General features: G+C 32.2%; 109 protein-coding genes and 1 tRNA gene (2 of these 110 cut by a window edge). 47 read left to right on the top strand and 63 right to left on the bottom strand.

Annotation, left to right across the window (positions count from 1 at the left end; all coding sequences use genetic code 11):
• Positions 1-1,390 carry the 5' end (the start) of a sigma 54-interacting transcriptional regulator gene (locus ACRHNM_RS03505; RefSeq protein WP_431133711.1) on the bottom strand. 1,874 nt of this gene lie to the left of the window's left edge, so the window shows 1,390 of its 3,264 coding nt (coding positions 1-1,390); the start codon lies at positions 1,388-1,390; its stop codon lies off the left edge, out of view.
• Positions 1,391-2,108: 718 nt separating this feature from the next.
• Here ACRHNM_RS03505 and ACRHNM_RS03500 point away from each other — a divergent pair.
• The 6 genes from ACRHNM_RS03500 (at position 2,109) to ACRHNM_RS03475 (ending at position 10,611) form a co-directional block, all read left to right on the top strand.
• Positions 2,109-4,421, top strand: a complete 2,313-nt coding sequence (locus ACRHNM_RS03500) for a sensor histidine kinase (RefSeq protein ID WP_431133709.1) — start codon at positions 2,109-2,111, stop codon at positions 4,419-4,421.
• Positions 4,411-5,481 carry a hypothetical protein gene (locus ACRHNM_RS03495; RefSeq protein ID WP_431133707.1) on the top strand — a complete coding sequence of 357 codons (1,071 nt, stop codon included), beginning with the start codon at positions 4,411-4,413 and terminating at the stop codon, positions 5,479-5,481. Before ACRHNM_RS03500 ends, ACRHNM_RS03495 begins: the two co-directional genes overlap by 11 nt.
• Entirely contained in the window at positions 5,474-6,184 is a 711-nt protein-coding gene (locus ACRHNM_RS03490; RefSeq protein WP_431133705.1) for a hypothetical protein, read from the top strand. Before ACRHNM_RS03495 ends, ACRHNM_RS03490 begins: the two co-directional genes overlap by 8 nt.
• Position 6,185: 1 nt before the next feature.
• The gene (locus ACRHNM_RS03485) at positions 6,186-8,078 is read left to right on the top strand and encodes an HsdM family class I SAM-dependent methyltransferase (protein WP_431133703.1); all 1,893 of its coding nucleotides are present in this window, start codon (positions 6,186-6,188) and stop codon (positions 8,076-8,078) included.
• Between the two features lie 331 nt (positions 8,079-8,409).
• Entirely contained in the window at positions 8,410-10,005 is a 1,596-nt protein-coding gene (locus ACRHNM_RS03480) for a hypothetical protein (RefSeq protein WP_431133701.1), read from the top strand.
• A gap of 12 nt (positions 10,006-10,017) precedes the next feature.
• Positions 10,018-10,611: a DUF6705 family protein gene (locus ACRHNM_RS03475; protein WP_431133699.1), complete on the top strand. Its 594-nt coding sequence runs from the start codon at positions 10,018-10,020 to the stop codon at positions 10,609-10,611.
• A gap of 201 nt (positions 10,612-10,812) precedes the next feature.
• On the opposite strand, the gene ACRHNM_RS03470 is transcribed toward ACRHNM_RS03475, so the two are convergent.
• The 10 genes from ACRHNM_RS03470 to ACRHNM_RS03425 form a co-directional block, all read right to left on the bottom strand.
• On the bottom strand, positions 10,813-11,253 hold the full coding sequence (locus tag ACRHNM_RS03470) for a JAB domain-containing protein (RefSeq protein WP_431133698.1): 441 nt from the start codon (positions 11,251-11,253) through the stop codon (positions 10,813-10,815).
• Positions 11,254-11,330: 77 nt separating this feature from the next.
• Positions 11,331-11,993, bottom strand: coding sequence for an NUMOD1 domain-containing DNA-binding protein (locus tag ACRHNM_RS03465; RefSeq protein WP_431133696.1), 663 nt, complete (start codon positions 11,991-11,993; stop codon positions 11,331-11,333).
• Positions 11,994-11,997: 4 nt separating this feature from the next.
• The gene (locus ACRHNM_RS03460; RefSeq protein WP_431133694.1) at positions 11,998-13,494 is read right to left on the bottom strand and encodes a hypothetical protein; all 1,497 of its coding nucleotides are present in this window, start codon (positions 13,492-13,494) and stop codon (positions 11,998-12,000) included.
• A 210-nt stretch (positions 13,495-13,704) separates the two neighbouring features.
• Positions 13,705-14,502 (bottom strand): hypothetical protein, encoded by a 798-nt coding sequence (locus ACRHNM_RS03455; protein WP_431133692.1) that lies wholly within the window; start codon positions 14,500-14,502, stop codon positions 13,705-13,707.
• Positions 14,503-14,696: 194 nt separating this feature from the next.
• Positions 14,697-14,951, bottom strand: a complete 255-nt coding sequence (locus ACRHNM_RS03450; protein ID WP_431133690.1) for a hypothetical protein — start codon at positions 14,949-14,951, stop codon at positions 14,697-14,699.
• Between the two features lie 57 nt (positions 14,952-15,008).
• A complete protein-coding gene (locus ACRHNM_RS03445) occupies positions 15,009-15,992 on the bottom strand; it encodes a DUF3871 family protein (RefSeq protein ID WP_431133688.1) in 984 nt (327 codons plus the stop codon).
• Positions 15,976-16,866: an AAA family ATPase gene (locus tag ACRHNM_RS03440; protein ID WP_431133686.1), complete on the bottom strand. Its 891-nt coding sequence runs from the start codon at positions 16,864-16,866 to the stop codon at positions 15,976-15,978. The genes ACRHNM_RS03445 and ACRHNM_RS03440 overlap by 17 nt, the downstream gene beginning before the upstream one ends.
• Before the next feature lie 107 nt (positions 16,867-16,973).
• The gene (locus ACRHNM_RS03435; RefSeq protein WP_431133684.1) at positions 16,974-17,318 is read right to left on the bottom strand and encodes a hypothetical protein; all 345 of its coding nucleotides are present in this window, start codon (positions 17,316-17,318) and stop codon (positions 16,974-16,976) included.
• 133 nt (positions 17,319-17,451) lie between these two features.
• Positions 17,452-17,805, bottom strand: coding sequence for a hypothetical protein (locus ACRHNM_RS03430; RefSeq protein ID WP_431133682.1), 354 nt, complete (start codon positions 17,803-17,805; stop codon positions 17,452-17,454).
• Positions 17,802-18,434, bottom strand: a complete 633-nt coding sequence (locus ACRHNM_RS03425; RefSeq protein WP_431133680.1) for a hypothetical protein — start codon at positions 18,432-18,434, stop codon at positions 17,802-17,804. The genes ACRHNM_RS03430 and ACRHNM_RS03425 overlap by 4 nt, the downstream gene beginning before the upstream one ends.
• Positions 18,435-18,508: 74 nt before the next feature.
• On the opposite strand from ACRHNM_RS03425, the gene ACRHNM_RS03420 reads away from it, so the two are divergent.
• A complete protein-coding gene (locus ACRHNM_RS03420; RefSeq protein WP_431133679.1) occupies positions 18,509-18,739 on the top strand; it encodes a helix-turn-helix transcriptional regulator in 231 nt (76 codons plus the stop codon).
• A gap of 86 nt (positions 18,740-18,825) precedes the next feature.
• On the opposite strand, the gene ACRHNM_RS03415 is transcribed toward ACRHNM_RS03420, so the two are convergent.
• From ACRHNM_RS03415 to trxA, 5 genes are all read right to left on the bottom strand, one after another.
• Positions 18,826-20,028, bottom strand: coding sequence for a tyrosine-type recombinase/integrase (locus ACRHNM_RS03415; protein ID WP_431133677.1), 1,203 nt, complete (start codon positions 20,026-20,028; stop codon positions 18,826-18,828).
• Between the two features lie 273 nt (positions 20,029-20,301).
• Positions 20,302-20,375, bottom strand: a tRNA-Asp gene (locus ACRHNM_RS03410).
• A 77-nt stretch (positions 20,376-20,452) separates the two neighbouring features.
• Entirely contained in the window at positions 20,453-21,382 is a 930-nt protein-coding gene (locus tag ACRHNM_RS03405; protein ID WP_431133675.1) for a DUF58 domain-containing protein, read from the bottom strand.
• Between the two features lie 23 nt (positions 21,383-21,405).
• Entirely contained in the window at positions 21,406-21,948 is a 543-nt protein-coding gene (locus tag ACRHNM_RS03400; RefSeq protein WP_431133673.1) for a ClpP family protease, read from the bottom strand.
• Positions 21,949-22,038: 90 nt separating this feature from the next.
• Positions 22,039-22,359 (bottom strand): thioredoxin, encoded by a 321-nt coding sequence (trxA, locus tag ACRHNM_RS03395; protein ID WP_431134019.1) that lies wholly within the window; start codon positions 22,357-22,359, stop codon positions 22,039-22,041.
• 306 nt (positions 22,360-22,665) lie between these two features.
• On the opposite strand from trxA, the gene ACRHNM_RS03390 reads away from it, so the two are divergent.
• Together ACRHNM_RS03390 and ACRHNM_RS03385 are read left to right on the top strand one after the other, a co-directional pair.
• A complete protein-coding gene (locus tag ACRHNM_RS03390) occupies positions 22,666-23,097 on the top strand; it encodes an SRPBCC family protein (RefSeq protein ID WP_431133672.1) in 432 nt (143 codons plus the stop codon).
• Positions 23,087-23,413: an ArsR/SmtB family transcription factor gene (locus ACRHNM_RS03385; RefSeq protein WP_431133670.1), complete on the top strand. Its 327-nt coding sequence runs from the start codon at positions 23,087-23,089 to the stop codon at positions 23,411-23,413. The genes ACRHNM_RS03390 and ACRHNM_RS03385 overlap by 11 nt, the downstream gene beginning before the upstream one ends.
• A gap of 73 nt (positions 23,414-23,486) precedes the next feature.
• Here the strand turns inward: ACRHNM_RS03385 and dnaE are convergent, their stop codons facing one another.
• The 3 genes from dnaE to ACRHNM_RS03370 form a co-directional block, all read right to left on the bottom strand.
• Positions 23,487-27,875, bottom strand: a complete 4,389-nt coding sequence (dnaE, locus tag ACRHNM_RS03380; protein WP_431133668.1) for a DNA polymerase III subunit alpha — start codon at positions 27,873-27,875, stop codon at positions 23,487-23,489.
• A 155-nt stretch (positions 27,876-28,030) separates the two neighbouring features.
• Positions 28,031-28,480 carry a ferritin-like domain-containing protein gene (locus ACRHNM_RS03375; RefSeq protein WP_431133666.1) on the bottom strand — a complete coding sequence of 150 codons (450 nt, stop codon included), beginning with the start codon at positions 28,478-28,480 and terminating at the stop codon, positions 28,031-28,033.
• 189 nt (positions 28,481-28,669) lie between these two features.
• Positions 28,670-30,121, bottom strand: a complete 1,452-nt coding sequence (locus ACRHNM_RS03370; RefSeq protein ID WP_431133664.1) for a DUF6252 family protein — start codon at positions 30,119-30,121, stop codon at positions 28,670-28,672.
• 194 nt (positions 30,122-30,315) lie between these two features.
• On the opposite strand from ACRHNM_RS03370, the gene ACRHNM_RS03365 reads away from it, so the two are divergent.
• The 6 genes from ACRHNM_RS03365 (at position 30,316) to ACRHNM_RS03340 (ending at position 34,807) form a co-directional block, all read left to right on the top strand.
• Positions 30,316-30,837: a 30S ribosomal protein S16 gene (locus ACRHNM_RS03365; RefSeq protein ID WP_431133662.1), complete on the top strand. Its 522-nt coding sequence runs from the start codon at positions 30,316-30,318 to the stop codon at positions 30,835-30,837.
• A 72-nt stretch (positions 30,838-30,909) separates the two neighbouring features.
• Complete coding sequence (gene rimM, locus ACRHNM_RS03360; protein ID WP_431133660.1) at positions 30,910-31,437, top strand: ribosome maturation factor RimM; 528 nt, start codon at positions 30,910-30,912, stop codon at positions 31,435-31,437.
• A 35-nt stretch (positions 31,438-31,472) separates the two neighbouring features.
• On the top strand, positions 31,473-31,796 hold the full coding sequence (locus tag ACRHNM_RS03355) for a four helix bundle protein (protein WP_431133658.1): 324 nt from the start codon (positions 31,473-31,475) through the stop codon (positions 31,794-31,796).
• Positions 31,797-31,856: 60 nt separating this feature from the next.
• Complete coding sequence (locus ACRHNM_RS03350) at positions 31,857-32,570, top strand: tRNA1(Val) (adenine(37)-N6)-methyltransferase (RefSeq protein ID WP_431133656.1); 714 nt, start codon at positions 31,857-31,859, stop codon at positions 32,568-32,570.
• A gap of 53 nt (positions 32,571-32,623) precedes the next feature.
• Entirely contained in the window at positions 32,624-33,802 is a 1,179-nt protein-coding gene (locus ACRHNM_RS03345; protein WP_431133654.1) for an acyl-CoA dehydrogenase family protein, read from the top strand.
• Between the two features lie 108 nt (positions 33,803-33,910).
• On the top strand, positions 33,911-34,807 hold the full coding sequence (locus ACRHNM_RS03340) for a serine/threonine protein phosphatase (RefSeq protein ID WP_431133652.1): 897 nt from the start codon (positions 33,911-33,913) through the stop codon (positions 34,805-34,807).
• Position 34,808: 1 nt separating this feature from the next.
• Here the strand turns inward: ACRHNM_RS03340 and ACRHNM_RS03335 are convergent, their stop codons facing one another.
• The 4 genes from ACRHNM_RS03335 to ACRHNM_RS03320 form a co-directional block, all read right to left on the bottom strand.
• Positions 34,809-35,141: a ferredoxin gene (locus ACRHNM_RS03335; protein WP_431133651.1), complete on the bottom strand. Its 333-nt coding sequence runs from the start codon at positions 35,139-35,141 to the stop codon at positions 34,809-34,811.
• A gap of 48 nt (positions 35,142-35,189) precedes the next feature.
• The gene (locus ACRHNM_RS03330) at positions 35,190-36,242 is read right to left on the bottom strand and encodes an NAD(P)/FAD-dependent oxidoreductase (RefSeq protein ID WP_431133649.1); all 1,053 of its coding nucleotides are present in this window, start codon (positions 36,240-36,242) and stop codon (positions 35,190-35,192) included.
• Between the two features lie 65 nt (positions 36,243-36,307).
• Positions 36,308-36,550 (bottom strand): NifU family protein, encoded by a 243-nt coding sequence (locus tag ACRHNM_RS03325; RefSeq protein ID WP_431133647.1) that lies wholly within the window; start codon positions 36,548-36,550, stop codon positions 36,308-36,310.
• Positions 36,551-36,605: 55 nt separating this feature from the next.
• A complete protein-coding gene (locus ACRHNM_RS03320) occupies positions 36,606-37,742 on the bottom strand; it encodes a P-loop NTPase (protein WP_431133645.1) in 1,137 nt (378 codons plus the stop codon).
• Between the two features lie 203 nt (positions 37,743-37,945).
• Between ACRHNM_RS03320 and ACRHNM_RS03315 the strand changes: the two genes are divergently transcribed.
• Positions 37,946-40,846 (top strand): DUF7619 domain-containing protein, encoded by a 2,901-nt coding sequence (locus ACRHNM_RS03315; protein ID WP_431133643.1) that lies wholly within the window; start codon positions 37,946-37,948, stop codon positions 40,844-40,846.
• Between the two features lie 3 nt (positions 40,847-40,849).
• Positions 40,850-43,609: a DUF7619 domain-containing protein gene (locus tag ACRHNM_RS03310; protein WP_431133640.1), complete on the top strand. Its 2,760-nt coding sequence runs from the start codon at positions 40,850-40,852 to the stop codon at positions 43,607-43,609.
• A 214-nt stretch (positions 43,610-43,823) separates the two neighbouring features.
• Here ACRHNM_RS03310 and ACRHNM_RS03305 read toward each other — a convergent pair whose 3' ends face one another.
• From ACRHNM_RS03305 to trmB, 4 genes are all read right to left on the bottom strand, one after another.
• The gene (locus ACRHNM_RS03305) at positions 43,824-44,855 is read right to left on the bottom strand and encodes a T9SS type A sorting domain-containing protein (RefSeq protein ID WP_431133638.1); all 1,032 of its coding nucleotides are present in this window, start codon (positions 44,853-44,855) and stop codon (positions 43,824-43,826) included.
• Between the two features lie 37 nt (positions 44,856-44,892).
• Positions 44,893-45,153: an MGMT family protein gene (locus ACRHNM_RS03300; RefSeq protein WP_431133636.1), complete on the bottom strand. Its 261-nt coding sequence runs from the start codon at positions 45,151-45,153 to the stop codon at positions 44,893-44,895.
• A gap of 63 nt (positions 45,154-45,216) precedes the next feature.
• Positions 45,217-45,846: a LysE family translocator gene (locus ACRHNM_RS03295; protein ID WP_431133634.1), complete on the bottom strand. Its 630-nt coding sequence runs from the start codon at positions 45,844-45,846 to the stop codon at positions 45,217-45,219.
• Positions 45,847-45,849: 3 nt separating this feature from the next.
• Positions 45,850-46,524 (bottom strand): tRNA (guanosine(46)-N7)-methyltransferase TrmB, encoded by a 675-nt coding sequence (trmB, locus tag ACRHNM_RS03290; RefSeq protein ID WP_431133632.1) that lies wholly within the window; start codon positions 46,522-46,524, stop codon positions 45,850-45,852.
• Between the two features lie 109 nt (positions 46,525-46,633).
• Between trmB and ACRHNM_RS03285 the strand changes: the two genes are divergently transcribed.
• Positions 46,634-47,701 (top strand): glycosyltransferase, encoded by a 1,068-nt coding sequence (locus ACRHNM_RS03285; RefSeq protein WP_431133630.1) that lies wholly within the window; start codon positions 46,634-46,636, stop codon positions 47,699-47,701.
• On the opposite strand, the gene ACRHNM_RS03280 is transcribed toward ACRHNM_RS03285, so the two are convergent.
• Both ACRHNM_RS03280 and ACRHNM_RS03275 read right to left on the bottom strand, forming a co-directional pair.
• A complete protein-coding gene (locus ACRHNM_RS03280; protein WP_431133628.1) occupies positions 47,675-48,718 on the bottom strand; it encodes a sensor histidine kinase in 1,044 nt (347 codons plus the stop codon). The two genes, ACRHNM_RS03285 and ACRHNM_RS03280, sit on opposite strands and share 27 nt — an antisense overlap.
• A complete protein-coding gene (locus tag ACRHNM_RS03275; protein ID WP_431133626.1) occupies positions 48,718-49,401 on the bottom strand; it encodes a response regulator transcription factor in 684 nt (227 codons plus the stop codon). The genes ACRHNM_RS03280 and ACRHNM_RS03275 overlap by 1 nt, the downstream gene beginning before the upstream one ends.
• Positions 49,402-49,627: 226 nt before the next feature.
• Here ACRHNM_RS03275 and ACRHNM_RS03270 point away from each other — a divergent pair, with 226 nt between their 5' ends.
• From ACRHNM_RS03270 to ACRHNM_RS03260, 3 genes are all read left to right on the top strand, one after another.
• Positions 49,628-49,972: a T9SS type A sorting domain-containing protein gene (locus ACRHNM_RS03270; protein ID WP_431133624.1), complete on the top strand. Its 345-nt coding sequence runs from the start codon at positions 49,628-49,630 to the stop codon at positions 49,970-49,972.
• A gap of 119 nt (positions 49,973-50,091) precedes the next feature.
• Positions 50,092-52,191: a T9SS type A sorting domain-containing protein gene (locus tag ACRHNM_RS03265; protein ID WP_431133622.1), complete on the top strand. Its 2,100-nt coding sequence runs from the start codon at positions 50,092-50,094 to the stop codon at positions 52,189-52,191.
• 74 nt (positions 52,192-52,265) lie between these two features.
• The gene (locus ACRHNM_RS03260) at positions 52,266-53,246 is read left to right on the top strand and encodes an acyl transferase (RefSeq protein ID WP_431134017.1); all 981 of its coding nucleotides are present in this window, start codon (positions 52,266-52,268) and stop codon (positions 53,244-53,246) included.
• A gap of 187 nt (positions 53,247-53,433) precedes the next feature.
• Here the strand turns inward: ACRHNM_RS03260 and tyrS are convergent, their stop codons facing one another.
• On the bottom strand, positions 53,434-54,729 hold the full coding sequence (tyrS, locus tag ACRHNM_RS03255) for a tyrosine--tRNA ligase (RefSeq protein WP_431133620.1): 1,296 nt from the start codon (positions 54,727-54,729) through the stop codon (positions 53,434-53,436).
• 70 nt (positions 54,730-54,799) lie between these two features.
• On the opposite strand from tyrS, the gene ACRHNM_RS03250 reads away from it, so the two are divergent.
• Positions 54,800-55,822: an NAD-dependent epimerase/dehydratase family protein gene (locus ACRHNM_RS03250; RefSeq protein ID WP_431133618.1), complete on the top strand. Its 1,023-nt coding sequence runs from the start codon at positions 54,800-54,802 to the stop codon at positions 55,820-55,822.
• Here the strand turns inward: ACRHNM_RS03250 and ACRHNM_RS03245 are convergent.
• From ACRHNM_RS03245 to ACRHNM_RS03235, 3 genes are read right to left on the bottom strand one after another with little or no spacing between them, the layout of a single operon-like run.
• Positions 55,819-56,274 (bottom strand): DUF4296 domain-containing protein, encoded by a 456-nt coding sequence (locus ACRHNM_RS03245; protein ID WP_431133616.1) that lies wholly within the window; start codon positions 56,272-56,274, stop codon positions 55,819-55,821. The genes ACRHNM_RS03250 and ACRHNM_RS03245 overlap by 4 nt on opposite strands.
• Positions 56,271-57,617 carry a dihydroorotase gene (locus ACRHNM_RS03240; protein WP_431133614.1) on the bottom strand — a complete coding sequence of 449 codons (1,347 nt, stop codon included), beginning with the start codon at positions 57,615-57,617 and terminating at the stop codon, positions 56,271-56,273. The genes ACRHNM_RS03245 and ACRHNM_RS03240 overlap by 4 nt, the downstream gene beginning before the upstream one ends.
• Before the next feature lie 29 nt (positions 57,618-57,646).
• The gene (locus ACRHNM_RS03235) at positions 57,647-58,375 is read right to left on the bottom strand and encodes a polyprenol monophosphomannose synthase (RefSeq protein ID WP_431133612.1); all 729 of its coding nucleotides are present in this window, start codon (positions 58,373-58,375) and stop codon (positions 57,647-57,649) included.
• Between the two features lie 169 nt (positions 58,376-58,544).
• Here ACRHNM_RS03235 and ACRHNM_RS03230 point away from each other — a divergent pair, with 169 nt between their 5' ends.
• Positions 58,545-59,198 carry a DUF4271 domain-containing protein gene (locus tag ACRHNM_RS03230; protein ID WP_431133610.1) on the top strand — a complete coding sequence of 218 codons (654 nt, stop codon included), beginning with the start codon at positions 58,545-58,547 and terminating at the stop codon, positions 59,196-59,198.
• Positions 59,199-59,213: 15 nt separating this feature from the next.
• Complete coding sequence (locus tag ACRHNM_RS03225) at positions 59,214-59,966, top strand: uroporphyrinogen-III synthase (protein WP_431133608.1); 753 nt, start codon at positions 59,214-59,216, stop codon at positions 59,964-59,966.
• Positions 59,967-60,040: 74 nt separating this feature from the next.
• Here ACRHNM_RS03225 and pckA read toward each other — a convergent pair whose 3' ends face one another.
• Both pckA and ACRHNM_RS03215 read right to left on the bottom strand, forming a co-directional pair.
• Positions 60,041-61,657 (bottom strand): phosphoenolpyruvate carboxykinase (ATP), encoded by a 1,617-nt coding sequence (gene pckA / locus ACRHNM_RS03220; RefSeq protein ID WP_431133606.1) that lies wholly within the window; start codon positions 61,655-61,657, stop codon positions 60,041-60,043.
• Positions 61,658-61,717: 60 nt separating this feature from the next.
• The gene (locus tag ACRHNM_RS03215; protein ID WP_431133604.1) at positions 61,718-62,113 is read right to left on the bottom strand and encodes a DUF423 domain-containing protein; all 396 of its coding nucleotides are present in this window, start codon (positions 62,111-62,113) and stop codon (positions 61,718-61,720) included.
• A gap of 77 nt (positions 62,114-62,190) precedes the next feature.
• Here ACRHNM_RS03215 and ACRHNM_RS03210 point away from each other — a divergent pair, with 77 nt between their 5' ends.
• Positions 62,191-63,555, top strand: coding sequence for a saccharopine dehydrogenase family protein (locus ACRHNM_RS03210; protein ID WP_431133602.1), 1,365 nt, complete (start codon positions 62,191-62,193; stop codon positions 63,553-63,555).
• 29 nt (positions 63,556-63,584) lie between these two features.
• The gene (locus tag ACRHNM_RS03205; protein ID WP_431133600.1) at positions 63,585-64,055 is read left to right on the top strand and encodes an Lrp/AsnC ligand binding domain-containing protein; all 471 of its coding nucleotides are present in this window, start codon (positions 63,585-63,587) and stop codon (positions 64,053-64,055) included.
• Between the two features lie 48 nt (positions 64,056-64,103).
• Here ACRHNM_RS03205 and ACRHNM_RS03200 read toward each other — a convergent pair whose 3' ends face one another.
• The 4 genes from ACRHNM_RS03200 to ACRHNM_RS03185 form a co-directional block, all read right to left on the bottom strand.
• Positions 64,104-64,808, bottom strand: coding sequence for a Bax inhibitor-1/YccA family protein (locus tag ACRHNM_RS03200; protein WP_431133598.1), 705 nt, complete (start codon positions 64,806-64,808; stop codon positions 64,104-64,106).
• An 87-nt stretch (positions 64,809-64,895) separates the two neighbouring features.
• On the bottom strand, positions 64,896-65,603 hold the full coding sequence (locus tag ACRHNM_RS03195; RefSeq protein ID WP_431133596.1) for a zinc metallopeptidase: 708 nt from the start codon (positions 65,601-65,603) through the stop codon (positions 64,896-64,898).
• A 194-nt stretch (positions 65,604-65,797) separates the two neighbouring features.
• Complete coding sequence (locus ACRHNM_RS03190; RefSeq protein WP_431133594.1) at positions 65,798-66,160, bottom strand: hypothetical protein; 363 nt, start codon at positions 66,158-66,160, stop codon at positions 65,798-65,800.
• 4 nt (positions 66,161-66,164) lie between these two features.
• Positions 66,165-69,626 (bottom strand): leucine--tRNA ligase, encoded by a 3,462-nt coding sequence (locus ACRHNM_RS03185; RefSeq protein WP_431133591.1) that lies wholly within the window; start codon positions 69,624-69,626, stop codon positions 66,165-66,167.
• A gap of 333 nt (positions 69,627-69,959) precedes the next feature.
• On the opposite strand from ACRHNM_RS03185, the gene ACRHNM_RS03180 reads away from it, so the two are divergent.
• Positions 69,960-70,838: a cell division protein FtsX gene (locus ACRHNM_RS03180; RefSeq protein ID WP_431133588.1), complete on the top strand. Its 879-nt coding sequence runs from the start codon at positions 69,960-69,962 to the stop codon at positions 70,836-70,838.
• Between the two features lie 56 nt (positions 70,839-70,894).
• Positions 70,895-71,149: a DUF3098 domain-containing protein gene (locus ACRHNM_RS03175; RefSeq protein WP_431133586.1), complete on the top strand. Its 255-nt coding sequence runs from the start codon at positions 70,895-70,897 to the stop codon at positions 71,147-71,149.
• A gap of 7 nt (positions 71,150-71,156) precedes the next feature.
• Here ACRHNM_RS03175 and ACRHNM_RS03170 read toward each other — a convergent pair whose 3' ends face one another.
• The 4 genes from ACRHNM_RS03170 to ACRHNM_RS03155 form a co-directional block, all read right to left on the bottom strand.
• On the bottom strand, positions 71,157-72,278 hold the full coding sequence (locus ACRHNM_RS03170) for a glycerate kinase (RefSeq protein WP_431133584.1): 1,122 nt from the start codon (positions 72,276-72,278) through the stop codon (positions 71,157-71,159).
• A gap of 10 nt (positions 72,279-72,288) precedes the next feature.
• A complete protein-coding gene (locus tag ACRHNM_RS03165; protein ID WP_431133582.1) occupies positions 72,289-73,995 on the bottom strand; it encodes a sodium:solute symporter family transporter in 1,707 nt (568 codons plus the stop codon).
• Positions 73,996-74,086: 91 nt separating this feature from the next.
• On the bottom strand, positions 74,087-75,400 hold the full coding sequence (locus ACRHNM_RS03160) for an MGH1-like glycoside hydrolase domain-containing protein (protein WP_431133580.1): 1,314 nt from the start codon (positions 75,398-75,400) through the stop codon (positions 74,087-74,089).
• A gap of 77 nt (positions 75,401-75,477) precedes the next feature.
• Positions 75,478-78,075 carry a TonB-dependent receptor gene (locus tag ACRHNM_RS03155; RefSeq protein ID WP_431133578.1) on the bottom strand — a complete coding sequence of 866 codons (2,598 nt, stop codon included), beginning with the start codon at positions 78,073-78,075 and terminating at the stop codon, positions 75,478-75,480.
• Positions 78,076-78,198: 123 nt separating this feature from the next.
• Here ACRHNM_RS03155 and ACRHNM_RS03150 point away from each other — a divergent pair, with 123 nt between their 5' ends.
• The 4 genes from ACRHNM_RS03150 to ACRHNM_RS03135 all read left to right on the top strand — a co-directional run bounded on the left by ACRHNM_RS03150 (position 78,199) and on the right by ACRHNM_RS03135 (position 81,611).
• Positions 78,199-79,221 (top strand): LacI family DNA-binding transcriptional regulator, encoded by a 1,023-nt coding sequence (locus ACRHNM_RS03150; RefSeq protein ID WP_431133575.1) that lies wholly within the window; start codon positions 78,199-78,201, stop codon positions 79,219-79,221.
• A gap of 50 nt (positions 79,222-79,271) precedes the next feature.
• Positions 79,272-80,063 carry an undecaprenyl-diphosphate phosphatase gene (locus tag ACRHNM_RS03145; protein ID WP_431133573.1) on the top strand — a complete coding sequence of 264 codons (792 nt, stop codon included), beginning with the start codon at positions 79,272-79,274 and terminating at the stop codon, positions 80,061-80,063.
• Between the two features lie 4 nt (positions 80,064-80,067).
• Entirely contained in the window at positions 80,068-80,757 is a 690-nt protein-coding gene (truB, locus tag ACRHNM_RS03140) for a tRNA pseudouridine(55) synthase TruB (RefSeq protein ID WP_431133571.1), read from the top strand.
• Between the two features lie 98 nt (positions 80,758-80,855).
• Positions 80,856-81,611 carry a hypothetical protein gene (locus tag ACRHNM_RS03135; protein WP_431133569.1) on the top strand — a complete coding sequence of 252 codons (756 nt, stop codon included), beginning with the start codon at positions 80,856-80,858 and terminating at the stop codon, positions 81,609-81,611.
• On the opposite strand, the gene ACRHNM_RS03130 is transcribed toward ACRHNM_RS03135, so the two are convergent.
• On the bottom strand, positions 81,608-82,228 hold the full coding sequence (locus ACRHNM_RS03130; protein WP_431133567.1) for a thioredoxin family protein: 621 nt from the start codon (positions 82,226-82,228) through the stop codon (positions 81,608-81,610). The genes ACRHNM_RS03135 and ACRHNM_RS03130 overlap by 4 nt on opposite strands.
• 144 nt (positions 82,229-82,372) lie before the next feature.
• On the opposite strand from ACRHNM_RS03130, the gene ACRHNM_RS03125 reads away from it, so the two are divergent.
• A complete protein-coding gene (locus ACRHNM_RS03125; RefSeq protein WP_431133565.1) occupies positions 82,373-82,936 on the top strand; it encodes a DNA-3-methyladenine glycosylase I in 564 nt (187 codons plus the stop codon).
• Between the two features lie 3 nt (positions 82,937-82,939).
• Here ACRHNM_RS03125 and aat read toward each other — a convergent pair whose 3' ends face one another.
• The 3 genes from aat to ACRHNM_RS03110 form a co-directional block, all read right to left on the bottom strand.
• Positions 82,940-83,566, bottom strand: a complete 627-nt coding sequence (aat, locus tag ACRHNM_RS03120) for a leucyl/phenylalanyl-tRNA--protein transferase (RefSeq protein ID WP_431133563.1) — start codon at positions 83,564-83,566, stop codon at positions 82,940-82,942.
• 93 nt (positions 83,567-83,659) lie between these two features.
• Positions 83,660-84,031, bottom strand: coding sequence for a DUF3127 domain-containing protein (locus tag ACRHNM_RS03115; protein ID WP_431133561.1), 372 nt, complete (start codon positions 84,029-84,031; stop codon positions 83,660-83,662).
• A gap of 35 nt (positions 84,032-84,066) precedes the next feature.
• Positions 84,067-84,936, bottom strand: a complete 870-nt coding sequence (locus ACRHNM_RS03110; RefSeq protein WP_431133559.1) for a flavin reductase family protein — start codon at positions 84,934-84,936, stop codon at positions 84,067-84,069.
• Positions 84,937-85,069: 133 nt separating this feature from the next.
• On the opposite strand from ACRHNM_RS03110, the gene ACRHNM_RS03105 reads away from it, so the two are divergent.
• The gene (locus tag ACRHNM_RS03105; protein ID WP_431133557.1) at positions 85,070-86,275 is read left to right on the top strand and encodes a sensor histidine kinase; all 1,206 of its coding nucleotides are present in this window, start codon (positions 85,070-85,072) and stop codon (positions 86,273-86,275) included.
• A 9-nt stretch (positions 86,276-86,284) separates the two neighbouring features.
• Positions 86,285-86,641: a hypothetical protein gene (locus ACRHNM_RS03100; RefSeq protein ID WP_431133555.1), complete on the top strand. Its 357-nt coding sequence runs from the start codon at positions 86,285-86,287 to the stop codon at positions 86,639-86,641.
• On the opposite strand, the gene ACRHNM_RS03095 is transcribed toward ACRHNM_RS03100, so the two are convergent.
• Complete coding sequence (locus ACRHNM_RS03095) at positions 86,642-87,031, bottom strand: HIT family protein (RefSeq protein WP_431133553.1); 390 nt, start codon at positions 87,029-87,031, stop codon at positions 86,642-86,644.
• 118 nt (positions 87,032-87,149) lie between these two features.
• Positions 87,150-87,623 (bottom strand): transcription elongation factor GreA, encoded by a 474-nt coding sequence (gene greA / locus ACRHNM_RS03090; RefSeq protein WP_431133550.1) that lies wholly within the window; start codon positions 87,621-87,623, stop codon positions 87,150-87,152.
• A 170-nt stretch (positions 87,624-87,793) separates the two neighbouring features.
• On the opposite strand from greA, the gene ACRHNM_RS03085 reads away from it, so the two are divergent.
• On the top strand, positions 87,794-88,222 hold the full coding sequence (locus tag ACRHNM_RS03085; RefSeq protein ID WP_431133548.1) for a Rieske (2Fe-2S) protein: 429 nt from the start codon (positions 87,794-87,796) through the stop codon (positions 88,220-88,222).
• A 71-nt stretch (positions 88,223-88,293) separates the two neighbouring features.
• Here the strand turns inward: ACRHNM_RS03085 and ACRHNM_RS03080 are convergent, their stop codons facing one another.
• The 8 genes from ACRHNM_RS03080 to ACRHNM_RS03045 form a co-directional block, all read right to left on the bottom strand.
• Positions 88,294-90,582 (bottom strand): TonB-dependent receptor, encoded by a 2,289-nt coding sequence (locus ACRHNM_RS03080; RefSeq protein WP_431133546.1) that lies wholly within the window; start codon positions 90,580-90,582, stop codon positions 88,294-88,296.
• Between the two features lie 424 nt (positions 90,583-91,006).
• Positions 91,007-91,414, bottom strand: a complete 408-nt coding sequence (arfB, locus tag ACRHNM_RS03075; protein WP_431133543.1) for an alternative ribosome rescue aminoacyl-tRNA hydrolase ArfB — start codon at positions 91,412-91,414, stop codon at positions 91,007-91,009.
• Positions 91,407-92,972 (bottom strand): DUF4301 family protein, encoded by a 1,566-nt coding sequence (locus ACRHNM_RS03070; RefSeq protein WP_431133541.1) that lies wholly within the window; start codon positions 92,970-92,972, stop codon positions 91,407-91,409. The genes arfB and ACRHNM_RS03070 overlap by 8 nt, the downstream gene beginning before the upstream one ends.
• Before the next feature lie 2 nt (positions 92,973-92,974).
• Positions 92,975-93,544 carry an AAA family ATPase gene (locus ACRHNM_RS03065; RefSeq protein WP_431133539.1) on the bottom strand — a complete coding sequence of 190 codons (570 nt, stop codon included), beginning with the start codon at positions 93,542-93,544 and terminating at the stop codon, positions 92,975-92,977.
• Entirely contained in the window at positions 93,496-94,137 is a 642-nt protein-coding gene (gene pnuC, locus ACRHNM_RS03060) for a nicotinamide riboside transporter PnuC (protein WP_431133537.1), read from the bottom strand. The genes ACRHNM_RS03065 and pnuC overlap by 49 nt, the downstream gene beginning before the upstream one ends.
• Positions 94,121-94,381, bottom strand: coding sequence for a thiamine-binding protein (locus ACRHNM_RS03055; protein ID WP_431133536.1), 261 nt, complete (start codon positions 94,379-94,381; stop codon positions 94,121-94,123). The genes pnuC and ACRHNM_RS03055 overlap by 17 nt, the downstream gene beginning before the upstream one ends.
• Complete coding sequence (locus ACRHNM_RS03050; protein WP_431133534.1) at positions 94,378-95,109, bottom strand: geranylgeranylglyceryl/heptaprenylglyceryl phosphate synthase; 732 nt, start codon at positions 95,107-95,109, stop codon at positions 94,378-94,380. The genes ACRHNM_RS03055 and ACRHNM_RS03050 overlap by 4 nt, the downstream gene beginning before the upstream one ends.
• Positions 95,110-95,736, bottom strand: a complete 627-nt coding sequence (locus ACRHNM_RS03045) for a 4'-phosphopantetheinyl transferase family protein (RefSeq protein ID WP_431133532.1) — start codon at positions 95,734-95,736, stop codon at positions 95,110-95,112. It abuts the gene before it with no gap.
• Positions 95,737-95,864: 128 nt separating this feature from the next.
• Here ACRHNM_RS03045 and ahcY point away from each other — a divergent pair, with 128 nt between their 5' ends.
• Positions 95,865-97,181 carry an adenosylhomocysteinase gene (gene ahcY, locus ACRHNM_RS03040; protein ID WP_431133530.1) on the top strand — a complete coding sequence of 439 codons (1,317 nt, stop codon included), beginning with the start codon at positions 95,865-95,867 and terminating at the stop codon, positions 97,179-97,181.
• A gap of 114 nt (positions 97,182-97,295) precedes the next feature.
• Positions 97,296-97,757 (top strand): DUF1569 domain-containing protein, encoded by a 462-nt coding sequence (locus ACRHNM_RS03035; protein ID WP_431133528.1) that lies wholly within the window; start codon positions 97,296-97,298, stop codon positions 97,755-97,757.
• A gap of 271 nt (positions 97,758-98,028) precedes the next feature.
• On the opposite strand, the gene ACRHNM_RS03030 is transcribed toward ACRHNM_RS03035, so the two are convergent.
• A complete protein-coding gene (locus ACRHNM_RS03030) occupies positions 98,029-98,208 on the bottom strand; it encodes a hypothetical protein (RefSeq protein WP_431133525.1) in 180 nt (59 codons plus the stop codon).
• A gap of 55 nt (positions 98,209-98,263) precedes the next feature.
• Here ACRHNM_RS03030 and ACRHNM_RS03025 point away from each other — a divergent pair, with 55 nt between their 5' ends.
• The 3 genes from ACRHNM_RS03025 to ACRHNM_RS03015 all read left to right on the top strand — a co-directional run bounded on the left by ACRHNM_RS03025 (position 98,264) and on the right by ACRHNM_RS03015 (position 100,726).
• Positions 98,264-99,406 carry a methionine aminotransferase gene (locus tag ACRHNM_RS03025; RefSeq protein ID WP_431133524.1) on the top strand — a complete coding sequence of 381 codons (1,143 nt, stop codon included), beginning with the start codon at positions 98,264-98,266 and terminating at the stop codon, positions 99,404-99,406.
• Positions 99,407-99,472: 66 nt separating this feature from the next.
• Positions 99,473-99,856, top strand: coding sequence for a hypothetical protein (locus tag ACRHNM_RS03020; protein ID WP_431133521.1), 384 nt, complete (start codon positions 99,473-99,475; stop codon positions 99,854-99,856).
• A gap of 90 nt (positions 99,857-99,946) precedes the next feature.
• Positions 99,947-100,726: an amidohydrolase gene (locus tag ACRHNM_RS03015; RefSeq protein WP_431133519.1), complete on the top strand. Its 780-nt coding sequence runs from the start codon at positions 99,947-99,949 to the stop codon at positions 100,724-100,726.
• Here the strand turns inward: ACRHNM_RS03015 and ACRHNM_RS03010 are convergent.
• Both ACRHNM_RS03010 and ACRHNM_RS03005 read right to left on the bottom strand, forming a co-directional pair.
• A complete protein-coding gene (locus tag ACRHNM_RS03010; RefSeq protein ID WP_431133517.1) occupies positions 100,713-102,320 on the bottom strand; it encodes an Ig-like domain-containing protein in 1,608 nt (535 codons plus the stop codon). The genes ACRHNM_RS03015 and ACRHNM_RS03010 overlap by 14 nt on opposite strands.
• A gap of 84 nt (positions 102,321-102,404) precedes the next feature.
• Positions 102,405-103,064 (bottom strand): ComF family protein, encoded by a 660-nt coding sequence (locus ACRHNM_RS03005; RefSeq protein ID WP_431133515.1) that lies wholly within the window; start codon positions 103,062-103,064, stop codon positions 102,405-102,407.
• A 90-nt stretch (positions 103,065-103,154) separates the two neighbouring features.
• On the opposite strand from ACRHNM_RS03005, the gene ACRHNM_RS03000 reads away from it, so the two are divergent.
• Entirely contained in the window at positions 103,155-104,039 is an 885-nt protein-coding gene (locus tag ACRHNM_RS03000; protein WP_431133513.1) for a hypothetical protein, read from the top strand.
• A gap of 63 nt (positions 104,040-104,102) precedes the next feature.
• Entirely contained in the window at positions 104,103-105,644 is a 1,542-nt protein-coding gene (locus ACRHNM_RS02995; RefSeq protein ID WP_431133511.1) for a glycine--tRNA ligase, read from the top strand.
• Between the two features lie 87 nt (positions 105,645-105,731).
• Here the strand turns inward: ACRHNM_RS02995 and ACRHNM_RS02990 are convergent, their stop codons facing one another.
• Positions 105,732-109,142, bottom strand: coding sequence for a hypothetical protein (locus ACRHNM_RS02990; protein WP_431133509.1), 3,411 nt, complete (start codon positions 109,140-109,142; stop codon positions 105,732-105,734).
• Positions 109,143-109,277: 135 nt separating this feature from the next.
• Between ACRHNM_RS02990 and ACRHNM_RS02985 the strand changes: the two genes are divergently transcribed.
• From ACRHNM_RS02985 to ACRHNM_RS02970, 4 genes are all read left to right on the top strand, one after another.
• Positions 109,278-110,039 carry an exodeoxyribonuclease III gene (locus tag ACRHNM_RS02985; RefSeq protein WP_431133506.1) on the top strand — a complete coding sequence of 254 codons (762 nt, stop codon included), beginning with the start codon at positions 109,278-109,280 and terminating at the stop codon, positions 110,037-110,039.
• Between the two features lie 101 nt (positions 110,040-110,140).
• The gene (locus tag ACRHNM_RS02980) at positions 110,141-111,100 is read left to right on the top strand and encodes an OmpA family protein (RefSeq protein ID WP_431133504.1); all 960 of its coding nucleotides are present in this window, start codon (positions 110,141-110,143) and stop codon (positions 111,098-111,100) included.
• Between the two features lie 233 nt (positions 111,101-111,333).
• Positions 111,334-112,371: an aldo/keto reductase gene (locus ACRHNM_RS02975; RefSeq protein ID WP_431133502.1), complete on the top strand. Its 1,038-nt coding sequence runs from the start codon at positions 111,334-111,336 to the stop codon at positions 112,369-112,371.
• A gap of 300 nt (positions 112,372-112,671) precedes the next feature.
• On the top strand, positions 112,672-113,073 hold the full coding sequence (locus ACRHNM_RS02970) for a DUF6705 family protein (protein ID WP_431134015.1): 402 nt from the start codon (positions 112,672-112,674) through the stop codon (positions 113,071-113,073).
• 68 nt (positions 113,074-113,141) lie between these two features.
• On the opposite strand, the gene ACRHNM_RS02965 is transcribed toward ACRHNM_RS02970, so the two are convergent.
• Positions 113,142-114,686: an Rne/Rng family ribonuclease gene (locus tag ACRHNM_RS02965; RefSeq protein WP_431133500.1), complete on the bottom strand. Its 1,545-nt coding sequence runs from the start codon at positions 114,684-114,686 to the stop codon at positions 113,142-113,144.
• 417 nt (positions 114,687-115,103) lie between these two features.
• Positions 115,104-115,343: the 3' portion of an HU family DNA-binding protein gene (locus tag ACRHNM_RS02960; protein WP_431133497.1), read on the bottom strand. 51 nt of this gene lie beyond the right edge of the window; 240 of the gene's 291 nt are visible here — the last part of the coding sequence; its start codon lies off the right edge, out of view; its stop codon occupies positions 115,104-115,106.

Genomic DNA, 115,343 nt, shown 5'->3' with positions numbered 1-115,343 from the left:
TTAATTTTTCATCTAAATCCACTACAGATAACCCTTCCATCAAAGAACCTACTAATTCTTCTGAGAACTCTTTTTCTAAAAGTAGTTTTGTTTCGGTTTTTTTACGCTCAAAGTTTTCTGTTGCGAAAGTGACAATACTTCCAATGGTTATTGCAAACTCTTCCTCTTCAACAGTCCATTTTCTAGGATCACCTATATGTTCAAAGCAAATGATTCCAAAATACCCATCAGCACCATTGATAAACACATCCAAACTGGAAGATATACCCATAGGCTTTAAATACTCATTAATAAAATCTTCATTCAAATCACTATTTGATACGTCATCAATCTTTACTACATTTTGCTTATAGAGCGTTTTAAAGTAATTAGGACAATCTTTAACATAAATTGTGGTATCATTTTTAAATGTATCAGGATCTAAATGAAAGTCGTTTTGGCATTGAATTGCTGATTGGTCTTCGTTAAATTTCCATACACTTACTCTTTTTACATCTAAAACTTTAGCACAAATAGATGTAACATCTTTAAGCAATTCACTAAACTCTTTACCTATTGAGCCAACCAATTTTAAAATTGCATCTTTTTTTTGTAATGATTTTTTAGAAATGTTTTTTAACTCCTTTTGATAGTTCACACTATCTGTAGCATCAATTATAACTTCAAGTAAGAATGCCTCTCCATTAAGAAAGATTTTTTCGTAATTAATTACAGCATACTTCTTTTCTCCAGATTTAGTCATAAGTGTAGCATTATTTAAAGCGTATGATGAGATCTTACCTGATTGAATCATGCGCATAAAATCTAAATCAACCAACCTGTAAAATTTTAGTTTTTCTGGATTTTGATCTAATGTGAAGTCTCTTTTAAAGCCTGTATAGTTTTCCCAGGATTCATTAACATCTGTATAATGAAGCTCTTTAAGATTTAATATTGATTTTGGCAGTGGACTGTTTTTAAAAAACCATTTATAACTCAAATCCTTAGTAAGGAAATATTGAATATCTGCATGATTTAAACTGAATAACCACAGATAGTAGGATTGCTTACTTTCGGAGTCTTCAATTAATGACATAGAACAAATTAAGTTTTGTTCAACACCATCTTTTCTATAAAAATCAATAGAACCTTCCCAGTGATTATCTTTTGTGATTGTTTTCCACCAATGCTTTGAAAAATATCCTTCCAATAAAACTGATGAATTAAGTAACTTGAGGTTGGAAGACAATAATTCTGCTTCATCCAAACCTAATAATAAACAAAAAGAATTACTTACATATACAAATTCCCCATGTAAATCTGTAAGACAAATTAAAGCATTTTCATTAAGTATCTTATTGAATTTATTTGGGTTAACACCGCTCAATATTTCTTTTAACTGAATACTCATCTTACTAGGATTTATAGGTTAGGCAAAGGCAAGTACAAAACTTGGAAGAAATAAACAGAGATAGTTAATAGCTATAAATAGAAATAGGGTAATACAATGAGGGAATAAAGGAAAGTACAATAGGGATAATCTACTTTAATAGATTTAATGTGCTCTTAATTATATTTTGTCTTACTCAAATTTGCAAATACCTAATTTAAAAATATGAAAATTTGTTTAGTTTTCAAAAAAAAGTGACGAGATTCCTCTAAGCAATTAAAATATATAATCTTTATTAATCTCATAAAAACAAAAAAGCATCCCTATTTTCTTATTCAGAAAAAAGGAAAGCTTCTCATCGGTAAGAACTCAACAACATTGAGTTTCTCACAACTCTAGGATTGCTCCTAGAACAACACAACTATTTTTATTGCTTAAAAAAAGCTCCAATTTCTTAGAGCTTTAGTGTTGCAATTTTTAAGCGGTCTGGACGGGACTCGAACCCGCGCTTATAACTAGCTAAAAATCAACCTTAATTTAGATACAAATCAAAATAATAGTCTTTATTTAATATGTTAGCTAAATAGTAGCGTACCGTTCAAACTTGTTTTAGTCAAAATATTATGAAGCCAATTATACACTACAAATCAACCTTTGTTATATAAAAGATGATTATATTTATTGCTGTAAATTAAAATTCCTTTTTTGTAGGTTTTGACCTGCCATTTTACATTAAAACATGACCGAACAAAGAATTAGAGAAGAACTTTCAAAAACTTTAAGCCAAGATCCAAACAACTACAGCAGAATAATGGAGTTGTCCTCTAAGTTGGCAAGTTTTGATAAAGATAACGTGAGATTTAGTGTTGATGCTGGTGTCATTGATAGATTAGGAACAGAATTAGTAGCGAGACAAGAAACAGCTGTATCTGAATTAGTTAAAAACTCATATGATGCTGATGCTTTAAAGGTTATTTTGAAGTTTGAAGATTCAGACTCAATTGGAGGGACTCTTTTCATTGAGGATGATGGACTTGGAATGACTAAAGAACAGTTGGTTAATGGTTTTATGAGGATATCCTCTACAGATAAATTACGCAATCCACTTTCTGAAAGATATAATAGAAAACGAGCAGGTCAAAAAGGTATTGGACGATTTGCTGTACAACGTTTAGGTGAGAAACTAACTATAACCACGCAAACATTAGAAAATGATTTTGCATTGGTTTTAACTATAAATTGGAATAAATATCAAGGAGATGTAGACTTAATAAATATTACTAATAAAATAATTACTACTCCTAAAAGAAAAGAAGAAGGTACAATCTTAAAAATTGAAGGATTAAAAGATCGGTGGACACAAGCAGCAATAAAACGTATTTATAGGTACGTAAGTGAGATTATTCAACCTTTTCCTTTGTCTGAATTAGAGGAAAACAAAAATAGTAGTGATGAAATTATTGATCCAGGGTTTAAAACAGTTTTTAAAAAATTAGATAATAATAAGTCAATAATAATTGCTGATGAATCTAAAATGATTTATGACCATGCATTAGCAGAAATTGATGGATGGATTGATGATAAAGGATTAGGTATATACTCTATTAAAAGTGAACTTTTAGGTATTGAGGAATATGGTGAAATAGGGAGTGATCCAGATGATATGTCTATTCCTTTTTCTCAGCTAAAAAAAGTTAGATTTAAAGCTTATTATTATATATATAATAAAGGGCTTATTCCAAAAATGCATGAAACCAATATTAAAAATTTATCTAAAGTTTCTGGAGGAATTAGATTATATAGAAATGGATTTAGAGTATTACCTTATGGAGAGCCAAAAAATGATTGGTTAAAATTAGATGCTTCTGCTAATCAACGCTCATTTTTACCCGTCCATAGTAATAATAACTTTTTTGGATTTGTGGAATTAACTGATACGGAAAAAGTATTCAATGAAACTTCAAGTAGAGAAGGATTAATGGAAAATGAAGCATTAATTCAACTCCAAAATTTCATTTATAGGACAATAATGACATCAGTAATAAAAGTTGCTGAGGTAAGAAATGTGAAAATTGTTTCTGGACAACAAAAGGAAGGCAAACTTTATGAAAAAATAGAAGTCCGTATTAAAGATATTGCCCATACATTAGAAGCTTTAGATTTAGAACTAGAAAAAGAAGAAGGTAGCCTTCAAATAAAAAGAAAAAGAAGAAAGAAAATTCAAAAACTAAAAAAAGATATTGAACAGGTCGCAAAATTACATAAAGAAGAAACAGGCAAAATGCTAAAGGAAAAATCAATGCTTCGTGTTTTAAGTAGCGTTGGTATTACAATTGGTCAATTTATACATGAAGTAAGAGATTATGTAAGTAGTATGGAATCAGATGTCAAGTTTCTTTTAGAGAAGCTGCGTTCTGATGCTGTTTTAACTGAGAGACTTCTGATTTTAGACAAAAATATTACAACCTTTAAAAGTTACACATCATATTTTGATAATGTAATTTCACAAAATGTAATTCGAGAATTAATACCTATTGAAATTCAGAATAGAGCGGAATATTTTTGGAAATCAATTCATAATGATGCCCTTAAAAGCGATATTAAGTTTGAAATTCCGATAAGAAATGGTGCATATTTATATACTAGACCTATGCACCCATCTGAATGGTCTTCAATACTATTTAATTTTTACACCAATGCTAAAAAGGCAATAAAAAGAACGGAAAAACCAGGAGAAATAAAAATAGAATGTGGTTTAAGTGATAACAATATATACTTAGAATTTTCAGATACAGGAGATGGAATTTCTGAAGAAAATGAAGAAAAAATTTTTGATGAATTTTTTACCACTACTTCCCCAAACACTCTAGAAGAAATTGACTCGAGTAACGAAATAACAGGAACTGGATTAGGACTGAAAATAGTAAAAGATATAGTTTCAAGCTATAAAGGAAGTATACAAGTAGTATCTCCTAAAGAAGGTTTTAATACTTGTATTAGGGTCGAAATCCCTAAAGCAACAGATAAAGAATTAGACGATTATGGGTTATAAAATATTATACATAGACGATTTAGAAACTAAAAGTCGTGAAAAAGACATTCAAAACTTGGGATATGAAGTAAAACTTTACAATCCTACTTCAAACATAAATGATTTATTTGAAGCACTAGACACAGACACAAAAGCCTGTGTATTAGACTACAGACTTACTAAAGGAAAAAATAATGCTTGTTTTGATGCTCCAACTATAGCGCAAACACTCAGAACTAAGCATAAAAATGACTTGAAAGATTTTCCTTTGATTTTAATGTCAAATGAAGGAATTAAGGTTAGAGAATTTGATAAAGATTTAACGAGTCAAGATTTATTTGATTTTGTTTTAACTAAAGAAGAATTTGGAAAAGACAAGACCAATTTTAAAAGTAAATTAGACTCTTTTGTAAAGTCATACGAAACCATTGTAGAACATAAATTTGATTTAAAAAAAATAATTGAATTTGATGAGGATTATACATTACACTCAAGAATTAAATCAGATGTAGCATCTATTGGCAGAAACTTATTTACACTTTGTAGTTTTATTTATTATGATCTTGTTAGACCAATAGGGATAATGATTGGTGAAGACGTGCTTTCTGCAAGACTTGGCGTTTCGAAAGAGTCTGAAGATTGGGAGAAATTATTAAAAATAATCAACACCAGTATTTATTCTGGCATATTTTCAGAATATCACACTCGTTGGTGGATGTATAAAATTAATATTTGGTGGAATGAAAAAATAAGTTCAGAGGTCTCATTAAGAAGCTTGAATGCAGAAAATAGAGTTGAATTATTAAAATTAAAACTAGGTTTAAAAAACTTAACACCATTGAATAAAACAAAGTACTCTCTTAGCTCTGATTTTTGGACAATTTGCAAACACTCAAGACAGCCTTTAGACCCATTTGATGGTATAGAATTACTTAAAGACTATTTACCTTGGCAGGAAAAGGAATATATTTCAATTGAATCAGCTTTGGCAGGTGCGATGGATGAATATAAAAATCAAATAAGTAATATTGATAAAAAAGCTATTCGTGATATTGTAAAAAAAGAAAGTAAAAATGGATAGTTGGGATTTAAGAAATTTTAGGCAAGACCTTAGTAAGTTCTTAGAAATTGTTGATAATCACCAAATTGGAGATTTTAGACCTCTACATATTTTATTAGGGAAAATGGATTCATTGACGTCTTTTAAATACGAACTCAAGGATATTATATTTCATTTAAAAAAAAGGATTTCAGGTACTATGCCAGAAACTTTGAATAAGTATAAAATAACTTTTGATAATACTATAAATCTTAATAATAAAGATTGTTCAATAAATGATAATATAAATAAATATTTATTTGAGTTAAATATAGATTCTTATGCAAGTATAGATGGAGTTGATGGAAAACCTTACAAAAGTTGTTGGCATTTAGATAAACATGAAGAAAGTTCGGTGTCAAAATACACACACCCCACATATCATTTTCATTTTGGTGGAAATTATATTGAAGGGTTAAATACTGGTGATATTTCGATTTTTTCTTGTCCTAGATTGCCACATCCTCCAATGGATATTTTTTTAGGATTCCATTTTATAATATCTAATTTTTATAGTTCTAAAGAATACCCCTTTGTAAATGAGTTAAAAGGAAATGACGATTACAGATTAATTATAAAAAGAGCACAAAAAAGATTATGGGTACCATATTTCAAAGCATTTGATTCAAAAAACACACATCAAGATTTTACAATGAATAAGATTTTCCCCCTGTACTTAAGCTAAAATGAATCAAAATATATTAAAATACCTTAAAACCTATTCTTACAAAGTTTGGGATATAAATCGTTTACTAGTTTCCTCTTTTTTAATTTCAAACAAAATTTATTATGTAAAAAATAAACTAATAAAGAGCTACATTATTAGTGACTCTGATGTTAATGAGCAAAGGCAGTTAAATGAATTTTTATTTCATTTAAGAAGTATTGATTTCAATATTGAAGAATTGTTAGAACTTTTTGAATTTGTTATTTCACCAGAGGATAAAGAAATAAATGGAGCAGTATTTACACCAAATTATATAAGAGAATTCATTATTTCAGAAACAATTAATAAGTATCAAAATGGAAATATTGCTAATGCTAAATTTGGTGATATTGCATGTGGTTGTGGTGGTTTTTTTAAAACTATAGTAGATAAATTAAAATTAGAAACTGATAAAACTTATTATCAAATTTTTAAAGAAAATATTTATGGTGTAGACATTCAAAATTACAGTATTGAAAGAACTAAAATATTGTTGAGTTTATATGCTATATTGAATGGTGAAGACAGAACTAGTTTTGAATTCAATTTGTTTCAAGGTAACTCTTTAAGTTTTGATTGGAATTCAGTAAAGAAAATTAAAAAAAATAAAGGTTTTGATATTATTGTTGGTAATCCTCCTTATGTAGGTTCCTCTAAAATAGATAATAAAACTAAACTTCTATTAAAAAAGTGGAGTGTTTCCGCTTCAGGCAAATCAGATTTATATATTCCTTTTTTTGAAATTGGAATGGAAAACTTAAATCCATCTGGAGTACTAGGCTACATAACTGTTAATACATTTTACAAAAGCCTCAATGGTAGATCAGTTAGAAACTATTTTTCAAAAAACAGCTTTGACTTGACAATAATTGATTTTAGAGGAGAACAATTATTTAAAAATCGTTCTACTTATACTTGTATTTGTATAATAGGCAAAACTCCGTCAACAAAAGTTAAGTACATAAAAAGTGCTAGTAAAAATATTAGTTCTCTAAAAAAGAGAGATTATATAAGCATTTTATATTCGAATTTAAATGATTTTGATGGTTGGTACTTAATTAGTGAGAAAACGAGAAAAGTCATATCTATAATAGAAAATACTGGAAAACAATTAGGTAATAAATTTGAAATACGTAATGGTTTTGCAACACTAAAAAACAATGTTTATGTATTTAAACCCACAAACGAAACAGAGGATTATTTTCATCTAGTAAAAGATGGTAGAGAATTTAAAATTGAAAGAGGAATTTGTCGAAATGCAATTAAACCAAATACTTTAAAATTAGAATCTCAAATTAATGAACATACTGATAAACTAATTTTTCCTTATCAAATAATTTTAAGTAATGATAATTTATTTAATGAAAATAAAGGAGTGCTTGAAATTATGACTGAAGATGTTTTAGAATCAGAATTCCCTTTTGCTTATGAGTATTTATTAACTCAAAAAGAAATTCTATCAAAAAGAGATAAAGGCAGCAGAGATTATGAGAAGTGGTATGCTTTTGGTAGAAATCAAGCACTTACACTAAATGGTTATAAATTACTTCTTCCATATATAACAAATGAACCTTGTTTTGTCTTCTCAGAAGATCAGGACTTACTTTTTTATAATGGTTATGCCATTCTATCTGATTCTAAAGAGGAATTAGTTGTTTTACAGAAGATTTTAATGTCAAAGATATTTTGGTTTTATATAGAAAATACAAGCAAACCATATACCGGTAATTACTTTTCAGTAGCAAAAAATTATATTAAGAACTTTGGAGTATGTAATTTGACTGAACTTGAAAAACAAGAACTACTAAGCTTAAATGATAAAGATAAAATTGATGATTATTTAATTCTTAAATATGGCATTAATTTAGATTAATTTTTCAATTTACTAGATATTTTAATTATCTCTTATCTTCACTTAGAAAATTGTGCTTCTAAAGAAACAGTAATTTAAAAATCACGGTCTTGACTACTCCACAAGATTATAATTCAAATAACTTTTATGTACGTAGTTCTACGTATTGACATATAGAATTAATTTGTTGAGATTTGTAATTCAAATTAAAAGTTAAGATATCTTGACGTTTTGGTTGTTACCAATCCAAAAATCACTTTACTAACTAAACTACATAGTTTACTCATTTTCAGTTTTTGAATTAACCATTGAAAATTAAATTTGAATCAACAACCTTTAAAACCAACATTGTATGAAACAAATTCTTAAAAATTATCTCAAAATTGGAACTCTACTCTTTGGAATTCCTTTGTTATTTTTTACATGTATTAAAGATGATTCATTTCAAGAAATGGATGAAACACAATATAGTGAGAAACCTACATTCAATATTATAATTCAACCTTATGACCATTTAAAATCTAAGAACAGAGAACTTGCCTCAAAAGTTAACAAGTTTGTCGAAAATGAATATCTTGAACGTTCTGCAATTTCTCAGGAATATGGTTTCACTATTAAAGACAATAATGTACAAATTATGGAACTTGAAGACTTTAAAACATATACCTTTTTGGTTTTCAAAGATAATCCTGAGCCTAATATTCTTGAAAATTATGTTTTTAAAGAATCTAATGATGGTAAATACGAACAATATATTTTAAGATACTCTTATAGCATAGATGAAAATGACAAAAAAATATATGATGAATCTTTTTTTGAAATACAGACTATAGTCGATGAGGAATTGAATCCTCTTATGGGTGTTGGCTGTGAACCAGAATTTGTAAATGTTTTTAGCGGTATTGCTTGTAGTATTCGTCCAACTTGTTGGGGACCGGGTGCAGACGGTGGTCATGAAATTGGAGATGATAGATGCAGATGTCAGCAAGAAGTAATGACTTGTTTTAGAGCTGGCACTTCTGAATGTAGTGCACAATACATTTTTGTTTATCAAGGCTGTAGTGGAGGAGACAATACAATCATTGGCGGAACAGATCCTAATGATAGTAATACAGGTGGTGGAAATCCCGATGATGATGATTCTGATGATGATTCTGATGATGATTCTGATGATGATTCTGATGATGATTCTACAGAAGTAGATATTCTAGCGGTTCCATTTGATGATTACGAAAGTCTTAAAGATGGTTGCAAAAGTTTAAAAAAGCTCAGTCAAACTGACGATTTCAGCGCAAATATCAATCCATTGGTAGAAGAATTAAGAGGAAAAGTTAATGAAAATGTAGAATATTCTGTATGTTTCGAGAAGAACCTTAATTATGGTGGTCAGGAATATAATTCTGCTAATGATGAAGAAGTTGTAATTGGTTATACACTGACATCTTCAAAAGTAAAATTCGGTCCAAGACAGTACGGGTGCATTCATAGTCATCCTGTAGGTACGATATCAATGTTTTCTTGGAGAGATGTAAACGCTTTAAGGGGTTTGTATGATGGTCTACATGATGACTTTAATAAAAAAGACGTATTTATGATGATCGTTAATGGCGACCATACTGTAAACGATGACGGCACAGCTAATAATGATGGCACTGTTTATGCAATAAAAATAAATGATTACGATTTATTTATGTCGAAATTAAATGATGATATAAATAATACAAAAGGTAGCTTTGATGGGGAAAAGTTTGAAAAACTAAATAATAAATTAACCGGCAAATACGAAAGACATCCTAATAAACTTGAAGCAGTATTTCTTAAAAATTTTGCTGACTATGGCGTATCATTGTTCAAAGCTAATGACGCAAATTTAAGTAATTGGAGTAAATTAGAGTTAGAAAATCCAAATTCAGTTAATTCTGAAGTATTATCACAACCTTGTAACTAAAATAAAAAAAAAATGAAAAATATAATAATAATTACTGGATTAATGATATGTTTTGCTTGTAAAGCACAAAGCCCTATACTTCCTTTAGAAGACTGGTACGAGGAAGAACCAAATGCTTATTATAAGGATATAGATAACGATTTAAATTCATTTGAAGGGACTTGGTTGTACACCAACGGCACCACATCTTTGAAAATAATATTGAGTAAAGAAGTAATGTATTTTAATGATTTTTATTATGAAGATTTAATCACAGGCGAATATCAGTATATAGAAGATGGTATTGAAGTCATAAATACCCTAACAAGCTTAGGATCATCGGTAGGTTATGAATCTGCAATAAACGGAAACCATATATCTAAAGACTGTAACTTTCTTCCTTCAAGTGATTGTATAGATGGTGAAAATAGACTAAGGGTTTCTCTCACAGATCCAATGACTGGTCATGTGGCGACAACTATATTGCATAAACGTATTATTAATGGGCAAGAAGCAATCCTAGCCTACGTTATTTTTAACCAATTAGTTAATTATGATGGTAGCTCACTACCAGAACCTGAACCAAATATGCCTTGGCAACAAGAGTATATAATGATAAAACAATAATAACAGCTAATCTAAAAACATGAAAATAAGGACAAAGTTTAAAACTTTGTCCTTTCTACATTTCTAGTTACCTTATTTATATCTAATTAATAGTCTTTACCAGACCGTAAAATATTTAACCATGCTCAATAAAATAAGCTGTTTTAAGATATAATAGATTAAAGAACACCCTTTTTATTACCTTTTGCGTAAAACTTCAGATTAGCCTTCATCAACAAAACTATAATATTCTGTCTTAGTAATAATTAGGTTATCAAGTATATTTACATCTAAATAATCAGCAACTTTTTTAGCTTTTAAGTATAGTTTTCTATCTGCTTCACTTGGTTTTAAATTACCACTAGGATGGTTGTGTGCTAAAATGATAGAACTAGAAGCTGATTTTAATACAACTGCAAATAACAGCTTTAAATCAACCACAGTGGCGTGAAGCCCTCCTTTAGATACTGTATAAACTCCTAATACTTCATTTGCTCGATTAAGTAATAACACTTTGAACTCTTCATAAAGCTCAATTGTGTCCATATCCCAAATATCTAATAACACCTTGTGTGCTGATTTGCTATTAATTATTTTAGGACGTTCGCTTTTTAATACAGTTGGGCTGTACTTTAGTTCAATTTCTGATATTATATTTTTCATTAGATAAGTTTTAATTGTTAGATATAAAAAAAGAGAAGCTTTCACTTCTCCTTTGTAATTTTATTCTTGTTATTTAATTATTCATACTTCCAGATAAATCCTCCTGCATGATTCCGTTCTCCCCTGCATACCTTTGCAATACTTGATTTGTTGCATCCAGTAACTTTTGAAGCTTCTGCAACTGAATCGAACTCAATAATAGTTCCTTCTTTTTGATTAAAACATAATACTTTTTTCTTTCGAGTATCATTATTGGGCGTAAAAGGCTCTTTATAATCATAGCTCCAATAAAACCCTTCAAAAGTTTTATTTACGCTCAAGCAAGCTCTTGACAACTGCTGTTTTGTTGCATTGACATCTTTGCCAGCTTCTTCTAAGGAATTATAACGACCTACCAAGCTACCGTCTTTTAAACTGTATTGGTAAACTGTTTTTTTAAATCCTCCTCCTTCATCTGAATTATAGCCTTCTTCTTTTGCATTATATTTAATTATATATGCTTTTTCTTTTTGAGCTAATTCATCATTAGAATTTGCTGTATCAGTCTCTTGCCATTCAAAAGCATCAATACCATAAGTAGCTATTGCTTCATGAAATGGTAAATCACTTTCGTTTTGAGATTTATTAATGTGTTCTTCTTTTCTTTCTTTTAAGCCTTTCCTTGTTGCTCCCACATAATACTTTCCAGTTTCTTTATTCTTTGAAGTGTATATTGTTCCAAACTTTTTTGTCTTTTTCATAATACTATGATTTAGAAATTGTGAAATAATATTCACCTCCAGAACTCCGATGTGAATATGTTGCTTCCCTATAATTTGCATAGATATTTAACCATTTTGTGAACCTATGAGAAGATAAACCACTGAACTGAGTAAATTGATTAATAAATTCTTGATGAAAAGCTCTTTTATCTTCTTCTTGATTAAGACGCAATCTTTCTTCAATCCACTTAAAAAATTCATTACTTGTTTTTTCAATTACAGTTTCCCTGATGAAATTTATTGGTTCAGCTTTTACTAATCCGTTTTTTAGATATAATAAAATACAATCTATCATAAATTTGTAGAATTTATTCCACTCTTCTATTGTCCAATAATTTCCAAAAAATCTAGTCTCAAATTCAATTTCTGGAGTGAATACAGCATCATAGTAATTTGCTATTTCAAATTCGTGCCGTCTTGCATTGTCTGAGGAACCTCCTGGACCCTTTACAATATGATTTGAGGATAATAATACTTTTGGAGATTCCAAAAACTCCAATTTTATAGCATCTTTACGTTTTTTTTCTATTTCCAAACCAGAAGTTAATAGAGAATAGAATTCTTCAAGACTCGTGTTTTTGTCCAAATCATCAAAGTTTAAAATATCTGTAGTAACATTAACACGTTGAAATTTAAACCAACTGTTTTTTTTTGAATTTTTACCATCAAATGTTATAACTTCTCTCAATTCATTGAGAGCAATACTTATAAGTGTCTTACCAGTTCTGCCATTAGTTTCACCTGTAGAACTCATTAATTCATCATATAAAATGACCGCTACTGCTTCTCCCCTTTCTTTATTTCTGTGTAGCAAGTATCCAATTAGTGTTTTTAAACAAAAAAATCTTTGTTCATCTTTTTTAGATATGTTAAAACAAAATTGTTCGAACTGCCCTTTATTGTTGTCTTTTGGCAATTCAAAATCTCGTTTTAAGATTCTGTTTTTCCAAACTTTAGATTTTAAATTTTTATAGGAATTTATTTCAAATCCTATCTTTGAAATTGATACAAAGCAATTATTAAAAAAAATTTTAGAGTTATCTCGATCATCTTTATCCTTTATAGTAGATGCCTGATCCAAAAAGGACATTTTCTTTAGACTTAAGTAACTTCCAACTCCTTTAGTAAAAACCTCTAATACTTCTTTCTTTTTTTTCCTTTTTAAGTAACTTTTGACAAAATCTATTAAATCATCATCTCCTACTTCTTCAATCCAATTATTACTTTCTTTAATAACTAATAAACTATTGCCAAACTTGAACTTATAGAAACCATTCGAAGAAAAAAATTCCATTAATTCTAGATGGTTAATCTTAATTTTACCATTACTATTCTCCCAGAAATCAAATTCTTTAATTTCCTTTTTTATTTCGTTTTCATTTGGTAGTAAAATTTTCGGATTTTCGTGATTTTGCTGTTTTTTAATTTCAAGAGACAGCTCAATAGAATTGTCTCTTTTAAGTTTCTTTAAGTTTTTCATAATTATTTATTTATAACACCTCTTTTCTTATTTAGTGGACATTAAATAAGAAGTTTAACTTTAACATCTGCTGTCAAAATTAATAGTGAATGAATGTTAAAAAAACAAACATTGGCTGAGTGTAGAGTACTTAAAAGCAGTACATATAATAAAATTGCTTTTAAAAAGAACTAAAAAAATCGAGGGTGTAGAGTAGTAGTGTAGAGTATATTAAATATCAAGAATTTCATCTAAAACTTCCATAACTTTTTTGGTTGGATTTTTCTGTAATCTAAATTTAGATGAGCTGTATTCTATACTGTCCTTGTTAAGAACTAGAAAACACTTATGTGCTACACTCCATTTATTATGCTTTAAATCTTTAATAAAACTAAGTTTATTAAGCTTTTTATTAAAATAGTAGAACGAGCTTAATGTTCCTTTCCATCTTACTTTTCTGTAAATTATATTACCAGAAAACAGCCTGATAAAATCTTTTTTTTCAGTAGATAATGGAAGAAAATCATTTACCTTTAATGCATTAAAAATACGTTCCAATTTATAGATAACATCTTCTTGTGTAATTCTATCAGATACTAGGATTTCAAAACTATTTTCTAACTGTCTTTGGTACGTTGCCCTTTGCGTAGATATATAGCCAAATTTTTCTTTAAACAAATCTATTCCATTTTTAAAAAATTTAAGGTAAATAGTTATAAACTCTTTTTGTTTTAATTTTCTATATAATTCAGTCAACTGATTGTAAATCAATTTGTAGTAAGCTGCCTTTTCAACAGGATCTCCCTTAAACCTAATAGTATCATAATATTCTGAAATTAACTTGTCAAAGCTGTCATTTATTTTATTTATAATGAATTTTTCAATAGTGTAATGAAACTCATGCTTTATGGTAATACCGCTCAAAGGATTTTGGTCGTTTATTGTTACATTATACTCCGTCAACAATGGGTCATCTTGTGGTTTTGATATTCCATAATTCTGATAATATTCTTCTGTGAATTCAATCATTAAACTACGATTGAGATAATTTATATCAGTGAATTTATAAAGATTTTCTAGTTTAGGATCAATCATACTTTACTTAAAAATAGATACAGTACTAAATATAATAGTTTTAAAATAATTAATACGGCATCTATTCTAATTAGTTTCAACTGTTTATTACAAAAAATCTCATTAGAATTAATTTATAATATGCAAAATTAGCTTTCTAATAAAATTTCAAAATGATAATAATAGTAAGCTACATTATTAATGATATAAACCGTTTGTAAATCCATCGTAATTTTAACTTCATCCACCATAACTTTTTGCCCCTTTTTAAGCATTCCAATATCATGGTGTACTTTAACTTTAAAGGGGCAAAAAAGGAGTTTTAGTAGATTATTCCAAGTTACAATGTAAAGCTCCTTAGATGAGCTGTATTTGAGTAATTCTGCTAATTCTTTATCATTCATTTTTTTAATATATTTAGGTGCTTCTGCCTGTGTTGAAATTCACGAGTTAGCTATATATTAATTATGAAGGTACCAACTTATAGAGTCGTTTTTTATTGATTCTACTAGGTGGTTTACGAATTGGTAAGTGTTGACATTACGTTCAAAATTACTATCTATGTACGATGACTTGTTGGCTTCTGTAAATAAATTATAAAGATTCCACATGTTAATTGAACCATCATCATTCTTTTTAAAATTATTACAGCCGTAATAGTCTTTTAATACACTACTTAATTGAGAGTCATTTAAAGTTACTGGAAAATATTTTTTTTGCTCTAATTTATCTAAATGTTGATGCATCCTCAATTTTCCAATTAAGTGAGCAAATTGATTTTCAGTTAAACTAAATTCTGACATAGATTCCATTGTTTTTAAATGAGTTTCCTTGTCATAATTGTTCAATAGATTTTCAATATTTTGGTTTAAATCTAAGATAGAGCCAATTCTTATTTCATTGGTAAATCCATCAGTACTTATGCACAAGTTGGTACAAACTGTATTCTGATATCCCACAAATATTTTGAATTTCTCTAAGCTTTTTTTACTGTAAAGGTTTTCTTGGTTATAAGCTCTTACCCCTCCAACACAGAGTGCTAATTCGTTCCCATTGATTACTTGTTTAAATTGAGGTATTTCAATCACAAAAGCACATCTTTCATAATAAATGGTTTTCTCGTTCTCTAATAACTCTTTAGCTGGTTTACCAATAGCTGAAGGAACTCTTCCTTTCACAACATGACTAACTCTAATATCCGGAGGATTTGGATTAGTGTCCGGAAATTGACTTTTAATCATTTCAAATGTTTCATTTATAAATTGAAAATGACTAATGGTTGACTCATTATCTTTTGCAAAAACAGGAATAGTACATTTTTGCTTTAAATGCTCTAAGCTTACTTTTTCTGTATTGGCTTCTATAAAGTTTTTAGAAGTATTGTTAACCACTTCTGTATGACTTAAAACCATATTTTGAGTGTTATTATTAGCTATTAATTCCATCGTTTTCTTTTTTTGATGATTCGACAATTTCTTTTTTATCAATTATTTGATTCTCTAAAGGTTCCAATTCTCCTTTACGCTTTACAATAAGTGGCTTAATCTCTGTTTGAACACTTGAATATTTTGCGTATATATGCTTTAACATGTCTATTGTAGGACAGTTTTCAATCTCTTTACTAATTTGTTGGATTGAAATGCCTTCGTTACACCATGCCATTAATTTTTTGCCAGTAGAAGCATTAATTACAAACTCTGGTTTGTCCATAAATAAACCTGTCCGATCTTTGGATGCTTTAACCAAATGTTTATCATTGATTAGTTCAAAATTCACTGTCAACTCATATTCAAACCCTTCACGAGTAATTTCTTTAGTGCCATGTTTGACAACTTTTGCTCTACCATTTTGGGCGGTGTCTATTGAGTAATCAACTTTCCGTCTTGTTGTAGTGATAACATGACATTTAGAATTTAAAATCGCATCTACAAATGCCGTGTGTCTTGGAGTTAGTTTTGCCCAATCTTGAAACCTGCCACCGAGTTGTTCATGTATTTGTAAACAACCGCCTGAGCCTTGCCATTCATGAGTAATGCTATCAATTATTATCACCTCTACAGAAGCATTCTCACACGTTTTAATAGCCTCAATGTAACGTTCTGGACTATACGGAGCGTCTAATAATAAAACGTTATAATCTCCTAAATGAGAGTATAAGCTAGCGCTTCTATTTTCTGTATCAATAATTGCTATTTTTGACCAATCGTTGGTTATTCCGAATGCTAGTAATAAGGCACTATAGGATTTTCCAAATCCACTAGCTCCACTTAATCCAAGTCTCAATTTAACTTGATGCCTTTTAGCTTGTTGTAGTTTCATATATCTTATATTTATTAATGTTTGAGATTATATAATCTTTTTATATAACCATAAAAAAAGGCTCTAACTTTATAGTTAGAACCTTTCAATTTGAATTTTTAAAGAGGCTAAAACACCTCTTCTTCTTTTAGAACATTATCCTTGACAATGCCTTCTTCCTCTCCCATATACTCATAACGATGAGATAAGGTAATAACTTCTCCAGATCCTTCAATAGTATATTCATAAGGATCAACTTCTATTCTTTTAATAGTTCCTGGAAAGTTTGTTCCAATTAATGATTGACAAACTGCTTCATTAAATGTGCAAGCCACTCTTGCCTTTCTAGCAGTTAAATAAGTTCTGTCTGTTTCTTGGCTTTTTACTGCCTCAATTCCTCCCTGTACAATTAACGTACAAAAACTCTTCCCATCCTCTGTTTGATAGGTTTTAAAATCTACAATTTTTACCATAGTCTTTTTAATTTTTAGATTTAACAAATTGGTACGGGCTACTTGCCCACGCTCAACAAAGTGTGGGGGGTGTTTTGTAGGTTCCTCAAAAAAGAGAAACTCTCAAAAAAAATTAAAAAAATTTTGAAAAAAATTAGAATGGTATTTCTTCCTTACAATCAGTTGGAGGGCTGTTTTCACACAATCTAACTTTACAACCATCTTCATCACTATGAATAATATACCTCATAATGAATTCATTATTTTCTGAATTGTAAAATTCAAAAGCCTTAGCTAACGGTAAACAATAATTACATTTTGAGCATTTATAAGTTAGCTTATTTACTCCTTTAGATTTATAATCTTTAAACACAAAAGTAAACTCTTCTAACAATTCAGATTTTGTTAAGTTTGAATACATAACATTTTCACTCAACGCATATAAAGGCTTAATATCTAAATTACAAATACCTTTAATGATGGTATTTTCTAATGATTCTTGTGTCATAAAGAGCTATAAATGAATTTAGAACCTTTTAATAATTCAATTTCTGCCTCTCTGAAATTTCCTATTGAATAATCGTAGATTCTATCTAATTGATTTAAAACAAGTTTATCCTTTTGAATGCTACCATATAACTTTTTATATACTTTTGGATTATTAATATCACTGTTATTTTCATCTTTAGGGTTGAAAAATTTTATTTCAATTTTGTTATTATCAACTTGATAAGTGCCTAAGCTATCGTCTAGATGATTATATTCATCTGACTTAATAATCTTTATAGATTCTTTCAACTTAGACATAAACACTTTCATTCTTTCATCCGTAGTTACAAGATAACTCTCAGGCTCTATAAGACAAACATATTTATCATCTAAAAACAATAATAACTGTATAATTTCAAATGAATTATTATATATATCTAATCCTTTGTAATTATGAACATAATATCCATCAATTCTCACATTATTAAAAGGTTTAATATCGTTATAAGTTATTTTTGTTTCAGGAACGTTAATAGAATTCATATTCTTATGTTCTTCCCATCTTTTCTCTGTATTATTAGTCAGGTAGGAATCGTAAATAAACTTTCCTATAACTATTAACACTATAATTACAATTCCTGTTATCATTTTGATAAATTTAGTTTTTAAATATAGGCAAATTTGCCTACTGATTAATATTAAAACTACACGAATTTTAACGTGTGGAGTATTCAAAAAATCAAGCATTTTTAATAGAATTCGGTAAAAATCTTAGAAAAATTAGAAAATCTAAAGATTTGACTCAAGCAGAACTTGCAAGTGATTTAGACGTTGAAATATCTCAAATAAGTAGGATTGAAAGAGGTGTAATAAATACGTCTATTAGTACAGCCTATGAAATTGCCAAAATATTAGATACAAATATTAGTGACCTCTTCAATTTTGATATATAAAGTTGACAAGTTGACAATTTCATGAGCTTTTTACCTCCAAATTTTGATTTTCAGTTTTCATTATATTGAAAAGAAGAGATAATAGATTACTTACCCTTTAACCTTTCAATCTCTAAACTAATTCTCTTTTGCACTATTTCACCATAACTGTCTTGTGTCGTTTGGATCTTTGAATGTCCTAATAGTTTACTAACAACCTCAATCGGAACATTATTATAAAGCAATACTGTAGTTGCAAAAGTCTTTCTAGCAATGTGATGAGTTAAGTTGAATTCAATTCCCACAACGTGTGCTATTTCCTTTAAATATGCATTGAATTTAGGATTAGACATCCTGGGGAATATATACTCATGACCTTCATTTACATATACTTCTATAATCTCTAACGCTTTTGGAAGTAATGGAACTTTATAAAAACCATTAGTTTTATTTCTAAAAACATGAATCCATAGATTACCATCAAATTCCTTAATAATATTAGATTTTTTTAAATTACTCATTTCACTAAATCCTAATCCCGTATAACAGCAGAACACAAACAAGTCCTTTATCTGTTGTATTCTATTAATTTCAAAAGAAGTTTGTTCTAGTTTTTGAAGTTCTTCTGGAGATAAAAAATGAATCTTTTTTTTTACCGTTTTAGGTTTATACATAATAAAAGGATCTTTAGCTAAGTAATCTTCAGATAAAGCATATTTAATAACCCTTCTAAATCTCTGAATAGCCTTGTTTAAAGTGCTCAGTTGAAACTTTTTCTCTGTTTTAAGATAATACTCATAATCAGTTACAAAACTGCTTTTAAGAGTCTTAAATTTGATATCAGTTGATTTGAATTTATATCTAATAAAACTCTTTAAATGTCTACCAGATTCTAAATACTTATCATAAGTAACTTGTTTAATATCTATTCCAATTAATTTATGGATTCTTGCTAAATATAAGTTGTAAACTTCTACTACTCCATAATCTTTTTTCAGGGGCTTACCTTTATACTGTAAGTAAATATCACTAGCCTCAAAATCACTTTCATTAACCTGTAGAAATAAAAAAGCCTGATTAAGTTTAGTTCTTATCAGGCTCAATTGAGTATTTATTAGTTTTGCATCTGGTTCAGGCGGTTCTGCTACTTGTTGCTTACTGTTCCAATTTGATGGATTCACAAACCTACCAGTGGCAAATTCTTTTCGCTTCTTATTATATGTAATTCTACATTTAAGAGCACACTTATTATTTCTGTTACTTCTATTACTTGCCAACAGAAATAACACACTAAAATTATATTTATTCATTTGATTGATTTTTAAATTATTATAAAATTAGGTGTGCATTTCTGAAGAACTTAAAACACACCTTATTGCACACCTTTTTTAGAACAAAAAGGGCATAAAAACAAAAAAGCATCCCTATTTTCTTATTCAGAAAAAAGGAAAGCTTCTCATCGGTAAGAACTCAACAACATTGAGTTTCTCACAACTCTAGGATTGCTCCTAGAACAACACAACTATTTTTATTGCTTAAAAAAAGCTCCAATTTCTTAGAGCTTTAGTGTTGCAATTTTTAAGCGGTCTGGACGGGACTCGAACCCGCGACCTTCGCCGTGACAGGGCGACATTCTAACCAGCTGAACTACCAGACCGTTGCTTTAATGCGAGGGCAAATATACATTCGATTTTTAATATCACAAATCTTTTCTAAAGATTTTTGACAAAATTTTTAAATAAATTTTTGTCGCTCTACCATGTAAGTCGTTAGAATCTTATCAAAAGACTGATTGATATCTGCTTCAACATACTTGATTTGATATTGTAAGCATTTTAATCTTATAGATTTAAAGTAGTCATTCACAGCCAATTCATAACCATCCTTAACGCTGTCTGGGTACAAATTAATAAATTCATTTGTTTCTACATCAATGAAACGTTTGGGTGCATTATCAAAATCAAACTTCAATTCTTTAGCCTTATCAATGACATGAAATAGTACAACTTCGTGTTTGTTATGCTTTAAATGCCTCAAAGCTTCAAATAATTTCACATCATCAGTAGCCGTTTGAAACATATCTGTAAAAAAGAAAATTAAAGAGCGCCTATGAATGTTTTCTGCTATTTGATGCAAATAGGTGTATGTTTCAGTTTGTTTATGTAATGGTTTAGAAACAACCATATTACTCAACTGACTTAACAACATTTGATGATGACGTTCACTTCCTTTTTCAGGAGCATAATAATCATAGGCATCACTGTAAATACTTAAACCAACCGCATCACGCTGCTTTTTTAAGATGTGCATCAAAGATGCTGATGCTAAAGCCGAAAAAGCAATTTTATTAAGATTAGTAATATTGAAATCGTTAAGTTCAGGATAATGCATCGAACTACTGTTGTCTATAATGAGATGACAACGTAGGTTAGTTTCATCATCAAAACGTTTGGTATAAAGCTTGTCTGTTTTAGCATAGAGCTTCCAATCGATATGACGTGTACTTTCTCCTTGATTGTAAATTTTATGTTCAGCAAACTCAGCAGAAAACCCATGAAACGGACTCTTATGCATTCCTGCAATAAATCCTTCCACAACCTGCTTGGCAAGAAGTTCTAAGTTTTTAAATCCGCCTGCTTTGTTGAGTTCTGCTTGTAAATTCATGTTTTTAGTCTATGTTCTAAAATCTAACAGATGTCATCAACAATTCCATACGCTTTAGATTCCTTTGCTCCCATCCAATGGTCACGATTAAAATCTTTCATTACCTTATCAAAATCCTGACCGCAATTATCTGCTAAAATCTTAGCACTTAACTCCTTTGTTTTTAAAATTTCCTGAGCTGTAATTTCTATATCACTCGCTTGACCGCGTGCTCCTCCGCTTGGCTGATGAATCATCACACGAGCATGTGGTTGGATAAAGCGCTTTCCTTTAGTTCCAACGGATAACAAAATAGATCCCATTGATGCCGCTAATCCTGTACAAATAGTAGATACATCACTATTCAATGATTTGATACAATCATATATAGCAAACCCAGAAGTGACATAACCTCCAGGGCTGTTAATATATAAATGAATGTCTTTGGTTTCTAAGGTATCCAAATACATCAAACGGTCTATAACATGTTTTGCCGATTTTTCATCTACCATTCCCCATAGAAACACTTTACGTTCTTCCAATAATTTACTATCTATTATATCTTGTGCTTTTGCTTGCTTACTCATATGTGTTTTGTCTTAGACTTATTATTAGCTAAAAATAAAAAAAGGTTTACCACATTGGCAAACCTTTTATCATTTCTTTTAGATTATATCTTATAATAAAGAATCGATAGCGTCTGTATATGCATTTTTAGGAGCTACTCCAACCTGACGTCCTACGACCTCTCCATTTTTAAATACCAAAACTGTTGGGATATTTCGCACGCCATATTTAGCAGCAAACTCCTGATTAGCATCTACGTCTACTTTACCTACAACGGCTTTACCATCGTATTCTGTACTTATTTCATCAATGATTGGCCCAACCATTCTACATGGTCCGCACCAAGCAGCCCAAAAATCAACCACTACTGGTTTATCACTGTTTAATACTGTTTCTTCAAACGTTGCATCTGTTATTTCTAATGCCATAATTATATGTTCTAATTGAGTTTAACTTCGTTTTAATACACAAAATTAGTCAAAAATTTTGCCAAACCTTACAATGTACGTATTTGTTTTGATTATGAAGTTATTGAATGCTTATATAATAATTTTTAGGGCGCATAAACCAGGCTATCACTACTCGCTCTCTACGAGGAGCTCAAACAAACCGTTCTATCCTTTGCGCAAAGACATTATTATCATACGCAACTTTTTTGTTGCGCATTATAAAAGATTGACGTAAGTTAGCAACCATAACGTTGCGTATTATCTAATAAATTCGATAAATAATAAATCATGAAGGACACAATTATTAAAGAAAAAGTATTTAATCATCCTATAGATAGAGTATGGAGTGCCATTTCAAAAGGCGAAGAAATTTCGAAATGGTTTTTAAAAGCCGACTTTAAAGCTGAAAAGGGGTATCAATACACTTTTTCATCAGAACCAAATGAAAAAGGGTGTACAACTATTAACGGAATAGTTAAAAAAGCACATCCTTATATATTAGTTTACACATGGATTGTAGCTGGCACTGAAGTAGAAACGACTGTGAACTGGAAGTTAGTGGCTGTTACAGGTGGCACACATCTGTATTTAAAGCATTCAGGAATTTCAAACTATGCTGGAGATACAGCAATTACTATGCTTGAAAGTTTTAATGGTGGATGGACTGATTGTATCAATCAACTAACAAATTATCTAAAAAAAGAAGTGAATGCAGGATAACATCACACAATTATTTAAAGCCATAGCTGATCCCATAAGACGTGAGATTTTTCATACATTGATTGTTACCAGTTCGGATTTGTCAATAACTCAAATCGCAAATCAATTTGAAATAAGCAGACAAGGTGTTACCAAACATATTAAAACCTTAGAAGAAGCAGACTTAATTTATTTAGACCGTAAAGGTCGTGAACGTTTTTGTCATGCTAATGCCAAACCATTAAAAGAGCTTAACAAATGGATCAAATTCTATGAGCAATTTTGGGATGATTCATTAGATGATTTAGGTAATTATTTGGATCATAAAAGAACTTAAAGATATCGAAACTTACTTAAGAACTCTTTTTGATTGGATTTAAGATTTTATGTTTATCATATTAAGTTTTACATTAATTCAACTTATAATACACATCATTATTTTCTAATTCTTGTAATAACGATTGTGATATTTTAACTTTTTGTTTTCTACTCGGCAAATTCAGTTTAATCTCTTCATCGTTATCATAGATTACAAAATTAAGGGCATGATTACCTTCATGAATTCTGAATAAATCTTTAAGTTTAGTAATTCTCTGTTCTTTTAAATCATTAATATTAAGTTGAACGGATAGCTTCTTAGCATAAGTATCCATAACATCGTGAAGTAATTGAAAACTATTAAACTGTAATCTAGGATCACTTTTTTTACCAGTCTCACGATTTACCCAGCCTTCTCTTACATAACATTTTACATAGACAAAACTGTTTTTTACCAAAAAATGGCGATACTTCAGATACTCTTCACCAAAAATTCTAAACTCAAAACTATCTGTGTAATCTTCAACCATAAAAAGTGCCCAACCTTTACCTTGTTTACTAACACGATGCTGTACATCGGTAACAACACCTCCAAAAGTGATTTCACGATTTACGTAATTTTCTAACTCATTAAAGAGTGCCAGATTTCCATTACAAAACGTTTTCATCTCTACTTTAAAATCATCTAAAGGGTGACCAGAGATGTAAACACCAACAACTTCTTTCTCCTGAGCTAATTTTTCCATCGTTCCCCATTCTTCACAAGGCGGCACCACAGGTTCTGCTATTTGCACATCACTGGTAGCTCCAAATAAACTCACCTGAGCAGAATTTTCGTTTTCCTGATGTTTAGCTCCATACTTAATGGCTTTCTCTAAAAAGGTAATTCCATCACCATCATCATGGAAATATTGAGCACGATGTGTATCTCCAAATCCGTCAAAACCGCCAGCTAAAGCTAAATTTTCAAAGGCCTTTTTATTTGCAGCTCTAAGGTCGATTCGCTTTGCTAAATCAAATATTGATTTGTAATGACCATCTTCTTTTCTATGCTTTACTATTGTTTTCACAGCACCATGACCAACTCCTTTTATAGCTCCCATACCAAAGCGAACTGCACCATCTTGATTTACTGAAAATTTATAGTATGACTCATTTACATCTGGACCCAAGACATCTAATCGCATCCGCTTGCATTCTTCCATAAAGAAGGTTACCTGCTTAATATCATTCATGTTATTTGAGAGCACAGCTGCCATATACTCTGCAGGATAATGCGCTTTTAAATAGGCTGTTTGATAAGCAATCCATGCGTAACATGTTGAATGCGACTTATTAAAAGCATAACTTGCAAAAGCTTCCCAGTCTTTCCAGACTTTTTCCAGCACTTTAGCATCATGCCCTTTTGCTTCTGCCTGTTCTATAAACTTAGGCTTCATTTTGTCCAGAACTGCAATTTGCTTTTTACCCATCGCTTTACGGAGTATATCTGCTTCACCTTTGGTAAAATCGGCTAACTTTTGCGAGAGTAACATGACCTGCTCCTGATACACCGTAATTCCATAAGTTTCTTTGAGATATTCTTCCATTGCTGGCAAATCGTACTCAATATCTTCATCACCATGTTTCCTACGAACAAAACTTGGAATGTATTCCATTGGTCCTGGTCGGTACAAGGCGTTCATTGCAATGAGATCTTCAAACACTGTAGGTTTTAAATCTTTAAGATGCTTTTGCATACCTGGTGATTCATATTGAAACACACCTACCGTTTCTCCTTTCTGGAATAATTCATAGGTTTTTTCATCATCTAACGGAAAGCTGTCAGGATCAAGTAAAATATTGTGCTTTGCTTTAACGATTTTAACAGTATCCTTAATTAAAGTCAGCGTTTTTAATCCTAAGAAATCCATCTTCAACAAACCTGCGTCTTCCACCACAGAGTTATCGAACTGAGTCACATACAAGTCAGAATCTTTTGCGGTAGCAACAGGAACAAACTTGGTAATATCATCAGGCGTAATAATCACTCCACAAGCATGAATTCCAGTATTACGAACAGAACCTTCTAGAGTTCTCGCTAAGTTTACCGTTTCAGACTCTAAGTCGCTTCCATCAGCGATATTGAGAAGCTGATTCACTTTTTCTAAATCTTCAGCTCTGAATTTTTTTGACAATTCCTTTTCATCAAGACCGAAAATTTTATTCAGTTTAGACATGGTTGGAATCAACTTCGCAATGCGATCGGCATCAAATAAAGGTAAATCTAAAACTCGGGCTGTATCTCTAATTGATGACTTCGCAGCCATGGTTCCGTAAGTAATAATTTGAGCTACCTGATTCGCTCCATATTTTTTAATGACATAATCCATGACGCGACTTCGGCCTTCATCATCAAAATCGATATCGATATCAGGCATACTAATACGATCTGGATTTAAGAAACGCTCAAAAAGTAGGTCGTATTTTAAAGGATCAATATTGGTTATCCAAAGGCAGTAAGCCACTACAGATCCTGCTGCAGAACCACGACCTGGTCCGACAGATACATCCATATTTCTGGCTTCACGAATAAAATCTTCAACGATTAAAAAGTATCCTGGATAACCTGTATTTTCAATGACACTTAATTCAAAATCGAGACGCTCTTTAATCTCATCTGAAAGGTCTTCACCATAGCGTTTTTTTGCGCCTTCATAAGTGAGATGTTTCAAATAAGCATTTTCTCCTCGTTTACCACCATCGGTCAAATCGGCATCATCTTTAAACTCATCAGGAATATCAAAAGCTGGTAATAATACGTCACGAGCTAATTGAAAGCCTTCTACCTTATCTACTACGTCTTGAACATTTGTTATTGCTTCAGGAATATCTGTGAACAGTGCTTTCATTTCTTCTGAAGATTTGAAATAATATTCCTTATTTGGCAATCCGTAACGATAACCACGTCCACGACCAATAGGAGTCGCTTGCTTTTCGCCATCTTTTACACATAGTAAAATATCATGTGCATTTGCATCTTGTTGTTTGCAATAATAGGTGTTATTGGTAGCGACAAGCTTCACATCATGTTTTTGAGCAAGACTAATAAGCACAGGATTTACGCGATTTTCATCTTCTTGATTGTGACGCATCAGCTCCACATACAAATCATCACCAAACTCCTGTTTCCACCAGATTAATGCTTCTTCAGCTTGATTTTCTCCAACATTCAACACTTTACTTGGCACTTCTCCGTAAAGATTTCCTGTTAAGCATATGAGGTCTTCTTTATATTGCTGAATGAGTTTTTTATCAATTCTTGGGAGGTAGTAAAACCCATCAACAAAAGCATGTGAGGATAGTTTTGCTAAATTATGATAGCCATTCTTATTTTTGGCAATCAGTACAATTTGATAACCGTTATCTTTTCTGGTTTTATCGGTGTGATTTTCACAAACAAAAAACTCACAGCCAATAATTGGCTTTATAATTTTTCCTTTTTTCTCTTCTCCTGCTTCTTCAGCTTCAGCATGTTGTGCTTTAACCGATTTATTATGATTGTTAACCGCTTTTACAAAATGGAATGCTCCCATCATATTAGCATGATCAGTCAAAGCTACGGCTGGCATATTTTGTTCTGCAGCAACAGCTACAAGATCTGAAACACTTATGGTAGACTGCAATACTGAAAACTGAGAATGGTTATGAAGATGTACAAAATCGACATCAGCTAAATCTGAAATGTTCTCTTTTATTTCAGCTTCAGAGATAACATCTGTTTGAGATTTCTGAAGGCGTTCATTGATTTTGGCACTTTCCCTTTTAAGGTTGATATGTTTTAATCCTATGAGCTGAATTTGCTGTGGATTTTTCTCATTAAAGTTCTGAAAATAATCAGGCTGAACATCTAATTGTTCTTTAGTGTATTCACCTAAACGAATCAATTCTAAAAAACAACGTGTTGTTGCCTCAACATCAGCAGTAGCATTATGAGCTTCAGCAAAGGGAGTGTTAAATAAAAACTGATGTAACTCCGTTAAGGTTGGTAATTTAAACTTTCCGTAGCGACCTCCTGGTATCTGGCATAATTCTGCGGTGTGTTCAGTACAAGTATCTAATACCGGAAGTTCTTGTAGCTTGTTAGCAAAGTCTGCTCTTACAAACTCAGCTCCCATTATATTGAGATCGAAGGTTACATTCTGACCAACAACAAATTTAGTTTTACTTAAAGCTGCATTGAATTTTTCAAGCACTTCAATTAGTGGAACTCCTTGCTCTTGAGCTAACTCAGTAGAAATACCATGAATTTTTTCTGCATCATAAGGAATATTAAACTCTTGCGGTTGCACCAGATAATCCTGATGATCGACACAGTTTCCCATATCGTCATGAAGTTGCCAAGCTATTTGAATACATCTAGGCCAATTATCTACGTCTGTAATTGGTGCATCCCAACGTTTTGGTAATCCTGTAGTTTCGGTATCGAAAATTAAATACATTAAAACTGAGTTGTTTATTATTTGGTTTTTGAACTGTAAAATCTAGCTTATAAAATTACAAAGAAACTTAGCTTATTTAAAGTGAAGTTATAAACACTTTTAAACAAAAAAAGTCAGTTCAAATGAACTGACTTTAATTTATTTTCGGACGTAATTTATGAAACTAGTTCTTCATGAACTTTTTCTGTATTAATTGCTGCTTGAATAGCGTTTTTATGTTTTACTAACAAACTATCAATACTTGGCGGTAAATTACGCTCTTTAATGAGCTCGTTATATTCTTCTAAACTTGCTTCTTCACCTTTAATTGCTTCTTCAAGAATCGCTTCTTCATTATTAGAGCTAAACGTTGATTTTAATGACATCCAGTTACGATGCATTGTTCCTTTAAAACTTCCTGAATCTTCAGGAATCTCTCCATATTGCAAGATTTCAGTTCTTAATTCTTTAGCGAATTCACTTCGTTCTGAAGCACGTCTTTTAAAATACATTTTTAATTTATCACTATCTACGTTATCAATGGCGTTTAAATACCCTTTTTCTGCATCATAGTTTTTTATTAATAATTCATTTAATTTATTTGAAATTTCTTCTGAATACTTCATGTTATCTTATACAATTTTAAATTTCAATACTTTTTTTTGGGATGCGTATTGTTTCACATCTCACTAACTTAATATAGTATGAACTGAAAGAAATATCGAATGATTTAACATCTTTAACAGCGATTTAAAAATTTTTAACAAAAAAAGCAGCCCATTAGAGCTGCTTTAGTAAAACATCATATAAATTTCTTATACGTTATCTAAATAATCTGGAACACCATCCATATCTGTATCATCAGCATCTGCTGGATCGCCATCCATATTAGGATCTGGATTTTCATTTATTGTTAAAAGACCATCACCATCGTCATCGTCGTCTAAATAATTAGGAGTGCCATCTGCATCTGTATCGTCATTAACTGGGTTTCCATCATTATTGATATCTTCAAAAACAGTTAAAACAGAATCGCCATCATCGTCAGCATCTATATAATTTGGTATTCCGTCACCATCAGTATCTCCTGATTCATTTTGTGTTAACACACCATCACCATCGTCATCTGTGTCTAAATAATCTACATCATTATCACCATCAGTGTCAATAGGATTTCCATCAATATCTTTAGCTTCGTTAATTGTTAAAATTCCGTCACCATCATCATCGTCATCTAGATAATTAGGAGTTCCATCACTATCAGAATCATCATTATCAAGATCTTCATCTCCATTAAAATCTTCAAAAATATCTGGAATACCATCACCATCAGAATCAGCACAATTTAAACCGTCTAATTCTAATTGTATACTTCCATCTGGATCTCCACAAAAATTAATTTGCTCCTGTAAATAGAACTGATAATCCAAACATGCTGCGACGTAGTTACCAATTGTAGCATTATTAAATGCAGTTTCTGCTGTATTTCTGTTGTCTAAAGCAATTCCGCATGGAAAAACACAAGCATTTAAGTCGTCTATTTGATTTTGTAATGCTCCACCAATATCACCACAATATATTCTTTGAGTTTCTAAAGCTGCAGCAAAAGCTTCACAAGCCATAACATAATCAGCACTACTTACATAAGTGAGTTCAGGTGCAGTTGTTGCTACAAAAGCAGCTTCTAATAACTCTGTTTGCTCTTGAGCATCATCACATGTAATTATCGTAGTAGGAAAACTCCCTGAGGTTAATGGGACTCTATAAAATATACCTCCTCCAATTGGATCTTCTCCTGTGTCGTTTGAACCTCCGTTTTGTTCAGTAACACCTCCAAAGTTGATGACATCTGTACCATCAATATTATATGCATTAAACTCAAACCTACCTGTAAATGTATTATTTATAATTTCGTCTAGTTTAATAAAACCATATTCGGTATAAACTGGTTGATTTGATTCATCTTCAGGATAATTAGTAGAATATACAGTACCATCGGCAGCAGTAAATCTAGCTTCCATAGACTCAACATCTCCTAAATTATAAAGACCTATAGCAACTGAAGGTATTCTGAGTTCTAAAGTTTCAATGTTATTTCCTCCAGTAATGGTTAAGTATCCATTGCTATCTATATCAGCATTAAAATACTCTGCTCTCCAAAGCACATAGTCCTTAGTTCCCTGTATTGATGGTGAATTAAATTCAACTTCGTCACCACAACTTGCAAAGGTTAATACTGTTATGAGAAGTATAGCTAGTCTTTTCATTGGTTTTAATTTTTCTTCCTCTAAAATAAAAATGAGGCACATTTTTAGGTAAATATAACGTTTTAGAACTTCCAAAAGTATAATAAAATTTCAATATTACTTAATTTCAAATAAAATGTTCTAAATTAAATAATTGTATTATCTTTGCGCTCTCATTAATAATAGAGGTCGCGAACCTCACTAATTAATTACATATGTCAGTTAAAATAAGATTACAAAGACACGGTAAAAAAGGAAAACCTTACTACTGGATCGTAGCAGCAGATGCAAGATCAAAAAGAGATGGTAAATACCTAGAAAAATTAGGTGCTTACAATCCAAACACTAACCCAGCAACTGTAGAATTAAATGTTGATGGTGCAGTACAATGGTTACAGAATGGTGCACAACCAACTGATACAGCCAGAGCAATTTTATCATATAAAGGTGCATTGCTTAAAAATCACCTTGCAGGTGGTGTTGCTAAAGGTGCACTTACTGAAGAACAAGCTCAAGCGAAGTTCGATGCTTGGTTAGACGAAAAAGCAGCTAAAGTACAAAGTAAAGAAGCTAATTTATCTGAAGCCGAAGCAAAAGCAAAAGCTGAAGCATTAGCAGCTGAAAAAGCAGTTAATGAAGCAAGAATAGCGGCTGCGGCTCCTGTTGTTGAAGAAGAGGTTACTGAAGAAGCAAAGGCTGAAGGTGAAGACACGACCGCTTCAAACGAAGAAGAATAGAAATTTATTTTTTATACTTTTAAACTCCGATACGATGTGTCGGAGTTTTTTTATTAAATAACTTAAATAATTATGAATAAAAAAGAGTGTTTCTTTCTCGGCAAGATTGTCAAAAAATACAGTTTTAAAGGTGAATTATTAATCAAACTAGATACTGACGAACCCGAGTTATATGAAAATATGGAGTCCGTTTTTGTTGAAGTGCGAAATAACCTTGTCCCTTTTTTTATTGAATCATCTCAGCTTCATAAATCTGAATTATTAAGAATTAAATTTGAAGATGTTGATACTGAAGAAGATGCCGATGCACTTATAAAAAGTGAATTATACTTACCACTTGAATTTCTGCCAAAATTAGATGATGGTAAATTTTATTTTCATGAAATTATCGGGTTTAAAGTGGAAGATAACAACTTTGGACATGTTGGTATCATCAAATCAATAAATGACTCTACTGCACAGTCGCTATTTGAAATAGACAGAGATGGTATCGAAATCTTAATTCCAATGAATGATGAATTCATCTCTAAAGTTGATAAAAAAAATAAAATCATTTTTGTAGACACTCCTGAAGGATTAATTCAATTGTATATTGAATAAATTCCAAAATAAAAAATAAAAAATTCCAATTGGTTATGGGCAATAAGAAAGTTTACGATTTAGAAGAAAGAACATACTTGTTTGCCAAAAATTGTAGATTAACAATTACAAAACTTACAAAAACAACATCAAACATCGAAGATGGTAAACAATTGGTTAGATCATCAGGTTCTGTTGCTGCTAACTACATAGAAGCCAATGAAAAATTAGGAGATAAAGATTTTAAATTTCGTTTAAAAATTGCAAGAAAAGAAGCTAAAGAATCTGTACTTTGGTTAAAGCTTTTAAGGGATCTAAACCCAAATAACAATGAAATCGTAAATTTAATTAATGAATCGGAAGAATTAAGGAAAATTTAATCAGCAATCATTAATAAAACTTAATCTCTTTTGGATTTTGGAATTTAAAATTTGAAATTTGTGGTAAAACCTTTTCAATTCAAACAATTTACTGTTCAGCAAGATCAATGTGCTATGAAAATTGGCACTGATAGTGTGTTGCTTGGTACTTGGGTTTCTCTTGAAAGAAATCCTATTTCAGTTTTAGACATTGGTGCAGGAACTGGTATTTTATCACTAATATTAGCTCAAAGAAGTCATGCTCAAACCATTGAAGCTTTAGAAATTGACGACAAAGCTTACGAGCAATGCGTAGACAATTTTGAACAATCACCTTGGAATGACCGCTTGTTTTGTTATCATGCTTCATTAGAAGAATTTGCAGATGAAATTGATGATACTTACGACTTAATTATTTGCAATCCGCCATTCTACGCTGAAAATTATAAAACAGAAAATTCAAAGCGCGATTTAGCACGTTTTCAAGATGCCATGCCTTTTGAACACTTGTTAGAAAGTGTTGTTGCTTTACTTTCGAAAGAAGGTCTGTTTTCTGTAATAATTCCATTTTCAGAAGAAGAAAAGTTTACAGTTTTAGCAGCTGAATTTGCTATTTTTCCAAAGCGAATCACACATGTTAAAGGCTCTCCTTCCGCAGCTATAAAACGAAGCTTGATTGAGTTTTCATTCTCGAAAAGCGACATAATAAATTCCGAATTAATTATAGAAACTGCACGTCATCACTATACTGAAAATTACATTAATCTGACTAAGGATTTTTATTTGAAAATGTAGTTTTAAGAAAACGATTTCGTTATTTTTGCTATCCAAACAAAATACGACACACAATGAAACCAGATTTATTCGAAGCACCAGATTATTATAATCTTGATGAATTACTTTCAGAAGAACACAAATTAGTGCGTGATGCCGCAAGAGACTGGGTAAAGCGTGATGTTTCTCCAATTATTGAAGAAGCGGCACAAAAAGCTGAATTCCCAAAATCTATTATTGGTGGATTAGCTGAAATTGGAGCTTTCGGACCATATATTCCTGTTGAATATGGAGGAGCTGGCTTAGATCAAATTTCGTATGGATTAATCATGCAGGAAATTGAACGTGGAGATTCTGGTGTAAGAAGTACAGCTTCAGTACAATCATCGTTGGTAATGTATCCTATCTGGAAATATGGGAATGAAGAACAACGTCAGAAATATTTACCAAAATTAGCTTCTGGTGAATGGATTGGGTCTTTTGGGTTAACTGAACCTGACCATGGCAGTAATCCTGGAGGAATGGTGACCAACTTTAAAGATATGGGAGACCACTATTTATTAAATGGTGCTAAAATGTGGATTTCAAATTCTCCATTCTGTCAAATCGCTGTGGTTTGGGCAAAAAATGAAGAAGGACGTATTCATGGTTTAATTGTTGAGCGTGGTATGGAAGGATTTTCAACTCCTGAAACTCATAATAAATGGTCACTTCGTGCCAGTGCTACTGGAGAACTTATTTTCGATAATGTCAAAGTGCCTAAAGAAAATTTATTACCTAACAAATCTGGTCTAGGAGCTCCACTTGGCTGTCTAGATTCAGCACGTTTTGGTATTGCTTGGGGAGCTATTGGAGCAGCTATGGATTGCTATGATACTGCTTTACGTTACAGTAAAGAACGTCATCAGTTTGGAAAGCCGATTGGTCAGTTTCAATTACAGCAAAAGAAATTAGCTGAAATGATTACTGAAATCACTAAAGCACAATTATTAGCATGGAGACTTGGTGTAATGCGTGAAAACGGCACTGCTACTTCTGCTCAAATTTCAATGGCAAAACGAAACAATGTGGATATGGCTTTAACAATTGCACGTGATGCCAGACAAATGTTAGGTGGAATGGGAATTTCTGGTGAATATTCTATCATGAGACATATGATGAACCTGGAAAGTGTAGTGACTTACGAAGGGACTCACGATATTCATTTATTGATTACTGGATTGGATGTAACTGGTTTAAATGCATTTAAATAGCAAGCTAAACCATAGGTGTTATTATTTCACTCTCTTATGGAATTGATATGAAATAAATTTATAAAAATGCCTTTCTGTTGAGAGGCATTTTTTGTTTACATTTACTTTATGTCTTCAAAAACCAGATTAGATCGTGCTTATAAAAATGCTATGGTCATTAATTTTGACAACTCTAGTAAGTTTGTACTTTTTAGTGATTGTCATCGAGGCGATAACAGTTTTGCTGATGACTTTGCTAATAATCGCAACATTTACTTTCATGCCTTAAAGCATTATTACGCTGAAGATTTTAGCTACTGCGAACTTGGTGATGGTGATGAATTATGGGAAAACCTCTCGTTTGACTCTATTTTGAATGCACATAAAAATGTGTATATGTTGATGAAGCTTTTTCATGAACAAAATCGCTTACACATGATTTGGGGAAACCATGACATGGTATATCGCGACCCTAAATATGTAGAAAAATATTTATCAACTTATTTTGATCCAAAAATTGGAGAAGAGGTCGACTTATTTTGTGATCTCAAATACCATGAAGCCATTATTTTAAAACATAGTGAAACTGGTCAGGAACTATTTTTAACTCATGGTCATCAAGCGGATTGGTGGAATTATATCTTCTGGAAATGGAGTCGTTTTCTAGTTCGTATTCTGTGGAAACCACTCAATGTGATGGGCATTGCAGACCCAACCAGTCCTGCAAAAAATTACAAAGAATTAATAAAAGTTGAGCGTAGAACTAAAAAGTGGATTATAGAAAACAATAACCTTATTACGATTGTGGGTCATACGCACAGACCACGTTTTCCTGAACCAGGTGATATTGCTTTTTTTAATGATGGAAGCTGTGTACATCCAAGAAGTATTACAGGTATTGAAATTGAAAATGGAGAGATTTCATTAATAAAATGGCAAATTGCCACAACTGATGATGGTACGTTGAAAATTGTTAGAGTTTTATTGGAAGGACCTCGAAAGCTGGCAGACTATAAAACAGAATAGATTAACTTTCAGGAGCTAGTTCTACTTCTAAACCTTCCATATCTGAAGTGATTTGAATTTGACAACCTAAACGAGAGTTATCTTTAACATAAAATGCTTCGCTTAGCATGGCCTCTTCATCATCTTGCATTTCAGGCAATGCTGTGTCACTTAACACATAACATTGACATGAAGCACACATGGCCATGCCTCCACAGATTCCTATTGTACCTTCTGGAGCCAATTCATAAGAACGAACAACCTCCATAAGATTCATAGCCATATCTGTAGGCGCAAGTATTTCATGAGTAACACCATTTCTATCAGTTATTTTTATGTTGACGTCTTGTTTCATACTATAATAGGGCTTTCAATTGTGGCCAAAGTGACAAATCTGGAGAAATTAATCAATGGTTTTTACAACTTGTTTAGGTGCTTCTTTTCTAGTGCCATCAAACCCATCAACACCTGCAACTGTAGTGTATTTTAAGACATATCGTTTACCTGGATTAATGATTTGGTAAGCTGCTTGGCACATTAATGTAGCCTCATGAAAACCACAAAGGATGAGTTTCAATTTTCCAGGATATGTATTCACATCACCAATAGCAAAAATCCCTGGAATGTTAGTTTGATAATCTAACGCATTATTTACTTTTATTGCGTTCTTTTCAATCTCTAATCCCCAATCTGCGATAGGTCCTAATTTTGGCGACAACCCAAAAAGGGGCACAAAATGATCACATGATTTTTTAAATGTGTTAGCACCATGTTTGACAACAATGGATTCAATTTTATTATTTCCATTAACACCAATAACTTCAGCAGGAGTTATCAGCTCAATTTTACCAGCGTTTTTTAATTCTTGTACTTTTTCAACAGAGTCAAGATGTCCTCGAAACTCATTTCGTCTATGAATTAAGGTTACTTCGCTAGCTACATCACTTAAAAAAATACTCCAGTCTAAAGCAGAATCTCCTCCACCTGCGATGACTACTTTTTTTCCTCTATAAAATTCAGGATCTTTAATAATGTACTCAACACCTTTGTCTTCATAATCTACAATGTTATCTATGATTGGCTTACGAGGTTCAAAACTTCCTAATCCGCCAGCTATAGCTACAACAGGAGCGTGATGTTTAGTGCCTTTATTTGTGGTAACAATAAAAGTACCATCGTCTTGTTTATCGATGGTTTCTGCACGTTCTCCAAGTGTAAAACCTGGCTTAAACTGCTTACATTGTTCTAATAATTTATGGGTAAGATCACCAGCAAGAATTTCTGGGTATGCAGGAATATCGTAAATAGGTTTCTTAGGGTAAATCTCTGAACATTGTCCGCCAGGCTGTGGTAATGCATCAATTAAATGACATTTTAATTTAAGTAAACCCGCTTCAAAAACTGTAAATAAACCTGTGGGTCCAGCTCCTATAATGAGTATATCTGTTTTAATCATGAATCTAAATTTCGGAATGTAAAATTAATCGAAAAACAAGACTAATTATGTGACAAAAGTCACATTTAAGCTTCTATGTTAATGACGTGTTCAATTTGTGGTGCATATTTTTTTATGGTCATCTCAACACCAGACTTGAGTGTCATTTGATTAACACTACATCCTACACAAGCTCCAAGCAATTGTACTTTTACAAGTTTATCATCTTCAATAGACAATAACGAGATATCACCTCCATCGCTTTGTAAAAACGGACGGATTTCATCCAGTGCTTTTTCGACATTCAGTCTAAGTTCTTCTGTGCTCATATCTTAGATATCCTCACCTTTTCCCTCTCTAAAGAAAAGGGAAATGGAATTAATTTTATTTTTTAATTGCTGAACATCCAGCCATAGTCGTTATTTTAATTGCTTCGGTTGGAGGTAAATTATCATTACGACGTACTACTTCTTCAACTACATTTTGTGTTAACTTTTCGAATGCTTTCTCTAGAGATGTCGCTGTTTGTAAAGCAGCCGGACGACCAACATCTCCTGCTTCTCTTATGCTTTGAACCAATGGTAATTCTCCTAAAAAACGAACGTTTAAATCTTCAGCAAGGTTTTGAGCACCTTGTTTTCCAAAAATATAATATTTATTATCAGGAAGTTCGTCAGGTGTAAAGTAAGCCATATTTTCAATAATACCTAACACTGGCACATTGATGCTTTCCTGCTGAAACATCGCAACTCCTTTTTTGGCATCTGACAAAGCTACATTTTGAGGTGTGCTTACTACAACTGCTCCCGTAATTGGAAGTGACTGCATAATACTTAAATGGATATCACCAGTACCAGGAGGCAAATCAATTAATAGAAAATCGAGTTCTCCCCAAGCTGCATCAAAAATCATTTGATTTAATGCTTTTGCTGCCATTGGTCCTCTCCAAACGACTGCCTGATCAGGTTTTGTAAAAAACCCAATCGACAACATTTTGACACCATAATTTTCTACAGGTCGCATTTTAGATTTTCCATCGACATCTACCGCTAAAGGTCGTTCTAATTCAACATCAAACATCATTGGCATTGAAGGGCCATAAATATCGGCATCTAACACACCAACTTTAAAACCCATTTTTGCTAAGGTTACAGCCAAATTAGCCGTTACAGTAGATTTGCCAACTCCACCTTTTCCAGAAGCAACTGCAATGATATTTTGAATGCCAGGAATATGTTTACCTTTAATAACGTTAGGAGCTGACTTTGTAGGAGCATCTACTTTTACATTGACTGTAATTTTAGCCTTTTCATACACCTTATCATGAATGGTTTTCATGATATCGACTTCAGTTTTCTTTTTGGCTTGTAAGCTTGGGTTTGTAATAGTGATATCGACAATCACCTCATCGGCAAAAGTAACGACATTTGTAACTGCTCCACTTTCAACCATATTTTGCCCTTCACCAGGTGCAGAAATGCTTTCGAGTGCTTTGAGTATATCTTGTTTGTTTAATTTCATAGTTATTGTAATCGTGAATTCTATGTAGAATCATTCTAAATGCAAAGATACTTAATATCCTTTGAAGTTTAAAGTTCAAAGATTGGTATTTCTTATGCTGAAATTTGAATTGATTATAACCACATCAAAAAGTGTTATGCTTTGGATTGATCCAAAAAAATTAAAAAAAAATCTGTATATTTAATAACTTGAAAACCAACCTCATGAAAAATTTCTCGATTTTACTTATTTCCTTTTTATTCTCATTCATCATAAATGCTCAGATTATTGATATACCTGATGCTAATTTTAAGAATGCTTTAGTAAATACGAATTGTTGCAACACAGGTGGAGCTTACACTGATGCTGATTTAAATAATGATGGAGAAATACAAGTAAGCGAAGCCTTGCAAGTATCTAGTATGAATGTTAATAATGAATCTATAACTTCTTTAACTGGTATTGAATATTTTTCTAATTTAGGATATTTGAATTGTGATAGTAATAACCTAACATCTTTAGATGTAAGTGAATTTGTTAACCTAACAGGTTTGTCTTGTTCTTCTAATCAAATTACTAGTTTAAATCTCAGTAATCTAACTAATTTGAGCTATTTGAGCTGTAATAATAATTTTCTTACTTCTTTAGATTTAAGTGGAATGGTTAATCTTGACGATTTAAATTGCCGCGATAATCAATTAACTAGTTTAGAAATAAGTGACTCAGTAAATATGAGATGGTTGGATTGTCGTAATAATCAACTTTCAAATTTAGATATTACTTCATATACTAGTCTTTGGGATTTAAACTGCCAAAATAACTTGTTGACTAGCCTTATTATTCCCAACTTATTAAGTCTTCAAGTAGTGGATTGTGCTGATAACCAACTCACATCTTTAACTATTAATGACGAGACGTTGCTTGGTTTAACATGTGACAATAATCTATTAACATCTTTGGATCTTTCTTCAATGACAAGTTTGAAAAATTTAAGATGCAGTGACAATACATTAACCTCGTTAAATTTAGGTAGCATGTCTCTAGAAAATATAAACTGTAATAATAATCAATTAATTAATTTAGACCTCACTTCTTTAACTGATTTGGAAACAGTCTATTGTACTAATAATCAGTTAACAAGTATAGATTTTCCAATTCAGGCTGCTGAGTTTAATAGCCTATATTGTTCAGATAATAATTTATCAAGCTTAGATGTTGGAAATTTAACTGGATTGGTTTATCTAAATTGTCAAAACAACGTACTCAATTCGTTGAACTCTGGCACTGGCCTTTCTACTCTTCAAGTATCAAACAATGAACTTGTAACCATAGATCTTAGTAACTCTCCAAATTTATATGATCTGTATGCCAATAATAACCTTTTAACTTCTATAGATCTCAGTAATTCTCAAATATTAGAAGAATTACATATGTCTAATAATCTTTTTACGTCTATAGATTTCAGTAATTGTACAAATTTAAATACCATATTTTTAGAAAATAATTTATTAACTAGCATAGACGTAAGTCAAAATTTTAATTTGTGTAATTTCTATTGTGACAATAACGATTTTACAACCATAAATTTTGGTGATATTGATGTTCTTTGCGCTCCTTGGGATGTGTTTTTTGACGGAAGCCCTAACTTATCTGTAGTATGTACTATTGAAGATAACTTTGGTTGGGTTCAGGATAAATTAACTGAATATGGTTATTCTGATTGTGCAATAACTTCGTATTGCTCGTTTGAGCCTAATAGTGAGTATTTTCTAGTACAAGGTCAAGCTTTAATTGATGTAGACAGTAATGGTTGTGATGTATCAGATGCTTTTGCTACCAATCAAGGGTTCAATATTTCAAGTAATGATTTTTACGATACGTTTTATGCCAATTCGCAGAGCGAATTTGAGTTATATATTAGTTCTGGTTCACATACCATAACTCCAGCATTTGAAAACCCAGATTACTTTACAGTTTCACCTTCAAGTATTACTGTTAATTTCCCAACAGATATTAGTCCGTTTATTCAAGACTTTTGTATTACACCAAATGGAACACACAATGATTTAGAAATTACCTTATTTCCACTTGATGAAGCGCGTCCTGGTTTTGATACTGATTACAAAATCGTATATAAAAACAAAGGGACTACTACTTTGTCTGGAGATATCGATTTTGGGTTTCAAGATGAAGTTATGGACTATGTGACTGCAACACCTCCAAACGAATCTGTACTTAGCGATTTATTGAGTTGGAGTTTTACCGATTTAACACCTTTTGAATCTCGTGAGATTTATTTAACCATGAATATCAATTCACCAATGGAAACGCCTCCTGTAAATGGTGATGACATCTTGAGTTTTACTACAACCATTAGTTCTTCTGAAACTGATGAAACTCCAGATGACAACACCTTTCAACTTAATCAAACCGTTGTGAATTCTTTTGATCCTAACGATAAAACCTGTTTAGAAGGTGATGTCATTTCACCTGAAATGGTTGGTGAGTATGTACATTATATGATTCGTTTTGAAAATACTGGAACAGCTAATGCTATTAATGTGGTTGTAAAAGACCATATTGATAGAACCAAATATGATTTATCATCACTTATTGCCATAGATGCTAGTCATGGTTTTGTGGCTAGAACTAAAGATGATGGTTCAGATTATTATGTGGAATTCATTTTTGAAAACATCAACTTACCTTTTGATGATGCCAATAATGATGGTTATGTGGTATTTAAAATTAAAACACTCGATACTCTAGTCTTAAATGATACTTTTGAAAATGAAGCTGAAATCTATTTCGATTTTAACTTTCCTATTATTACCAATGTAGCACAAACTACAGTTGCTACGTTAAGTACTGAAGACTTTACATTAGCGAATACCAGTATTGTATTGTATCCGAATCCGACAACTGATATTTTGCATTTAAAATCAATGCAAGCAATACAGCATATTAGCATCTACGATCTTTTTGGGAGACAAATCCAAGACATTGCTATGATTGGCTTAAAAACGAATGTAGACATCTCTACTGAAGCACTTTCAACTGGCACTTATTTTGTGAAGATTAAAACGGAAACTAGTGAACTAGTTAAAAAATTTATTAAAGATTAAATTATGAAAAACTACTACACTTTACTAGTTGCCTTTTTATTTTCACTTATAACAAATGCTCAGATTGTAAACATTCCTGATCCTATATTAAAAAATAGGTTATTAAATGGTTATTGTGTCGATTTAGATGGTGATGGGAATGGTGACACTGATGTTGACACTAATAACGATAACGAAATTCAAGTTTCCGAAGCAGAGGCCGTTTTAAGTTTAGACCTTGATTGTAATAATTCTTCTTGTATGTTTTCATCATTTGTAGGATTAGAAGCTTTTACCAACTTACAAAATCTGTCTGCAAGAAATAATAATTTAACAACACTAGATCTTAGCGCTTTAACCAACCTAGAAACTTTAGATTGTAGTAGTAATGATATAACATCGATTACATTTGGTTCATTACAAAGTCTAAATTATTTAAAATGTTCTGCTAATCAATTGGATTCCATAGATGTTAGTTCGTTATTCAATCTTGAGACGTTTATATGTAATTCCAATCAATTAAATTCCATTAATTTTGGTAGCATTTCAAATTTAACACACTTTGATTGTCGCCTGAATCAGTTAAGTTCAATTGAACTTGATGGGTTTACAAACCTAAGCTACTTTCTTTGTTCAGATAATCAACTAAATGCAATCGATGCAAGTCAATTGACAAATTTAACGACATTAAGTTGCTCTAATAATCAGCTTAGTTCCCTAGATGTTAGCAACTCTACTAATCTAACTGAATTGGATTGCTCCTCAAATCAACTGAATAATTTAAATTTAGGTGTAATATCAGACCTCTTTCGTTTAACTTGTGATAATAATCAATTAAGTACAATCGATTTAACTTCATTAACCAACCTCACTATTTTAAGTTGTGATGATAATCAAATTACATCACTAGATTTTAGTAATACTGGGAGCCTCGAAACCCTTGATTGTTCTAATAATTTGCTACTTGACCTAGATGTGAGTGAGGCATCCAATTTGAACTCACTAACCTGTAATAATAATCCAAATTTATCCTCAATACAATTAGGATCATCTATCATTTGGCTCACAGTTGAATATTCTGGTCTCACTGAAGTTGACTTTAGTGAAACATCCATTCGAATTCTTAATCTAAAAAATAATGAAAATCTAACTCATGTTAAACTAGGAATATATAATCAGGATGATTTTTATATTTATAATGTTGAAGACAATCCCATTCTTGAAACCATCTCATTTAAAAATGGAGATGATAATTTTTCTGATAACTCTGGTAGTTCTGATATTAACATATGTAATAACACTAGTCTCGCTTTTGTTTGTGCAGATGAATTTGAAATGGACAATGTACAAGACTTGGTAAATAACTGCGGCTACACAAATGTAACTGTTAACTCTTATTGTTCTTTTACTCCTGGAGGAGAATACTACCTTGTTGAAGGTGATGTTACTCTAGATGTAAATAATGATGGTTGTGATGCCAGTGATATCGACTTCCCTAATTTAAACTTTTCGATCACTAACGGATCTGAAATTGGCAATTTTATTTCAAATATCTCTGGAAGTTATGGTATCCCTTTAACTAATGGTTCCTACTCAATTAATCCTACTCTTGAAAATCCTAGCTACTTTTTGGTATCTCCATCCAGTCTTACGGTCGATTTCCCATCGGATACAAGTCCATATATTCAGGATTTCTGTATTACACCAAATGGAACGTATAACGATTTAGAAATTACTTTATTTCCAATTGATGAAGCACGTCCTGGGTTTGATGCCTATTATAAAATTGTTTATAAAAACAAAGGCACTACCACTTTGTCTGGTACAATTGACCTTACTTTTCAAGATGATTTAATGGATTTGATTTCTGCTTCACCTTCGGAAGATTCGCAATCTGGAAATATGCTGAGTTGGAATTTCACCGACTTAACGCCCTTTGAATCTCGTAATATCTTTTTCACTATGAACATCAATTCACCATCGGAAACTCCTCCTGTAAATGGTGATGATGTGTTGGTTTTTGATGCTTCTGTTAATTCTTCTGAAACTGATGAAACACCAGATGACAACACCTTTCAACTTAATCAAACCGTTGTTAATTCTTTTGATCCTAACGATAAAACCTGTTTAGAAGGTGATGTTATTTCACCTGAAATGGTTGGTGACTATGTACATTATATGATTCGTTTTGAAAATACTGGTACTGCAAACGCTGTAAACATTGTTGTAAAAGATGATATTGATACAAGCAAATACGATTTAGCTTCACTTATTCCTTTACATGCAAGTCACAATTATATTGCAAGAATTAAAGATAATGCTTTAGACCATTATGTAGAGTTTATTTTTGAAAACATCAACTTACCTTTTGATGACGCCAATAATGATGGTTATATCGTTTTTAAAATTAAAACTTTAGACACTTTAGGTTTAGGTGATACTTTTGAAAATGATGCTGAAATTTATTTCGATTTTAATTTCCCTATTGTAACCAATAACGAACAAACTACTGTTGCAACGTTAAGCACTGAAGAATTTGAGTTAGCAAATAACAATATCACTTTGTACCCTAATCCAACCACTAATGTTTTACATTTAGAATCAAAGCAAAATATAAAGCAAATTGGTCTTTATGATATCTCTGGAAGACAGATTCAAGATATTGCTGTGATTGGTTTAAAAACGAATATCGATATTTCTACTGAAACACTCTCGACAGGCACTTATTTTATGAAGATTAAAACGGAAACTAGTACACTAGTTAAAAAATTTATTAAAGAATAATACTTTTAAACATCATCTTCTACTTAAAATTCAAATGATGCTTTAAATATTTTATTATTTGGCAATAGCTTTTCAATCTTTGTTTTGTAATCATAGATTGTCTGTTTATGGACAAAATCTAGGTAAAAACCAAAGTGTTTTCCCAACAATGTCTTAAGGTATTGAATATGATGTGCCTGGGCACATTATAAAATGCATGGAAGCATGTCTTTTATTACCTAATAATTAATTTTTTTGTAACAGTTCTATTGTCTTGTTCAATATTTAGCATATAAACACCAGAATTCAAAGAAGATACATTTACAAAATTATTTTTAAGTGGACGTGATAAAACGTTTTCACCAATAAGGTTATATATATTTATTATTATCTCATTAAGAGATTCACTTTCAATAAACACTTGGTTCTCTGCTGGATTAGGATATATTTTAAATTTATGTTTTTCAGCTGTATCAATAGATAGCCTAGCTTCCAACACTTCGCAATCATTTGTAACGGTAACATATCTAAATTCTGAAAGTACACATCCAGCCATACAATCTCCACCGTATAACCCAAAGACGAACTCATCCTCTTCATTAATGAAAATGTCACAGACCTCAACGTTTTCTGACCAGTTTGGATCCCAATCATCATAAAGAATATACGGAATTCCAGTATAATTGAATCGTAATGAAAGATTAGACAAAAAAACTTCTGCATAATCAATATCGTCAATATTTTCAAAATCATCTATAAGAGCATACATGTTTAAAAAGTCAAAATTTGTCTCTAGATAAAGATGTGTACACGAACAAGAATTAAGCTGATTATAATCAACTAAGGATAATTGATAAGTTGAAATAAGATTATCTAATTCATCAATACCAGAAATGCCAGTATTTAATAAACTATCTAACCAAGGCAAAGATGTACTCACCACTAATACAATTCTTTTATAATCAATCGAATAATTATATTCTTGATTTACATGTATTTCAAAATCATTAAATATCTCATCAATTATTGGACTATTAATAGGATTCTCATATATAGCAGACAATTTTTCTAAGTAAGGCTCAACTCTAGAGTCTGGAAGAAAAGGATTATTAAAATCTGGATCTTGTGGATTGTTACTAATAGCTCTCATTGCTAACAGCTTAGCATCCAATTCATAATTTGCTTGTATATAAGGATTAATGCTACACTGTGAAAAGGCAGATGTTGTAGTCAAAAAAAGAATGAATATAAATAGTAATGTCTTCATAACAGATGATTTACCTAACTAAAATACATTTTTATTTTTATAATTCCTCAGCAGGATTCCAATACACTTGTTCTAAATCTTGTATTTGATTATCAACAACAGTAATGCCTTCATTTTCCAGTAATTGTTGCATCAAATTAGTACCATCAAAATGGTGCTTTCCTGTAAGCAAACCTTTTCGATTGACTACACGATGCGCAGGCACATCTTTCTGAGCAGAGCTATTCATTGCATAACCCACCATTCTGGCACTTCGCTTTGCGCCTAAATAATTGGCAATGGAACCATAAGTAGTCACTTTTCCAAAGGGAATTTGCTTAGCAACCTCATATCAAAAAAGTTTAATGTTTCAGGCGTCATCTTATAAATCCATTAAAATATTTATCAGTGTTACTATGGCAACAATTGCGGTAATGATGCCAATACTTTTGTTCATGTTCTTTTGAGAGGTAAACTTTTTATCTTTTATTTTATCAAAAAAGAAGATATAAACATATAACATCACAAAAGTTCCAGTTGCTGCGCCAGAGCAATAGGTTAGTATACTCATAGGATCAAATGCAAACCAACCAAATCCAGCTATAGTAATTGTCATATAGGCTTGATAAGGAATCGGAAATACATTAATTGCAGATAAGAATACACCTTGAAAAAAACGACTTTGCTTGCTTTTACTATCGGGTTCAATATTTGGTTTTGGAGATGACTTTGCTATAAACAAAAAATAGATGGTTATCAATACAAAAATCACGAAAGCTACTTGTCTTAAAATTTCAACTGTATGAGGATGATTACTCAAATAACGAGCAAACATTGCGGCAATATATGTCTGCAAAAACACAATCAAACACACTCCTATTGAAAACACAATACCTCTACTGTAACCTTCTTTTAAGCTGATTTTTGCAACAGTCATGTTTAATAATCCAGGAGGAATAACGCCAATTAATGCAATAAGCAATCCCAGAAAAAAAATGACTGTTATATTCAAAATCTACTTTATTTTAAACCTAATATACGTAATTGGTTTGTTATGTTCTAAATATTGCGACTCATAAAAGGTTTGAATGCTTGTAACCTCCTCCGGACTTCCTTCTTGTTTATATACATCGTGATTAGCATAAAGCACTTCATGACCTTCACCATGTAAGAGGCCAAGGGTATAACCATGCATGAATTCGCTGTCTGTTTTTAAGTTCACAATGCCATCAGGTTTTAAAATGGTTTTGTAGCGTTTTAAAAACTGAGAATTCGTCATTCTATGTTTGGTGCGTTTATATTTTATTTGTGGATCTGGAAAGGTTATCCAAATTTCATCGACTTCATTTTCATCAAAGGCAAAGTCAACGAGTTCTATTTGAGTTCTTAAAAACCCAACGTTTGGGATACTTTCTTCAAGAGCTGTTTTTGCACCTCTCCAAAATCGAGCACCTTTAATATCGATACCAATAAAATTCTTTTCAGGATATTTTTTTGCTAACGCAACTGAATATTCACCTTTACCACATCCTAATTCTAAAACTAAAGGGTTTGAATTCTTAAAAAAGTTAGCTTTCCAGTTTCCTTTAAATTTAAAATTATCGGTCACCAATTCATCACGTGATGGCTGAACGACATTCGCAAACGTTTCATTTTCCTTAAACCGTTTTAATTTATTCTTACTTCCCACAATTAATTTAATATTTTGGCAAAATTAAGGAAACATATTAGTATTATCTTTGTTTTTGTGTATCGTATTTAAAATAGAATACTACGAAGCACCTAAACAGATATATCTAGTGCGAGATCAACTCAAGAACCGAATATTAGTGGCACCATTGAATTGGGGTTTAGGTCATGCTACCAGATGTATTCCCTTAATAAATGCATTACTTGCAAATAAATTTGAACCTATAATTGCAAGTGATGGTATTGCATTAGCATTATTACAAAAAGAATTCCCTGAACTTGAAACCGTTGAGCTCCCTTCATATAACATAACTTATGCAAAAAACGGACAGTTCTTCAAGCTTAAAATGCTTCAAAATTCTCCAAAACTAATTAAGGCTATAAAAGCTGAAAAAAAAGCAATCAAAACCATCGTTGACACTTATAGAATTGATGGGATTCTTTCAGACAACAGACTTGGTGTTTATAGCAAACATATTCCTTGTGTATTTATGACACACCAACTAAAGGTTTTAAGTGGAAATACAACTTGGTTGAGCACCAAAATGCATCAAAAAATAATTAAGCGTTTTGATGAATGCTGGGTTCCTGACACCATGGGCGAAGACAATTTAAGTGGAGAACTGAGTCATATAGATTCTTTAGGGATTCCTATAAAATATATAGGTTCTCTAAGTCGCTTTAAAAAATCTAAAAGCCAATTAAAATATGATCTTTTGGTGTTGCTTTCTGGTCCAGAACCACAACGAACACTATTACAAAATTTACTTTTAAAAGAACTTATTGCATTTAAAGGAAAACTGTTATTTGTAAAGGGAGTTGTTGAAGGTGAATCAAAAGCATCTGTAAATGATCATATAACTTGCTATAACTTTATGACAAGTGAAGCTTTAGAACAAGCCATAAATGAGAGCAAAATTGTCTTATCCAGATCAGGATATACTACTGTAATGGATTTAGCTAAACTTGAAAAAAAGGCATTTTTTATTCCAACTCCAGGTCAGTTTGAACAAGAATATATTGCTAAACGATTAACTAAACTTGGACTTGTGCCTAGTTGTACACAAGATGAATTCAAAGTTGAAATGCTTAAGACTGTCGAAGATTTTAGCGGATTAAAATCGACAGACTACACTACAAATTATAAAAGATTATTCAACCTTTTCGAGAGTAAATGAGAATTCGCTTCCAACACCTAAATCGCTTTCTACATAAATTTTTTCATCATGAGCTTCAATAATGTGTTTCACAATTGAAAGCCCTAAACCTGAGCCTCCTTCTTTACGAGAACCACTTTTATCAACTCTAAAAAATCGTTCAAAAAGTCTTGTTAGGTTTTCTTTTGAAATCCCTTCACCATTATCAGTAACCCTAACGATTACTTTGTTCTTTATGAGGTTTTCTATACTAACTTCTGTTGTGCCTTTTTCTCTTCCGTACTTTATAGAATTAACGATAAGGTTCGTTAAAACTTGTTGAATTCGTTCTTTATCTGCAGACACCATAATTGGTGAATTATAATCCATGTCAAACGTTAGTGTGATTTTCTTTTTGGCTGCTTTCATTTCTAACAAATCAAAGACACTTTCTACCAGTTCAACAATATCAAATACTTCAATATTTAATCTCAAATCACCTACTTCTAGTTTGGTAATCATGTCTAAATCTTTAACGATATAGATTAGGCGCTCTAAACCTTTACTGGCTCTGTTTAAATATTTTTCGCTTACTCTTTTGTCATTCATTGCACCATCAAGCAAGGTTAGCAAATAACCTTGTACAGTAAATAATGGTGTTTTGAGTTCGTGTGACACATTACCTAAAAACTCTTTTCGATATTCTTCTCTAACTTTTAAAGTTTCTATTTCTAATTTTTTATCACGAGCATATTTATCGATTTCTTCTGTAAGTGTAGCCATATCTGTTGTTATAGGCTGTTTACGTAACGTCGTAGACTCTAAAAGTGTTAAATCGTCATAAATTTTCTTAACACGTCTGTAGATAAATCGCTCTACTCTATATTGAATGACTACAAAAGAAATTAGAAATGTAAAGAGAGCAAAAGACAACAGATAGAAAAAATCAATTGAATGCAATACATACAAAAAAACACTCGACAAGAGCGTTAAAAACACAGTAATATACAAGGATGTTTTAAAAGCAAACTTGTATGTTTTTTTTATTTTGTTTTGCATTAGTCTACAAACTTATACCCAACGCCTTTAACAGTTTTAAAACTTTTATCTCCGATTTTTTCTCGAAGTTTTCGTATGTGTACATCTATTGTTCGTCCACCAACCACAACTTCATTTCCCCAAACCTTATCAAGAATTTCTTCACGTTTAAAGACCTTACCTGGTTTTGTTGCTAACAAAGATAACAATTCGAATTCTTTTCTGGGTAAAATGATTTCTTCGCCTTTAAGAGATATTTTGTATTCTTCTCTATTGATGATCAAGTTTCCTATTTTGAGGATACTTTCAGAAGAATCTTCTTCTTTTAATCGTCTTAAAAGTGCTTTTACTTTGCTTACTAAAACTTTAGGTTTTATTGGTTTTGTTATGTAGTCATCTGCTCCAGCGTCAAAACCAGCCATTTGAGAATAATCTTCACCTCTTGCAGTTAAAAATGTAATAACAGTATCACTCAAGTCTGGTATTTTTCTAATTTGCTCACAAGCTTCGATACCATCCATTTCTGGCATCATAACATCTAAAATAATTAAATGAGGTTTTTCTTTTTTAGCAGCTTTTACTCCTTTGAAACCATTTTCGGCTGTAATAACTTGATAACCTTCAGCAGATAAATTATAACCAACTATTTCCAAAATATCAGGCTCATCATCAACCAATAAAATTTTAATATCTCTTTTTTTCATAATTAAACTATTCCCTTAAAGTTAAAGGTTTATTATTTAGATTTTAAAAATCCTATGTAAAGATAGGATTAATAACAAAACGTTATAAACTACATTTCATTAATAACGTTAAATTAACCTTGTAATACGTCTTACGTAACATTTGTTGAGACATATCTAGTTTAACAATTTTTTGGTATAGAATTTGGTAAATTATAATTAAATTCAAATTAAAAATAGATTTGTGATGAAAAATTACCTGTTTGTGTTTATGGTTTTTAGTATGTTGAGCATACCTGCTTTAGGCTTTTCTCAATTAACAGATGCTCCTAAAATGACATCCGAAAACCCATCAAATACTATTGAAGGCTTATCGGTATTTCCTAATCCTGTGAGCAATGGCAAACTGTACATCTCCACTAAGTACAATTTACCTAAAACTATTGAAATTTATGATGTTTTAGGGAAACAGGTTATTGCTACTTTAATTTTGGGAGAATCCCTCAACATTTCCAGATTATCTCCTGGCATATACATTCTAAAAATAAAAGAGAATGAACTATCTGCAACTAGAAAATTGGTAGTAAGGTAATTACATATCAATATTACCATATTGTAAAATAGCACTTTATCACTTTATTAATTAGTGAAAATCCTTAATTCTTGTTATATTTGTTTCGCAATTTTATTATCAATCTAATTATATAAATTATGAAAAAAATTTACTTTTTATTAGTAGCTGTTCTAGTTACTAATTTGTCTTTTGGACAAAATCTTATAATAACTGGTGCTTATGATGGGCCTTTAACTGGTGGAACACCTAAAGGGGTTGAACTATATGTAGTTAATGATATTCCAGATTTGAGTATTTACGCACTTGGTAGTGCAAATAATGGTCAAGGAACAGATGGAGAAGAATTTACTTTTCCAGCTGATGCAGCTACAGCTGGTGATTTCATTTATGTGGCAACAGAAGCTACTGGTTTTACTGACTTTTTTGGTTTTGCACCAAATTACACAGATGGCTCTATGGCAATTAATGGAGATGATGCTGTTGAATTATTTCAAAATGGAACTGTAGTAGATATCTTTGGTGATATAGACGTTGATGGTAATGGTACTGCATGGGAATATCTTGATGGATGGGCATATCGTGTAGATGGCACTGGACCTGATGGAACTACTTTTGATGAAACTAATTGGACTTATGGTGGTGTTGATTCTTTAGAAGGAGGAGGAACTAATGCAACTGCTGGTGTACCTTTTCCAATCGGAACATACTCTCCAATGGTAAATACAGACCCTACTGTAAACATTACTTTTCCTTTTAATGGAGATTCATTCGATACAGGAACGACTTCTGTAGATGTTGAGTGGACGGTAGCTAATGCGCCTGGTGCGACTGTAAATATTACTGTTATTACTAATGGTGGAACTCCTGTAACGACCAATGGTGTTACAAGTCCGTTTACAATTTCACCTACTGCAGATGGTGACACTTACGATGTTTCTTTAGACTTAGTTGATGGTGGTGTTTTAGATTCTGATGCTGTTAATTTCAGTATTGCTTACCCATGTGATTTACAGGTAGGAACCATTACGACAACATGTGATGCCATTACACCTGCAACAACTGATACGTATAATGTAACTATTGATTATACAGGTGGTGCTACTACTCAATATACTATTGACACAGGTGGTGTTGGTGTTGTTGGTGGTGATGATCCAACGAATGTTGCAGATGGTACAATTTTAATAACAGGAATAACTGAAGGAACTGACTTTACTGTAATTTTTACTGGTAACCCAGTAGACAGTAGTTGTGATTTTACAAGAAATATCAGTAGTCCTGATTGTGATCCATCTTTACCGCTTCCTTTATATGAAGGTTTTGATTATACTGTAGGTTCTGAACTAAGAAATACTCCAAATTGGGCAAACATCTCTGATAGTAGTGATGAAGTATTAGTTGGTGGTCCTGGAGGATTAACGTATCCAAACTTTGCAGATACAAACCAAACTGGAAACCATATAACTTTTGATGGAACTGGTAGTGATCCTGCAATCGAATTTACTCCAGTAACAACTGGTAGTACATTATACACCTCTTTTTTAATGAATGTAACAGATAATAGCTTAGCAAATTCTGCTGGTTATTTTGTTGTATTGGGTAACTTTGATGCGAGACTATGGTTTGTTCCTGTTGCTCCTCCTTCTGCTCAAGGTGGTGCTGGTCAATATCAAATTGGGGTTTCTAACTCAAGTTCTGTTCCTACAGCTGGTGCTCTTGATTCAACAATACTTACTACTGGGTCAATCGTTTTAATTGTTATGAGTTACGATACAACTTCTGGAGTTATAAATGCATGGGTTAACCCAAGTGATGCAACATTTGGTGGAAGTGCACCTGCAGCTAATGCAACTGATACAGATGCTTCTCCTCAAACAAGTTTAAATCAATTTGCTATCAGACAAGATTCAACAGGAGAAACTCCTTTTGTATTGTTTGATGAGCTACGTATTGGTACGTCTTGGGCTGATGTAACACCTACCACTTTATCTGATGATGAGTTTACAACGACTACTTTTAAAGTATATCCTAATCCAACATCTTTAGGTTATGTAAATATCGTAAGTGCTAACAATTCAGCTATTTCGGTTACTGTTTTTGACGTTCTAGGAAAACAAGTTCTTAATCAGACTTTAAACAATAATCGTTTAAATGTATCTCCTCTTAACTCTGGAGTTTACATTATGAAAGTAACACAAAATAATACTTCGGTTACTAAAAAATTAATCATTAAGTAATCACTTATTTTTTATATTCTATTTAAAAGCGTTGTCAATTGGCAACGCTTTTTCTTTTGCCTACTTTTGCAATGATGATAAATACTCAGGATATTTTTTCAATCTCTTCGGAAGACACGTTCAATACCATAGCTCTGGAGGTCTTTCAATTTCAATTTGAAAACAACCCTGTATACCGTTCGTTTTGTGATTTGTTATACAGGCATCCTAGTGATGTAAAACGAATTGAGGACATTCCATTTTTACCCATTCAGTTTTTCAAAAGTCATAAGGTCTTGAGTTCTAGTGATGCAATTGAAGCTACATTTTCAAGTAGTGGCACAACAGGAAGTGTAACCAGTAAACATTGTGTGACTGATTTAAATATTTATAAAGAAAGTTTCAGAATGGGATTTCAAAAGTTTTACGGAAACATTGAAGACTATGTGATTTTAGCATTGCTACCAAGTTATTTAGAGCGCCAAGGCTCTTCTTTGATTTATATGGTAAATGATATGATTACACAATCTAAACATTCTGAAAGTGGTTTTTATTTAGATACGATTTTAGAATTAAAAGAGCAGCTTATTGCTTTAGATTCAAGTGGGAAAAAAGTGTTGCTTATAGGTGTTTCATTTGCTTTATTAGATTTGGTTGAACAGTTCCAATTTCAACTTAAAAATACCATTGTAATGGAAACGGGTGGTATGAAAGGTCGAAGAAAAGAATTGGTTAGAGCCGAATTACACGATATCTTAAAACAAGGTTTTGGCGTATCGGCAATTCATAGTGAATATGGCATGACCGAATTATTAAGTCAGGCCTATTCTAAAGGCCATGGTGTTTTTGAATGCCCAAAATGGATGCGAATGCTCACTCGAGATCCAGAAGATGCATTTACCATTCAATCACCAGGAAAAACAGGTGGTATTAATGTGATTGATTTGGCAAATATAAACTCATGTTCTTTTATTGCAACTCAAGATTTAGGTCGAATTGGAGCAGATGGCTCTTTTGAAATCATTGGTCGTTTTGATTCTAGTGATATCAGAGGTTGCAATTTAATGGTCCTTTAACACTTTTTTATCAGTTATTGCAGAAAGGTTTTCAACCTATTTACGACTTATTTAGCGAAGCTATGATTTTGGAATAGTTAAGAGTTCTATGAAAAAGAGAGATTAGCTTCAAATAGTTGGTTGGTTAATGTGAAACGCCTCATCAAATGATGAGGCGTTTTTCTATTAAAAGAGTTTTATTTCTAATTTAATCAACTTTTATGATATATGTATTCTTCTTTCCTTTATTAAGAATGATGTACTTATCGTTTATCAAATCATTTTCAGATAATTGATAATCCTCTGTTACCTTTTCTTTATTAACAGAAACTGCATTTTCCTTTAATGCGCGACGTGCTTCACTGTTAGATGCTAAGAAATTTGTTTTAGCAGCTAAAGCTCCAATCATATCTAAACCAGATACCAAATCTGCCTTTGGTAGTTCAGCTTGAGGCACACCTTCAAACACATCTAAGAAGGTCTTTTCATCTAAGGTTTTAATATCTGCTTTAAAGCTTTTACTAAATAAAATATTAGAGGCTTTTTCAGCATTTTCAAAATCAGATTTTGAATGTACCATTGTGGTTATTTCTTCAGCCAATCGCTTTTGTAATCCTCTCTGGTGAGGCGCTTCTTGGTGTTCTGCAACAATAGTTTTTATCTCATTTTCAGTTAAAAACGTGAAGATTTTGATATATTTTTCAGCATCTTCATCACTAGAGTTTAACCAATATTGATAGAATTTATATGGTGAGGTTCTGTTCGCATCTAACCAAACGTTTCCGCCTTCAGATTTACCAAATTTTGAACCATCACTTTTAGTAATTAACGGACACGTAATCGCAAAACCTTTTCCTTGAGCAATTCGACGAATCAATTCAGTACCTGTGGTAATATTTCCCCATTGATCACTTCCTCCCATTTGAATCGTACAATTATTTGCTTTGTATAAATGCAAAAAATCATAGCCTTGAACCAACTGGTACGTGAATTCTGTGAAGGACATTCCGTCTGTAGATTCTGAAGAAATTCTATTCTTTACAGAATCTTTAGCCATCATATAATTGACTGTAATGTGTTTACCAACATCACGAATAAATTCCAAAAATGAAAATTCTTTCATCCAGTCGTAATTATTAACTAAGACCGCAGAATTAGGCACATCACTTTCAAAATCTAAAAAATGAGCCAATTGTTTTTTAATCGCTTCCTGATTATGACGCAGTGTTTTTTCATCAAGCAAGTTACGTTCACTAGATTTCCCAGAAGGATCACCAATCATTCCCGTTGCACCACCAACCAATGCAAATGGTTTATGGCCACATCGCTGATAATGTGCCAATAGCATAATTGGAACTAAATTACCTATATGTAAAGAGTCTGCAGTTGGGTCAAAACCAACGTAAGCAGAACGCATGGTTTCCATTAAATGATCTTCTGCTCCAGGCATTGTATCATGTATCATTCCTCTCCATTGTAACTCTTCAACAAAATTCTTTAACATAACAAGTGTATTTCAAATATTGCGCAAAGATAGATGTATAGTACAAAAGAAAAAAGACTAATTTTACAAAATGATTTTAGTTACAGGAGGTACAGGCTTAGTAGGTTCGCATTTATTGTACAAACTTGTTAGTGAAAACAAACAAGTTAGAGCAATTTACAGAAGACCTCATACCATAAATCGTGTAAAGCACGTTTTCTCTTATTACAACGAAAACCATAAAGCGCTCTACGATAACATTGAGTGGATTAAAGCTGATTTAAATGATATTCCTGCTTTGGAGAAAGCTTTTAAAGGTATTACATATGTCTATCATTGTGCTGCATTTGTAAGTTTTGAACCTAACAAATACTATCAACTCAGAAACGTCAATATTGAAGGAACAGCCAATATTGTCAATCTTTCTATATCACATCATATAAAAAAGCTTTGCTACGTAAGTTCGGTTGCTGCTATTGGTCGTGAAGCAAACCCAAATCAATTAATTACGGAACAAACCGAATGGAATCCTGAAGAGGATAATAGTGTTTATGCTATCACTAAATATGGAGCAGAAATGGAACTTTGGAGAGGCACTCAAGAAGGCGTACCTGCTGTAATTGTAAATCCAGGAATTATTTTGGGTCCAGGTTTTTGGAAAGGTGGTAGTAGCGGAAATCTGTTTAGGTTAATTCATAAAGGCTTAAAGTATTATACTACTGGCACTTCTGGATATGTTGATGTTTGGGATGTTTGTGACATCATGTTTAAATTAATGCAAAGTGATATTAGCAATGAACGCTTTATTGTTATTTCTGAAAATCTGTCATTTGAAGAATTTCAGCAAAAAACAGCTCGAGCATTACATGTAAAACCCGCAAATAAAGAAGCTAACTGGTTGATTTTAGAAATGGGTTGGCGATTGGATTGGATACTGTGTAAGTTATTTGGCAAACGAAGAAAACTCTCAAAACAGTTGGCTAAAACTGTTAGGACTAAAACAATTTACGACAATTCAAAAATTAAAAATGCTTTACAAATGGAGTTTAATGCCATTGATTATTCTATAGATAAGGTTTCAGAGTTTTATTTGAAAGACACAAAACAAAATTAGTTCTCTACAGGCGTTATTAATTTCTTTTTAGGCTTTTCATACTTTAGAGTATCTCCTATGTTTTTTATAGAATCCAGTCTTTTCTGTCGTCGTTCTTCCTCAAGATCGAGTTCTTTTTGATAGATGTCTTTCTTCGCTTTTATTTTTGCTTCGACGTTTTTAATCATTTCTTCGTACTCATCAATATCGTAAGCATAATATTCATTGCTCTTAACAAACTGAAGGCTGTCTATTCCGTGTTTTTGAAAAATAAAAACCTCTGGAGTAACGTTGTTTTTCTCTAATACTCTCTTTTCTGTTCCTTTTGCAGCATTGAATACATACACATCAAAAAGAATATCAACCATCTTGTTTTTTGAAATTAAATCATCAGGTTTTTCAGGTTTTTCTAATTGATTACAAGCAAAGCATAATGCTAAAAACAATAAGAGAAGACTTACGCGTTTTATCATCTGTTAAAAGTTAGTCGTTTTCCAGCTTTAACATCAATAACTTTAAAATTATGGTATGCTAAAATTCCATTTACAAACGTGTGAGTTATTCTAGATTTAAATGTAGTGCCTTCAAAAGGAGACCATCCACATTTGTATAAAATATTATCTTTATTTACAGACCAAGGGTTATTGATATCGATAACCACTAAATCTGCAAAATATCCAGGTTTAATATAACCTCGTTTTTCAACTTCAAATAAAATTGAAGGATTATGGCACATTTTTTCAGCAATTTTCTCTAATGATATTTTTCCTTTGTGGTACATTTCAATCATGGCAACAAAAGCATGCTGAACTAAAGGTCCTCCCGAAGGAGCTTTGGTATAAACAGCACTCTTTTCTTCTAGAGTATGAGGTGCGTGATCGGTTGCAACGACATCTATTCGTCCGTCTAAAAGTGCTTTCCAGAGTTGATCTCTATCTTTAACTGTTTTAACAGCTGGATTCCATTTAATAAGAGTGCCTTTTTTATCATAATCTTCATCACTAAACCATAAATGATGAATACAAACCTCAGCAGTAATTTTCTTATCCTTTAAAGGAATTTTATTTGAAAACAAACTGGTTTCCTTTCCAGTGGATAAATGGAAAACATGTAATCGTGCTCCTGTTTTTTTGGCTAATTCAATAGCTTTTGAAGACGAAATATAGCAAGCTTCTTCACTTCTAATAATGGGATGTTTACTAATAGGAATATCCTCTCCATAGTGGTCAATGTGTTCTTGGAGATTTTTTCTTATTGTTGTTTCATCTTCACAATGTACAGAAATAACCATTTTGGTATTGCTGAAAATGTTTTCTAAGACTTTAGGATTGTCAACCAGCATATTTCCAGTAGATGAGCCTAAAAAGAGTTTGAGTCCTGCCACTGATTTTGGATCGACCTTTAAAATTTCATCTAAATTGTCGTTTGTACCTCCAAACATAAATGAGTAATTAGCATACGACGTTTTTGAGGCAATTTCAAACTTATCTTCTAAAGCTCTAACTGTTGTGGTTTGCGGATTGGTATTTGGCATCTCAATAAAAGATGTTATACCACCTGCAATTGCAGCTCTAGACTCTGTTTCTATGGTTGCTTTGTGTGTCAAACCTGGTTCTCTAAAATGAACCTGATCATCAATAGCTCCAGGAAATACGTAGTTGCCTTCTACATCTATAATATTTACATCTGCAGATTTTGCACTTATAGAATCTGAAACTTCTTTAATAATATCACCTTCAATTAAAATATCACCTTCTGTAATTTTACCTTCATTTACAATTTTGGCGTTTTTAATGAGTGTTGTTTTTGTTTTCATTTAAATAAATTTGTCAACTTTTAACTAGTTTAATGAGTATTAAATATACTTTTTAGCTTCATGTTTATAACTCCAAAAATAGCTTCAGAAATAATGCCTCCACTCATTTTTGATTTCCCTTTTGCTCTGTCTGTAAAAATAACAGGAACTTCTATAATTTTAAACTTTTTTAAATGGGCTTTAAACTTCATTTCAATTTGAAAGGCATAACCAACAAACTTGATTTGATCTAAATTAATCGTTTCTAAAACGTTTCGTTTGTAACACACAAAACCTGCAGTGGTATCATGAATTTTCATTCTTGTAATGAATTGCACATATTTTGATGCAAAATAAGACAATAAGAGCCGTTTCATATCCCAGTTTACAACATTCACATTGTTGTTAATATATCTCGAACCTATTGACATGTCTGCTCCTTTGATAGCACATGCATTATACAGTCTAATAAGATCGTTTGGGTCGTGAGAAAAATCAGCATCCATTTCAAAAATGTATTCATAATGCTGTTTTAAACACCATTTAAAGCCAGCAATATATGCCGAACCTAATCCCGTTTTTTCTTTTCGTGATACTAAAAAAAGCTGGTCTTTATATTCGGTTTGTAATTCCTTAACTTTCAGTCCGGTTAAATCTGGTGAATTATCATCAACGACCAAGATATCGAATGCTTTGTCTTTAGAAAACACGGCTCTGATGATAGCTTCTATGTTCTCTATCTCATTATAGGTTGGTATAATGACAATTGCATCTCTCATTAATTTAAGCTTGTCGTAACTTTTTTTATAATCAACTATCGCAAAAGTAAGTTTTTAAACGATTAATTAAACAGTAAAAAATCATAAACAATGTTAATCTTAATAAAACTCTAAAAAGTATTAAAATATAAAGTGATACCACTTCGAAATTTCTTTATAATTTTACCGTATGCTTAGAGAAGTTATATCTAATGATTGGTTTACGGTTTTTCTGGTATTGGGATTGGCCTTTATTACCTTATGTAAATTTTTATTTACACCCAGGTTTAAAGATTTTATATCTGTAATAGGTAATTCTAAATATTTGAAAATTTATGCCAGAGATCAAAAATTTATTGATGGTTTTGATGCGTTGCTATTTCTTAACCTCATTATTTCGGTATCCATCTTTTCATATATAGTTTATGTATCGTTAGTACATCCCTCTGAATTTAATCTCACGCAGTTTTTTAAATTGATTTTTGGTATTGGTGTCCTTTTTTTAATAAAAGTACTTTTAGAACGCTTGATAGGAAGTGTTTTCGATATAGATTCGCTTATCGATTCTTATCTATTTCAAAAAACAACTTATAAAAATTTTACAGGCTTTTTATTACTACCTATCAATTGCTTATTAATTTATACGATATCTCCAACAAAACCAATAATATACGCTTGTATTGGCTTCATTGTTTTAATCAATCTACTCGGATTTATTAGCTCATTTAAAAATTATCAAAAGTTGTTATTAAACAATATATTCTATTTTATTTTGTATCTTTGCGCTCTTGAAATTGGACCCTATCTAATTTTATATAAGTTAATTAAAGATTTTAACGCTTAAAACACTTTAATGGATATGACGAAAGTGAAAACGATTTTAGTATCTCAACCAGAGCCTAAAATAGAAAATTCTCCCTACTTTGACCTTCAAGAAAAGCAAAAAGTAAAAATAGATTTCAGACCATTTATTCATGTTGAAGGAGTAGAAGCGAAAGATGTAAGACAACAAAAAGTTGATCTTTCAAAGTACACTGCTATCATACTTACCAGCAGAAATTCAGTAGACCATTTTTTTAGAGTTGCTGAAGAAATGCGATTTAAGGTGCCTGATACAATGAAATATTTTTGTCAATCTGAAGCTGTTGCCTTTTACCTGCAAAAGTATGTTGTATACAGAAAACGAAAAATCTATGTTGGTAAACGCACTTTTGCAGATTTATCTCCTTTAATTAAAAAGTACAAAGACGAAAGTTTCTTATTACCAACCACAGATAAACTAAAACCTGAAGTTCCTGAAATTTTAGATGGCTTAGGTGTTAAGTGGAAACAAGCAACATTTTATAAAACTGTAATTAGTGATTTATCAGATTTAGCAAATGTGTACTATGATATTTTAGTGTTTTTTAGCCCTTCAGGAATTGAATCACTCTTTCATAACTTTCCAGAGTTCAAACAAAATGAAACTCGTATCGCTGTTTTTGGAAACACAACTATTAAAGCTGTCGAATCTCATGGATTAAGAGTTGATATAGCAGCTCCAACACCAGAAACACCTTCTATGACAATGGCATTAGAGAAATATATCATAAAAACGAATAAAGGAAAATAATTTTACCTTACCGATTCTAATAAAAAAAGCGATTTCTAATAGAAATCGCTTTTTTGTTTAACACTTATATTAAATTAAAACGTATAGCGCTGAGGGCCACCTCGTCTTATTTCTTCACTAGCATTGTCTTCAAACTTTTTGAAGTTTTCACGAAATGCATTAGCTAACTTAAATGCGGTTTTATAATATGTCTCATCATCATTCCAAGTTGTTCTCGGACTTAAAACTTCTTTAGGAACTCCAGGGCAAGATCTAGGTTGAGCAACACCAAAAACAGAATGGATATGGTAACCGTCGTAAGTATAACTACCTAAATCACCATTAAGTACTGCACTTATCATAGCACGAGTGTATTTCAATTTCATTCGTGTACCTACTCCGTAAGGACCACCAGTCCAACCTGTATTAACTAACCAAACATTCACACCAGCTTCTTTCATTTTAGCACTTAACATATCAGCATATTCTGTTGGATGTAATGGCATAAAAGGTGCTCCAAAACAAGCAGAAAAACTAGGTACAGGTTCAACCACTCCAGCTTCGGTTCCTGCAACCTTTGCAGTATAACCAGAAATAAAATGATAAGCCGCCTGACTTGGTGTTAATTTTGAGATTGGAGGCAATACGCCAAAAGCATCAGCTGTTAAAAAGAAAATGTTTTTTGGATTTTTACCAATAGAAGGCACTCTAATATTTTCAATATGATAAATAGGATAACTTACACGTGTATTTTGTGTAATTGATGTATCTGCAAAATCAACATCTCCTTTATCATCAATGATTACATTTTCTAAAATGGCTCCTTTCTTTATCGCATCAAAAATTTCTGGTTCTTGCTCCTGTGATAAATTAATAACTTTAGCGTAGCAACCACCTTCAAAATTAAACACTGTGTTTTCATTAGTCCAACCATGTTCATCATCTCCTATTAAACTTCTGTCTGGATCTGTAGATAATGTTGTTTTTCCAGTACCTGATAGTCCAAAAAAGATAGCTGTATCTCCATCTTTTCCAACATTGGCACTACAATGCATTGGTAAGGTGTTTTTAAAAACAGGAAGAATAAAATTTAATGCAGAAAAAATTCCTTTTTTAATTTCTCCTGTATAACCCGTTCCTCCTATCAATGCAATTTTCTTCGAGAAATTTAAAATCGCAAAATTGTGTTGTCTAGTGCCATCAATGTCTGCATCAGCCATAAATCCTGGTGCATTGATAACTGTCCACTCAGGAGAAAATCCTTTCAATTCTTCTTCTGTAGGTCTTAAAAACATATTATATGCAAACATATTGCTCCATGGATACTCATTAATAACACGAATATTCAGTTTGTAATTAGGATCTGCACATGCATAACAATCTCTTACAAAAACTTCTTTTTCTGAAAGGTAATTCACCACCTTATCATAAAGCTTATCAAAAGCACTTGGTTCAAAGGGTATATTAATATTTCCCCACCAAACCTTATCTTTGGTTATATCATCTTTTACAATAAATCGATCTTGAGGAGATCTACCGGTAAATTCTCCTGTGTTGACAGCAAGAGCTCCTGTAGACACTTCAACACCTTGACCTTTTTCTATTGTAATGTCATGTAGTTCGTTAGCAGATAATTGATATCTAATTTTAGCATTTTTGATACCATAATTATCTAACTCAATCGTTTTCGTTGTTTGTGTATGGTTTACCATAATTTGTTTATGTTGTTTAGACTGCAAAATTAAACAATATTTTAAAGTACCACCTTTAATTTATGAATTATCAGTAGTGATTTTTAAAAAGTTTATCAACAATACCAACCAGGCTATTATTAATAATAATCCTCCTACAGGAGTAATAAATCCAATACTTTTAAAATCAAATGAAGTTAAAGCATTTGTTGCAAGACCGTAAATAGAACCCGAAAAGAAAACTAAACCTATAATTACCAAATAAAAAATTGTACGTTTAGCTTTTTCTGTCAATCCCTTTAAACCACCAATGATAAATAAATAAAAAGCATGATACATTTGATATCGCACACCTGTTTCAAATGTGTTTATAGATTCTGCAGTTATTAAAGATTTTAAGCCATGAGCGGCAAAAGCTCCCAATACAATTGCAAGCATACCCAAAATAGTTGCTGTAATAAAAATAATCCTGTTCATATAATTGAAATTTTGGTTTTAATAACCCTTAGTATTTAGTAAATTCGTCCTTACAAAATTAGTTAACAAAAACAATTATGCGAAAGATTTTAGTTATTGGTGCTGGAAAATCAGCTTCATTCCTTATAAAATATTTATTAAACAAATCTACTGAAGAAAACCTACACATTATTGTAGGAGATATCAACATTCAAAATGCAAGACAACTTATTGATAATCATGAAAATGGCCAAGCCATAAACCTTGACATCTTTAGTAGTCATTCCAGACAAGACGCTATTGAAAATGCTGACATTGTCGTATCCATGCTTCCTGCTCGTTATCATATTGAAGTTGCAAGAGATTGTATTAGTTATGGAAAACATATGGTTACAGCTTCTTATGTAAGTAAGGAAATGGAAGAACTCGATAAAGCTGCAAAAAACAAAGGTCTTGTTTTTATGAATGAAGTTGGTGTAGATCCTGGAATTGACCACATGAGCGCTATGAAAGTTATTGATCAAATAAGATCTAAAGGTGGAAAAATGATTCTCTTTGAATCGTTTACTGGTGGACTTGTGGCTCCCGAAAGTGATACTAATTTATGGAATTATAAATTTACTTGGAATCCGAGAAATGTTGTTTTAGCTGGTCAAGGAAGTGCTGCGAAATTTTTACAAGAAGGAACTTATAAATACATCCCTTACAACCGTTTATTCAGGAGAACAGAGTTTTTAGAAATTGATGGCTACGGTCGTTTTGAAGCTTATGCCAATAGAGATTCATTAAAATACCAAGATGCATATGGTTTAGAAAATGTAAAAACCTTATATCGTGGAACGATGCGTCGTGTAGGTTTTAGTCGCGCCTGGAATATTTTTGTACAATTAGGAATGACAGCAGATGATTATACCATTGAAGATAGCGAAAACATGAGCTATCGTGATTTTATAAATGCGTTTTTACCTTATAGTCCTACAGATTCCGTAGAACTTAAATTTAGACATGCTTTAAAAATTGATCAAGACGATATTGTTTGGGACAAACTTGAAGAATTAGACCTGTTTAGCAAGACCAAAATGGTAGAGCTAAAAGAAGCAACACCTGCACAAATACTTCAAAAGATTTTAATGGATAGCTGGACATTACAAGATGATGATAAAGATATGATTGTGATGTATCATAAATTTGGTTACCAGCTTAACGATAAAAAGTATCAAATAGACTCAACTATGGTAGCAAAAGGTGATGACAGAACTTATACAGCCATGTCAAAAACCGTAGGCTTACCAGTTGCAATTGCGACTATGGCCATTTTAAATGAAAAAATCACAACTCCTGGAGTACAGATTCCCATTCATAAAGAAGTTTATGAGCCAATTTTAACTGAATTAGAAGACTTTGATATTAAATTTACTGAAAAGGAAGTTCCTTATTTAGGCTACAACCCATTGAATGTGTAATTAAGCATTCTTGACAAACAAGCAACCTGATGAAAACCGTTAACCATAACATACAAATTGATGGTATTGATAAAAAAATTCTAAGAGCTTTAATGGCTGATGCCAGAACTCCTATTTTAGAAATTGCACGTCAAGTAGGTATTTCGGGAGCTGCTATTCATCAACGGTTACGGAAATTAGAAAAGTCAAAACTCATTTCAGGATCTAAATTTGTCATCAATCCTAAGGTTTTAGGCTACACAACTATGGCCTTTATTGGTGTATTTTTAGATAAAGCAGTAAGTAATCCTGAAGCTGTTAAGCAATTACAAAAAATTCCAGAAGTTTTAGAGTGTCATTATACTACAGGCAATTGGAGTATTTTTCTGAAAGTTTTGTGTCAAGACAATGAACATTTGATGCATGTTTTAAACAATAATATTCAATCAATAACTGGTGTATCACGAACGGAAACTTTTATTTCTTTAGATCAGCAGATTGATCGACAAATTAAAATTTAATAAAAAAAGCATCCACAGTGGATGCTTTTTTTTAATTATAAATCCAAATTAATCTCTGGAGAGAAAAATACTTAACACATACCAAAATAATAACATTAAAGATGCAAATAAACCTAATGCAGCAGGTATGTAATCTTCTGTAGTGTATTTATTTACCAGATTAGATGTTTGATATAATATTGAGCCTCCAGCTAATAAGCACATGGCAACCGAAAACCACAATCCAAGATTAAATCCAAAAAGGGTTCCTGCAATAATTAAGCCTATGGCGATAAAGAATCCTATGGTTAATCCTGTTTTTAAAAATGAAAAATCTTTCTTAGTTAAAAACACGACTGCAGATAGTCCTGTAAATAAAGCTAACGTTACAATGGCTGCCTGATTTAATAATTCGGGACCAGAATCCATATAAAAAGCCGCAATATAAATAAGAGGTACGAAGATAAAAGCTTCAGCTAATATGTAGAGTCCGTAAGCTAAATACTGCGTATTCCTATTAGGCGATTTCATTGCCATTCGTTCAGCATAATTCGTTGCAAGCATAAATCCTCCAAGCATAATTAACCAACGATATCCTTCTGTCATCGACAATGCAAAGTCAACTATGGTTTCACTTTGTAATAATAAGTATTCAAAGACAATAAAAAGCAGGACACCTCCAGCAACGTGACCATATGTTTTTTTGTAAAAAGCAACGCGATCTACATCAGATAACTCATTTAATAAAACACGTTCTTGAATTTGATTTTCCATAAGTATGTTTGTTTAGAATTTGAAATGTAAGAAAAAAAGTCGGACAGTTAACTTATCCGACTTTATTAATTCCTTAAAAAAAGGGTCTTAATCTCTTCCTCCAAACACCTGAAGTGCCCAATACAATAATGAAGCTAATGCTCCAATTGCAGCAACCAAATAAGTTCTTGCTGCCCATTTTAGTGCATCTTCTGAGCCTTTATATTCTTCAGGAGTCACCATGTTTTTTGTTTTTAACCAAGCTAATGCTCTATTACTTGCATCGTATTCTACTGGTAAGGTTATAAAACTAAACAAAGTTGCAAATGCCATAAAAACCAATCCAGCAACTGCAACCCAATATCCTAAACCAACACCAGCAGCAGCTCCAAGAACTAAACCACCAATAACCAACCATTGCGACATTCCAGAAGTGACACTTACAATTGGCACTAAAGCAGAACGCATCCCTAAAGCACTGTATGCCTGAGCATGTTGAACCGCATGACCAACTTCATGAGCTGCAACTGCTGCTGCTGCTGCATTTCTCTGATTGTATACAGGTTCGCTAAGGTTGACTGTTTTATTTTTTGGATTATAATGATCTGTCAATTGACCTGACACTGAAATCACCTCAACATCTCCAATACCATTATCTGCTAACATTTTTTCAGCAATTTCTTTTCCGCTCATCCCATTTCGTAATTGTACTTTAGAATACTGAGCAAACTTTCGTTTTAATTGACTACTTACTAACCAGCTAACCAATGTTATGGCACCAATTAAGATCCAGTAACCCATTCCTATTCCTCCCATAATTTTTATTTTTAATTGTTAGAACTAAGATAGCAAAAAGCAAGCCAATTTTAATGTAGGAAATTTTGTCAGTTTTATCGTTCTCGCGACCACTCTTCGTTCATTGAATCATTTGAATTGAAGCCATATAAAATTACGCTCATCACTTTAAGTGAAGCAGAACACAGAAACAACATGTATCTAAAACAATATGATCATTCTATGGCTAAAGCAACTTTGAATACTTTACCGTTTTCAAAAACAATAAGCAATTGTTCTCGTTTAGATTCAAAAAAACTTGGTGCTTGCCCTAATCTGTAAAGAAAAACATCTTTTTCTTTTGAAACACTGGAATTCGGTTCCCCTAACATAAAAATAACCTCATCTTTAGTTTTACCAATTAGCATTTGAGATTCTATAACATCATCAACCATTTGATGGCGTTTAGAAGGTGAACTTATCCATACATTTTTATCAAAACGTTCTTCAAACAGATAAATTAAAGAGGTACTTAAAACAAAAGCTATAAAGAAAAACAGTCCGATTTTATCATTTCTTTTTAGCCTAGATATCCACATAATTTTATCCTACAATATTGACAATCTTACCTGGAACTACAATCACCTTTTTAGGTGTACGTCCTTCTAATTGTGCTATGGTCTTTTCATGAGCCATAACTGTTTTTTCAATGTCTTCCTTACTCATATCTAATGGCAGTTCTAAGGTAAAACGCATTTTACCATTAAATGAGATGGGATAGTTTTTACTACTCTCAACCAAATGTTTCTCTTCAAACTTAGGAAATGGCGTTGTAGAAATTGATGTGTCATTCCCAAGTCGGCTCCATAATTCTTCTGCAATGTGAGGTGCATAAGGAGAAATTAACACGAGTAAAGGTTCAAGAATGGCTTTACTTGTACATTTTTGAGTGGTTAACTCATTGACTGCTATCATAAAAGTGGATACAGAGGTATTAAACGAGAAGTTTTCGATATCCTCTTCGACTTTTTTAATGGTTTTATGAAGTGTTTTTAAGTTGTCTTTTGTTGGCTCCGCATCATTGACATTTAAACCACTGTCACCAACATAGAGTTTCCAGAGTTTTTTAAGAAAGCCATGCACTCCTGAAATACCAGCCGTATTCCAAGGTTTGGCTTGCTCTAAAGGTCCTAAAAACATTTCGTAAAGTCTTAAACTATCTGCTCCATATTGCTCACAAATGGCATCTGGATTGACGACATTTAATTTTGATTTAGACATCTTTTCAACTTCTCTGCCAACAATATAATTTCCATTTTCAAGTAATAATTGAGCGTTATTATTACCATAATCACTCTTAAAATCATCAATAATTAATTCATTAGAAGAATTAACAAATTCTACATTAACATGAATTGGATTACAGTATGACTCAAAATCATCAAAAACATCAAAAGCCTCTACAAGTATATGGTTTGGATTTTTTGAATGATATTTATCCTTTAAATCATCAATAAAATCCACTAAGTTTTTTCTGTCTTCTACTGATAAATTCTTTCTGTTATCATAAATCGTTTTTGATATATATATATTGCCTTCAAAAAATGAACTGTATGCAGCTTTGTCTGCATCTGAAGCTTTAGTTTTATCATCTTTGTAATCTAAACCAAAAGGTAAATGCAAAACATACATAAAAGCACTCGTTCCCAAAATCATCCCTTGATTAATCAACTTCTTAAAAGGTTCTTCAACACCAACAAATCCTCTGTCTTTCATAAATTTCACCCAGAAGCGAGAATACAATAAATGTCCTGTAGCATGTTCACTTCCTCCAATATATAAATCGACATTTTCCCAGTAGGTCAGCGCATCTTCGGTTGCAAAAGCTTCGTCTCTATTGGCTTTTTCCTCCATATATCTGAAAAAATACCAGGAACTTCCTGCCCAACCTGGCATGGTGTTGAGCTCAAGAGGAAAGATGTTTTTGTTATCAATTAAATCATTAGATACCACCTCGTTAGTTTCTACGTTCCAAGCCCAAACATCAGCACGACCCAAAGGCGGTTCGCCTTCTTCGGTTGGTAAGTATTTTTCAACTTCTGGCAACACAATTGGCAAATGTGCTTTGTCAATCATTTGTGGTTTTCCGTTGACATAATATACTGGAAATGGTTCGCCCCAATATCGTTGTCTGGAAAACACAGCATCACGCAATCTGTAATTGGTTTTGCCTTCACCTTGACCTAATTTTTCAAGTTCGTAAATGGCAGTTTTTGTTGCTTTTTTATAATTTAATCCGTTAAGGAAATCGCTATTGGTAATCTTTACATTGTCTTTTGAAGCAAAGGCTTCTTCAGAAATATCAACACCTTCAAAAATGTTAGGAATAGGAATATTGAAATGTTTTGCAAAATCGTAATCTCGCTGATCACCACAAGGTACAGACATCACTGCTCCTGTTCCGTAGCCAGCTAATACGTAATCACCAATCCAGATTGGAATAGGTTCTTTGCTAAAAGGATGCTCTGCATAGGCTCCTGTAAAAGCACCTGAAATGGTTTTCACATCTGCCATACGATCACGTTCGCTACGTTTTGCAGTGGCTTCAATATAGGCTTCGACTTCTGCTTTTTGAGCTTCGGTTGTGATTTTTGAAACGAGTTCGTGTTCTGGCGCTAAGGTCATAAATGAGACTCCAAAAATGGTATCAGGTCTTGTTGTGAAGACTTCGATTTCCCATCCTAAATCCTTCCCTAAAGGAAGGACTTGCTCACTCTTGACTGATTCTCTTTGTGTAAGTTCTTTTAATATTTCTGATAAAACTTCTTCAACATTTGTTAAGACCTTGGCATTTGTAAAACGGATGACTTTGTATCCATCATTTTCTAATATTTCTGTTCTTAATGCATCAGCCTCAACATGATTATTGTGGATTTCTCCATCAACTTCAATAATTAATTTCTTATCCAAACACACAAAGTCAACAATAAAATCATTAATCAAATGTTGTTGCCTAAATTTTGCGTCTAATTGTTTTCCTTTTAATTGAGTCCATAAAACTGCCTCTGCTGGAGTAGGATTAGTACGCATTTCTTTAGCTCTTTCAATAAGCAAATGAGAATTGTTTCCACCTGTCAAATATCCATGACGACTATCAGCTCCCTTTCCTTTGGAAAGGGTTGGGGATAGGACATTAAAAGTTACACTAGCTCCAACCGATTTCCCAATCCAGTTGCGCTGACTTTCTTTAAGTGAATCTGTCCAATCAATGGTTTCTAATCCTTGAAGTAAACGTTCTGCATAGGCTGAAATACGCATGCTCCATTGCGTCATTTTCTTTCTAATCACAGGATGTCCTCCACGTTCTGAAACGCCATTGACAATTTCATCATTTGCTAAAACCGTTCCTAATGCAGGACACCAGTTCACTTCTGTTTCAGCTAAATACGTTAATCTATATTGTAATAAAATGTCTTGTTGTACTTCAGAAGAAAAACTGTTCCATTCTTCAGCAGAAAATAATTCAATATCATCATCACATGCAGCATTAATTCTAGAATTTCCTTGAGCTTCAAACACAGAAATTAATTCTGAAATCGGTCTAGCCATATCAGAATCTTTACAATAATACGATTCAAACAATTGAATGAAAATCCACTGCGTCCATTTGTAATAGTCTGGATTACTGGTTCGCACTTCTCTGCTCCAATCGAACGAAAACCCAATTTGATCGAGTTGACGACGATACGTTTTTATATTCGTTTCTGTAGTAATTGCAGGATGCTGACCCGTTTGAATGGCATATTGTTCAGCAGGTAAACCAAAACTATCATAACCTTGAGGATGTAAGACATTGAAGCCTTTATGACGCTTATAGCGCGCATAAATATCACTGGCAATATAACCTAAAGGATGACCAACGTGTAAACCTGCTCCACTTGGATAAGGAAACATATCTAACACATAATATTTAGGCTTATCACTATTATTTATAGCTTTAAACGTTTGGTTGTCTGCCCAATATTTTTGCCATTTGGCTTCTATCTCGTTGAAGTGGTATTGCATTTGTGTGATTTTATTCTTTTTTAACCTTTCGACTGTGCTCAAGGAGACAGCAAAACTAAATTTTAATCTAAAAATTATAGCAACTAACCACGAACTACTTGTGTCTAATTACTTATTTTAAAGGCACAAATTTAAAGGTATTACAACACATTTAAAAGTTTAAGCGTTGTAATTGTATAAATGAATTGAAACACTAGTTTATATTTTAAACTAATGTAACAAAGATTCCCTTTGTTATAGGAAAGACAATTTATAGGTTTTTAAAAGACTTATATCTTTTGAAGTCATTATTCATTTTCTTTTATATTTTTACAACATTAATTCAACACTTTTATGAGTACATCTTTTGACAGGTATCAAAAACGAAAATTAATTTCATCTTACTTTTCTGTAGTGATTAGTATTGCTTTGGTTTTATTTTTATTAGGATGCTTAGGTTTATTAGTGTTGAATGCAAAAAAGGTTGCCGATCATTTTAGAGAACAAGTTGTTGTAACAATCTATTTGAACGACTCTGCTAAACAAGTTGAAGTGGACCAATTAGAGAAGAGTTTAGCCATGGCTGAATATACAAAATCGACAGAATATGTTTCAAAAGAACAAGCTGCCGAACTTATGAAAGCTGAAACTGGAGAAGACTTTATGGATTTTGTAGGTTATAATCCGCTACAGAACTCTATTGATGTGTATCTTAAAGCAGATTACGTTACCAATGAAACGCTTGATGGCATCACTGAAGAATTAGCTAACAAGAAATTTATTGAAGACATTACTTACGACAATGACCTTGTAGAACTCATGAATAACAACGTTAAGAAAATCACCTTTTGGGTGTTATTGCTGAGCGCCATATTTACTCTAATTGCGGTGTTATTAATTAATAGTTCGATTCGATTGGCAGTATATTCTAAACGGTTTATTATTAAAACGATGCAAATGGTTGGTGCTACTAAAACATTTATTAGACGTCCGTTTGTTTTTAAAAGTGTGCAATTGGGTGTCATTGGAGCTATTGTTGCTCTAATAGGAATGGGAATTGTGTTGTATTATCTCGATTTAACATTTCCAGAATTAGAGCTATTACAAAAACCTATTTTAGTTGGAGGATTGTTTGCTGGTATTTTTTTATTAGGTATCTTAATTACTTGGATAAGTACATTTATAGCCACACAGCGTTTCTTAAATTTGAAAACAGATCAATTATACTATTAATATTTAATTAAGAATTAGCTCTAAAATTTCTTTTATATTTACACCATACTTAAATCATGGGAGAACAAAAACGTAAGGAATCGACTAATAGCGAATTTATATTCGGAAAGAAAAACTATAAGTTTATGCTTATTGGTTTAGGATTTATAGCGCTTGGTTTTATTTTAATGTCTGGAGGCGGAAGCGATGATCCGAATGTATTTGATTCTTCAATATTTAGCTGGAGACGTATTCGATTGGCACCTGCAATGGTTTTAATTGGTTTTGGAATTCAAGTATATGCTATTTTATTGAATCCGAATAAAAAGTAGCACTTGATTACAGCTTCTTTGCAAAAATTTTTGATATTTCTTTTACATAATAAAACCCATTTTCCATAGCATCAGTAAGGGTTTTTGAATGTTTTGTTACAGTGTCAATATAATGGATACCAAAAGCACTAATGTCACTTTCATCTAAATCTGAATGTCCACAAAACGCAGCGACTTTAATTTGTTTTTCTTTAGCAGAACCTAAAACTCCTTGTATCGTTTTTCCTGAAAATGTTTGTTCATCAAGATTACCTTCACCTGTAATGATCCAGTCTGCATTTTCAATGTTTGAATCGAAATTTGCTAGGTTCTTTATGAGTTCAATTCCTGGTTGTAATTCGCCTTTTAAAAACAATTTTGAAGCAATTCCCATACCACCAGCAGCACCAGCACCTTTTATAGTTTGAGGATTTATGTGAAATGTTTGCTGTATCACTTTCGAGAAACCTTCTAATCCCTTATCTAATAGTTCAATTTCTTCATTTGTAGCACCTTTCTGTTTAGCATAAATGTAAGCCGCTCCGTTTTTACCATATAGCGGATTAGACACATCACAAGCAACACGAAATTTGACGTCTTTTAGTTTAGGATTTACTTTGGCTACATTGATAGTGACAATATCTGACAAATATCGTCCTATTGGCTTCACTTCTTTCCCATTTGCATCTAAAAATTGATAGCCTAAAGCTGTTGCCATTCCTATACCACAATCGTTAGTAGCACTACCACCAATGCCTAGAATAATAGTTTCAGCTCCTTTTTTTATAGCATCTGAAATCATTTCACCAGTTCCGAATGTGGTTGCATTTATACAATCAAATTGTTCTTTCTTCAAAAGTTTAACACCTGAAGCTTCAGCCATTTCAATAAATGCAGTTTTAGATGTTTCAGCATACAAATAAGATGCTAAAATTGGATTAAAAAAAGGATTATTAACTTCAAGGTTAATGACTTTACCATGAAGATAATAATTTACGACTTCAATAGTACCATCACCTCCATCAGCTAAAGGAAGTTTTAAAATTTCAATATTTGGTTTTATTATTTTTAAGCCATCTTCAACAGCTTTACAAAAGTCTAAGCCTGTTAATGAATTTTTAAACTTATCTGGTGCAAGAACTATTTTCATCACTATTAAATTAGCTTAATATACTTGGTAAGACATAACTAACGACAAGAATTAAAACAAAAAACGAGATTAATATAACGCTCTCTTTTTGAAGCAAGTCTTTTTTATTAAAGGTATACGTTAACTCTAACTGTTTAGCAGGTATTTTAGACGTCAATTTACTAACAATAATTGCAACTATAACTGCAATTACAAATCCAGTTAAATTGTACCAGATCCAGAATAAATCTAGAACATTATGTATTCCAACTTCAGCTAAAGCATTATGAATTGAAGCATCACCAGTATAAAAATTGCCTTGGTTAAAGAAGTAAACTAACTCTGGTAAATACTTAAATATAAGATTTACAACTACAGCTGTAATTATAGCTGTATTCATACCAATGTGGTTTACTTTCTTAAAAAATATAGCAATCACAAAAGCAGCCAATATTGGTCCGTAGAACAATGAAGAAATCGCATTAATTAACTCGATTACCGTACTTTCGCTATTTCCAAAAAGGTAAGCTGCCAAAATACAAACAGTTCCCCAAAATATGACAAGTCCTTTTGATAAGAACATGTATTTCTTTTCAGATAGTTTCTTTTCACCACTATTAAAAAAGTCCTCAATAGTAACAGCACTCAACGAATTAATTGTTGAACTAAGGGAAGACATTGCTGCAGACATAATTCCAACCATTAAGATTCCTATGAGTCCGTTTGGTAAGTAATTTGTAATAAATACTGGCACCATTAAATCTGGTTTAATCCCTGATTTTGCGTACTCAGCAGGATAATGAATTCGGGTTGTTTCTCTAATACTTTCATAGAATTCTGGAATATTAGTGACCAAATAACCAATGACTAATCCCATAATACAATACACTAAAACAACAGGAAAACGCAATAAACCATTGGCCAACAATAATTTTTTGATGGTACCTTCATTTTTAGCAGATAATAAACGTTGCGCTTGAGTTTGATCTGTTCCGTAGTAAGACAAATACAAGAACAAGCCTCCTAACAGCATTGGCCAGAAACCATATTCTTCTCCACTAAATAATCCTAGATTAGAAAAATCTATAACTTGAAGTCGTCCTGGATCAAAGCCTGTAAAAGTTCCGGTATCTTTCATTAAAGAATAACCTACAACTAAGCATATAATAAGACCAAAGAATAAAATAATCATTTGGATAGCATCTCCCCAAACAACGGCTTTCATACCTCCTTGATAAGAATACACTAATGTTACTACACTTATTATTAATAGTGTCCAATGAAAACTAATACCAGCTACTGCTTGAATTATGAGTGCCATTGTAAATACCATAACTCCAGTACCTAAGGCTCTACTAATTTGAAAAACAACACTAATTAGTTTTCGTGTTGATGGCGAGAATCGACGTTCTAAATATTCATAAATGCTAACAATACCTGATTTGTATAATGGTGGAATGATGAAAAACATAATCCCAATCATTGCTAGAGGCACACCAAATTCAAACGTTAACCACTTCATTCCTCCATTAGCTTTAAGACCTACAAATGCTGGTGCAGAAATAAAACTAATAGCAGATAATTGTGTTGCCATGGTTGACAAACTCAAAGGAAACCAACCTAAACTTTTACCTCCTAGAAAATAATCTTTTGAATTTTTATTTTCTTTAAAGAAATAACCCATAGCCATAAAGCCTACGAGGTAAACACCAATTATTGTATAGTCTAGCCAATTCATATTAATTTATTCTTTAAGTCTAGTGTAATGGAATTCCCATTCACTTTTTAATACAGTCACTGTTTATTTTATAATAAGAATAACCACATATTTATTCTTTCAATAAATCTAACAATAATGCTGCTGTCCAAGAAAAATTATTTCCTCCATAACCTGCATTATTATCCTTATGCATTTCTTTTCTTGAATCGAAATATTCAAAAAATCCATTATTTTCAATAATCTCTATAGTGTCTTCCTTTACACGCTTAGCAATCGTGTCAAAACCATTTTGTTTTAATCCTTTATACAGCATCCAATTTAGATTAATCCAAACAGGTCCTCTCCAATATTTTTTAGGATTAAAACGATCGCTCGTTGGATCAAAAGATGCACATAGGTATTGGGCATCACTTCCGAATTTTTCCATCATAACTTTAACCATTGTTTCGGCTTTTTCTGAATCAGGAATATTAGCAAATAATGGAGAAAATGAAGATGATGACAAATATCTTAAAGGTCTTTCGTTTCTTAAATCGTAATGAACATAAGCGCCTAATTCTTCATCGAATAATTTATCATTAAAAGATGTAATACTTTTTTCTTGCCACTTCTTTAGTTGTTCAATTTTATCTTCATTACCACCTATGAGTTCATATAACTCTATTAAAGATTCGTTAGATTTAATTAACATAGCATTAAAAAGTGGGTCTTGCACTAAAAAAGGAGATAACTCTGCTATTTTTTCATCGCTATAATTATGTTTTTTTGCAATCTCGATAATATGTAAGTAATGATCATATTCCCTTTTACTAGGACGTTGCTCTGGATCTACATGAGTAGTATCTCGTCTTTCAAAATCATACTCTGGAGGATTCATTGTATCCCAAATATCATCCCAAATTGGGGAATTATCTGTACCAGATTCCCAATTGTGATATATATAAACTAAGCCTTCATTTTGAGGATCTCTGTTTTTGTAAAAATAGTTATGGTTATCAAAAACGTTATCAATTTGTGATGCAATAAATTCTAAAGTCGATTTTTTATTCTCACTTATTCTATACATTTCTTTCAACACAAAACCTGTTACTGGTGGCTGTGTCATACCTGTAGACTTATGTTCTGAAGACGCATCAGGATGTAAGTTTGAACGATGAAAATCTGCTCCTGGAAAATAGGAGTCTGTTTCAGTATGAAAAATAATATGAGGAATAAATCCGTTATGCCATTGTGCTTTAAGCAACGTTTTAATTTCCTTTTCAGCTTTTTGCATATCATAATGCGCAAAACCAATAGCAATAAGACCTGAGTCCCAAAACCATTGAAATGGATATAAATTTTCGCAAGGGATGGTAAATTCTCCTTCGTCTTTAAAGTTTGTATTTAAAACGTGTTCTGCTCTCTGTTGTAAAAGGTCTTTCATTGGGAATACATAAATAAAGATACATTGACATCGTAAACGATATCAATGTATCAGTGAAACTAAATCAAATTAACTACTTAAAAATTAAAGGTTGCATTAAAGAATACTCTTGTTGGTAATACTGGTCTACCAACAAAATACTCTTCTTCGGTTTGGTTATTTCCTAGTCTTGGAGACCCTTCTGTAACACCATCGGAATTGAAAAGATTAAAAACTTGTGCTCCTAAACGAAGTGTTTCCCCATCTTCACTAAGCGATAAAGTATAACCAAAATTTAAATTTGCTAATCCAATTGCATCTAATTCAATTGTATTCGCATCATTTGAATATTTTTCTCCAGTATAATTATATACTAAACCTGCATCAAATTTAGAATTAGCATAGTCTAATGATAATGTAGATAAGAAGTTAGGCTGTCTTCTTAATTCATTTCCTTCTAAATCTGAATCTGCATCAGATTTTGTGATTTCATGTTCTTGATAAGTTAATGATCCTCCAAAATTTAAGTTTTTAGCGAAGTTCCAGTTCCAAGTGCCTTCAAAACCATATGTACTTGTGTCTTGATTATCTACTTCTTCATCAAAACCACCTCCAGGAGCATTTACAAAACTAATTGATCTTCTATCTTTTAAGCTTACTGAATACAGAGCCGCTGTTCCAGAAAATTTATTTTTTGAATATTTAACACCTAATTCGGCTTGTATAATTTTCTCAGTATCATAAGAAGACGGATTTCCAAAAGCGTCAAATTTAGTCCCTCTTAGTTCTGGGAAAAAATAACCTCTTGAAAAGTTCCCATAAGCACTTAAGTCATCATTAATTTTATAAAGACCTGCTAATACAACAGCAAAATCATCTGCAGACACATGACCTCTTGTATAGCTACCATTACCCCAAATTACGTTATCTAAATTGGCAATTCCTGTATTGTCTACTGTATATGATTGTGTTCCTTCAACTTCTATATCACCTGAAGCTCTCTCGTATCTAACTCCAAAATCAAAATTCCAACGATCAAGTTTAACCTCATCTGCTAAGAAAATCGCTATTTTATTACTTGAAATATTTCTATTTGTATAAGACGTTCCTCTATTTGTAACACCATTAACAGTATAGCCAGATAGGTTTACTAAATCAGGTCTATCGTTGTATTCTCCTAAATAATTTGTAATTACATTAAAATCGCCAGCATCAGATCTTGACATAAAAGTACCCAAGGTAATACTGTGATTTCCTGCTTGTTTCGTAAACTTAATATCAGCCATTATCTCTTGCAATGGTCTGCTACGGTCTAATATTCTATTTTCAAATAATAAAGCATTTGAAGCTAATGGTTGTCCATTTAAGTATGTAAAACTTCCAGAAGATAAACCTCTTGCATCTAGATATTCTTGTTGCGTTTCTACTGCTTTTGCTCCAGAAACACCACTTCCATCTAAAAATAAGTTGAATTGATGTTCATATTTTGAATATCTAAGTTTAGCATCTAATTTTAAATCCTCTGAAAAACGATGCTTAAAATCAGTTAAAAAATAACCACCTTTTGTAGCGACACCATCTTCAATTGGAGAACGATAAATCCCATCTGGCGTTGCGTAAGCAATATCAGCAGCAGCTGAAGTTTGAAGCGTAAAAATTTCTTCACCATCATTTCCTATTGGTCTACTTCTAGATCCACCTTCTAAAGGATAAGGAAGAAAGAATTGCACATTATCATCGATCCACTGTCCAGAAAAAGTAACTGATCCTTTTTCTGTAACATGCTTTATATTACCTCTAAGCTGGAAACCTTCTGTTGCAAGTCCTGTTTTTAATGGCCCATCATCATATCTGTAAAATCCTGATAATGCATAAAAAGTATTAGAATCTTCTCCTCCTAATGGACCACTAGTAACAAAGTCGGCTTTATATCTCGAATTAGAAGCAACTTCTGTACGCAAGGTTGTTTTAGGTGTATTAGTTCCTGTAATACTTGTATAATTTATAATACCAGCTACCGAACCTACTCCATACAATATAGAAGAACCACCACGAACAAATTCTAAGCTTCTCATTCCAATGTCATTTCTAAAATAAACATCATGCGCAGAAGAGTTTAGACCAAATGTACTAAGAACAGGCATCCCATCAATTTGTAATGGATTAAACTGATACTGACCTCCAGAAGGTAAACCTCTAACAAAGATGTTAGATGCAACTTCTCCACCACCACCTTCAGCAGTAATACCAGGTATACTTCTTAAAACATCTGCTTGACTACTTGTATTAACTGTTGCCAATTTCTTCGCGCCTATTGAAGTAATAGACATCGGTGTTTCTTTTTGTGATCTTCTAGTTGAAGTTGCAGTTAATAATACAGTATCTAAGGCATTACCTCCTTCAACTAGAACAGCACTAACTATTATAGGACCTCCATTATCTAAATTAATAGACTGCTCAAAAGTCTCATACCCTAAATAAGACACTTGAATTATTTGATCTCCTGTTAAATTAACTGAAAAACTAAAGTTTCCATCAAAATCTGAATTTGAACCAAATGTGCTTTCCTTAATAATGATATTAGCACCTGCAACAGGCAAGCCTGAATTATCAAGAACAGTTCCTTTAATTTCAGTTTGCGAAAAAGTGAGTAACACACTTAACAAACAAGCAAATGATAGTAATGTTTTCTTCATAATATTATTGTTTTGTTATATTTTTGTTAAATATATTATCATTTACATCAATTTAAACCGAAATAAATGGCATATTTTCATGCAAACGTTTGCGGTAACGTTTGAAATTTAATATTTACACATTTGAAAAAAAAAATAATCACACTAAAAGAACTAGCACTTCAACTCAACCTATCTATTTCTACAGTTTCTAGAGCTCTAAATGATCATCCAGATATTAGTGAGACCACGAAGAAGAAAGTAAGATTATTGGCAGATGATTTAAATTATGTACCAAACATCTTTGCTAAAGGCTTTAGAACACACAAAACCAACATCATAGGCGTCATTGTTCCTAACATCACCCACTATTTTACCACTACGATTCTAAAAGGCATCCTTGAAGAAGCCTCTACACGAGGTTATAGAATAATCATTTCAGAATCAAATAATGATATTAATAAGCAAGCTGAAATGCTAAAGACTATGGTTCAATTTGGAGTTGATGGGATATTAATATCACTTTCAAAAAAGACTAGAAAAGTCGAGAATATTATTCAAATTAGAGATACTACTCCTCTTATATTATTTGATAAAGTGTCTAATAAAATACCTTGTACGCAAATTGTTATTAATGAAGAAGAAGCTGCATTTAGCGCTGTAGAACATCTTATCAATATTGGAAAAAAAAGAATAGCTATTATTAAAGAAGGAGATAATTCTTATAATTCTGAAAAGCGCTATAAAGGATATTTACGTGCTCTAAGAGAATACAATATTCCTATAGATGAAAAAATCATACTTAATGTAGATGATATTTCACTCATACAAGGAAAACGCATGACAAACATATTGCTTAGCATAAAAAATAGGCCTGACGCAATTTTTGCTATTACTGACAGTGCTGCAATTGGCGTAATTAAAACCCTTAAAAAATTTAAAATTAAAATCCCAGAAGAAATTGCTGTTGTTGGGTTTAGCAATTCGTCTCATTCAGTAATTATAGAGCCTAAACTAACAACTATCGATCAACCTGGAGAACGTATTGGCGCTACAGCAATAAAATATCTTATTGAAGAAATTGACAATCCTAATGAGTTCACAAGCAATAAGACCGTTGAGATTAGAAGCAACCTTATTATAAGAGATTCAACTTTCTCAGGATAAATATTCAATTAATAATATTATCACGTCATCTATTTTGATATTTTTGCCAGATGGATATCATCGATTCAATTGTATTAGGAATTATTCAAGGACTTACTGAGTTTTTACCTGTATCTTCTAGTGGTCACTTAGAATTAGGTAAAGCTATTCTTGGTGACGAATCTATCCCAAAAGAAAGCTTATTATTCACAGTCGTTTTACATTTTGCCACAGCTTTAAGTACTATCGTTGTTTTTAGGAAAGACATTTGGTCTATTTTAAAAGGAGTTCTAAAATTTCAATGGAATGAAGACTTAAAATTTGTATCTAAAATCACCGTTTCAATGTTGCCTGCTGCTATTATTGGGTATACTTATGAAAGTGAATTAGCGCAATTATTTGGAGGAAATATTAAACTTGTCGGTTTTATGTTAATCCTTACTGCCTTATTGTTATACTTAGCTGATAAAGCTAAGGACACATCAAAAAATATTTCATTCAAAAATGCCATTATCATCGGTTTTGCGCAAGCCATCGCAATGCTTCCTGGTATTTCACGTTCTGGAGCAACGATTTCCACATCTGTTTTACTCGGAAATGACAAAACCAAAGCAGCTCGTTTTTCGTTTTTGATGGTCGTTCCTTTAATCTTCGGAAAAATAGCCAAAGACATTATTGGTGGTGAATTAACCTATGATAGTGGAAATATCACATCGTTAAGTGTTGGTTTTATCGCTGCATTTATTTCAGGATTATTTGCTTGTACATGGATGATTAGCCTAGTAAAGAAAAGCAAACTAATTTACTTCTCCATATACTGTGTAGTAGTTGGTTTAATCGCGATTTATATCGCTTCAAATTAAGGCGATGCTTACAAAAGAAGACTATCAAGCTGGACAAGTATTACTTATTGATAAGCCATTGACTTGGACCTCTTTTCAAGCGGTAAACAAATTGCGTTGGGAAATTAGACAAGCCTTTAATATTAAAAAAATTAAAGTTGGTCATGCAGGAACTCTGGATCCATTAGCTACTGGGTTATTGATTATCTGTACAGGCAAAATGACTAAACAAATCAACACATTTCAAGGTCAAGATAAAGAATATACAGGCACTTTTGTTATTGGTAGCACAACGCCTTCCTATGATTTAGAAACTGAAATTGATAAAACATTTCCAACAGACCATATTACTGAAGATCTTATTCATGATACTACAAATCAATTCATTGGAAATATCGAACAATTTCCTCCAATTTTTTCAGCCATAAAGAAAGATGGAAAACGTCTATATGAATTTGCAAGAGCTGGAGAAGAGGTCGATATCAAATCACGTACTGTTAGCATTTCAGTATTTGAAATTACAAACATTGATGGCAACTCTATTGATTTTAGAGTCATATGTAGCAAAGGCACCTACATTAGGTCGTTAGCTCATGATTTTGGAAAAGCATTAAATTCAGGTGCTCACCTTTCAGTATTAAGACGCACAAAAATTGGTGAATTTCATGTAAATGATGCCATGTCTCCAGAAGATTTTATTGCCAAATTATCTTAAATTTCAAAATTCCACAGAATTGTATTTCAATTGCTTTTAATCTAAATTGGCTATTTTAACGTATATCCTATACAAACCTAAACTAAAAATTAACCTATTTGAATTTCTTAGATAAACATAAAGCATTACTCATTACGTTCTTAATTTCTGGAACTATAGTTCTTGCTATGTTTAGTCTTCACATAAAAAAAGCTTCAGAATTTATTACAGAAAGCTATTATGAAATAGAACCTCAAACCATTGAAGAATTAAAAGCTCTAGAGGAAGCACTTAAAGCAGAAAAAGCTGCTAAATCTACCACAAACGAAGCGTTTAATGAAGACCAGGAGTTTAAAGAAATGATGAAAAATTTCAAATCAATGGCTTCAAATGACTTCGATCAAGCCACTAAAACACAAGAGGATATTTCAGAAGAAACCTCTGAAACTCCCGATGATGTGATGACTTCTAATTCAGCCTATAACAGTTCAAAAACCTATGCTATAAAAGAAAACGAACGTGAGTCGTTTAATAAAGCTAAAAGCATTTTAGCCATGCATTCTTCAAAGAAAACGGATAATAATAGCAAATCGAACAGAAACAGTAGTGTGTCATTTTCACTAAGAAATAGAAACAAAGTAAAATTACCTCCTCCAGTTTATCTATGTGAAGTTACAGGTAAAATAGTTGTAAATATTACTGTGGATTCAAATGGTTTAGTTACTGACACATATATCAACTCGTCGTCATCTTCAGATAACCAGTGCTTAATAGATCACGCGTTAGAATACGCTGAAAATGCTGTTTTTTCGTCTGATGCAACTGCCAAAAGCCAGATTGGTTCTATTACCTATTATTTTAAAGGGAAAAACTAAATATTCAACAACGACATAATATCATTAATTATATTCTGTCCTTTATCTTTATTGTACCAAACCTGCAGATCTTCTTTAAACTCAGGTGTAAGTTTTCCGTGTTTAGCCTTATAATCATTTACCAGTTGTGTTGCTTCACTTGGTCTTGGACCAAAAGTATGTATGACTTCTCCAGAAGCATTATCAATCATAATTAGTTTGGCGATTGCTCTTCCTCCATTGGTTAAAAACTGATCCATTAAAGCTTCATTCTCATCTCTCAAAACTAACTTTAAATCGATGTTTTCTGAAAGCTCAGCCATTTTATGTATCACAGGCACCACATGAGCTGCATCACCACACCAACTTTCAGTAATTAACAACCAAGTCATGTTTCCTTTAAAACCTGAGAGTTTATTTTTAATCGTTTCTGAAATTTTTATGGTTTTATCCCAGCGTTTCATGCGTCTATCATTCAGCATGGTGTAATTTGCTAATTCTTCTGTTTTTTCATTTCCTGTGGTCGAACCTTTTTCAACCAAATCATTCACCAACAAACGATAGTTTTGATATGACATTCCTGTTTTTAAACTTTCGCTAATGATGTCTTTTACTTTTATATGTTCCAATGTTGTCATGATATTTTATTTTGCAATTTAATGTAAACTTAAACAATGAAAACTGACTTAAATCATGTAATTAAAATCGTTCATTGAAATGTCGTAACATAAGACGATATATTAAACAAAAACTTACTACTTTTAAAGTTCAATACAACTTTTATGGAAAAACACAGATGCGGTTGGTGCCTGAGTAGTGATTTATATAAAACGTACCATGATGAAGAATGGGGAGTTCCTGTATATGATGATGATACTTTGTTTGAATTTTTAATTCTAGAAACATTTCAGGCTGGTTTAAGCTGGATTACAGTTTTAAAAAAGCGTGAGAATTTTAGAAAAGCATTTGATCATTTCGACTATAAAAAAATTGCAAAATACAATCAAAAAAAAATTGATAACCTCCTCGAAAACGAAGGTATCATCAGGAATAAGTTAAAAGTAAAAGCCACAATTACAAATGCTCAGGCATTTATGAACATCCAAGAAGAATTTGGTTCATTTTCAAAATACATATGGAATTTTATTGATGGTAAACCTATAAAAAATAGTTTTAAAACCTATAAAGACGCACCTGGAAACACACCTTTGAGTGATGCCATAAGTAAAGATTTAAAAAAGAGAGGCTTTAAGTTTGTAGGTTCAACAGTAATATATGCTCACATGCAAGCTACTGGAATGGTAAATGATCATGAAGTGAATTGCTTTAGATACAATGAAGTGTAAGGCTTAGTCTAAAAACTTTAAAAAGGCATCTCTGGAAATCTCTTCAGCTCCTAGACTTTCAAGATGATTGGTGTAGACTTGGCAATCTATTAATTTGTAGTTCGTGTTTTGAATGAACGCTATAAATCCAACTTTACTGGCATTACTGACTTTACTAAACATACTTTCTCCACAAAACACACCATTATTTAAATCAACACCATATAAACCACCTACAAGCTCTTGATTAAACCAAACTTCAACAGATTTTGCAACACCTAGTTCATGTAATTTGATATAAGCTTTTTTTAGGTCATTGGTAATCCATGTACCTTGTTGACCATTGCGTTTTATTTTAGAACAATTGCTAATTACACCTTTAAAATCTTTATTAACTGTAATTTTAAAATCAGAATTTCGCATGAGCTGTTTCATACTTTTAGAAATTTTCAGGTTTTCTGGAAAAAGTACAAAACGAGGATCTGGAGACCACCATAAAATGGGTTCCTTATCATCAAACCAGGGAAATATACCAAGCTTATAAGCTAGCACTAAACGTTCGGGAGACAAGTCTCCTCCATACGCTAATAACCCTTCTTTATTGGCTTTTGATACATCGGGAAACGCAATGGCTTTACCTAAAAACTCCATATAAAACGAAATGCTATTTTTATTTTAAAATACAAAAAAAGACTTCAATACGTATATTGAAGTCTTAAATTTAAAAATCTTTGTATTTAACCTTTAGAAAGGAAGATCATCATGATCTTCTTCGTTTAAGTTTGTTGCAGGTTCAAATGCCTCAGCAGGTGCTACAGGTGGCATGTTTTCTCCTGAAGCTGTAAGATTTTCAATTCTCCAACCTTGCACAGAGTTAAAATATTTAGTTTCTCCTTGAGGGTTAACCCATTCTCTACCTCTTAAATTGATATTTACTTTTACTGCCTGACCAACTTGGTAATTGTTTAACAAATCTGTTTTGTCCTGAACAAATTCAATCAAAATATGTTGTGGATATTGTTCCTCTGTTGTCACTACTAATTCTCTCTTTCTAAACCCATTGCTACCAAAGGTTTGTGTTTCGCCAATCATTTTGATTTTTCCTTGTACTTCCATTCTCGTAATACTTATAATTAATTTATGTTATTGTTTTATGATAATAATAGTTTCCATGCACTATTAACATCGCCATAGCTTAAATAATTTCTCGCTATTTTATGTTTTTGTCTATGAGACATCTCTCTAATATTAGGATAACGTTCGCTTACATTATCTATAAACGCTTCTACCTCTTTTTTTGATGGTAATACTTCAATATTACCTAACATGCCTAAATCATTTCCAGTTAAAATCATGCTGTTTTTAACTTCAATTGGCATGGCATCTACTCCAATTCCTAATGTAGATAATGGTTTTGGAACTTCGAAGAAACCCTTTTTAGCTCTATTGTAATAGTTTCCTCCTGCTCTTGCAACTAAATCCAGTTTTTCCTGAATTATAATGTTATTATCATCCATTACTGATTCATCAATATGAAATTTCAATACTTCACATATGATTAAGTTACCAGCTCCTCCTTCGGTTCCTAATTCTATAATTTCATTCACTCTACATTCAAATTGTACAGGAGATTCAGCAACTCTAAATGGTTTAACGACCTCAGATTTTAACATTGTTAAACCTGATTTATCAAATTCATTAACCCCTTTTTCGTATTCTGTACTGCTTAATGACATTTGTTGAACGATGTCGTAATTAACAACATTAATCACAACTTCTTTTGTGTCCTTTGCATTTTCTAGAGTGTGCTTAGTTGTATTATTTCTAACACGACGAGCAGGTGAAAATATTAAAATTGGAGGATTAGCACTAAATACATTAAAAAAACTAAAAGGTGACAAATTAGGATTCCCTTCTGAGTCTATTGTACTCGCAAAAGCTATTGGTCTTGGTGCTACAGCGCTTAATAAATAGCCATGTAGTTTTGCTGTTGAAATGCTTTTAGGATCGAAAGATATCATCTAAATGTTTAGTTTTATCTATTAAGAATGCAAATGTAACCATAATGCTAAAGGTATGAAAATGATTTGCTTGCTTGTTGAGACAATATTATTAACAGATTTGCATTATATTTAAAATTCAAAACTACACTTGATGGCTCAAACCATAAACCGCAACATTACTCGATGGATTGCCATTGTGGCTTCCTTTATTATTATTTCACTCATCCTCTGGAATACTTATGTGTTTTTTCAATATTTCAAATCTGAAGAAAATGCAAAAATGAAAATTTGGACAAATGCATATGTAGAATTTTCTAATGATATTAACAGTATTACCGATGGCTCTAGCGATCTAGAAATCAATGAAGTTGCTGAAAAAATTGTTATTGATTCGACACTAACAACCCCTTTATTACTTTTAGATTCTAATAAAAATATTATAAGCTCTAGAAATATCACAAAGTATTCAAACAGTAACAAACCTGAGGATATTAAAAGAGATTCTACTTTTTTGGCGGAAAATTTCGAAGAACTTGTCGCTAAATTTAGTTCGGAAAATGAACCTGTAATTCTCGAAAATTTAAATCAGACACTTTACTATGGAAACTCTCCATTACTAAACAAACTCAAATATTATCCTTTAGCATTATTGTTGATCATTTTTCTTTTTGCTGCAGTGGCTTACTTTTTTTACAAAAGTTCAAAAACTGCAGATCAAAATAAATTATGGACAGGAATGGCCAAGGAAACGGCACACCAAATTGGAACACCTTTATCGTCACTTGTAGGATGGACAGAAATTTTACGCTCTGAACAAGTTAATCCTGATTATTTGGTAGAGATCGAAAAAGATATTTCAAGATTGCAAACCATTACAGATCGTTTTAGTAAAATTGGTTCCATTCCTAAACTTGAGAAATCAGACATTGTCAAGGAGACTTTAGACTCTTATGAGTATTTAAAAGCACGTTCATCAAAACTGATTGATTTTGAGATTTCTGCTCCCGATGAAGCCATTATGGTAGATCTTAATCAACAACTTTATAGCTGGACAATAGAAAATTTAGTTAAAAATGCTATTGATGCCATGAAAGGGAAAGGGCAATTAAAAATTGCCATTACAACTGATGAAAAGTGTGTAAACATACAAGTCTCAGACACAGGAAAAGGAATTACCAAACAGAATTTTAATACCATTTTTCAGCCTGGTTATACCAGTAAAAAACGTGGTTGGGGCTTAGGGCTCTCTTTAGCAAAACGAATTATTGAAGATTATCACAATGGAAAAATAAAAGTTCTACATTCTGAAATTGATAAAGGAACCACCATGCAAATTTCATTGAAACTATTGTCTTAACTTTAAGAAATGAAAACGCAACACTATTTTACTTTAAAAGAAGTACAGCTCAATAATAATTGTCCTGAGTGTTATTCTAATGATGGATTAGAACTCACCTTTAAACAAAGGTTTGTGGAAAATTTATTTTATAAAGCTATCACACAAGATATGGTTTATGATATGCATTGCAACACATGTGATACTGATATTTTCCCAGTTCGATGGACAAATGATATTGAGCAGGTTGTAGAATATCAGAAACGAGCCATGACTCCAAAACCAAAATCTATCAAGCTAAAAAAAGCAGGCTGGATGTTTATAATTGTTGATGTTCTAATATTTGTTACAGTAATGCTCTTTGTAACTGGAATTGCATCCTTTTAATTACAAATGTGAAGTAATAGCATTTGCAATAGTTTGAAACTCGACTTTATCTAATTGTATTTTGTTCATAAACCGAGCATCTTCCATCGAGTTTAATGGAATTAAATGAACGTGAGCATGAGGCACTTCTAAACCAATAACCGTCATCCCAACTCGTTTGCAAGGCACAGCTTTTTCAATAGCTATAGCAACCTGTCTGGAGAATTCTAAAAGTCCGTGATAAGAGGTTTCATCTAAATCAAATAGTTTGTCAACCTCCTTTTTAGGAATACAAAGTGTATGACCTTTAGCATTTGGATTGATATCTAAAAACGCTAAATAATCTTCGGTTTCTGCTACTTTATAACATGGAATTTCGCCAGTAATAATTTTTGTGAAGATAGATGCCATTAATTGATTTGTTTAGAGTGTATGTAAATATAAAAAGATTCCCAGTGATTAGGAATCTTTTCTATTATTTTTAGTCGGTAAAATGGTTAAAAAACAAAATTAAAGCGACTTATATAGCTTATCGAGAAATCTCTAAAACATCAAATTTCATAACACCATTTGGCACTTGAACTTCGGCTACTTCACCAACAGATTTTCCTAATAATCCTTTTCCAATTGGAGAGTTTACAGAAATCTTTCCTGAGGCTAAATCGGCTTCACCATCTGCAACCAATGTGTAGGTCATTTCCATCCCATTGGTTTGGTTTTTTATTTTCACTTTAGACAACACTAACACTTTAGAGGTGTCCATTTGTGATTCATCAATAACACGTGCTCCAGCTAAGGTTTCTTCAAGTTTAGAAATTTTCATTTCTAGCATGCCTTGTGCTTCTTTGGCTGCATCATACTCTGCATTTTCACTTAAATCGCCTTTATCTCTTGCCTCTGCAATAGCCTGAGATGCTCTTGGACGCTCAATATCTTTTAATTGTTTAAGCTCATCTCTTAACTTTTTTAATCCTTCTGGAGTATAATAAGATACTTTACTCATAATTCATTCGTTTATTTATAAAAAAGATTCCGAAAATATACTTCGCCTATGCTTAGTACAGGTGTCCGGAATAAAAAAATCCCGCTCACACGAGATTTGTAGTACAAAGATACAAAATATTTATTTCAACCTTTAATTTATTGTAAATTGCCAACAAAAAAAATTAGCTAATGAAAAAAATAATTTTCGTTTTATCTCTCTTACTTTTAACAACTTGTAAAAAAGATGATGATGGTACTGTTAACAATTGTAACTTTTTGCTAAATGTAGGAGTTAACAGAACTATAAGTCTTAATCTACCTCAATACAGTCAATTACAGTTTTCAACCAATTCAGTATATGTACCTAATGAAGGTAATGCAGGTATTTATGTAACAAATGTTGGTGGTAATTTCAGAGCGTATGATGCTGCTGATCCAAATCATGCTCCTGCTACTTGTTCATTTATGAGCCTTAACGGAACAACAGTAACTTGTGGTTGCTCAGATGAAAATCAATATAATTTATTAACTGGATTATCTGATGGCGGACAATTACCTTGTGCGTTACAAGAATATCGCGTTACTGCTAATGGGTCTGAATTAATAATATCTAATTGATTTAGCTAAGCATAAAACAAAAAAAGCTCCCAAATTTGGTGTTTGGGAGCTTTTATAATGTATATATCACACTAAAACTTGAGTGTTGCTCCTAATAAAAAATTAGTTGTCGCCTGTGGATAAAAACCAGCTCCTTCAATTGTTGAAATTGTTCCTGGATTTGTATAATCATCATCAAAGGTAAAGTAATACCCATTGGAAACATACTTCTCATTAAAAATGTTGTTTATTAATCCTTTAAAAATAATAGCATCAAAAATAGGTTTTGACTCCTCGTCTTCTTGAAATGACAATGTATAAGTGATGTTAACATCATTGACAAAGAAGCTATCTAGTTTTGATAATTCAGCTTCAGTATTGCTCATGTATTGCTCACTTACAAATTTACTTAGCAATGACATTTGCAAATTTTTAATTGGCTGATATACAAGAGCGTTTGCAGCGATAAGTTCAGGTGAAAAAGCGATGTCTGTTTTTCCAAGATTAACCAATCTACCATCAAAAGAAATGATTGTTTCTTTGTTTTTATTTGAACTAAATGTTGCATTAGGTTGTAAGGTTAATTTTGGAGACACAGGAACAATAGCTTCCAATTCTACACCTAATCTAAAACTTTCACCACTATTTGTACGAATTGGATTTCCCACACCATCTATATTTCCTGTAAGAACCAATTGTTCGTTATAAAGCATCATATAAGCATTAGCATTAAAGCTAAAATTACCTTTTTTGTGTCGCCATCCTAACTCAAAATCATTGAGTTGTTCTGGTTTGACATCTGCATTGTTTTCAAAGTCATCTCTGTTAGGTTCTCTATTTGCTCTTGCATAAGAAAAATACAAATCGTTGCTGTCATTTAATTCGTAGGTAATTCCTGCTTTCGGATTGAAAAATGTATAATTCTCATCTACGATAAATTGTGTCAAATTGGAATTAATTCCAGATGTTGCATAATTCACATTTCTCATTTGCAAATCTGCATAAAGCTTTAGTTTATCATTTAATCTAATATTAGCTTTCGTAAATACCGAAAAATCGTTTTTCTTTCCATTACCTTCATAATAACGATCTCTAATATCGCTTTGACTGGCGAATTCTGCCCAAATCACTTCTCCAAAATGGTCTCCATCATAATGACTGAATGATGTTCCGAAAATCATATCAAGATTATTGTTTTTATAGTTTGCGCTAGCATTAAACACATAAAAATCATTATCTAACCAGCGACGTCTTATTAAGTCTGTTGTGGTCTGAAGTTGTCCGTTAACCGTTAAAGGCTGAAATCCGTAAGTATCAAAATTATCATCTTCTCTAAACTGTTCAAAATAACCACGACCATAAGTATAATTCAATCCAACATTAGTTGACCATTGGTTGTTATAACGCTGATTCCAATGTAACTGATAATGATCTTGTTTATAATCATCAACCTCACGATCGTAGAACTGAGTATTTCCATCATCATCTGTGTATATACCTGATGGGTTAAATGTTCTGTCATTCTTTAAAGTTTCGGCATCAATACCATTCCACGCCTGATAGGTTACTTCACTTCCACCAAAAGTTATGGCTTTAATAAGCGTATTACCATCAATAAAAGACCCTTGTAAGAAGTACGATTTTAAATCTGTTGACGCTCTGTCTATGTAACCATCAGATGCTATATTTGATAAGCGACCAGCAATTTCAACGTGCTCATTTAGCAATCCTGTACTGAATTTTACGGTATGTTTTCTTGTATTATAGCTTCCAAACGTATTAGAAATTTCACCATTAGCTTCATTCGAAATTGCATCAGTAAGTACATTTACACTTGCACCATAAGCGCCAGAACCATTGGTTGACGTTCCAACACCTCGTTGCAGCTGAAGGCTTTCAACAGACGACGCAAAGTCTCCTAAATTCACCCAAAATGTACCTAAAGACTCAGCATCATTATAAGGAATACCATTAATAGTAACATTAGTAGATTGTGAACTCACGCCTCGAACACGAATACCTGTGTATCCTATTCCTGCTCCAGCATCTGAAGTGGTTACTACAGATGGTGAAAAATTTAACAAAACAGGAATATCTTGTCCTAAATTTCGTTTAGCAATCTCTTGTTTTGTAACGTTTGAATGTGTAATTGGTGATTTAGCATCAACACGAACAGCTTTGACTAAAACTTCATCAAGTTTTTCAACCTTGGTTGAATCTTGTTCTTTTTCTTGTGAAAACGCGCAATACGATAGTGCAAAAAGACATAAAAATGCCAATAAATTTTTAGTTTCGCAGACTTTGTTTTGAAAGTTGAAACTGAATCTCCTGAGAGAATAATTGTAACGTTCTGTGTTACGGTTAAGAATAGTAGATTTCATTACGACTAAATAAAATAATCGAATAAAAAGAGGTCATTATTCTATGTTAATAATTAAATTTTTGAACGTTATATTCATCCGATATGGAAACCAATGTTTTTCGTTTTGAATCCTTTTATGTATACTTAAAACATAGTCAAATTCAGAAGTAAATAACATTGAAAATCTTATCGCACTCGCTAAAAACGTCTGTTAGACATTTAATTAACGTTCGCTTCCTAAACAGCATTACCTGTTCTAGGTTCAATGGGTATGATCTCAGCCTTTTGGAAGTTAAAAGTTAAAAGTTAATAATCAAAAGCCTGTAAGCAGACTCCTAATGGTTCACTAATGACTACTAACTGAAAAAGCACCCCTTTTTTGAGAACGATGCAAAGATAAAATAGATTTATGGATTGCACATCAATAATCTCTATATTTTTATTTAATCGAATTCAGGAGGCTTACGATTTGATTTTTTTTCTGAATTTTTCCGTTTATTAACAAGTTGCTTTATTTTGACCGATTTTGGAGGTTTAGTTGGAATTCGTTCTGTATCTTCAATCAGATTGGCTTTAATTAGTTCAAAAAACCGATTTATAATAATCGCTTTATTTTTATGCTGGCTTCTACTTTCACCACATTGCATAATTAAAACAAAAGCCTTGGTTAATCTTGTTTCTAAATTAGTTTTGAGACGTTTTTTTTGTATGTCTGACAAGCCTTTTGAAGCCTCTAAATCAAAGGTTAGTTCAACTTTAGAGGCTGTTTTATTAACATGTTGTCCACCAGCACCAGAACTACGAATGGCTTTAAAGGTTAATTCATTTAAGAGGACTTGTTCATCAAACATTATCTTTAATTTGATGTGGTGCTTTTAATAAATCGTTGACTGTTTTTACAGGATTAAAAGTAATTAATGGCACTTCAACAAAAACGGTGTTCCAGTTTGCCATACTTCCATTCCATAATCCAGGAAGCTCAAGTGCTTTAAGGTCTTTACCTGTTTTTGTTTTCATGGAAATAAAAGCCGCCTTTTTATCAATAAATTTTTTCAAATTAAACTTTTCTCCCTTGTAATCTTTTATACCACAGACCAGATCAACTGGGTTAAAATGGGTTGCATTTTTTAATATCTGTTTTTGATGTTTACTTTTCTTATTTATCTGAGCAGATTCAACTATTTGAAGTGTTATATTTCCACTTTCATCTTTAACCCAAAACGGTCCACCTCCAGGTTCACCTTCATTTTTCACCATACCACAAACACGAATAGGACGATTCAGTTTTTCAGTCAAATATTCTATTTGGTATCTGAGAGAGTATTTTTCAAACTCTGAACTGATCTTTACATTTAGCTTGTTGACCAAAAATTCACCTATTTCAATGAGTTTTTGTTCAGAAATATTGGGCTGATCTAACAACTCCAGATATTTAAATATTTGCTCCTGTATTGTGAGTAAAATACCTGCTAATACCTTTTTATACTTAGCAACATCATTTTTGTATTTATAAGTAACGACATTATCTATGTTTTTTATAAAAACAATATCAGCAGTTAAATCGTTTAAATTTTCAATTAGTGCTCCATGACCAGAAGGTCTAAATAACAAAGAGCCATCTTCTTCTCTAAACGGTTTGTTTTTAGGAGTTACAGCAATTGTGTCTGTAGATTCTTTTTGATATGAAAATGAAATATTAAATGTCGATTCTGTGTTTTCTTCAACTTTTTGTTCAATTCTGGAAAACTCTTCATCAAACTTATGATTGTGTTTTTCTGAAATGGTAAAGTGAAGTTTTGTTGCTTCATTACCAGAAGAATATAAAGCAGATTCGTACAGGTGTTCTTCAAAAGCTGTGGAAACAACTTGATTTTTATACTTATGAAAAGGCATTAAGCCTTTTGGAGAATTGCCATAATCAAGTTTATCGCTATCCAGCATCATTTTTACAAAATTTAAACGCTGTTCATTTATGGATAACAACTCAAAATCTGGATAAGTTTCTTTGAGTTTCTCTTGTACAATGTGATAAAACGGAAATTTATCTAAACCAATAAAAAACAGAGATAAGTCGTTGTTTTTATCTTTATTAATGTACGAATTTATACTTTCTTTTTCGAGATCATAATCCTCTAAAAAACTATATAAAAATTTAAACATTCGAGTTGCTGCACCTGAAGCTGGAACGAATTTTAAAATAGAAATGCTATCCTTCTTCGATTCAAAATAAGACATGAATTGTTCTATTTCATCTTCAGATAGTCTTAAAATTCCATCTCCTATGGTAGCTTCGGCAACGAGATTAGCGAAAGGAATTCCGTTCTCAAAGAGTTTTAATTGTCGTTCAACTTTTTTTAAGGTGAGTCCTTTACGTTCTATTTGTTGTATGTCTTTTTCTGAAAAAATCAATGTCACTTATTTAAAAGTTTATTTATTTGGGTGATGCACATGTTGAGTCGTTCTTCAAAACTTCCCTTAACAATACTATATTTTTTTTTGGAATCTACTAAAGCTTGTTCAAAGGCAGTAAACATTTGCAATCTTGTATTGGGTTGATCACGAATTCCATCTGCTTCCCAAGGTGTGTCAATATAAGTCAAAAAATATAAATCATATGTGTTTTTAAGAGCATATTTTTTCACTAGATCTGGGCAAGATCCGTCGAAATAAAATTCAGAATAGACTTTTGTTTCTAGCAAATCTGTATCACAGATTAAAACTCTATTAGCCTTTTTGAGTTGCTCGTTTTCCCAATGCATTTGTCCGATAGCAATTGGTAAAACATCTTTTTTAGTTAGCTTTAAATTGTGTTCGGCTTTAGTTTCAGCATATTCGCGAGAAAATTCCTTCACATAAACAGTGTCATAAATTGTAGCTAATTCCTGAGCTAGAGATGATTTTCCGGTAGATTCTGGACCATATAAAACAACTTTTATACAGTTTGGTTTTCTATCTGAGATTTGTTTAAGCTTTTCTTCCATGCAAAATAGCCTTGTATAGCTAAAATAGTAAATATTAAATATTGCAAAGATAACATTCCCCAACCTCTATAAGCATAAAGTGGAATTGTAATAAGGTCTGCAACAATCCAAAGCATCCAGTGTTCTAGTTTTTTATTTGCCATAAACCACATGGCAGTAAAAAATATACCTGATGTAAAAATATCAATATAATTAGAGGAATCGATTTCCGTTCCATAGCTTCTGTAAACGATGTACGTAACGAGCATGGTAACTATAAACATTCCAAATCCAATCCATTTTTCTTTCTTATTAGTTCTTGAAATTGGTACGACGTATGTATCATTCCTTTTTCTAGACCAATTCCACCAGCCATAAATGCTCATGATAGAAAAATATAAATTCATCATCATATCTCCCATAAGTTCATCATGAAGAAAAATATAAACTGTTATAACAGTTGCGACAAGACCTGTTGGATATACCAATATATGCTCTCGCTTTGCATACATCACACTTGCAATACCGAAGAAAAAAGCTATGATTTCAAGAATAACTAAATGAGTTGCTCTGTGTTGATAGGTTTCAAAAAAAAACTCAAAAATGTGGTTCATAGTCGTATCTGTCCGATTTTACAATCTTCATATGAAGCAATCCTCTTTCAATAAGCTGAAACGCTTCTTTAATTTCAACCGTTAACAACGCCATTACTTCATCATATTCGCCATATACCTGAGTGCTTAACGGGTTTTCTAATACTTTTAGTTTTGAGGCGCGTAGTTGTTTTATAAAGTGAATAATTGCAGGCTCATAATCGTCATGCAAAGGTGTCAATGTTAATTCTACTGAGATGTTCATGGTTGTTTTTTTATGTTGTCAAAAAAGGAATCAGTGTTTTCGAAAGCTGTTCCTATCACTACAAGATCTGCTCCAGAATTATAAGCGTCTTCCAATTGTTTTTTACTTCTAATTCCTCCTCCAACAATTAGCGGAACGCTTAATTCCTGACTTACAAATTTAATAATTTCAATTGGCACAGGATGTAAGGCTCCACTTCCAGCTTCGAGATATATGAGTTTCATTCCTAAAAGTTCTCCTGCTTTAGCTGTATCTACAATTTGCTGAATATTTTGTCTTGATAATGGTTTTGTTCGAGTAACCTTTTCTACAGAAGTCTGTTTCCCATTTTCAATTAATAGATACCCTGTTGGAATCACTTCTAAAGTAGAGTGTCTCAGCGATGAAACTGCAGCAATATGCTTTCCAATGAGATAATCAGGATTTGTACCAGAGATTAAGGATAAAAATAACAATGTATCAGCTTCATTGGTAATTTGTGTGACATCACCAGGAAATAAAACAATAGGCAACTTGGTGTGTTTTTTGATTTCAAGAACTAAGGCTTCAGTCGCTTCATCATCAACTGTGCTTCCGCCAACAAAAACATGAGTCGCAACAGATTGATTCAGTTTTTGCATAAAGGCAGATAAGCCTTCAAGCTTTATTTTATCTGGATCAATCAAAACGGCTAATTGCTTTTTACCTTCAGAAACCGATTGTAATATGTTATTATAAACTGTTTTCATTTAAGTGGTTACAAAAGCACAGGTAAATCCTTCAAACTCTAAGAAATGTGTATTATATCTGTATTTTTTATTTTGATAATCAATCCATGCTACTGTTTCTTTATCTTCCAGCATAAAGGGAATCACTAAAAAGTGTTCTCTAAACAACATGCCAGGCGTTGCAAACAATTTGTATAAGGACTCTTTAATTCCCCATATAACAGTCAGTTTTTTTATGTAGTCTTCATCTGTTTCGGATACATAATGAAATTCATAATCGACAAATTTTCTGGCAATGATAGCAATCTTATCTCTTTGTTTTTCGATATCAATTCCAACTTCATGATCGCTAATAATCACTCCAGAAAATGTAAATGAATGTGTAATAGAAATGTATTTTCCATCTTTCAAATGAGGTTTTCCTTTGTCGTCATAATATAAATCCTGATCTGTGTATCCAAAATCTCTAAGCAAATGACGTACACTTAAAAACCCACGTTGATGGAGTTCACTTTTCATTCCTGAGACACGTTCTAAACTATTTGTTTTTAAATCTAATGGTCTAATCAAATCTTCATAAGACTCAGTAATCTTCCAGATTTTAACAGTAGTTTGTGAATTAGGTTGTATAGTTTTATAAAGTGGCATTTAATTATCTGAAACTTAATAGTTATCTTTGCATCGCCTAAGGCGAATTTGGTGCTATTTATGTAGCGAATTTAGTTATTTAAGCCATAAACCCAAAGGCTGGAGCAATTTTAAAACAAGAAAAAAATATGAATACAAAAACATCAACGTACGTTCCTTACAAAGTAAAAGATATGTCTCTTGCGGCTTGGGGAAGAAAAGAAATTGAATTAGCTGAAGCAGAAATGCCAGGCCTAATGAGTCTTCGTGAAGAATACAAAGATTCTCAACCATTAAAAGGCGCTCGTATAGCAGGATGTTTGCACATGACGATTCAAACTGCTGTTTTAATTGAAACACTAAAAGCTCTTGGTGCTGAAGTAACCTGGAGTTCATGTAATATTTTTTCAACACAAGATCAGGCTGCTGCTGCAATTGCTGACGCTGGAATTCCGGTTTATGCTTGGAAAGGTATGAATGATGAAGAATTTGACTGGTGTATTGAACAAACCTTATTCTTTGGTGAAGACCGTAAGCCTTTGAATATGATTTTAGATGATGGTGGAGATTTAACCAACATGGTTTTTGATCGTTATCCTGAACTCATGGATGGTATCAATGGTCTATCTGAAGAAACGACAACAGGAGTTCATCGTTTATACGAACGTATGAAAAACGGTACACTTTCTATGCCAGCCATAAATGTTAACGATTCGGTTACTAAATCTAAGTTTGATAATAAATACGGTTGTAAAGAAAGTGCTGTAGATGCTGTTCGTCGTGCTACAGATATCATGCTTGCAGGTAAACGTGTTGTGGTTTGTGGTTATGGAGATGTAGGAAAAGGAACTGCAGCTTCTTTTAAAGGTGCCGGAAGTATTGTAACTGTTACTGAAATTGATCCAATTTGTGCTTTACAAGCTGCTATGGATGGTTTTGAAGTGAAAAAATTAGAAACGGTTGTTGGAAATGCCGATATCGTCATTACGACTACTGGTAATAAAGACATTGTTCAAGGACGTCACTTTGAAGCCATGAAAGACAAAACAATCGTGTGCAATATTGGACATTTTGATAATGAAATTGACATGGCCTGGTTAAAGAAAAACCATGGTTCAACTCACGTTGAAATTAAGCCTCAGGTAGATAAATATACAGTTAATGGTAACGATATTATCATCTTAGCTGAAGGTCGTTTAGTAAATTTAGGTTGTGCAACAGGTCACCCAAGTTTTGTAATGAGTAATTCATTTACAAACCAGACTTTAGCGCAAATTGAATTATGGACTAACAGAGATGCTTATAAAAATGAAGTGTATATGTTACCTAAACATTTAGATGAAAAAGTAGCAAAATTACACCTGGCAAAAATTGGTGTTGAATTGACCGAACTTCGTAAAGATCAAGCCGATTATATTGGAGTTGCTCAAGAAGGACCATTTAAGCCTGAGTATTACAGATACTAAATTTCTTTAAAAGGAATTTCATAGATTTTAAAAGCCCAAACTCTCAATTGAGAGTTTGGGCTTTCCTTTTCTACAAAAAAAGGTCTTACCTTCACCTCTTTAAATAGAAATTTTATGAGTTTAAAAAAGTTACATATTGCGCTTGAAGCCATGGAAACACATATAGAAAATCACACCGTTTCTAATATAAAAACATCTCATGCTAATGTAGCTTGGCATATAGATCATAGCCTTAAGGTTATCAATAAAGTGATTGCTTCTCTACAATCATCAGACCCAAAAACGTTTAAAAATGATTTTTCCTTTTTAGGAAAGGTATTTTTTACACTTGGATTCTTTCCAAGAGGAAAAGCAAAAGCACCAAAATATGTAAAACCTCCAGAGGTTATTTTAAAAGAAGACCTTATAGCTCAAACTGAATTAGCCAAAGCCAATGTGAAAACCATAGCTGATTTAAACAAAAACGCTTATTTCAAACACCCTTTATTTGGTAATGTAAACACTAAGAGAGTTTCTCGGTTTTTATACCTTCATACCAACCATCATTTGAAGATTATAAATGATATTTTGAAATAATTGTTTAAAGACTGTGTTATGGCTATTAAATATCGTCATGCTCAACTTGTTTCAGCATCTCATCATAAAATTAAGATCCATAAAAATATGAGGGTTTTTTATTTGGGCAATTGCTAAAGCACCACGCTTTACGTTATATCTTTTTCTAAGCTTCGCTTGTGTATCTTCAATCTAAATATATTAGATTTCGATAATCTCAAAAAAGGATGCCACTGCAATCGTTATTGCGAAAAACATTCTCCTTACTATCATATCTCCGAAGGCCAAAAAATTAATACCCATTGACCAACAATCGCCTTGCACCTTTCAATCCACATTTTTGATACTGATGATATGCTTGAGCAGCACGTTCACTAATTTGAGCATCTGATTCATTTAAAATCCAGCCATCAATTGCCCATTTTAAAGTGTAGGCTTCAGGAGCCATCAAACATAAAACTAGTTTTTTCATAGAAACCATAACGACTGTATCACAAAAATAGTATCTTTATAATTCAACGATTATTATGCAATTCACACCAAAACTCACCAACATAGAAACTTCTATTTTTTCAGTAATGAGTGCTTTAGCTAATAAGCATAATGCCATTAATTTATCACAAGGATTTCCAAATTTTAAAAGCGATCAAAAATTAATCGATGGTGTTACTAAAGCCATGAATTCTGGCTACAATCAATATGCACCAATGGCTGGAAATTTAGAGTTACGCCAGGCCATTTCTAAAAAGTTTGAGATTCTATACAACTCTAGCTATCATCCTGATACTGAAATCACTGTAACTGCTGGTGCAACTCAAGCTATTTTTACTATCATTTCTTCATTTATAAAGCCAGAGGACGAAGTTATAATATTCAATCCTGCTTACGATTGCTACCAACCTTCTATTGAAGCCAATGGAGGTAAAACTATTTCCATAGCTTTAGAAGCTCCTAATTATAGAATAAACTGGGATTCTGTTAAAGATGCGATTACCAGCAAAACAAAAATGATTCTTATCAATACACCTCATAACCCTACAGGAACAGTGATGAATGAAATTGATATGTTAAAACTTCAAGAGATTACTGAAGGAACAGATATTATCGTACTTAGCGATGAAGTCTATGAACATATTATTTTTGATGGCGAACAGCATCAAAGTGTTTGTCGTTTTAAAAATTTAAAAGAGCGTAGCTTTATCACAGCGTCTTTCGGGAAAACCTTTCATAATACAGGTTGGAAAATAGGCTACTGCTGTGCACCTGAATCGCTAATGGAAGCCTTTAGAAATGTACATCAGTTTAACGTATTTTCGGTTCATCATCCCGCTCAAAAGGCATTAGCCGATTATCTTCAAGACGCAAATCATTATTTAGAATTACCCCATTTTTATCAAGACAAACGTGACACCTTTTTAAGTCTTATTAAAAATTCGAGGTTTAAGTTTACGCCTTCAAAAGGCACATACTTTCAGGTATTAGATTATTCTGAAATTACATCTAAAAATGACGTTGAATTTGCAAAAGAGCTAACCATCAAAAACGGTATTGCATCTATACCTCTTTCTGTTTTTTACGATAATAAAATAGATCATAAGGTCCTGCGTTTTTGTTTTGCTAAAACAAATGATACTTTACAACAAGCTGCCGATATTCTCAATAAAATTTAACAATAACTTAAGTGACTTCTTAACTACTTTTGTGTCTAATTTACCAAACCGCAACAATAAATTATAATGAAATACAGCATCCTTATCTTCATCTTTATGTTTAGTAGTTTTCTAAATGCTCAAGAGATTGAGAAAGACGAAAAACCAAATCCGATTAACAACGAAATCATTACTCAAAAAGAATCTAAAAAATTAGAAAAAGAGAAGAAAAAAGCTGAAAAAGCTCAAAAAAAAGCAGAAAAGAAACAAAAAAAAGCCGAAAAAGCTTTAAAACAGCAATTAAAAGCGCAAAGCCGATTAGAGAAAGCCACAAAAAAGCTGGAAAACGCTCAGAAAAAATATGAAAAACTAAAGCGCAAAGACAAGTTATCTCCTCAAGATGACACGAAATGGCTAAAAAAACTGGAAGGTTACCAAAAAGATGTAGACAAAGCCAAAAAGAAAGTATAACCCGCTTTTTATAAACTAACACTCTGTTATAATTATCAATATGATAAGCGAAATAGATTTTTTTATGCCTAAAATTTGTAATTTTAGTACATGAAAAATGAATTAAAAGTTGCGTTGATCCAATCTGATTTGGCTTGGGAAAATCCTGAACAAAACAGACAAAATTTTAGTGCTAAAATAGCTTCCATCACAAAGCCTGTAGATCTTGTCATTTTACCAGAAATGTTTACATCTGGTTTTACAATGAATCCAAATGAAGTTGCTGAAACCATGACAGGAGAAACCATCTCATGGATGAAAAAAATTTCCGAAGAAAAAAACGCAGCAATTACCGGAAGTCTGATTATAAAGGAAAAAAACAACTATTTCAATCGGTTGATATTTGTACATCCTAATGGAAACATAGATACTTATGACAAGCGACATACGTTTACACTAGCAGGTGAGCACAAGGTGTTTACTGCTGGAAAATCAAACATTCTTGTAAACTATAAAGGTTGGAAAATCAAACCACTCGTTTGCTATGATTTACGCTTTCCTGTATGGTCTAGAAATGTTGAAGATTATGACCTGGTATTTTATGTCGCTAACTGGCCAAAAGTAAGAACACATGCTTGGGATGTTTTGTTACAAGCTCGCGCTATTGAAAACATGAGTTATTGTATTGGGATTAATCGCGTAGGACTTGATGCTAATAATCATGAATATTCAGGGCATTCAGCAGCTTATGATGTTCTTGGAAAGCGAAAAGACACAATTCCAGAAGACAAAGAAGCTATTGATATTGTTACTCTTGATAAAAAGCATATCGAAACCTATAGAAACAAACTTGGGTTTTTAAATGATAGAGATGATTTTAATCTAAAATAAACACCTCTTCCGGATAATCCCAACCTGCTCTACCATCAATCACACCTTTAGCATAACTAACACGTTCTGGTTGCCTTTGTAATAAGAAATTTCCAGAATCCCATTTTTGATTTCCATTAGTATCATAAATCACTCGAATATAATACTTATTAGGTTCTAAGTTTTTAAAATCAAACAAACGTGGTTCTGTTGCAAATTGCTCATATTTAACCTCTCCTTGTTCTGTTGTTAGCTGAACAATAACTGGATATACGGCATTTTCTAATCGGACTCTTATATTGGTGTAATCAGCAAAATTTTTTGTTCTTAATGCATAGTTTAAAGTATCATTAACGTTTCCAAAAAAATCTTCAAACGTGTTTGGCAACATCTGAATGGTATACTTATCCGATTCTTTCTTTTCAAATTTAAAATGATATCTATTATAAAGCTCATCATAGCTTGTCGTAAACGGAACATTAATAGAGTCTTTATCTAAAATAGTCACTTGTTTTTCATCAATTTTAACAAAAGGAACTGAGCCTTCAAGCATAAAATCATCGACAAAATTTAATGTTCCAGATTGAACAGGTTTTATAACCAAGGAATCTTTTTCAACATCTCTAAATTTATGTGTTAACGTATCTGTAAACGTTTTATTAGTAACGACAAAAAGAGCAGAATCTATTTCAATTTTTGGTTTGTACCAATAATACAACGAATCTTTTGCTTTATCTTTTGTAATTCTATTTTCAAAGCCTTCAGGTGTTTCGCTTAATATTTCAATGCTCATGCCTTCATAATCCCCTTCATATCCAAAAGCAATTTTCTGACCAGAAACTTGCTTAGGTCGTTTAACCTCAAAATCCAGCACTTCTTTAAATAATTTTATTGTGTAAGTGCTGTCTGTTGGTACCGAAACGATGTTTTCATAAAATCCAATTTTGTCACTGTTCTGCTGATAAGTGAAATTTCCATTTTCATCCTTTACAGCAATAAGTTTGTATTGCCCTTCTTTGATATTATCTATACTAAAAGACGTTAAACTATCGAGTGTATTTGTTATGTATTTCGGTTTTTGCTTATAAACTGTAGAATCTGTATAGGTTGAATCTAATTCATATAACATCACTGATACAAACGTATCTGGTTTTAATTTTTCGGCATCCATAATTTTACCTTTTACAGAAAGCGAATCAATAACATCTCCTGTTGAAAACACATACCTGTAATAATCATATGGATTTTCTTCATTATTATCAACAATACTTTGTCCGAAATTAAAAGCATAAGTCGTATTGTCTTTGAGCGTATCATTAATAATAATCTTAATGTATTTGCTTGCTGAACCCATAGGTGTAATAGTAGGCTCAATATCCATTGGAGGTGAAACAATGAGTTGTTTTTGTAAATTTTTCATCTTTACAAATTCATTGAAATAGATACGTATTTCATTGCCTTTAAAATTTGTTGAGAAATTTTCTGGGACAACTTTTGTAATCAAAGGTGGATCAAAATCCAATTCTCCACCAGAAGGTCTTCCTCTATTAGCACAAGCGCAAAGCATACTTATACCCAACACTAAAACTAAAATTTTAACCCATTTTTTACGCATTGTAAATTCTAAATTTTGAACAAATTAACAACTATTTCGACCATAGTCAAAACAATTAACGTGCTTTTGACACTAGACTACACTCTAATCTGTGATTGCCATTGTGGCGACACTTAGTTTTAAACCTTCTATAACCAAAAGAGCATTAGCACAAGCTTCAATGGTTGCTCCTGTCGTAATAATATCATCAACTAATAATATGTGTTTGTGTGTAAAGCTTTTGCTTTCAGAGATTTTGAAATTCATATCTGTAGTTGAGCTACGTTTTAACCGATCTTTAAATACTTGTGTTTTTGTTGCCGATGTCTTTATTAGTATTTCTGAGTTATAATCGGCATTTAATGCTTTGGCTAAAGCTCTTCCAAATTTATCAACTTGATTATAGCCTCTTTGTCTTTGCTTTAATTTATGTAGTGGAACAGGTACAACTACATCAATAGATTTATATGCTTCAGAATTTTTAAGTTCTTCACCTAACCATTCTCCTAAAAACTCACCAACTACCTCATGTCCTCTGTATTTTAAATTATGCATCAATTGCTGAACAATTCCTTTTTTAGAGAAATGCAAAAGTGCTGTAGCCTGTTCAAGTTGTATTCGGCCATACATCATTTTATGAACTGTATTAGAGGTCTCAAAATGAAAATTGGTTAATGGCAATTGATGTCTGCATGTGGTACAAATATGTAGTTCATTGTCGGTCAAATGGTTTTGACATCCTAAACAAACCTTCGGAAAAAACAAGTTTAACAAATTTTTTACCATTTCATCGATTAAAATAAATTATCGCAATCATATTCTCTAGTTTCGCAAAGTAAAATAACAAAATTAATAATGATAGTTAACCCTCAATTATTTAACTATAGATTAATTATTGGTTCATTAATAGTTGCCGTTACAGTTTTAAGCGTTTTTAGTTATACTAATTATCAATCCATTAGTGCGCATCAACAATTTTTAGAACAAGAAAAGAAACTGGTTGAAAGTGAGTTATCGCAAATGATAACAAGATATGACGACATTTCTATTTCGAATGATTTAATCGCTTCTCAATTAAAAGATGCTAAAACAAATACCAAAATAGTTTTAGATTCTCTTAGTATGCTTCGAAGTGATCTTTCTGTTCTTTCACGATTCAAAGAGCAACTTTACGGTTTAAAACTTAAAAATAAAACTTTGTTTAAGGCTATCGATTCTCTTGATTCGGCAAATCAAAGTCTTGAAAAAGAAAAAATAATTACTTATAACGAACTAGTAAAACAACGTATAGCAAATAATTCCTTATTAAAGGAAAACGAAAACCTGAACAGAAGCTTAGAAAAAGGAGCATTATTGACTGCAAATTCATTTGAAGCCAAATCGTACATCAAAATTCTTGGACAAAAACGCCCTTCTGATGTTGCTAAAAAAGTAGATCATATTGAAGTCTGCTTTACACTTGCTGAAAATTCATTAACAGAACAAGGAGAAAAAGAAATCTATGTTCAAATTGTAAACCCTCAAAATAACGTTGTTTCAGATAAAGGTGCTATTACTTTTGGCAATTCATCTTTAATATACAGTTCTAAAAAAATAGTAGATTATAATAATGAAGTCATTGATCTTTGTGTAGACATTGAAGCAGATACAGACGAAAAACCTTTAACAAAAGGAACTTATTTTATCAATGTATTTAATAAGGATCGCAAATTAGGAAGTACTCAGGTAAGATTAAATTAACTAACCCAATATAATTTATTAAAAACCGCTCTATAAATTGGAGCGGTTTTTTATTTTTGCATCATGGCAAACGACGATCAATTTAAAAAAGTAATCTCTCATGCAAAAGAGTATGGTTACGTGTTTCAAAGTAGTGAAATCTACGATGGACTAAGTGCAGTTTATGATTATGCTCAAAATGGAGCAGAACTCAAAAAAAATATTCGTGACTATTGGTGGAAAGCCATGGTACAAATGAATGAGAACATTGTTGGTATCGATGCTGCAATATTTATGCATCCTACAACCTGGAAAGCTTCTGGACACGTCGATGCGTTTAATGATCCTTTAATTGATAATAAGGATTCTAAAAAACGTTATCGCGCAGATGTTTTAGTGGAAGATTACTGCGCTAAAATTGAAAATAAAATTGAAAAAGAAATCAGTAAAGCTGAAAAACGATTTGGTGATGCCTTTAATAAAGATGAATTTGTAAGCACCAACGGAAGAGTTCTTGGGTATCAAGAAAAAATAGACAGCATTCTTAAACGTCTAGGCCAATCTCTTGAAAAAGAAGACTTAGAAGACGTAAAAGCATTAATTGAAGAACTCGAAATTGCAGACCCTCTGACAGGTTCAAGAAACTGGACAGATGTCAAACAGTTTAATCTAATGTTTGGCACCAAATTAGGAGCCAGTGCTGAACATGCTATGGATTTATACTTACGTCCTGAAACAGCACAGGGCATTTTCGTTAACTTTTTAAATGTTCAGAAAACTGGACGTATGAAAATTCCTTTTGGAATTGCTCAAACTGGAAAAGCCTTCAGAAATGAAATTGTTGCAAGACAATTTATTTTTAGAATGCGTGAGTTCGAACAAATGGAAATGCAATTTTTCATCAAACCAGGAACCCAAAAAGAATGGTTTGATTACTGGAAAGAAACGCGAATGAAATGGCATCAATCTCTTGATTTAGGCGAAGAAAATTATCGTTTTCATGATCATGAAAAATTAGCCCATTATGCTGATGCTGCTACAGATATTGAATTTAAATTCCCTTTTGGGTTTAAAGAACTGGAAGGGATTCACTCTCGTACAGACTTCGATTTAAAACAACACGAAGAATTTTCAGGTAAAAAATTACAATATTTTGACCATGAGGACAACGCGAGTTATACACCTTATGTTTTAGAAACTTCAATTGGTTTAGATCGTATGTTCTTAGCTGTATTTTCAAATTCATTAGTAGAAGAAGAGCTAGACAACAATACAACAAGAACCGTTTTAAAATTACCAGCTGTTTTAGCACCTGTAAAAGCGGCTATTTTACCGTTAGTTAAAAAAGATGGATTACCTGAAATTGCCAGACAAATCATTGATGATTTAAAATGGGATTTTAGTGTAGATTATGATGAAAAAGATGCTGTAGGAAGACGCTACAGACGTCAGGATGCTAACGGAACACCGTTTTGTATCACTGTAGATCACGATACTTTAGAAGACAACACAGTGACCATTCGTCACAGAGATACCATGGAACAACAACGTGTTAAAATAGAAGATTTACGCGAAATCATTAAAAAAGAAGTAGATGTAAAACATTGGCTTCAAAAAATGAAATAAACCGTAATACACGTCATGCTGAGCTTGATTTAGCATCTTATCCCAACCTATAAAACTCCTAAGTTAAACGCTTAGGAGTTATTTTTTTTAGAAATAAGCCTTAAGTTGAACTGTTCCTGTATGAATGGTTCTACTGGTTTCTGTTTTTCTTCCGAAGTAATTCAGGTTCAAATCTAAAAATTTAGTCAGTTTCTTTTGAGCCAGTAAACTCCAGGTGAAGTTATTTCCAGGTTGTAAACCTTCTAAAATTTGATAGGCAACTGGCGTATTGGGGTTGCCATCATATTCGTTTTTGAAATAATTCACCTCTCCTGTTAGAGCTATTTTTTGTGTGTTGTTATAGGTAAACGACAATCCGAAATTATTCTGTAATAAACCTTCCTTGTTACCAATAGTATTGTCTTTGGTAGTGTATTGATAAAAGACGTCAAAACGTGCATTTTCATTAAAAATGTAAGAGAGTTTTGGCTCAAAACGGATTTGATCTAGTTTATAATTTCGAGATACAAAATTCTCATTGATACTTTCATTAATTTCTAAACTGGATTCAAAATTTATCAACCAACTTTTAGCAAATTTATGATTAAACTGAAGCTGATGACTTTGCAATTTATTTTCCTGAAATCCTACCGACAACACTGATCGGTTTGTATTATTTAAGAACGTATAAGACGTGGTGTACGTTTGTTTTCCTCTGTTGTAAAACAATACATTTCTAACACTTTTATTAAGAGCTAACTGATTGTCATCATCTGAAGAAAATGGATTCAAATCAAAGGTATTGCCTTCTCTTTCATCTTTGCGGTCTATTAAGTATGAAGTTTGATTGTAAAAATGAGACCAGAATTTTTTTGTTCTGCTATCTGAACCTGACCATTGTTGCGGATTAATCGTTAAGGTTTGACTCAATCTGTTTTGATGGGTCCTAACAAAGACCTGATTAGGTAAGAGCACTCTAATGAAACTACCTTCGTCAACAAATTGTGCCAATTCAAATTCGTCGAGTTCTTGCACACCATTATTATTATAATCAATCCATGTGTAAGCACCTTGACCTGGTTCAACTTCAACATAGGTAAAATCCTGTCTTGGAAGCGTTCCTGAATTGGTCTCAAAAACAGTATTCCAAAGGATTAAATTATTGAATAATTTTTGATTAAAATTCAATCTTGAATTTAACGACTGGTCATCTTCCTGGCTGGAGTCTTCTTGTTTTAAGCGTCTGTAATTAGCAAAAACGGCCAAGTCGGTATTTTTATTTTTAATAATTCGGGATTTTATATAATAGGTATTAGAACTGTTTACTTTTTTTATTCGATTCATTCGTAAACTATCATTCACTCGTCGTTTATAACCAACCTCAACAAATACTCTGGTACTGTCTCCTATTCCTGTAAAAACCTCGTAGGATGTAAAGCGCTGACTTAAATTCGTAAGTGAATCATTGGATTTTAAACGTTGTTCGTTGTCTTCCATAGCCAGTTTTGTTCCAACCCATTGCTTATTAAAATGATAAACGATGCGATTAAAAGATCTTAAAAACGTAGATTGAGATGCACTACTACTATTGCTCAAATAGCTCGACATTGTATAGATATTGAATTGCTTTAACCTAAGGTTTGCCATAAGATTATGACGATTTCCATTAAAGTTTTCAGAGTAATTGAGATGTTCAAACTTGTAGTTTGCAATTCCTTTTTCGGGATGAATCAACTCCAATCCTGATGACAACAAACTCTGGTTTCCGACTGGATTTTCTAAATTCCAATCCCGATTAAATTCAGGTCTGTATAAACGTTGAATGGTTCTAAAGTTTTTCTGAATGATATCTGCATCACCATAAGCACTCAAGTTCCATAAACTATCTGTTTTGATAATTTGTTGCCTTACTGTTAGCTTTCCAGCAAATCCGTCGTTATTTCCATCATCAAGATCTGAAAATAAATTCAGGTCATTTCTACTTCCAGCCAGTTCAAATAAAACATCGGTCTTTTCTGTTGGTTTATAGGTTCCGTTAACTACAGCAACCTGTAATTTTACGGGAGCAATTAACTGTACAATAGGTTCATAACTTCCCTGAGGCACACCTCCTACTGGTGGAACATATTCAAAAATATTACTTATAGCATTGCTGTTTACGATGATATAATTTCCTTGATTTATCCCAACCTGTGTAAATCGAACACTAAACAATACATCTTCAGGATTGGTTGAAAACACAAAGATTTCTTCTCCTCCTATAATCTCTTTTCGATATAGAATACGATTTTCATCAAATGCTTCGGAAACGTCGGAAGGTGCAACCATTAAAGACTGATCGTCACCTGCCTGAGCAAGAATATCAACTTGCTCTGAAGATAAATTTTGCTGCAAAGGTTGATTTTTTGAATCGACTTCAGAATAGACAGAAACACCTAATTTTAATTTTTCAGTTTCATAATGTCCACCTCCAAAAACTGTAAAGCGAGAAAAATTGCGCTCACTAAACTGGTAATCTACTGTAATACGCATTTCAGAAGTAATCGGAAATGTAGAGTTAAAAATAATCTCACCAGCATTATAATCGATAATATAATCTTTGTTTTCTCCACGTTCTATGGGAATTCCATTTACGTAAACGGTTTCACTACCTGAAACAATAAGCACAAACAATTCACTGTTTGGGCCTCGTAATTTATAAGGACCTTGATTGCCTTCCTGAGCTGTAAACTGGCTACTTGTAAACTGACCTCTTACCAAAGCTCCTGCAGCAAATATATTCGTATCAGATGCCTCTTTATCAAAATCCAGATTCACCAACAAACCTTGAACTCGTTTTGTAAACGAAGCAAAATAACTATTGTCGTTTATTAAATCGATATCTCCTGCTCTGATGTTCCATGAATCGCTAAAAAGCTCAATGAACACCTGATCAAATTCGTCTAATCTTTGAGAGTACCCACTTTCTTGTAACGGAATATTTGCATCTTGAATAGATGCTCTCAAAGAGACTTTATCGCTTAACTTTCCAGAAATCTGCAAGTCTAGTTCACTATTCAAAACCGAATTTTGATTGTTTCCAATCGTCACACCTCGAGAAATACTTCCAGAAGTACTTAAACCATCAAAAGGCAAAAATGAACGTTGCACATTAGATTGATTCAGTTTATATAAACGCTGAAGATTATCTGTGTTTTCAACAATAATACGCTCATCTAACTGAAAGTATTTCTTAGTCATAAAATCTGGATACCTTAAATAGTCAATGACAATGGAATCCGTTTCGACAGGTTTCTTAAACGTTAACAAGGCTTTAGAAAAATCGACATGATAATAGGACGAATCAATAATAGTATTATCCTTTCGTCTTAACATAAAACTACTTGTATTTATACTGACCGTATCAATTTTTATGGAATCTCTAATCGCTACTTTTTTGGTTCTGTAATTAGAGGTTGGTTCTTGCGCAAACGCAGAACAACCCATAATAAAACAGATAAGTGAGATAGCAATTTTCATTCAGTATATAAACTTCTAAAGACAGAAATTATTTTATGGTTAAAACCTCCTTAAAATAATAGTGTAAAAGTACAGTATTATTTAATTTAGACCGAAAATTGGCATTTAACAAAAAACACCTAATAAATACATATTATGAAAATTGTTTCCTATAACGTAAATGGCATCAGAGCAGCGATGAATAAAGGTTTTATCGATTGGCTTAGAAGTGCAAATCCAGATGTGGTTTGCTTACAAGAAATCAAAGCCATGAAAGAGCAAGTGGATATTGAAGCTATTGAAAATGCTGGATACATTTATAATTATTGGTTTAGTGCTCAAAAAAAAGGCTATAGTGGTGTTGCCATTTTAAGTAAAATTGAACCCAACCATGTTGCATACGGAACAGGTATTGAATCTATGGATATTGAAGGTCGAAATATCAGAGCAGACTTTGATGATTTGTCTGTGATGAGTATGTATCTGCCATCTGGCACTAATGATGATCGACTGGCACATAAGTTTGAATATATGAATATGATTCATGAATATTTAAACGACTTAAGAAATAAATTACCAAACCTTGTGGTTCTTGGTGATTACAACATTTGCCATGAAGAAATTGATATTCACAATCCTAAAATGAAAGGTGTTTCTGGTTTTTTACCTGAAGAACGAGAATGGCTGGGGAACTTTATCAATAGTGGTTTCATTGATTCATTCAGATATTTACATCCTGAAAGACAAGAATATAGCTGGTGGAGTTACAGAGCTAATGCTAGAGCAAATAATAAAGGCTGGCGTTTAGATTATGGAATGGTAAGTGAGCCATTACAAGAAAATATCAAACGAAGCGTTATCCTATCAGAAGCTGTACACAGTGACCACTGTCCGATTTTAGTTGAAATAGAATCGTAACAGTTAACTTAAAACACCCAACTTTACATCAAAAAACGATACATCTTAACCATATTAAACAACAAACTCGTAATCAAATCAACAACTTAATATTATAACCTATGTTTAAAAAATTGTCATTAATAGCACTAACTTTAATTTTAACAACCTCTTGTGTATCTAAAAAAATATATACAGATTTGGAGGATAAATATGCTGAATTAAAAAAAGAAAATCGAAAATTATCTAATGATAATCGCGATTTAGAGTCTGCATTAAACGAAGCGACAAATGACTTAGCTAAATTACAGTCAGACTATGACCAGGCATTAGCACAACGCAACAAATTACAAGCCGATTACGACGCAACCAAAGCAAATCTTGATAATCTGAATGCATCTTATGAGGCTTTAGAGAAAAATAGTTCAGCGTCAATTGCAGAAAACGCAAGAAAAAACCGTGAATTACTTGCACAATTGGAAGCTAAAGAACTAGCCTTAGCTGCAGAAAATGCAAGATTAGATACATTAAAACAAGAACTTGAGGCACGCTCACAACGTGTTGCAGAATTAGAAAACGTGATTGCATCTAAAGATGCAGCTATGACTAAACTAAAAGATGCTATTTCAAAAGCGCTTACCAACTTTGAAGGTAATGGATTAACTGTTGAACAACGCAACGGAAAAGTATATATATCGATGGAAAATAAATTATTGTTTGAATCTGGAAGTTGGGCTGTTGGCTCAAAAGGAAAACAAGCCGTAAAACAATTAGGCGAAGTACTTGCTGAAAATCCTGAAATCGCTATTTTAATTGAAGGCCACACAGATAACGTTCCATACAAAGGAAACGAGCAACTTAGTGGCAACTGGGATTTATCAGCTAAGCGAGCAACAGCTATTGTAAATATTTTAAGAGAAAATGCTGCTATCAATCCTGAGAATTTAACAGCTGCTGGTCGTGGTGAATTTGCACCTGTAGCAAATAATGATACTCCCGAAGGTAAGGCTCAGAACCGTCGTATTGAAGTGATATTAACCCCTAAACTCGATGAGATTTCTAAACTTTTGAACGAAATATAAATTAATTTATTTGTCATTCTGAGCGAAGTGAAGAATCTCAAAAACTTAATATAGATTTAGACCTTTCAGTTTTAATAAAGCGGAAAGGTCTTCTTATATTTACTCGTTTATAAAAATTGTCGGGTTGAGCCCTTCGACTGCGCTCAGGATAAACTAAAGTCGAAACCTATTAAAAAGAAACATAAATAATGAGATCCTGAACCAAGTTCAGGATGACAAATCAAAAATATACAATGAGATACACAACACTCCCGAAAACCGATATAAAAGTCAGTAAAATATGTTTAGGTACCATGACTTGGGGAAATCAAAATACGCAAGACGAAGGTTTTGCTCAAATGGATTTTGCCTTAGACAAGGGAGTCAATTTCTTTGATTGCGCCGAATTATACCCTGTTCCTGCTGTACCTGAGCGCTACGCAGATACTGAAAGAATTATTGGAAACTGGTTTGAAAAAAGTGGAAACAGGAATAAAGTGGTATTAGCTACAAAAATTGCAGGTCCAGGAGATTATACTGCTCATATTAGAACTAATGGTTTTAGTAAAGAAACACTCAATGACGCTGTAAATAATAGTTTAAAACGTTTAAAAACCGATTATATTGATTTATATCAGTTGCACTGGCCAGAACGCAACACCAATACATTTGGTGTGAGAGATTATAAGCACAATCCAGATGATACATGGACCGATAATTTTAATGAAATACTGCATAATTTAGATGAGATTATAAAGTCAGGAAAAATACGTCAAGTAGGTATTTCTAATGAAAAAGCATGGGGAACAATGCGTTATTTAGAAGAATCTAATGCACATGAGTTACCGAGAATGGTTACCATTCAAAATGCATACTCTTTATTAAACAGAGTGTTTGAAGGTGATATGGCAGAAATTGCTATTCGTGAAGAGATTGGTTTGTTAGCCTATTCTCCAATGGCTTTTGGTGTACTCTCCGGAAAATATATTAAAAGAACTGAAGGTGATAAGGCGAGATTAAAACTCTTCCCAAGGTTTGCAAGATATAGTAGTAAAAATGCTACTGAAGCAACCAAACGATACTTAAAAATTGCAGAAGACAACAATATGTCGTTAGCACAAATGTCCTTAGCATTTGTAACTGACAGACCGTTTATAACAAGTAATATCATTGGAGCAACATCTTTAGAACAATTAGAAGAAAATATTGATAGTATTGATATTACATTAAGTGATGAAGTAATGACTGCTATTGAAAAAGTGCATGATGAACTTCCTAATCCTGCACCTTGATTTAGTTGTCATTCCGAGCGCAGTCGAGGAATCTATTTTTTGTAAATTATTATTTTGTTTGTGAATTAAATAAGGTTTTTTTTATTCATAAGTAACCTCTTTTATAATAGTTTTTTTATGAAATAAATATTAAACATATTACTCGTACTTTCAATATTGTCTTGCAAGGCTCAATCTATAATTGTTCCTTTAGTAAGTGGAGAACCTTTTGAAAAAAAACCTGACTATTACTTAAAAGATATTAATAATGAATTTAATAAATTTTAAGGGACATGGAAATACTAAAATGAAGATACTGAAATTATCTTTAAACTTAATAAAGAAAAGCATTATCAAATATCACCAGCATCTAATTATCAAGATTTATTGGTAGGTGAATATCAATACATAACGAATGGTTTAGAGTTAGTAAATACATTAGCCAATTTTGACAATCCATCGTTTTCCAGTTATGACCACAACATAAGCGGAAGAAATTTCAAGCATAGATTACCAAGTCACTGTATCGATAATAGTGATGTCACTGAAATTAAAATTAGTATGTTCATTAATCATCCAACAGAAGAGCTTACAGAAGGTATTTTCATTTTACGCTATGTAAAGAATAATGGTATTAAGAAATTACAGGCTTGCATTTATGATAATACAATTATGGGGCAACATTACCAATGCAAGAATAGACATCCCAAATGGCTATTATGAATTTGTGAAGCAATAAATTACCTCAAACAAAAACCCCTTTCCGTTTATACGAAAAGGGGTTTTAGATATTATTTGATTTCCTTACCATTTTTATCAAAAAAATGATATTCAAGATATGTGTAAGCATCTCTAGGTAAAACTTTTACCCATTTTTTATGTTCTAAGAACCACTTAGAACGCACTGATGGAAACCCTTTGGTTATAAAGGCTGCTATAAATGGATGCGCATTTAAGGTTATCTTTTTATAGTCTTTTTTGAAAAGCCTTTCCAGGTCTTGCGTAATGTTTTGAATCACTTTTATTGGTGCTTCAATCTCACTACCTGCAACGCCATTAGGATTTTCTTCTTTTGTTTTAATATTGCGTTCTGGGCGAACACGTTGTCTGGTTATTTGTATTAAACCAAACTTACTAGGTGGCAAAATCTTATGTTTTGCCTTATCATCGTTCATTTCATTACGAAGATGATTGTACAATTTTTTTCGATTCTCTGCTCGTCCCATATCAATAAAATCGACCACTATAATTCCGCCCATATCACGTAAACGCAACTGACGAGCAATTTCTGTAGCAGAAATTAAATTGACTTCCAGAGCAGTGTCCTCTTGATTTTTTTCTTTATTAGATCGGTTACCACTATTGACATCAATTACATGCATCGCTTCGGTATGTTCGATTACCAAATAGGCTCCTTTTGCCATGGACACTGTGCGACCGAAAGATGTTTTAATTTGTCGTTCGATACCATACTTTTCATAAAGTGGTACACCATTTTTATACATCTTCACAATTGATTCTTTAGCAGGTGCAATTTCTTGCACGTAATCTTTTATCTGTCCATAAAGCACTTCGTCATCTACAGTAATACTTGAAAATGAATCGTCAAAGATATCTCTTAAAATTGAAGAGGCTTTATTCATTTCACTCAACACTTTACTAGGATGATGTGCTTTATTTAATTTTTTACACATTGCTGTCCATCTACTCAGCAAATTCTGTAAATCTTTGTCGAGTTCGGCAACTTTTTTGCCTTCTGCGACTGTACGAATTATAACTCCGAACCCCTTAGGTGTTATGCTTCTTACCAAACGCTTTAAACGTTCTTTTTCTTCTTTAGATTCAATCTTTTGAGAGATTGAAATACGATCAGAAAATGGCACTAAAACAATATAACGACCAGCAATAGATAACTCGCTACTAATACGAGGACCTTTGGTTGAAATCGGTTCTTTTACAATTTGCACTAATAGAGACTGATTTGATTTTAAAACATTAGCTATGCTTCCGTTTTTATCAATATCTTTCTCAAACTGAAAATTTTTCAGTAAAAAATCGGTATGTCTACCTGCGCTTACACGTTTAACGAATTTTAAAAGAGAAGGTAATTTTGGTCCTAAATCATGATAATGCAAAAAAGCATCTTTTTCATAACCTACATTTACAAATGCAGCATTTAGACCAGGAACAGCTTTGCGAATTTTGGCAATAAATATATCACCAACAGCAAAGTTGTTATCATCTTCATCCTTGTGTAATTCGATAAGTTTTCCATCTTTTAATAAGGCAAAATCAACAATATCAGAACTCGATCTTATAATCAATTCTTTTTCCATGTTGTTAATTTTAATCTATTTTGATTCGTTTCAAAACAGATGGATTTTATTTTGACACAGGATATTTAATCCAGTAAATCCATGCATTACGAAGGTAAACGCAATGAAAACTCATGAATTTTATATCAAAGAACGTTGTTTTTGGATAAACTCATATTCACTTTTTATTTCTCCTAAAAAATGGCTTAAATTAGTTTAGATTAAAAACAAAAAAATAAAGATGAGTTTAAATTGAAAAAGTAGTTAAAAAACTACTTTTTCAATTTACTTTTTTTTGTGACGATTAGCGCGTCTACGTTTTTTACGCTTATGCGTCGCTACCTTGTGTCTTTTTCTTTTTTTACCACTTGGCATAAATAAGTCTTTTTAAATTAATGTTTCTTTTTAATACTGAAACATGTTCAGCATGTTTGTTTTTTAGTTAACCTCAACATTGGTCTTAACTCCTTCAACAAATACTTTTGCAGGTTTAAATGCAGGAATATTATGTGCAGGTATTTTTATTGTTGTATTTTTTGAAATGTTACGTCCAGTTTTTTCAGCTCTAGTTTTTACTATAAAGCTTCCAAAACCTCTTAAGTATACGTTATCTCCTCCTTCTAAAGATGATTTAACTTCTTCCATAAAAGTTTCAACTGTTGCTTGAACATCTCCTTT

It is taken from the genome of Psychroserpens mesophilus, from assembly GCF_050617655.1.
GTDB lineage: Bacteria > Bacteroidota > Bacteroidia > Flavobacteriales > Flavobacteriaceae > Psychroserpens > Psychroserpens mesophilus_A.
Note: the sequence above shows the minus strand (reverse complement) of the source record. Positions and strands in the feature narration are given on the sequence as shown.

Excerpts from the sequence above, each read along its gene's own strand:
- ACRHNM_RS03325 (WP_431133647.1), bottom strand. The coding sequence starts at position 36,550 with ATGAGCACAGAAGAACTTAGACTGAATGTCGAAAAAGCACTGGATGAA.
- pckA (WP_431133606.1), bottom strand. The coding sequence starts at position 61,657 with ATGGTAAACCATACACAAACAACGAAAACGATTGAGTTAGATAATTAT.
- ACRHNM_RS03215 (WP_431133604.1), bottom strand. The coding sequence starts at position 62,113 with ATGAACAGGATTATTTTTATTACAGCAACTATTTTGGGTATGCTTGCA.
- ACRHNM_RS03460 (WP_431133694.1), bottom strand. The coding sequence starts at position 13,494 with ATGAAAAACTTAAAGAAACTTAAAAGAGACAATTCTATTGAGCTGTCT.
- ACRHNM_RS03340 (WP_431133652.1), top strand. The coding sequence starts at position 33,911 with ATGTCTTCAAAAACCAGATTAGATCGTGCTTATAAAAATGCTATGGTC.
- ACRHNM_RS03125 (WP_431133565.1), top strand. The coding sequence starts at position 82,373 with ATGGAAAAACACAGATGCGGTTGGTGCCTGAGTAGTGATTTATATAAA.
- ACRHNM_RS03375 (WP_431133666.1), bottom strand. The coding sequence starts at position 28,480 with ATGAAGTATTCAGAAGAAATTTCAAATAAATTAAATGAATTATTAATA.
- greA (WP_431133550.1), bottom strand. The coding sequence starts at position 87,623 with ATGAGTAAAGTATCTTATTATACTCCAGAAGGATTAAAAAAGTTAAGA.
- ACRHNM_RS03265 (WP_431133622.1), top strand. The coding sequence starts at position 50,092 with ATGAAAAAAATTTACTTTTTATTAGTAGCTGTTCTAGTTACTAATTTG.
- ACRHNM_RS03310 (WP_431133640.1), top strand. The coding sequence starts at position 40,850 with ATGAAAAACTACTACACTTTACTAGTTGCCTTTTTATTTTCACTTATA.
- arfB (WP_431133543.1), bottom strand. The coding sequence starts at position 91,414 with ATGTTTGATGAACAAGTCCTCTTAAATGAATTAACCTTTAAAGCCATT.
- ACRHNM_RS02965 (WP_431133500.1), bottom strand. The coding sequence starts at position 114,686 with ATGGAAAAAGAATTGATTATAAGATCGAGTTCTGATATTGTTGATTTT.
- ACRHNM_RS03320 (WP_431133645.1), bottom strand. The coding sequence starts at position 37,742 with ATGAAATTAAACAAACAAGATATACTCAAAGCACTCGAAAGCATTTCT.
- ACRHNM_RS03440 (WP_431133686.1), bottom strand. The coding sequence starts at position 16,866 with ATGAAACTACAACAAGCTAAAAGGCATCAAGTTAAATTGAGACTTGGA.
- ACRHNM_RS03370 (WP_431133664.1), bottom strand. The coding sequence starts at position 30,121 with ATGAAAAGACTAGCTATACTTCTCATAACAGTATTAACCTTTGCAAGT.
- ACRHNM_RS03425 (WP_431133680.1), bottom strand. The coding sequence starts at position 18,434 with ATGATAACAGGAATTGTAATTATAGTGTTAATAGTTATAGGAAAGTTT.
- ACRHNM_RS03435 (WP_431133684.1), bottom strand. The coding sequence starts at position 17,318 with ATGGTAAAAATTGTAGATTTTAAAACCTATCAAACAGAGGATGGGAAG.
- ACRHNM_RS03185 (WP_431133591.1), bottom strand. The coding sequence starts at position 69,626 with ATGCAATACCACTTCAACGAGATAGAAGCCAAATGGCAAAAATATTGG.
- ACRHNM_RS03050 (WP_431133534.1), bottom strand. The coding sequence starts at position 95,109 with ATGAAAACAGTTTATAATAACATATTACAATCGGTTTCTGAAGGTAAA.
- ACRHNM_RS03235 (WP_431133612.1), bottom strand. The coding sequence starts at position 58,375 with ATGAGAGATGCAATTGTCATTATACCAACCTATAATGAGATAGAGAAC.
- ACRHNM_RS03100 (WP_431133555.1), top strand. The coding sequence starts at position 86,285 with ATGAAAACGCAACACTATTTTACTTTAAAAGAAGTACAGCTCAATAAT.
- ahcY (WP_431133530.1), top strand. The coding sequence starts at position 95,865 with ATGAATACAAAAACATCAACGTACGTTCCTTACAAAGTAAAAGATATG.
- ACRHNM_RS03195 (WP_431133596.1), bottom strand. The coding sequence starts at position 65,603 with ATGGGAGGAATAGGAATGGGTTACTGGATCTTAATTGGTGCCATAACA.
- ACRHNM_RS03190 (WP_431133594.1), bottom strand. The coding sequence starts at position 66,160 with ATGTGGATATCTAGGCTAAAAAGAAATGATAAAATCGGACTGTTTTTC.
- ACRHNM_RS03240 (WP_431133614.1), bottom strand. The coding sequence starts at position 57,617 with ATGAAAACAAAAACAACACTCATTAAAAACGCCAAAATTGTAAATGAA.
- ACRHNM_RS03390 (WP_431133672.1), top strand. The coding sequence starts at position 22,666 with ATGAAGGACACAATTATTAAAGAAAAAGTATTTAATCATCCTATAGAT.
- ACRHNM_RS03155 (WP_431133578.1), bottom strand. The coding sequence starts at position 78,075 with ATGAAGAAAACATTACTATCATTTGCTTGTTTGTTAAGTGTGTTACTC.
- ACRHNM_RS03480 (WP_431133701.1), top strand. The coding sequence starts at position 8,410 with ATGAAACAAATTCTTAAAAATTATCTCAAAATTGGAACTCTACTCTTT.
- ACRHNM_RS03130 (WP_431133567.1), bottom strand. The coding sequence starts at position 82,228 with ATGACAACATTGGAACATATAAAAGTAAAAGACATCATTAGCGAAAGT.
- ACRHNM_RS03345 (WP_431133654.1), top strand. The coding sequence starts at position 32,624 with ATGAAACCAGATTTATTCGAAGCACCAGATTATTATAATCTTGATGAA.
- ACRHNM_RS03160 (WP_431133580.1), bottom strand. The coding sequence starts at position 75,400 with ATGAAAGACCTTTTACAACAGAGAGCAGAACACGTTTTAAATACAAAC.
- ACRHNM_RS03115 (WP_431133561.1), bottom strand. The coding sequence starts at position 84,031 with ATGGAAGTACAAGGAAAAATCAAAATGATTGGCGAAACACAAACCTTT.
- ACRHNM_RS03165 (WP_431133582.1), bottom strand. The coding sequence starts at position 73,995 with ATGAATTGGCTAGACTATACAATAATTGGTGTTTACCTCGTAGGCTTT.
- ACRHNM_RS03210 (WP_431133602.1), top strand. The coding sequence starts at position 62,191 with ATGCGAAAGATTTTAGTTATTGGTGCTGGAAAATCAGCTTCATTCCTT.
- ACRHNM_RS03055 (WP_431133536.1), bottom strand. The coding sequence starts at position 94,381 with ATGAACATCTCAGTAGAATTAACATTGACACCTTTGCATGACGATTAT.
- ACRHNM_RS03455 (WP_431133692.1), bottom strand. The coding sequence starts at position 14,502 with ATGATTGAATTCACAGAAGAATATTATCAGAATTATGGAATATCAAAA.
- ACRHNM_RS03250 (WP_431133618.1), top strand. The coding sequence starts at position 54,800 with ATGATTTTAGTTACAGGAGGTACAGGCTTAGTAGGTTCGCATTTATTG.
- tyrS (WP_431133620.1), bottom strand. The coding sequence starts at position 54,729 with ATGTTAAAGAATTTTGTTGAAGAGTTACAATGGAGAGGAATGATACAT.
- ACRHNM_RS03415 (WP_431133677.1), bottom strand. The coding sequence starts at position 20,028 with ATGAATAAATATAATTTTAGTGTGTTATTTCTGTTGGCAAGTAATAGA.
- ACRHNM_RS03400 (WP_431133673.1), bottom strand. The coding sequence starts at position 21,948 with ATGAGTAAGCAAGCAAAAGCACAAGATATAATAGATAGTAAATTATTG.
- ACRHNM_RS03205 (WP_431133600.1), top strand. The coding sequence starts at position 63,585 with ATGAAAACCGTTAACCATAACATACAAATTGATGGTATTGATAAAAAA.
- ACRHNM_RS03315 (WP_431133643.1), top strand. The coding sequence starts at position 37,946 with ATGAAAAATTTCTCGATTTTACTTATTTCCTTTTTATTCTCATTCATC.
- ACRHNM_RS03330 (WP_431133649.1), bottom strand. The coding sequence starts at position 36,242 with ATGATTAAAACAGATATACTCATTATAGGAGCTGGACCCACAGGTTTA.
- ACRHNM_RS03490 (WP_431133705.1), top strand. The coding sequence starts at position 5,474 with ATGGATAGTTGGGATTTAAGAAATTTTAGGCAAGACCTTAGTAAGTTC.
- ACRHNM_RS03495 (WP_431133707.1), top strand. The coding sequence starts at position 4,411 with ATGGGTTATAAAATATTATACATAGACGATTTAGAAACTAAAAGTCGT.
- pnuC (WP_431133537.1), bottom strand. The coding sequence starts at position 94,137 with ATGAACCACATTTTTGAGTTTTTTTTTGAAACCTATCAACACAGAGCA.
- ACRHNM_RS03000 (WP_431133513.1), top strand. The coding sequence starts at position 103,155 with ATGATAGTTAACCCTCAATTATTTAACTATAGATTAATTATTGGTTCA.
- ACRHNM_RS03445 (WP_431133688.1), bottom strand. The coding sequence starts at position 15,992 with ATGGAATTAATAGCTAATAATAACACTCAAAATATGGTTTTAAGTCAT.
- ACRHNM_RS03450 (WP_431133690.1), bottom strand. The coding sequence starts at position 14,951 with ATGAATGATAAAGAATTAGCAGAATTACTCAAATACAGCTCATCTAAG.
- ACRHNM_RS03405 (WP_431133675.1), bottom strand. The coding sequence starts at position 21,382 with ATGAATTTACAAGCAGAACTCAACAAAGCAGGCGGATTTAAAAACTTA.
- ACRHNM_RS02975 (WP_431133502.1), top strand. The coding sequence starts at position 111,334 with ATGAGATACACAACACTCCCGAAAACCGATATAAAAGTCAGTAAAATA.
- ACRHNM_RS03105 (WP_431133557.1), top strand. The coding sequence starts at position 85,070 with ATGGCTCAAACCATAAACCGCAACATTACTCGATGGATTGCCATTGTG.
- ACRHNM_RS03170 (WP_431133584.1), bottom strand. The coding sequence starts at position 72,278 with ATGAAAATAGTTCTTGCACCAGATAAGTTTAAAAATTCATTAACAGGC.
- ACRHNM_RS03260 (WP_431134017.1), top strand. The coding sequence starts at position 52,266 with ATGATAAATACTCAGGATATTTTTTCAATCTCTTCGGAAGACACGTTC.
- ACRHNM_RS03110 (WP_431133559.1), bottom strand. The coding sequence starts at position 84,936 with ATGATATCTTTCGATCCTAAAAGCATTTCAACAGCAAAACTACATGGC.
- ACRHNM_RS03355 (WP_431133658.1), top strand. The coding sequence starts at position 31,473 with ATGGGCAATAAGAAAGTTTACGATTTAGAAGAAAGAACATACTTGTTT.
- ACRHNM_RS03230 (WP_431133610.1), top strand. The coding sequence starts at position 58,545 with ATGCTTAGAGAAGTTATATCTAATGATTGGTTTACGGTTTTTCTGGTA.
- ACRHNM_RS03485 (WP_431133703.1), top strand. The coding sequence starts at position 6,186 with ATGAATCAAAATATATTAAAATACCTTAAAACCTATTCTTACAAAGTT.
- ACRHNM_RS03280 (WP_431133628.1), bottom strand. The coding sequence starts at position 48,718 with ATGCAAAACAAAATAAAAAAAACATACAAGTTTGCTTTTAAAACATCC.
- truB (WP_431133571.1), top strand. The coding sequence starts at position 80,068 with ATGCTTACAAAAGAAGACTATCAAGCTGGACAAGTATTACTTATTGAT.
- ACRHNM_RS03305 (WP_431133638.1), bottom strand. The coding sequence starts at position 44,855 with ATGAAGACATTACTATTTATATTCATTCTTTTTTTGACTACAACATCT.
- ACRHNM_RS03270 (WP_431133624.1), top strand. The coding sequence starts at position 49,628 with ATGAAAAATTACCTGTTTGTGTTTATGGTTTTTAGTATGTTGAGCATA.
- ACRHNM_RS03470 (WP_431133698.1), bottom strand. The coding sequence starts at position 11,253 with ATGAAAAATATAATATCAGAAATTGAACTAAAGTACAGCCCAACTGTA.
- ACRHNM_RS03180 (WP_431133588.1), top strand. The coding sequence starts at position 69,960 with ATGAGTACATCTTTTGACAGGTATCAAAAACGAAAATTAATTTCATCT.
- ACRHNM_RS03035 (WP_431133528.1), top strand. The coding sequence starts at position 97,296 with ATGAGTTTAAAAAAGTTACATATTGCGCTTGAAGCCATGGAAACACAT.
- ACRHNM_RS03025 (WP_431133524.1), top strand. The coding sequence starts at position 98,264 with ATGCAATTCACACCAAAACTCACCAACATAGAAACTTCTATTTTTTCA.
- ACRHNM_RS02985 (WP_431133506.1), top strand. The coding sequence starts at position 109,278 with ATGAAAATTGTTTCCTATAACGTAAATGGCATCAGAGCAGCGATGAAT.
- ACRHNM_RS03385 (WP_431133670.1), top strand. The coding sequence starts at position 23,087 with ATGCAGGATAACATCACACAATTATTTAAAGCCATAGCTGATCCCATA.
- ACRHNM_RS03225 (WP_431133608.1), top strand. The coding sequence starts at position 59,214 with ATGACGAAAGTGAAAACGATTTTAGTATCTCAACCAGAGCCTAAAATA.
- ACRHNM_RS03085 (WP_431133548.1), top strand. The coding sequence starts at position 87,794 with ATGAAAAAAATAATTTTCGTTTTATCTCTCTTACTTTTAACAACTTGT.
- rimM (WP_431133660.1), top strand. The coding sequence starts at position 30,910 with ATGAATAAAAAAGAGTGTTTCTTTCTCGGCAAGATTGTCAAAAAATAC.
- ACRHNM_RS03030 (WP_431133525.1), bottom strand. The coding sequence starts at position 98,208 with ATGAAAAAACTAGTTTTATGTTTGATGGCTCCTGAAGCCTACACTTTA.
- ACRHNM_RS03045 (WP_431133532.1), bottom strand. The coding sequence starts at position 95,736 with ATGCCACTTTATAAAACTATACAACCTAATTCACAAACTACTGTTAAA.
- ACRHNM_RS03335 (WP_431133651.1), bottom strand. The coding sequence starts at position 35,141 with ATGAAACAAGACGTCAACATAAAAATAACTGATAGAAATGGTGTTACT.
- ACRHNM_RS02980 (WP_431133504.1), top strand. The coding sequence starts at position 110,141 with ATGTTTAAAAAATTGTCATTAATAGCACTAACTTTAATTTTAACAACC.
- ACRHNM_RS03010 (WP_431133517.1), bottom strand. The coding sequence starts at position 102,320 with ATGCGTAAAAAATGGGTTAAAATTTTAGTTTTAGTGTTGGGTATAAGT.
- ACRHNM_RS03020 (WP_431133521.1), top strand. The coding sequence starts at position 99,473 with ATGAAATACAGCATCCTTATCTTCATCTTTATGTTTAGTAGTTTTCTA.
- ACRHNM_RS03175 (WP_431133586.1), top strand. The coding sequence starts at position 70,895 with ATGGGAGAACAAAAACGTAAGGAATCGACTAATAGCGAATTTATATTC.
- dnaE (WP_431133668.1), bottom strand. The coding sequence starts at position 27,875 with ATGTATTTAATTTTCGATACCGAAACTACAGGATTACCAAAACGTTGG.
- ACRHNM_RS02995 (WP_431133511.1), top strand. The coding sequence starts at position 104,103 with ATGGCAAACGACGATCAATTTAAAAAAGTAATCTCTCATGCAAAAGAG.
- ACRHNM_RS03275 (WP_431133626.1), bottom strand. The coding sequence starts at position 49,401 with ATGAAAAAAAGAGATATTAAAATTTTATTGGTTGATGATGAGCCTGAT.
- ACRHNM_RS03015 (WP_431133519.1), top strand. The coding sequence starts at position 99,947 with ATGAAAAATGAATTAAAAGTTGCGTTGATCCAATCTGATTTGGCTTGG.
- ACRHNM_RS03430 (WP_431133682.1), bottom strand. The coding sequence starts at position 17,805 with ATGACACAAGAATCATTAGAAAATACCATCATTAAAGGTATTTGTAAT.
- ACRHNM_RS03245 (WP_431133616.1), bottom strand. The coding sequence starts at position 56,274 with ATGATAAAACGCGTAAGTCTTCTCTTATTGTTTTTAGCATTATGCTTT.
- ACRHNM_RS03065 (WP_431133539.1), bottom strand. The coding sequence starts at position 93,544 with ATGGAAGAAAAGCTTAAACAAATCTCAGATAGAAAACCAAACTGTATA.
- ACRHNM_RS03475 (WP_431133699.1), top strand. The coding sequence starts at position 10,018 with ATGAAAAATATAATAATAATTACTGGATTAATGATATGTTTTGCTTGT.
- ACRHNM_RS03500 (WP_431133709.1), top strand. The coding sequence starts at position 2,109 with ATGACCGAACAAAGAATTAGAGAAGAACTTTCAAAAACTTTAAGCCAA.
- ACRHNM_RS03365 (WP_431133662.1), top strand. The coding sequence starts at position 30,316 with ATGTCAGTTAAAATAAGATTACAAAGACACGGTAAAAAAGGAAAACCT.
- ACRHNM_RS03465 (WP_431133696.1), bottom strand. The coding sequence starts at position 11,993 with ATGAAAAAGACAAAAAAGTTTGGAACAATATACACTTCAAAGAATAAA.
- ACRHNM_RS03200 (WP_431133598.1), bottom strand. The coding sequence starts at position 64,808 with ATGGAAAATCAAATTCAAGAACGTGTTTTATTAAATGAGTTATCTGAT.
- ACRHNM_RS03080 (WP_431133546.1), bottom strand. The coding sequence starts at position 90,582 with ATGAAATCTACTATTCTTAACCGTAACACAGAACGTTACAATTATTCT.
- aat (WP_431133563.1), bottom strand. The coding sequence starts at position 83,566 with ATGGAGTTTTTAGGTAAAGCCATTGCGTTTCCCGATGTATCAAAAGCC.
- ACRHNM_RS03145 (WP_431133573.1), top strand. The coding sequence starts at position 79,272 with ATGGATATCATCGATTCAATTGTATTAGGAATTATTCAAGGACTTACT.
- ACRHNM_RS02990 (WP_431133509.1), bottom strand. The coding sequence starts at position 109,142 with ATGAAAATTGCTATCTCACTTATCTGTTTTATTATGGGTTGTTCTGCG.
- ACRHNM_RS03095 (WP_431133553.1), bottom strand. The coding sequence starts at position 87,031 with ATGGCATCTATCTTCACAAAAATTATTACTGGCGAAATTCCATGTTAT.